This window comes from Allomuricauda sp. ARW1Y1 (genome assembly GCF_013407935.1).
In the GTDB taxonomy this organism is placed as follows: domain Bacteria; phylum Bacteroidota; class Bacteroidia; order Flavobacteriales; family Flavobacteriaceae; genus Flagellimonas.
On the sequence record NZ_JACBZU010000001.1, the window covers coordinates 230,686 to 346,028 of the forward strand.

General features: G+C 43.9%; 108 protein-coding genes and 1 tRNA gene (2 of these 109 only partly in view). 58 read left to right on the plus strand and 51 right to left on the minus strand.

All coding sequences use genetic code 11. From position 1 onward, the window contains the following. On the minus strand, window positions 1-448 hold the 5' portion of the coding sequence (locus GGE08_RS00995) for a DUF5689 domain-containing protein (protein ID WP_179383054.1). The gene continues 917 nt to the left of window position 1, outside the view; the window shows 448 of its 1,365 coding nt (coding positions 1-448); it begins with the start codon at window positions 446-448; its stop codon lies beyond the left edge, outside the window. Window positions 449-459: 11 nt separating this feature from the next. Beyond that, window positions 460-3,195, minus strand: coding sequence for a TonB-dependent receptor (locus GGE08_RS01000; RefSeq protein ID WP_179383055.1), 2,736 nt, complete (start codon window positions 3,193-3,195; stop codon window positions 460-462). Between the two features lie 101 nt (window positions 3,196-3,296). On the opposite strand from GGE08_RS01000, the gene GGE08_RS01005 reads away from it, so the two are divergent. Next, entirely contained in the window at window positions 3,297-4,334 is a 1,038-nt protein-coding gene (locus GGE08_RS01005) for an endonuclease/exonuclease/phosphatase family protein (RefSeq protein ID WP_179383056.1), read from the plus strand. Window positions 4,335-4,359: 25 nt separating this feature from the next. Here the strand turns inward: GGE08_RS01005 and GGE08_RS01010 are convergent, their stop codons facing one another. The 8 genes from GGE08_RS01010 to uvrC form a co-directional block, all read right to left on the minus strand. Next, entirely contained in the window at window positions 4,360-4,797 is a 438-nt protein-coding gene (locus GGE08_RS01010) for a hypothetical protein (protein ID WP_179383057.1), read from the minus strand. A 96-nt stretch (window positions 4,798-4,893) separates the two neighbouring features. After that, window positions 4,894-8,136, minus strand: a complete 3,243-nt coding sequence (locus tag GGE08_RS01015; protein WP_179383058.1) for a TonB-dependent receptor — start codon at window positions 8,134-8,136, stop codon at window positions 4,894-4,896. A gap of 172 nt (window positions 8,137-8,308) precedes the next feature. Beyond that, window positions 8,309-9,946 (minus strand): glucose-6-phosphate isomerase, encoded by a 1,638-nt coding sequence (gene pgi / locus GGE08_RS01020; RefSeq protein ID WP_179383059.1) that lies wholly within the window; start codon window positions 9,944-9,946, stop codon window positions 8,309-8,311. Then, complete coding sequence (locus tag GGE08_RS01025) at window positions 9,946-11,226, minus strand: peptidoglycan DD-metalloendopeptidase family protein (RefSeq protein WP_179383060.1); 1,281 nt, start codon at window positions 11,224-11,226, stop codon at window positions 9,946-9,948. Before GGE08_RS01025 ends, pgi begins: the two co-directional genes overlap by 1 nt. Before the next feature lie 7 nt (window positions 11,227-11,233). Continuing rightward, complete coding sequence (locus tag GGE08_RS01030; RefSeq protein ID WP_179383061.1) at window positions 11,234-12,208, minus strand: tryptophan 2,3-dioxygenase family protein; 975 nt, start codon at window positions 12,206-12,208, stop codon at window positions 11,234-11,236. Between the two features lie 11 nt (window positions 12,209-12,219). After that, entirely contained in the window at window positions 12,220-12,966 is a 747-nt protein-coding gene (locus GGE08_RS01035; RefSeq protein WP_409553422.1) for a DUF3108 domain-containing protein, read from the minus strand. Between the two features lie 374 nt (window positions 12,967-13,340). Further along, on the minus strand, window positions 13,341-15,611 hold the full coding sequence (locus GGE08_RS01040) for a patatin-like phospholipase family protein (protein WP_179383063.1): 2,271 nt from the start codon (window positions 15,609-15,611) through the stop codon (window positions 13,341-13,343). A 3-nt stretch (window positions 15,612-15,614) separates the two neighbouring features. Beyond that, entirely contained in the window at window positions 15,615-17,408 is a 1,794-nt protein-coding gene (gene uvrC, locus GGE08_RS01045; protein WP_179383064.1) for an excinuclease ABC subunit UvrC, read from the minus strand. Window positions 17,409-17,892: 484 nt separating this feature from the next. On the opposite strand from uvrC, the gene GGE08_RS01050 reads away from it, so the two are divergent. Next, the gene (locus tag GGE08_RS01050) at window positions 17,893-18,456 is read left to right on the plus strand and encodes a 5-formyltetrahydrofolate cyclo-ligase (protein WP_179383065.1); all 564 of its coding nucleotides are present in this window, start codon (window positions 17,893-17,895) and stop codon (window positions 18,454-18,456) included. Here the strand turns inward: GGE08_RS01050 and GGE08_RS01055 are convergent. From GGE08_RS01055 to ileS, 4 genes are all read right to left on the minus strand, one after another. Further along, complete coding sequence (locus GGE08_RS01055) at window positions 18,444-19,097, minus strand: lipoprotein signal peptidase (protein WP_179383066.1); 654 nt, start codon at window positions 19,095-19,097, stop codon at window positions 18,444-18,446. The two genes, GGE08_RS01050 and GGE08_RS01055, sit on opposite strands and share 13 nt — an antisense overlap. A 34-nt stretch (window positions 19,098-19,131) precedes the next feature. Next, window positions 19,132-19,692: a hypothetical protein gene (locus tag GGE08_RS01060; RefSeq protein ID WP_257023928.1), complete on the minus strand. Its 561-nt coding sequence runs from the start codon at window positions 19,690-19,692 to the stop codon at window positions 19,132-19,134. A gap of 87 nt (window positions 19,693-19,779) precedes the next feature. Then, a complete protein-coding gene (locus GGE08_RS01065) occupies window positions 19,780-20,163 on the minus strand; it encodes a TraR/DksA family transcriptional regulator (protein ID WP_179383068.1) in 384 nt (127 codons plus the stop codon). Between the two features lie 4 nt (window positions 20,164-20,167). After that, entirely contained in the window at window positions 20,168-23,569 is a 3,402-nt protein-coding gene (ileS, locus tag GGE08_RS01070) for an isoleucine--tRNA ligase (RefSeq protein ID WP_179383069.1), read from the minus strand. 180 nt (window positions 23,570-23,749) lie between these two features. On the opposite strand from ileS, the gene GGE08_RS01075 reads away from it, so the two are divergent. Further along, entirely contained in the window at window positions 23,750-24,064 is a 315-nt protein-coding gene (locus GGE08_RS01075; protein ID WP_179383070.1) for a hypothetical protein, read from the plus strand. A 51-nt stretch (window positions 24,065-24,115) separates the two neighbouring features. On the opposite strand, the gene GGE08_RS01080 is transcribed toward GGE08_RS01075, so the two are convergent. The 4 genes from GGE08_RS01080 to GGE08_RS01095 all read right to left on the minus strand — a co-directional run bounded on the left by GGE08_RS01080 (window position 24,116) and on the right by GGE08_RS01095 (window position 29,987). Beyond that, on the minus strand, window positions 24,116-26,536 hold the full coding sequence (locus GGE08_RS01080; protein WP_179383071.1) for a TonB-dependent receptor: 2,421 nt from the start codon (window positions 26,534-26,536) through the stop codon (window positions 24,116-24,118). A gap of 2 nt (window positions 26,537-26,538) precedes the next feature. After that, complete coding sequence (gene recO, locus GGE08_RS01085; protein WP_179383072.1) at window positions 26,539-27,258, minus strand: DNA repair protein RecO; 720 nt, start codon at window positions 27,256-27,258, stop codon at window positions 26,539-26,541. An 89-nt stretch (window positions 27,259-27,347) separates the two neighbouring features. Continuing rightward, window positions 27,348-28,703, minus strand: a complete 1,356-nt coding sequence (gdhA, locus tag GGE08_RS01090; protein ID WP_218847484.1) for an NADP-specific glutamate dehydrogenase — start codon at window positions 28,701-28,703, stop codon at window positions 27,348-27,350. Window positions 28,704-28,832: 129 nt separating this feature from the next. Further along, a complete protein-coding gene (locus tag GGE08_RS01095) occupies window positions 28,833-29,987 on the minus strand; it encodes a cystathionine gamma-synthase (RefSeq protein ID WP_179383073.1) in 1,155 nt (384 codons plus the stop codon). Window positions 29,988-30,060: 73 nt separating this feature from the next. Here GGE08_RS01095 and GGE08_RS01100 point away from each other — a divergent pair, with 73 nt between their 5' ends. Further along, window positions 30,061-30,801 carry a DUF3298 and DUF4163 domain-containing protein gene (locus tag GGE08_RS01100; protein WP_179383074.1) on the plus strand — a complete coding sequence of 247 codons (741 nt, stop codon included), beginning with the start codon at window positions 30,061-30,063 and terminating at the stop codon, window positions 30,799-30,801. 15 nt (window positions 30,802-30,816) lie between these two features. Here GGE08_RS01100 and GGE08_RS01105 read toward each other — a convergent pair whose 3' ends face one another. Together GGE08_RS01105 and GGE08_RS01110 are read right to left on the minus strand one after the other, a co-directional pair. Beyond that, window positions 30,817-31,368 (minus strand): conjugal transfer protein TraO, encoded by a 552-nt coding sequence (locus tag GGE08_RS01105; protein WP_179383075.1) that lies wholly within the window; start codon window positions 31,366-31,368, stop codon window positions 30,817-30,819. Between the two features lie 82 nt (window positions 31,369-31,450). After that, a complete protein-coding gene (locus GGE08_RS01110; protein ID WP_179383076.1) occupies window positions 31,451-31,915 on the minus strand; it encodes a DinB family protein in 465 nt (154 codons plus the stop codon). 192 nt (window positions 31,916-32,107) lie between these two features. Here GGE08_RS01110 and GGE08_RS01115 point away from each other — a divergent pair, with 192 nt between their 5' ends. Then, window positions 32,108-32,458: an arsenate reductase family protein gene (locus tag GGE08_RS01115; protein WP_179383077.1), complete on the plus strand. Its 351-nt coding sequence runs from the start codon at window positions 32,108-32,110 to the stop codon at window positions 32,456-32,458. After that, window positions 32,458-33,369, plus strand: a complete 912-nt coding sequence (locus GGE08_RS01120) for a DMT family transporter (protein WP_179383078.1) — start codon at window positions 32,458-32,460, stop codon at window positions 33,367-33,369. The genes GGE08_RS01115 and GGE08_RS01120 overlap by 1 nt, the downstream gene beginning before the upstream one ends. Window positions 33,370-33,375: 6 nt before the next feature. Here the strand turns inward: GGE08_RS01120 and GGE08_RS01125 are convergent, their stop codons facing one another. Further along, a complete protein-coding gene (locus tag GGE08_RS01125; protein ID WP_179383079.1) occupies window positions 33,376-33,858 on the minus strand; it encodes an acyl-CoA thioesterase in 483 nt (160 codons plus the stop codon). Window positions 33,859-33,974: 116 nt separating this feature from the next. Here GGE08_RS01125 and GGE08_RS01130 point away from each other — a divergent pair, with 116 nt between their 5' ends. The 7 genes from GGE08_RS01130 to GGE08_RS01160 all read left to right on the plus strand — a co-directional run bounded on the left by GGE08_RS01130 (window position 33,975) and on the right by GGE08_RS01160 (window position 39,235). After that, window positions 33,975-34,952: an NAD(P)H-dependent flavin oxidoreductase gene (locus GGE08_RS01130; RefSeq protein WP_179383080.1), complete on the plus strand. Its 978-nt coding sequence runs from the start codon at window positions 33,975-33,977 to the stop codon at window positions 34,950-34,952. 3 nt (window positions 34,953-34,955) lie between these two features. Beyond that, window positions 34,956-35,915, plus strand: coding sequence for a YheT family hydrolase (locus tag GGE08_RS01135; protein ID WP_179383081.1), 960 nt, complete (start codon window positions 34,956-34,958; stop codon window positions 35,913-35,915). A 110-nt stretch (window positions 35,916-36,025) separates the two neighbouring features. Beyond that, on the plus strand, window positions 36,026-36,505 hold the full coding sequence (locus GGE08_RS01140; RefSeq protein WP_179383082.1) for a c-type cytochrome: 480 nt from the start codon (window positions 36,026-36,028) through the stop codon (window positions 36,503-36,505). Window positions 36,506-36,592: 87 nt separating this feature from the next. After that, window positions 36,593-37,300, plus strand: a complete 708-nt coding sequence (locus GGE08_RS01145; RefSeq protein ID WP_179383083.1) for a membrane or secreted protein — start codon at window positions 36,593-36,595, stop codon at window positions 37,298-37,300. A 98-nt stretch (window positions 37,301-37,398) separates the two neighbouring features. Beyond that, window positions 37,399-37,818 carry an META domain-containing protein gene (locus GGE08_RS01150; protein ID WP_179383084.1) on the plus strand — a complete coding sequence of 140 codons (420 nt, stop codon included), beginning with the start codon at window positions 37,399-37,401 and terminating at the stop codon, window positions 37,816-37,818. Continuing rightward, entirely contained in the window at window positions 37,815-38,636 is an 822-nt protein-coding gene (locus GGE08_RS01155; protein WP_179383085.1) for an META domain-containing protein, read from the plus strand. Before GGE08_RS01150 ends, GGE08_RS01155 begins: the two co-directional genes overlap by 4 nt. 50 nt (window positions 38,637-38,686) lie before the next feature. Then, entirely contained in the window at window positions 38,687-39,235 is a 549-nt protein-coding gene (locus GGE08_RS01160) for a DinB family protein (RefSeq protein ID WP_218847485.1), read from the plus strand. 3 nt (window positions 39,236-39,238) lie between these two features. Here GGE08_RS01160 and GGE08_RS01165 read toward each other — a convergent pair whose 3' ends face one another. After that, a complete protein-coding gene (locus GGE08_RS01165; protein WP_179383087.1) occupies window positions 39,239-40,765 on the minus strand; it encodes a SulP family inorganic anion transporter in 1,527 nt (508 codons plus the stop codon). Window positions 40,766-40,847: 82 nt separating this feature from the next. Further along, window positions 40,848-41,816 carry a phytanoyl-CoA dioxygenase family protein gene (locus tag GGE08_RS01170; RefSeq protein WP_179383088.1) on the minus strand — a complete coding sequence of 323 codons (969 nt, stop codon included), beginning with the start codon at window positions 41,814-41,816 and terminating at the stop codon, window positions 40,848-40,850. 132 nt (window positions 41,817-41,948) lie between these two features. On the opposite strand from GGE08_RS01170, the gene GGE08_RS01175 reads away from it, so the two are divergent. Beyond that, window positions 41,949-42,791, plus strand: coding sequence for an AraC family transcriptional regulator (locus tag GGE08_RS01175; RefSeq protein WP_179383089.1), 843 nt, complete (start codon window positions 41,949-41,951; stop codon window positions 42,789-42,791). Between the two features lie 96 nt (window positions 42,792-42,887). Here GGE08_RS01175 and GGE08_RS01180 read toward each other — a convergent pair whose 3' ends face one another. After that, entirely contained in the window at window positions 42,888-43,808 is a 921-nt protein-coding gene (locus GGE08_RS01180; protein ID WP_179383090.1) for a nicotinic acid mononucleotide adenyltransferase, read from the minus strand. A 124-nt stretch (window positions 43,809-43,932) separates the two neighbouring features. Here GGE08_RS01180 and GGE08_RS01185 point away from each other — a divergent pair, with 124 nt between their 5' ends. Next, window positions 43,933-44,934 carry an NAD(P)H-dependent glycerol-3-phosphate dehydrogenase gene (locus GGE08_RS01185; RefSeq protein WP_179383091.1) on the plus strand — a complete coding sequence of 334 codons (1,002 nt, stop codon included), beginning with the start codon at window positions 43,933-43,935 and terminating at the stop codon, window positions 44,932-44,934. Here the strand turns inward: GGE08_RS01185 and GGE08_RS01190 are convergent. The 3 genes from GGE08_RS01190 to GGE08_RS01200 are packed head-to-tail and all read right to left on the minus strand — an operon-like array spanning window position 44,931 to window position 47,269. Beyond that, window positions 44,931-46,598, minus strand: a complete 1,668-nt coding sequence (locus GGE08_RS01190; protein WP_179383092.1) for a glycerol-3-phosphate dehydrogenase/oxidase — start codon at window positions 46,596-46,598, stop codon at window positions 44,931-44,933. The two genes, GGE08_RS01185 and GGE08_RS01190, sit on opposite strands and share 4 nt — an antisense overlap. Beyond that, complete coding sequence (locus tag GGE08_RS01195) at window positions 46,595-46,912, minus strand: antibiotic biosynthesis monooxygenase (RefSeq protein WP_179383093.1); 318 nt, start codon at window positions 46,910-46,912, stop codon at window positions 46,595-46,597. Before GGE08_RS01195 ends, GGE08_RS01190 begins: the two co-directional genes overlap by 4 nt. Continuing rightward, a complete protein-coding gene (locus GGE08_RS01200; RefSeq protein WP_179383094.1) occupies window positions 46,913-47,269 on the minus strand; it encodes a hypothetical protein in 357 nt (118 codons plus the stop codon). Window positions 47,270-47,329: 60 nt separating this feature from the next. On the opposite strand from GGE08_RS01200, the gene GGE08_RS01205 reads away from it, so the two are divergent. The 6 genes from GGE08_RS01205 to GGE08_RS01230 all read left to right on the plus strand — a co-directional run bounded on the left by GGE08_RS01205 (window position 47,330) and on the right by GGE08_RS01230 (window position 52,126). Further along, window positions 47,330-47,860, plus strand: a complete 531-nt coding sequence (locus GGE08_RS01205) for a CvpA family protein (RefSeq protein WP_179383095.1) — start codon at window positions 47,330-47,332, stop codon at window positions 47,858-47,860. 189 nt (window positions 47,861-48,049) lie between these two features. Further along, window positions 48,050-48,562 carry a CAP domain-containing protein gene (locus GGE08_RS01210; protein ID WP_179383096.1) on the plus strand — a complete coding sequence of 171 codons (513 nt, stop codon included), beginning with the start codon at window positions 48,050-48,052 and terminating at the stop codon, window positions 48,560-48,562. 105 nt (window positions 48,563-48,667) lie between these two features. Then, window positions 48,668-49,210: a 3-hydroxyanthranilate 3,4-dioxygenase gene (locus GGE08_RS01215; protein ID WP_179383097.1), complete on the plus strand. Its 543-nt coding sequence runs from the start codon at window positions 48,668-48,670 to the stop codon at window positions 49,208-49,210. Beyond that, window positions 49,207-49,581 carry a DUF1304 domain-containing protein gene (locus GGE08_RS01220; protein ID WP_218847486.1) on the plus strand — a complete coding sequence of 125 codons (375 nt, stop codon included), beginning with the start codon at window positions 49,207-49,209 and terminating at the stop codon, window positions 49,579-49,581. The genes GGE08_RS01215 and GGE08_RS01220 overlap by 4 nt, the downstream gene beginning before the upstream one ends. Window positions 49,582-49,651: 70 nt before the next feature. Beyond that, window positions 49,652-51,205 (plus strand): aldehyde dehydrogenase family protein, encoded by a 1,554-nt coding sequence (locus tag GGE08_RS01225; protein WP_179383098.1) that lies wholly within the window; start codon window positions 49,652-49,654, stop codon window positions 51,203-51,205. A 360-nt stretch (window positions 51,206-51,565) separates the two neighbouring features. Continuing rightward, entirely contained in the window at window positions 51,566-52,126 is a 561-nt protein-coding gene (locus tag GGE08_RS01230) for a hypothetical protein (RefSeq protein ID WP_179383099.1), read from the plus strand. Window positions 52,127-52,152: 26 nt separating this feature from the next. Here the strand turns inward: GGE08_RS01230 and GGE08_RS01235 are convergent, their stop codons facing one another. Together GGE08_RS01235 and GGE08_RS01240 are read right to left on the minus strand one after the other, a co-directional pair. After that, a complete protein-coding gene (locus GGE08_RS01235; RefSeq protein ID WP_179383100.1) occupies window positions 52,153-53,148 on the minus strand; it encodes an acyl-ACP desaturase in 996 nt (331 codons plus the stop codon). Window positions 53,149-53,194: 46 nt separating this feature from the next. Further along, complete coding sequence (locus GGE08_RS01240) at window positions 53,195-53,920, minus strand: metallophosphoesterase family protein (protein WP_179383101.1); 726 nt, start codon at window positions 53,918-53,920, stop codon at window positions 53,195-53,197. 151 nt (window positions 53,921-54,071) lie between these two features. Here GGE08_RS01240 and GGE08_RS01245 point away from each other — a divergent pair, with 151 nt between their 5' ends. Beyond that, window positions 54,072-55,016 carry a carbohydrate kinase gene (locus GGE08_RS01245; protein WP_179383102.1) on the plus strand — a complete coding sequence of 315 codons (945 nt, stop codon included), beginning with the start codon at window positions 54,072-54,074 and terminating at the stop codon, window positions 55,014-55,016. Further along, window positions 55,017-56,936, plus strand: a complete 1,920-nt coding sequence (locus tag GGE08_RS01250) for an amylosucrase (protein ID WP_179383103.1) — start codon at window positions 55,017-55,019, stop codon at window positions 56,934-56,936. On the opposite strand, the gene GGE08_RS01255 is transcribed toward GGE08_RS01250, so the two are convergent. The 3 genes from GGE08_RS01255 to GGE08_RS01265 form a co-directional block, all read right to left on the minus strand. Continuing rightward, window positions 56,933-58,069: an ATP-binding protein gene (locus GGE08_RS01255; RefSeq protein WP_179383104.1), complete on the minus strand. Its 1,137-nt coding sequence runs from the start codon at window positions 58,067-58,069 to the stop codon at window positions 56,933-56,935. The genes GGE08_RS01250 and GGE08_RS01255 overlap by 4 nt on opposite strands. A gap of 177 nt (window positions 58,070-58,246) precedes the next feature. Further along, a complete protein-coding gene (locus tag GGE08_RS01260; RefSeq protein WP_179383105.1) occupies window positions 58,247-59,005 on the minus strand; it encodes an SDR family NAD(P)-dependent oxidoreductase in 759 nt (252 codons plus the stop codon). A 12-nt stretch (window positions 59,006-59,017) separates the two neighbouring features. Continuing rightward, on the minus strand, window positions 59,018-59,890 hold the full coding sequence (locus GGE08_RS01265; RefSeq protein WP_179383106.1) for an aldo/keto reductase family oxidoreductase: 873 nt from the start codon (window positions 59,888-59,890) through the stop codon (window positions 59,018-59,020). A 159-nt stretch (window positions 59,891-60,049) separates the two neighbouring features. On the opposite strand from GGE08_RS01265, the gene GGE08_RS01270 reads away from it, so the two are divergent. The 17 genes from GGE08_RS01270 (at window position 60,050) to GGE08_RS01350 (ending at window position 78,119) form a co-directional block, all read left to right on the plus strand. Beyond that, window positions 60,050-61,051, plus strand: a complete 1,002-nt coding sequence (locus tag GGE08_RS01270) for an AAA family ATPase (protein WP_179383107.1) — start codon at window positions 60,050-60,052, stop codon at window positions 61,049-61,051. 69 nt (window positions 61,052-61,120) lie between these two features. Next, window positions 61,121-61,987, plus strand: coding sequence for a DUF58 domain-containing protein (locus GGE08_RS01275; protein ID WP_179383108.1), 867 nt, complete (start codon window positions 61,121-61,123; stop codon window positions 61,985-61,987). Further along, a complete protein-coding gene (locus tag GGE08_RS01280; RefSeq protein ID WP_257023929.1) occupies window positions 61,988-63,649 on the plus strand; it encodes a BatD family protein in 1,662 nt (553 codons plus the stop codon). Further along, complete coding sequence (locus GGE08_RS01285) at window positions 63,650-64,648, plus strand: VWA domain-containing protein (RefSeq protein ID WP_179383109.1); 999 nt, start codon at window positions 63,650-63,652, stop codon at window positions 64,646-64,648. A gap of 3 nt (window positions 64,649-64,651) precedes the next feature. Beyond that, on the plus strand, window positions 64,652-65,698 hold the full coding sequence (locus GGE08_RS01290) for a VWA domain-containing protein (protein WP_179383110.1): 1,047 nt from the start codon (window positions 64,652-64,654) through the stop codon (window positions 65,696-65,698). Beyond that, window positions 65,691-66,584 carry a tetratricopeptide repeat protein gene (locus GGE08_RS01295; protein WP_179383111.1) on the plus strand — a complete coding sequence of 298 codons (894 nt, stop codon included), beginning with the start codon at window positions 65,691-65,693 and terminating at the stop codon, window positions 66,582-66,584. Before GGE08_RS01290 ends, GGE08_RS01295 begins: the two co-directional genes overlap by 8 nt. Further along, window positions 66,584-68,371 carry a BatD family protein gene (locus tag GGE08_RS01300; protein WP_179383112.1) on the plus strand — a complete coding sequence of 596 codons (1,788 nt, stop codon included), beginning with the start codon at window positions 66,584-66,586 and terminating at the stop codon, window positions 68,369-68,371. The genes GGE08_RS01295 and GGE08_RS01300 overlap by 1 nt, the downstream gene beginning before the upstream one ends. Window positions 68,372-68,373: 2 nt before the next feature. Then, on the plus strand, window positions 68,374-69,132 hold the full coding sequence (locus GGE08_RS01305; RefSeq protein ID WP_179383113.1) for an SH3 domain-containing protein: 759 nt from the start codon (window positions 68,374-68,376) through the stop codon (window positions 69,130-69,132). Window positions 69,133-69,186: 54 nt separating this feature from the next. Next, entirely contained in the window at window positions 69,187-69,501 is a 315-nt protein-coding gene (locus GGE08_RS01310) for a hypothetical protein (RefSeq protein ID WP_179383114.1), read from the plus strand. Between the two features lie 83 nt (window positions 69,502-69,584). Further along, on the plus strand, window positions 69,585-71,168 hold the full coding sequence (locus GGE08_RS01315) for a SulP family inorganic anion transporter (RefSeq protein ID WP_179383115.1): 1,584 nt from the start codon (window positions 69,585-69,587) through the stop codon (window positions 71,166-71,168). Window positions 71,169-71,177: 9 nt separating this feature from the next. Next, a complete protein-coding gene (locus GGE08_RS01320; protein ID WP_179383116.1) occupies window positions 71,178-71,804 on the plus strand; it encodes a carbonic anhydrase family protein in 627 nt (208 codons plus the stop codon). Between the two features lie 247 nt (window positions 71,805-72,051). Further along, entirely contained in the window at window positions 72,052-72,735 is a 684-nt protein-coding gene (locus GGE08_RS01325) for a hypothetical protein (protein ID WP_179383117.1), read from the plus strand. Further along, complete coding sequence (gene pheS / locus GGE08_RS01330; RefSeq protein ID WP_179383118.1) at window positions 72,728-73,747, plus strand: phenylalanine--tRNA ligase subunit alpha; 1,020 nt, start codon at window positions 72,728-72,730, stop codon at window positions 73,745-73,747. Before GGE08_RS01325 ends, pheS begins: the two co-directional genes overlap by 8 nt. Window positions 73,748-73,756: 9 nt before the next feature. Beyond that, the gene (locus GGE08_RS01335) at window positions 73,757-74,155 is read left to right on the plus strand and encodes a hypothetical protein (RefSeq protein ID WP_179383119.1); all 399 of its coding nucleotides are present in this window, start codon (window positions 73,757-73,759) and stop codon (window positions 74,153-74,155) included. Between the two features lie 275 nt (window positions 74,156-74,430). After that, window positions 74,431-75,633, plus strand: a complete 1,203-nt coding sequence (locus GGE08_RS01340) for a histidinol-phosphate transaminase (RefSeq protein ID WP_179383120.1) — start codon at window positions 74,431-74,433, stop codon at window positions 75,631-75,633. After that, complete coding sequence (locus GGE08_RS01345; RefSeq protein ID WP_179383121.1) at window positions 75,633-76,772, plus strand: permease; 1,140 nt, start codon at window positions 75,633-75,635, stop codon at window positions 76,770-76,772. Before GGE08_RS01340 ends, GGE08_RS01345 begins: the two co-directional genes overlap by 1 nt. 51 nt (window positions 76,773-76,823) lie before the next feature. Then, window positions 76,824-78,119 (plus strand): Zn-dependent hydrolase, encoded by a 1,296-nt coding sequence (locus GGE08_RS01350; protein WP_179383122.1) that lies wholly within the window; start codon window positions 76,824-76,826, stop codon window positions 78,117-78,119. 2 nt (window positions 78,120-78,121) lie between these two features. Here GGE08_RS01350 and GGE08_RS01355 read toward each other — a convergent pair whose 3' ends face one another. Both GGE08_RS01355 and GGE08_RS01360 read right to left on the minus strand, forming a co-directional pair. Beyond that, window positions 78,122-78,796: a lysoplasmalogenase gene (locus GGE08_RS01355; protein ID WP_179383123.1), complete on the minus strand. Its 675-nt coding sequence runs from the start codon at window positions 78,794-78,796 to the stop codon at window positions 78,122-78,124. Continuing rightward, window positions 78,784-79,263 (minus strand): CYTH domain-containing protein, encoded by a 480-nt coding sequence (locus GGE08_RS01360; RefSeq protein ID WP_179383124.1) that lies wholly within the window; start codon window positions 79,261-79,263, stop codon window positions 78,784-78,786. The genes GGE08_RS01355 and GGE08_RS01360 overlap by 13 nt, the downstream gene beginning before the upstream one ends. 27 nt (window positions 79,264-79,290) lie before the next feature. On the opposite strand from GGE08_RS01360, the gene dinB reads away from it, so the two are divergent. Next, a complete protein-coding gene (dinB, locus tag GGE08_RS01365) occupies window positions 79,291-80,391 on the plus strand; it encodes a DNA polymerase IV (RefSeq protein WP_179383125.1) in 1,101 nt (366 codons plus the stop codon). Window positions 80,392-80,540: 149 nt separating this feature from the next. Here dinB and GGE08_RS01370 read toward each other — a convergent pair whose 3' ends face one another. Further along, on the minus strand, window positions 80,541-83,321 hold the full coding sequence (locus GGE08_RS01370) for a M16 family metallopeptidase (protein ID WP_179383126.1): 2,781 nt from the start codon (window positions 83,319-83,321) through the stop codon (window positions 80,541-80,543). Between the two features lie 200 nt (window positions 83,322-83,521). On the opposite strand from GGE08_RS01370, the gene GGE08_RS01375 reads away from it, so the two are divergent. Next, window positions 83,522-84,100 (plus strand): TetR/AcrR family transcriptional regulator, encoded by a 579-nt coding sequence (locus GGE08_RS01375; protein ID WP_179383127.1) that lies wholly within the window; start codon window positions 83,522-83,524, stop codon window positions 84,098-84,100. Between the two features lie 78 nt (window positions 84,101-84,178). Here GGE08_RS01375 and GGE08_RS01380 read toward each other — a convergent pair whose 3' ends face one another. From GGE08_RS01380 to GGE08_RS01415, 8 genes are all read right to left on the minus strand, one after another. After that, on the minus strand, window positions 84,179-84,727 hold the full coding sequence (locus GGE08_RS01380) for a carboxymuconolactone decarboxylase family protein (protein ID WP_179383128.1): 549 nt from the start codon (window positions 84,725-84,727) through the stop codon (window positions 84,179-84,181). A 31-nt stretch (window positions 84,728-84,758) separates the two neighbouring features. Then, the gene (locus GGE08_RS01385) at window positions 84,759-84,908 is read right to left on the minus strand and encodes a hypothetical protein (protein WP_179383129.1); all 150 of its coding nucleotides are present in this window, start codon (window positions 84,906-84,908) and stop codon (window positions 84,759-84,761) included. A 101-nt stretch (window positions 84,909-85,009) separates the two neighbouring features. Then, on the minus strand, window positions 85,010-85,858 hold the full coding sequence (locus GGE08_RS01390; RefSeq protein WP_179383130.1) for a helix-turn-helix domain-containing protein: 849 nt from the start codon (window positions 85,856-85,858) through the stop codon (window positions 85,010-85,012). A 131-nt stretch (window positions 85,859-85,989) separates the two neighbouring features. Further along, window positions 85,990-87,432, minus strand: a complete 1,443-nt coding sequence (gene pyk, locus GGE08_RS01395) for a pyruvate kinase (protein WP_179383131.1) — start codon at window positions 87,430-87,432, stop codon at window positions 85,990-85,992. 2 nt (window positions 87,433-87,434) lie between these two features. Then, entirely contained in the window at window positions 87,435-87,905 is a 471-nt protein-coding gene (locus tag GGE08_RS01400; RefSeq protein ID WP_179383132.1) for an IPExxxVDY family protein, read from the minus strand. Between the two features lie 105 nt (window positions 87,906-88,010). Next, window positions 88,011-88,748 carry a ribonuclease III gene (gene rnc, locus GGE08_RS01405; protein WP_179383133.1) on the minus strand — a complete coding sequence of 246 codons (738 nt, stop codon included), beginning with the start codon at window positions 88,746-88,748 and terminating at the stop codon, window positions 88,011-88,013. A 9-nt stretch (window positions 88,749-88,757) separates the two neighbouring features. Next, on the minus strand, window positions 88,758-90,008 hold the full coding sequence (fabF, locus tag GGE08_RS01410; RefSeq protein ID WP_179383134.1) for a beta-ketoacyl-ACP synthase II: 1,251 nt from the start codon (window positions 90,006-90,008) through the stop codon (window positions 88,758-88,760). A gap of 101 nt (window positions 90,009-90,109) precedes the next feature. Next, on the minus strand, window positions 90,110-90,343 hold the full coding sequence (locus GGE08_RS01415) for an acyl carrier protein (protein WP_009778413.1): 234 nt from the start codon (window positions 90,341-90,343) through the stop codon (window positions 90,110-90,112). Window positions 90,344-90,505: 162 nt separating this feature from the next. Here GGE08_RS01415 and purN point away from each other — a divergent pair, with 162 nt between their 5' ends. From purN to GGE08_RS01435, 4 genes are all read left to right on the plus strand, one after another. Continuing rightward, a complete protein-coding gene (gene purN, locus GGE08_RS01420) occupies window positions 90,506-91,069 on the plus strand; it encodes a phosphoribosylglycinamide formyltransferase (protein ID WP_179383135.1) in 564 nt (187 codons plus the stop codon). After that, a complete protein-coding gene (locus tag GGE08_RS01425) occupies window positions 91,069-91,704 on the plus strand; it encodes a viroplasmin family protein (protein WP_179383136.1) in 636 nt (211 codons plus the stop codon). Before purN ends, GGE08_RS01425 begins: the two co-directional genes overlap by 1 nt. Window positions 91,705-91,801: 97 nt before the next feature. Continuing rightward, entirely contained in the window at window positions 91,802-92,728 is a 927-nt protein-coding gene (locus GGE08_RS01430; protein ID WP_179383137.1) for a PfkB family carbohydrate kinase, read from the plus strand. A gap of 44 nt (window positions 92,729-92,772) precedes the next feature. Beyond that, window positions 92,773-94,671, plus strand: a complete 1,899-nt coding sequence (locus tag GGE08_RS01435; protein WP_179383138.1) for an amidophosphoribosyltransferase — start codon at window positions 92,773-92,775, stop codon at window positions 94,669-94,671. Between the two features lie 663 nt (window positions 94,672-95,334). Here GGE08_RS01435 and GGE08_RS01440 read toward each other — a convergent pair. Further along, on the minus strand, window positions 95,335-95,943 hold the full coding sequence (locus GGE08_RS01440; RefSeq protein WP_127140257.1) for a superoxide dismutase: 609 nt from the start codon (window positions 95,941-95,943) through the stop codon (window positions 95,335-95,337). 122 nt (window positions 95,944-96,065) lie between these two features. Here GGE08_RS01440 and GGE08_RS01445 point away from each other — a divergent pair, with 122 nt between their 5' ends. The 4 genes from GGE08_RS01445 to GGE08_RS01460 all read left to right on the plus strand — a co-directional run bounded on the left by GGE08_RS01445 (window position 96,066) and on the right by GGE08_RS01460 (window position 104,670). Beyond that, window positions 96,066-99,182 (plus strand): UvrD-helicase domain-containing protein, encoded by a 3,117-nt coding sequence (locus GGE08_RS01445; RefSeq protein WP_179383139.1) that lies wholly within the window; start codon window positions 96,066-96,068, stop codon window positions 99,180-99,182. 15 nt (window positions 99,183-99,197) lie between these two features. After that, entirely contained in the window at window positions 99,198-100,391 is a 1,194-nt protein-coding gene (gene kbl, locus GGE08_RS01450; protein WP_179383140.1) for a glycine C-acetyltransferase, read from the plus strand. Between the two features lie 123 nt (window positions 100,392-100,514). Beyond that, window positions 100,515-101,873, plus strand: coding sequence for an OmpA family protein (locus GGE08_RS01455; RefSeq protein WP_179383141.1), 1,359 nt, complete (start codon window positions 100,515-100,517; stop codon window positions 101,871-101,873). Between the two features lie 64 nt (window positions 101,874-101,937). After that, window positions 101,938-104,670: a PD-(D/E)XK nuclease family protein gene (locus GGE08_RS01460; RefSeq protein WP_179383142.1), complete on the plus strand. Its 2,733-nt coding sequence runs from the start codon at window positions 101,938-101,940 to the stop codon at window positions 104,668-104,670. Here GGE08_RS01460 and GGE08_RS01465 read toward each other — a convergent pair whose 3' ends face one another. Next, the gene (locus GGE08_RS01465) at window positions 104,671-105,381 is read right to left on the minus strand and encodes an SDR family oxidoreductase (protein WP_179383143.1); all 711 of its coding nucleotides are present in this window, start codon (window positions 105,379-105,381) and stop codon (window positions 104,671-104,673) included. Between the two features lie 186 nt (window positions 105,382-105,567). Here GGE08_RS01465 and GGE08_RS01470 point away from each other — a divergent pair, with 186 nt between their 5' ends. Together GGE08_RS01470 and GGE08_RS01475 are read left to right on the plus strand one after the other, a co-directional pair. Then, complete coding sequence (locus GGE08_RS01470; RefSeq protein WP_313790879.1) at window positions 105,568-106,371, plus strand: RluA family pseudouridine synthase; 804 nt, start codon at window positions 105,568-105,570, stop codon at window positions 106,369-106,371. 122 nt (window positions 106,372-106,493) lie between these two features. Then, window positions 106,494-106,931: a hypothetical protein gene (locus tag GGE08_RS01475; RefSeq protein WP_257023930.1), complete on the plus strand. Its 438-nt coding sequence runs from the start codon at window positions 106,494-106,496 to the stop codon at window positions 106,929-106,931. A gap of 167 nt (window positions 106,932-107,098) precedes the next feature. On the opposite strand, the gene GGE08_RS01480 is transcribed toward GGE08_RS01475, so the two are convergent. The 4 genes from GGE08_RS01480 to GGE08_RS01495 all read right to left on the minus strand — a co-directional run bounded on the left by GGE08_RS01480 (window position 107,099) and on the right by GGE08_RS01495 (window position 108,656). Next, the gene (locus GGE08_RS01480; RefSeq protein ID WP_179383144.1) at window positions 107,099-107,326 is read right to left on the minus strand and encodes a GIY-YIG nuclease family protein; all 228 of its coding nucleotides are present in this window, start codon (window positions 107,324-107,326) and stop codon (window positions 107,099-107,101) included. Window positions 107,327-107,431: 105 nt separating this feature from the next. Beyond that, the gene (locus GGE08_RS01485; protein WP_179383145.1) at window positions 107,432-107,686 is read right to left on the minus strand and encodes a GIY-YIG nuclease family protein; all 255 of its coding nucleotides are present in this window, start codon (window positions 107,684-107,686) and stop codon (window positions 107,432-107,434) included. Between the two features lie 41 nt (window positions 107,687-107,727). After that, window positions 107,728-107,801, minus strand: a tRNA-Ala gene (locus GGE08_RS01490). Between the two features lie 57 nt (window positions 107,802-107,858). Further along, entirely contained in the window at window positions 107,859-108,656 is a 798-nt protein-coding gene (locus GGE08_RS01495; RefSeq protein ID WP_179383146.1) for a universal stress protein, read from the minus strand. A 53-nt stretch (window positions 108,657-108,709) separates the two neighbouring features. Between GGE08_RS01495 and GGE08_RS01500 the strand changes: the two genes are divergently transcribed. From GGE08_RS01500 to GGE08_RS01525, 6 genes are all read left to right on the plus strand, one after another. After that, window positions 108,710-109,210, plus strand: coding sequence for a GNAT family N-acetyltransferase (locus tag GGE08_RS01500; protein WP_179383147.1), 501 nt, complete (start codon window positions 108,710-108,712; stop codon window positions 109,208-109,210). A 12-nt stretch (window positions 109,211-109,222) separates the two neighbouring features. Then, window positions 109,223-110,557, plus strand: coding sequence for an MATE family efflux transporter (locus GGE08_RS01505; RefSeq protein ID WP_179383148.1), 1,335 nt, complete (start codon window positions 109,223-109,225; stop codon window positions 110,555-110,557). Between the two features lie 32 nt (window positions 110,558-110,589). Continuing rightward, a complete protein-coding gene (locus GGE08_RS01510; RefSeq protein ID WP_179383149.1) occupies window positions 110,590-111,357 on the plus strand; it encodes an enoyl-CoA hydratase/isomerase family protein in 768 nt (255 codons plus the stop codon). A gap of 286 nt (window positions 111,358-111,643) precedes the next feature. Then, window positions 111,644-111,907, plus strand: a complete 264-nt coding sequence (locus tag GGE08_RS01515; protein WP_179383150.1) for a hypothetical protein — start codon at window positions 111,644-111,646, stop codon at window positions 111,905-111,907. After that, entirely contained in the window at window positions 111,904-112,170 is a 267-nt protein-coding gene (locus tag GGE08_RS01520) for a type II toxin-antitoxin system RelE/ParE family toxin (RefSeq protein WP_179383151.1), read from the plus strand. The genes GGE08_RS01515 and GGE08_RS01520 overlap by 4 nt, the downstream gene beginning before the upstream one ends. 14 nt (window positions 112,171-112,184) lie before the next feature. Continuing rightward, entirely contained in the window at window positions 112,185-112,943 is a 759-nt protein-coding gene (locus tag GGE08_RS01525; RefSeq protein WP_179383734.1) for a UDP-2,3-diacylglucosamine diphosphatase, read from the plus strand. Here GGE08_RS01525 and GGE08_RS01530 read toward each other — a convergent pair. Continuing rightward, on the minus strand, window positions 112,940-114,199 hold the full coding sequence (locus GGE08_RS01530) for an MFS transporter (protein WP_179383152.1): 1,260 nt from the start codon (window positions 114,197-114,199) through the stop codon (window positions 112,940-112,942). The genes GGE08_RS01525 and GGE08_RS01530 overlap by 4 nt on opposite strands. Before the next feature lie 6 nt (window positions 114,200-114,205). After that, a protein-coding gene (gene recJ, locus GGE08_RS01535; protein WP_179383153.1) for a single-stranded-DNA-specific exonuclease RecJ crosses the window boundary here: on the minus strand, window positions 114,206-115,343 show its 3' portion. The gene runs 551 nt beyond the window's last position; 1,138 of the gene's 1,689 nt are visible here — the last part of the coding sequence; its start codon lies beyond the right edge, outside the window; the stop codon is at window positions 114,206-114,208.

Consider the following 115,343-nt stretch of genomic DNA (forward strand, 5'->3'; position numbering starts at 1 on the left):
CCTTTCCCCTGGGCAATCGACCTACCGAGCGGTTCCCAAAAGAGGAGAACGCCCCTCCCAACTCAAGCGTAGTTCCCTTTCGGTCCAGATAGAGCTCCTTTAGTTTGATATAGACCTTGCTCCCAACTGGATATAGCAAATGCGACTCCCGAAAATCCATCTCCAACCGAATTCCTCCCGTAGGATTCGCAGGACTGTCCTGTAGATAAAGTACATTAAAAAAATTGCCCGCTTGATCGGAAGAAATCACATAGCCCTCCAGCACCCAATCTTCCTGAATCTGTACTACCTCATCTTGAACGAGCGAATCCAAAGCGGCAAAAGTGATGTTTGCCGTAATATCCGTAGTGCAGTTGGCTTCCAATGTTCCAAATTCTCGGCCCTCCACACAACTCCATGCTAGGATGACCAATACAATTCCGATGCTCTTTAAAACTAAATTTTTCATGGGATAATGGATTAAAAGCTAATAGCCAAATTCAAAAAATAGGTGCGTCCGTAACTGTACCAATATTTTGGTGCGAAGGAAGGGGAACCGCTCTGATTGTCTTGCCGCAACTGCCCAAAGTTCCCGTTACGGCTCTGCTCATAGCCTCCTGTACGGAAAACCGTATCGAACAGATTGTTCACACTGGCAAAAAGGCTAATGTATTTTCCGCCCACCAACCACGATTTGCCACCCACTAGATTGAGCAGGTAGATGTCCTCCAACTTTTTTTGCCGCAGTAGATGGCCCACATTTTCCTCGGTGGCATCGGGGAAGGCTTTACCCGTTTCTGGGTCAATCAAAAAACTCACGGTTCTGGTGATGGCGGAGAGGTTGATATAGTTATTGGTGAGGTAGTTGGTCGTTGCGCTGACCCACCAGTACTTGGGCGAACGATAGGATACACCGAGAGCAACGGCGGTTTGGGGGCCTTGTGCCAGTCTGAGGTCTTTGAGGTCGGCAACACCCAAATCAATGGTACCTTCGGGCGCAATGAGGTCCTCTTCAGGTCCGGCCGTGTCAAAATTTATTTGAATGGATGGGTCACTGGCATAGGTGTACTCGCCAAAATTTCCGGCCGCGGTCAACTTTACACTGGAGGATGCCTCGTACTCAAAGCCAAACTCAATGCCCTTGTGCAGCCTATCCAATCCAGTGATGACCTCCTGCACAAAATCGGAACCCAATCCCGAATCCACGAAAAAGAAATTGATGTCGGTGGTGTGCTGAAACCGCGTATAAAAAGCACTTATACGACCTGTTAGATTGGGCAATCGGACAAAATAGCCCAAATCCACGCTGCTTATAGCTTCCTGCTGCAGATCAGGCACTGTTTCATTGTTCTCCCTCGGGTTGATGAATATATTCTGAACAATGGGTGGCCGTTCCAGCTGCGCTGCAGTCGCGGTAATCCAATGTCGTCCGTTCAGGAAATAGGTCAAACCAGCTTTGTACGATAGATTGGAAAAAGAAATTTGATTGCCAGGGCCAAAGGAATTTTCCAGATAACGCTCGTTGGTAAAGAAACCATTGCGCTGTACCTGCTGATTGGAATAAGCGGCCGAAACAAACCCATCCCATGTTTTGGAAGTCAGTTGAAGCTGTGCATAGGCTTCCATTTGGGAAGCGTCCAAATTATAGTGATAGTTGAACTTTTCGCCTTCCGTTTTCTGTAAATCGCCTTGGGTATCGTTCAAGGTATCGGAAAAGGTATCCAAATCTTCATGGAAAGCGGCACCCAACAAATCTTGGATTTCAGCAAAGTTTTCGGAGGACGTACTCCTATAATTTCCTCCCAAACCCAGCTGTATCAAATCGCCAAGGTGAGCGTTGAAACTTGTAGATACCGTCAAGGTCTTATCTTCTGTCACATCATCATAGAGCAGGTAGGCCGCTTTGTCAGCATTATTGGTGTTAGCAGTGTAGAGTTGCTCCCAATTGAGCTGCGGGTCTTCCAAAAAGGCTTCTTTGGCCAAGTTGGCATTCACGAAATCCGCTCCTATGGAACTGTTGATGTAGTAACTCGGCAAATATCTGTAATAGGTAGGGTCCGGATTTGGGGCGTTGTAATATCCCAGCCTACTGCGGGAATTCGTGCCTGTTTGATAGGCAAATCCAAGATTCCAATCCACTTTTTTGGTATCAAGCGTATAGTTGAGCAAAAAAATCGGTTCAAATATCTCCCGCTCCCTTGAATTTCTGATATTCCCATCTTGATTACCCCAGTAAGGATTATACCGGGCACCCATCAAATCGAATACTTCTTCGGTCATCGCAGAGGAACGCCCCCTTCGATTGCGCGCCAAAATTGAGGTAAATGCAATGCTGTTCTTGGAATTGAACTGATATTCCAAAGCTCCAAAAAAGGAATACGCATCGTACAAGGTGCCTTCCACATAACCTTCATTGGCCCATCTGCGCGAGGCCGATACCGAATACGAAAGTCCGCTTGGCCGTTCCCCCGAATTATACGTGGCCATAAGCCTGCCATTGTAGGTTCGGTTGGAAAGGGATGAAGACAAACGTAAGCCTGGGCGAAGACCAGATGGCCGGGTATTGATGTTGGTATTCCCCAAAATTCCGCCAAACAAGTAGGAGTTAATGGAAAGTCCGTTGGTAAATTCCTGATTGCGGACCACATCGTTAAGTCCGCCCCAATTGTTCCACTGCGGCCTGCCATCAAAGAATTTGTTCATTGGAACTCCATTGATGAGCACCATTCCATTTCGGGAATCGTATCCTCGGACCTTAAAAAAGGCCTGTCCAAAATCAAAAGCGGCACGATTTAAAAAAATATCACGGGTAGACTGCAACAATCCCATGGTACTGGAAACGGATTCAAAGTCATCGGAAAGGTCTCCTTCGGTAAGCGTAATCAGGTTATCCGTTTGTTCACGGGCAATGTCTCTTTCCAAATAAATAATGCCCAAATCAATGGGGTTTCCATCCAAATAAATGGAATATCGCTTGGTGATGAAATCCAAAGCGGAAATTTGGAGCATCTGTTCTCCTGTTTCCGATAAGATTAGTTCAAACTCACCCTTTGCATTTACTGTAAATTGTTGGGAACTGCTTTCCAAAATGATGTTTGCATTGGAAATGGGAACATCCAATCCCTTGTCCATTAATTGGCCTGTAACCCGTGTACGTTGTTGCCCGTACAGCACTTTGCAACAACAGAGTACAGCCCAGAGTACGGCTAGTCTCATAGCTTATTGTAGGTTAATGAATAAAAAAGGGGTTGTAATTGCTGTACAAATTGCAAGAAAGCGTACAATCTTACTTATTTTAGCTACAAAATCAAAATAGAATGCGATTATTAATATGCCTACTTGTATTAATATCGACCTCACTTTACGGACAAAAGTCCAAGACATACATTATTAGGACCGTTGCTTTTTACAACTGTGAAAACTTGTTTGACACGGTAAACGACTCCCTTACCTTTGATGACGACCGAACGCCTGAGGGCCGTTATCACTGGACCCAGGAGCGATATCAACAAAAGTTGGACAATCTCTCCCATGTGATTTCCCAAATTGGGGCTGACACCTCCAAAACTTCCCCGGACATTGTGGGGCTTTGTGAAGTGGAAAACCTGGATGTGCTTGAAGATTTGGTCCAGCATCCGAATTTGCAGGACAAGGATTATGGCATTATCCATTTTGATTCCCCCGATGAGCGGGGCATCGATGTGGCCTTACTTTACAAAAAAGCTTCCTTTATTCCTTCATCCTTCAAAAGCCATAGGCTTTTATTGTTTGATGATCTAGGGGAACGGAAATATACGAGAGACCAGTTGGTGGTAGGTGGCACCATGGATGGGGAAAAGTTCCATTTTGTGGTGAACCATTGGCCCTCCCGAAGAGGTGGGGCAGCCAGGAGCGAACCTTTTCGTGTACGGGCGGCTTTACTGAACAAACGTATTATCGATTCCATACAAACGTTGGACCCAGATGCTAAAGTTATCGCCATGGGCGACTTAAACGACGACCCCATTGACAACAGTTTGAAAACCATTTTGAAAACCAAAGGAAAGATAACGCAATTGGACAGTTTGGACCTGTACAATCCCATGGAGGCACTTTATAAAAAGGGCATTGGTTCCCTCGCCTATCAAGACAAATGGAATTTGTTCGATCAACTGTTTTTCACCTCGAATTTGGTGACAGAAGACCGTACTAATCTTTCTTTTTGGAAAGCGGGTATTTTTGCACCTGCCTTTGTACGAACGGACCAAGGGCGTTTTAAGGGTTATCCACTACGCACCTACTCAGGTGGTAGCTATACGGCTGGGTATAGCGACCATTTTCCTGTGTACTTGTTTTTGTTGAAGGAGGCAGAGTAAGATTCCCGCCTCCGCGGGAATGAAATTAAGCGAACCACTGCGCCCATGGGATACGGCTCAAAATAAGCAGTAAACCTAGCCCGTAAAAAATGGAAATGGTCTTGAACTTACGCTGGCTTTCCATGAACTTTTTGTGCCTGGACCAACCGATGGTGATTAAGACCAAGGCAATGATGTTCGTAAATGGATGTTCCACGGCCAATAAGCGCGCTGGAGCGTTCAATCCGCTCATTCCTAAAGTTTGGATGGCCTTGAGTCCATTGCCGGAAACAAAATATAGAATAAGCCCAATCAATAATTGAATATGGCTTAGAATTAAGGCGAACAAACTGATACGAAAGTCCTTTTGCAGGGTAAAATCCTTTTTGCCCAACCAGCCTGCTATCGCATTCACGACGGCCAATACTAAAACGGCCAGCACCACATAGGCCAAATAAGAGTGTAGGTTCTTGATAATTTCCATTAGGTAGAATTTAAGTGGTTTAAAAATACGGAATTTTAGAGATAAAAAAAGCCCTTCGCGATCGCGAAGGGCTTTAATTCTATTTTTAGGATATCCTTAGTTAAAGATATATCGAATACCCAATTGTGCTTGCCATCTGGATGACTGAATACCTCTATCATCGAATTCGATGAAGTCAGGGTTTCCATTTTCATCCATTACACCTTGGTTGATACTGAATACAGGAGTGTCTCCTGTAGAAACAGTTGTCAATGGGCTAACCTCGCTTCTCACGAACTTCAATCGACCCCAATCTTTGTTCAAAAGGTTGGTGAAGTTGAAAACATCAGCAGAAAGCTGGAAGGTGTGCTTGGTGTTTCCAAACTTAATCTTGAAATCCTGAAGAACCTTCAAGTCAAGAATATGGCTCCATGGACCTCTTTCAGCGTTACGCTCAGCATAACCTCCTCTGTTTTCGTCCAAGTAATCGATGCTGCTTATGAAATTATCCAATTGCTCCCATTGAGCCGCTTGCTGCGCCTCGTCGCCAGAGAATTGAATTTCAGAAGCATCTCTTGGGATGTAAATCAAGGCATTGTCCCTTGAGTCATCGTTCAACAAATCACGTCCTTCGTTATACGTAAAGCTGTATGGAGCGTTTTGTGATCCAGTGTACAACAAAGCAACCGTTGTGCTTACATTCTCGTTCCAATCCAATTGGTAAGAAACGTTGGCCAAAATTCGGCTACCACCAGCAAAATCGGAACGGGTAACAGGCAAGTTGGAGTTTTTACCGTTTACCGTTAGTATGTTTCTCCATTGAGAACTGTTCTGTGAAGAAGTACCATCAAAGATTTTGTTGGACTCACTGAAAGAGTAGGATACCGAACCTGCAAAACCGTTATCGAAAGGCTTAGTCAAGGTAAAGGTAGCCGTTGTGGCATTTCCTCCACCTGTATTTGATGCTAAATAAATACCTTGGTATGTACCGTCAATTCGATTGCTACGGTTGTAAAACGGACGGTTATCAGCACCTTGGTAGAATCCTTCTGGTCCACCGATATTCAAGTTCTCATAATAGATGTCATTGATTACATCTGTGTACAAGAAGTCAGCAGAGGCAATCAAGCCCCACCAAGGAAGTTTCTGGTCGATGGCAAAGTTATACTTCATAACCTGAGGTAGCTGGAAATCAGCTGAAATCAAGTCAATGTTTCCACCAACACCACCTGAACCTGGAGCTGGGTCTTCAAATTGATTGTTAACGTCGGCTTCAAATGGTTGTCCAAACTCGAACATGAATCCACCGGTAACACCATTATTGTTGTAGCTACCACCTGGCCATACCAATGGCAATCTAGAAGTAAATACCCCAAGACCCCCACGAATTTGAGTGGTTCTATCTCCATTTACGTCCCAGTTGAAACCTAGACGAGGAGAGAATACGGCATTGCTAATTTGCTGTCCAACACGAGCACCTTGAAGGTCTTTTCCAGCAGCTTCCAATAATCCTACTGTACGAGTATTGAAGTCTTCATTTACAGGACCGTCTCTCCATACAGGAATATCGATACGAGCACCAAAGCTCACTCTAAAGTTATCGGTAACATCAACTTCATCCTGTACGTAAACTCCATATTGCTCGGTTTCAAAATCAGCAGAACCTGCAGATTCATCACCAGTTATACCGTTACCGACCAAAGAATACCCATGCTGGTACACGTCAGCATTCTGACCTGTCAAGAACTGGTTCAATCCAGAAGAAAGTAGATTGCCCTCATCATCGAACTGATCTTCGAAGGTATAATCGCCATAGTTATAGGCAAAGAACAAGTTCTTTACCGTTGCAAATTCCGCGTTGGCCCCTAGTGTAATGGTGTGCCTTCCTGCGTAAATATTGAAGTTGTTGGTAATGGTCAAATAGTCAGTATTCAACAAGTTGGCAGTAGAAAATGGCTCAGAACCAAAGGAGATGAATCCGTCTCCATCTTGGATGTCAACTGTTGGGAAAGGCTGTCCAAAAGGATCCCTGTCATCACGTACGGCAGTAAAGCCTACTACCAAGTTATTACTGAATTTATTGCTGAAACGAGAGTTCAACTCCAATGCAGTAGAGTTGGTTGTAGATTCAAAAAACTCTGAACCGTTTATGAAACCAATGTTTCTGTTACCGGAGTTTCTTGCTTCCAAGTTTTCCGCACCAACATAGCTGTGACGCAAAGAAAGGTTGTGGTTTTCATTAATGTTCCAGTCCAATTTGGCCACCAATGTGTTACTTTCCAATGTACGGGTGTTGTTATCAAAAATACCAGGATTGTATCCGTAGGTATTTTGAAGGAATGAACTCAACCCTGCTAGATCTGCCTCAGAAGCACGACCTGTGTAGTTGCTGAATGTAAAAGGTTGAGGAGTTTCAGTTTCACCTCTTTCGTAGTTCACAAAGAAAAAGAGTTTGTCCTCAATAAGTGGACCACCCAAACGAACACCATAGGTGTTAGCAGAGAATTCCGCTAGTTTTTCTCTATCATCTCCTTCATTTACCAATGCACCTGGCGTTTTTCCCGCCAAAGATTCATTTCTGGTGAAGTAGTATGCAGAACCTTCAAATTCGTTGGAACCTGAACGAGTTACTGCGTTGATGGAACCTCCGGAGAAACCAGACTGTCTTACATCAAAAGGTGCGATGTTGATCTGGAATGTTTCAATCGCATCAACGGAAAGTGGGTTTACCCCTGTCTGTCCTCCGTTGGTACCGGAACCTGCCAAACCAAATACGTCATTGTTTACGGCACCATCAATATAAATGGCATTATAACGGTTGTTCTGACCAGCAAGTGAAATGGAAAAACCATCATCACCTTCAGACAGCTGTGCTTGTGGTGTTAAACGCACAAAATCCGCCAATGAACGGGAAGCTGCAGGAGTGGTAGCCACTTGTCGCTGAGAAATGTTTGTTTCCGTACCTGTTTTGTTGGCTCCAAAAACCCCACTTGATACTCCAGTGAGTACCACTTCGTCCAATGCCGTAGCTGCTTCTGCCATTTCGACACTGATTCTTTCGGTAGAACCAAGGTTTAAGAAGACATTTTCCTTTACGATTTCATTAAAACCGACATAGGAAATAGTTATGGTATAAGGTCCACCGGTTCTCATACCTGAAATACGGTAGAAACCATCAAAATCGGTAGCAGCACCATAGACTGTCCCGGATGGCACGTGTTCTGCAACGATTGACGCACCCGGCAAAGGCTCTCCAACGTTGTCTGTTACCTGACCTCCCAAAGAAGACGTGGTAACCCCTTGTGCAAATGCTGTTGCGGTAAAAAGAATGGCCGCAATAGCCAAGTAGATTCTTTTCATTTAATTCAGTGTTTAAGTGTTTAATTAGCGCTGCAAATGTGATCCATTTTTGACACACTGCGATTAAGCCAAAGTTAAAATCATGCAAATATACTTAACACTAAATTAACAATTAGAGTTCTTTGACAGACAATTGTTTAGGTTTTTTCGAAGGATTTGAAAAGATGGCAACCTACCCCTTAAAAAATTGCAAAAGGTGCATTGTGGAACTGTCGTGTTTGCCAATTTCTGAATTCTCAATGTCCGATAAAATGGTTTTGGCCAATTCCTTGCCTAATTCCACGCCCCATTGGTCGTAGCTAAAAATATTCCAGATTACCCCTTGAACGAATATTTTATGCTCGTAAAGGGCAATCAAAGCCCCTAGACTTTTCGGGGTCAATTTTTCGATTAGAATAGAGTTGGTGGGCTTGTTTCCTTCAAAAATTTTGAAGGGCAGCAATTTTTCCAGTTCCTCGCCCGATAATCCCGAGGATTCGAGCTCTCCCCTGACCTCATCGGCGGTTTTGCCGTTCATCAATGCCTCTGTTTGGGCAAAGTAGTTGGCCATCAACTTATTGTGGTGATTAACATCTCCGTGCAATGATTTCTTGTATCCAATAAAGTCTGTTGGAATCAATTTGGTCCCTTGGTGGATCAATTGGAAAAAAGCGTGCTGTGAATTGGTCCCTGGCTCGCCCCAGATGATGGTTCCTGTTTCGTGGCCCACCCGATTTCCATTTCTGTCCATGCTCTTTCCATTACTCTCCATGATTCCTTGCTGCAAGTATGCCGAAAAACGGTGCAGGTATTGGGTGTATGGAATAATGGCCTCGGTTTCGGCGCCATGAAAATTGTTGTACCAAACACTGATCAATCCCAGTAGCACAGGTATATTCTGTTGGAAAGGCGCTTCTTTAAAATGTACATCCATTTCGTGGGCTCCATCCAAAAGGGCTTCAAAGTTTTCGTAACCCACAGATAAGGCAATTGAAAGTCCAACCGCGCTCCAGAGGGAGAATCTGCCTCCGACCCAGTCCCACATGGGAAACACATTGTCGTCGGCTATACCAAATTCCTTGATTTTCTCAAGGTTGGTAGATACGGCCACAAAATGATCGGCCACATCCTTTTCGGATGCATTTTTCAGGAACCATTTTTTAATGGTCAGTGCATTGCTCAGCGTTTCCTGGGTGGTAAACGATTTGGATACTATGACAAATAATGTGGTTTCAGGATTGAGCTCTTTCAACACTTCGTGAACCAAATCGCCATCCACATTGCTTACAAAATGGGTCTTTAAGTCATTTTGATAATACTTCAAGGCTTCGGTGACCATAACGGGCCCCAAATCGGACCCACCTATACCAATGTTCACGATATCGGTGAATGCCTTTCCTGTGTGTCCTTTGCGTTCTCCAGAAATGACAGCGTTGGAAAAGGATTTTATTTTTTCCTTCACCTCAAAAACCTCATCTACGATGTTGACGCCATCCACCATTACAGTATCACCCTTTTTGGCCCGCAGTGCTGTATGCAGTACTGCCCTGCCTTCGGTTTGGTTGATAAGTTCCCCGCCAAAATAGCTCCCTATGGCATCCTGCAACCCTACTTCGTTGGAAAGTTGCAGTAGCAATTCCAAAGTTTCTTCTGTAATTCTATTCTTTGAATAGTCCACCAAGAAATCGTTCCATTGGATCGAAAACTTTTGTCCCCGACCTTCTTCTTTTGAAAACAGTTCCCTTAAGTGTACGTTTTTTGTTTCTTGGTAATGTTGTTGTAGCTTTTTCCAGGCTTGGGTGGTAGTGGGGTCAATTGTGGGTAATGCCATTACTGGGTGTATGATATTAGGGTTTCTTCGGGTTCTGTTGGCGTCGGGTCAACAAATTCAATACAATCCAATTGCTCTTTTAAAGGGGCTATATGCGCCATATAATCGGTGCGCAATGAATCTGCAATGGGGTCGGCTTCGGGCAATTTTTCTTTTAAGGGATCCACTTGTCTTCCATTTTTCCAAAAACGGTAACACACATGGGGGCCTCCCGTATTTCCGGTCATCCCTACCCAACCGATTACATCGCCTTGCCGAACAAATTCTCCGCGTTTGACGTTCTGTGCCTTCATGTGAAGGTATTGGGTACTGTAAATGCTGTTGTGTTTTATTTTGACGTACTTGCCGTTACCACCTCGTCGTGTTGATTCGGTTACCGTTCCATCTGCCGTGGCCACGATTGGCGTTCCTACGGGTGCGGCATAGTCTGTTCCTTTGTGTGGTCTTACCTTGTAGCCATAATAGGCGATTCTTCTTTTTAAGTTGTAGCGAGAGGATAACCTATATCCAAATTTAATGGGTGCCCTTAGAAATGTGCTTCTTAGGTTATTGGCGTCTTGATCAAAATAGTCCAATATGTTATTTACCGTATCGGCCACGTAGGGAAAGGCATAAATTGTTCTTCCCTTGTGCTCAAAAAGAGCTGCTTTTATGGGGCCTCTACCTGCGTAAACGGTATCGTTAATGTAACGTTCATCAAAAACCACCTTAAACTTATCCCCTTTTTCCAGTCGGAAGAAGTCGATTGTCCAGGCATAAATTTCGGATAGCCCTATGGTTACGCTATAATCTACCCCCAAATTATCCATAGCTTCGGATAGGCTGCTGTTGATAACGCCTCCTACTTCGCGCTCCCTTAGGGTGACCTTTCGTTTGTTCTTGTAAGCAACAGCGCTATCGCGAAGGTCCACCACAGTGTAGTTTATTCGATCATTTTGATAGATAAAAACCTTGGCCACTTCGGAAGTATCCTTGGATTTTAGAATGAGATAGGGTTTGCCCACCATGATTTTTCGAACGTCGAAAGTGTCCCTATAATTTTCGGAGATGGCCGCTATTTTGGGGTAGTCCACTTTATTTTTGAGCATGAGTTCACCAAAGCTATCGCCGTTACGCACTGTATCGCGCACTACATTGAACTCATCCAGATTGAAACCATAATGGAGTTCTGGAAGCTTTTCGATCACTTCCACTTTTGCCACTTCTTCAACCGGTTCCTTAGTTTGTTTACATGATGCCAACACCGTCAGCACCACCATTGCCCCAATAATTTTCCGCATTTTTCTTCTATTCCTTGTATTCTCTTTTTGCCGGGTTAAACACGTGGTCCACCCATTGTTTTCCCCAAGTATCCAACTCTTCTTTGGAATGCAAAGTTGGGAAAAAAATTATTTTCTGGAAACTGGGCGGCAAATAGTCCTTCCAATTGGTGCCCCCGGTCGCCTCTACATCCTTACCTTCCCTTGCCAAATATCGATGGGCCGAACCCATGTGCATCAATGGCCAATTTACGTTGGCATTCAGATCTAATTGTTTTAACGCCGAAATCAGCTCTTCATTGCATAGGGATGCATCCGGAAGCTGTAAATATTTATCGTATACGGTGCTGTCCTTCACCTGATTGGCTATTCGCAACAACCGTGAGGTGTACCGTACCTCAAATTGTTTCAAGGTCAAGGTCTTTTCGCCTGTTTCCAGGTCCGTGGCACCCTTTTTCCAATACACATGCTCAAAAAGCTCTTCGATACTGTTTTCCGATGAAAATGATTCCCGCTCGGAAGGATGTACCATATGCTGCAAGGGTGTGGCGTAGAATTCGATCATGCGATACTGAGCAGATTGAAAGCCACTCGCCGGAAGCAATGCCATCCGATAACGAAGGAACTGCTCGCGCTCCATTCCCTTGATCATAATACTGAACGAAGAAATCAACGCCTTGAAATAGCTATTGATTCTTCGGACCTTTTCTATGAAAAAAGCTACATCCTGGGATTTATCCTCGACAATCTGTTTTTCTTCGTGAAGGATGAGCTTAAAGTACAATTCGGTAATCTGATGGTACATGATGAAGATTTCTTCATCGGGGAAATGGGTTCGTGGCACCTGAAGGCTGAGCAGGGTATCCAAATGGATATAATCCCAGTAGGTTAGATATCTTTCGTACAACAGACCATCCAGATAGGAACTCAGGTCCTGACCTGAATTTTTGTACTTCTCTTCTAACTTATTGATTTGGGAAGCGATTTTTGCATCCTTGTCCATGAAACACCGAACTAATCCATTATTATTTTAAACTGGTTCTTGAGTCCATTATAACCATCCAAATCGGCCTTTAAGGAACCAACGGCCAAATCGGCCTTTATTCTGATGGGTAATTTATTCCAATCATTGGAAACCCAAAGCGTAAGACTCTCCTTTTCCTTAAAAACACGACCGGATTGAACCAGCGGCCTAAATTTAAGACATTCCACCTTGCCAAACTTGGTACGGATGGTATCTTTTCCCAAATATTTTAATTGGAACTTAAAAACACCGTCGTCGTCAAAGAGCATATCCAAATTAATGGATTGGCCAACCTCAAATTCTTCTAGATTATAGTTGCTCCGTAAATAATAGGAAGCGGAAATCAAATCCTGAATTTGGTCGTGGATCTTAAAATCCTGCTGTGTACCATTTTTATTGTCAATCAACAGCGCCTTGTCCTTTTCGTAATCAAATTCTATTTCGATGTCTTTGGTGTAACCGCCCTCATCGATTTTTCGAATGAACTTGTACGGTTTGCCATTGTCCATTCCAAAATAGCTTTCGTAGGTATCGTCCACCTTAAAAAAAATGCTGGCGAAGCCGGTGGTCTTTCCCCTGCCCACCACATGGTACACCGGAACCCCATTAAGCTGTTCGGTGGTAAGGTGCATGGTTGCGTAACTTGCATTTAGAATACCATAGTGTATCCTAAATTTCAACCACTCCCCTGGTTTAAAGGCTGGCTGCGAACTCTGCCCCATCACCGGAAGGGCCATTACAAGCAGGAGTAAGGCGATTATTGTCTTTTTCAAATGCAATTTCATGGTCATAAAATTAGTAAAATCACGTTAGGGGGCTACGCTGTTCACATATACTTAAACAAAACTTATTCCAAAATAGTATAAACAAAAAAAAGCCCAGTCTCAAGACTGGGCTTTTCCTAAATAACCAACCAAACTTTAAATTATGAAAAACCAATACTTAAAGTTATAAGGGAACCACCCCTTATGTGGGTCAAAGATACGGCAAGCTTTTTCAGAAAAAAGTGATTTTAACGGACTTTAACTAAACCCCTAAGATATTGATTGGTTTTAGCTGATTTTTTGGCAAACTATTAAGAGAACCCTAGGGTTTGATCATGTGATTTGTACTAGAACCAATACCCTACACTGAAGAAAACGTTGCTCGAATCAATTTCAGGAGACCACGAGTAAAACACTTGGATGGGGCCTAAAAAAGATTCAAATCCGTAACCTATGCCATAGCCAGAAAAACTGGGCTCTTCAAACCACTCCCCTGTCCGGAAAAGATCATCTGCTACGTTGGCATAATTTGCCGTGAACAAGGCATGGTGCTTGGGCGCAAAACGGTAATCCAACCGTCCTAATCCCTTGATATAGCTATTGCCGGGCAAACTCAGAAAATCGTACCCAAAGAATGGTATAAAATTGTTCACAAAATCGTTTCCATAACCTCCCAACACAAAATCAAAGGAAGCCACTTGGGATGTTCCTAGCTTAAACCCTGTGTCTGCTTCCAAAGTAACGCTCAAATTGTGGATTGGGGAGAACACGCCGCCAAACTTTCCCTTGGCCACGGCAAATTCGGAGAAGTTATCGTTGTAATCAGAAGAAAACGCATAAAAATGAAAATCCCCATCAAATAGTAGTCCCTTCGTCGGAAAATATTTATCATCGTAGGTATCCAGTTTTATTTGGGAGTAGGCGCTAAAATAGTTGGAGTTTTCAAAATTGGTTCTTTGATTTCCGGATGTGGCGACTTCCAACTCTGCATTCTCTTCCAACTGTCCCAACGTTCTTGTGCTATAGTTCAAAAACTTGTGTTCCGCACCAATGGTAAAGGCAAATTCTTCCTTTATAAACGTTTGAAGGTATACTTGGTTGGTAAGGTCGGTAACATCCAGATTTATCCGTTGGATGCTGGGGTCGTTGAGCACATCAAAATTTCCCTGTATCAATGAAAAATCGGTTTCCGTGTCAAAATCCGTTAACGTGGAATTGACCCCAAAGCTCCAATAGTACCCCTTGTCCAAATAATATTGCATGTTGTACCGAATATGGTCTCCCAGAATAAAATCGAAAGAGGCTACATCGTCCTTCATTAAAAAGTTCTTTTTGGTGAGGTTGATCAAAGCGGCACTTTTATAAAGATCATCATAGTGTGCCGACATTTTGATGAACATTTTGGTGGGATCCTCTTTTAGTTTCAAAATCAAGTCCGTACCCAGTCCGTTGGAAATAAGATCATACCGAATGGCCATAAAATTTCCGGTGGCCGAAAGATTGTTGATACCTTGTCGAAGGTCATCGAATGAAATTTTTTCCGCCAGATTGAAGCGTAGTTTTCCCTTGATGTAGCCACGGGTATATTGTTCGTTTCCTTCAATGATCATACGGTTGATCGTTAAGCTATCCACCAGTTGTATCCTTTTTCTGTGAGGGGGCGTACCCTTTTGGCTCTGGGCAATTTGAAGGAGTTCATCCATTCTTTTTCTGGCAGCTGCCTCTCCGTTCTTCACGATTTGACCGCCTTTTTCGAAATCGATTACCGAAAATTCGTCAATTTCCGGCCGAATGTATACATCCGTTTCCTTCGATTTCTTTTTCATATCGTTCACCGTGCGGTAATTATTGATCTGCAGCAAAATTTCGGTGGCAGAGGAAAGTGATTCCCTTGTTACCAAATCGTGTTGTACATCCACCCCAATGATCAAATCCGCTCCCATTTCCCGAACTTGACCTATGGGATAATTGTTCACCACCCCGCCATCGATCAATATTTGCCCATCGATTTCCGCAGGTTCAAAAAGGGAAGGAAAGGTTCCACTGGCCACTATGGCTTCGGGAAGATAGCCGTTGTCCAACACTATCTCTTCGCCAGTCTCCACATTAGTGGCAATGCACACAAATGGGATGGGCAGTTTTTTGAAATCCTCCACATCCTTCACATGGTAAAGCAATTGGACCAACAGATTATAAATGTTCTGCCCACCAGAAATGGCCTGCGGAAAGGACACCTTAAAGTTCTCAAAGGGCAGCGAAAGAGCATACCGCTCGGAATCCTCCTTCTCGTAAAAGGTCTTTGCGCTACGGGGTACATTGTCCTGGATCAAATCGGTAAAATCGGTGCTCCTAAAAATGGAATCCAATTGTGCAGCGGAATACCCAGAGGCATACAGTGCCCCGACAATAGCGCCCATACTGGTGCCGCCAATGTAGTCCACCTTGATTCCAGCCTCCTCGATCACCTTTAAAACTCCGATGTGTGCGAGGCCCTTGGCGCCTCCACCGCTCAAAACAAGGCCCACCTTGGGCGGTTTGCTTTCCGAAATGTCCTGTGCCCAACCTGACCAGCCGAGCAAGGCAAAACATATAGATAGATAGATGGCCTTGTTCCGCATAATTTAGGTGTGAAAAGTTTTATAGATTTTCTTTGCCTTGGATGCCCCAACGCTTTCCGTCAATTTTTCAATGCTTGCCTCCTTGATTCGTTTGACCGATTTAAAGCTCTTGAGCAACTGCTCGGCCGTTTTTTCACCAATTCCTTCAATATTGACCAATTCGGAGCTGATGGCACCCTTGCTTCGTTTGTTCCGGTGATGGGTTATTCCAAACCGGTGCGCTTCGTTTCGGAGCTGTTGGATTATTTTGAGGGATTCCGACCTTTTGTCCAAATACAAGGGAACCGGGTCGTCCGGAAAATAAATTTCTTCCAGTCGCTTCGCAATCCCGATAATGGCTATTTTCCCCCTTAAGCCTAATACTTCCAAGCTTTTTAAGGCAGATGATAATTGCCCTTTGCCCCCATCAATCACGATCAGTTGCGGCAGGGGTTCTTCCTCATTGAGCAATCGCTTGTACCTTCGGAAGACCACTTCTTCCATACTGGCAAAATCGTCCGGCCCTTCTACGCTTTTGATATTGAAGTGGCGATAATCCTTTTTCGAAGGTTTGCCATCCTTAAAAACTACACAGGCCGCTACGGGGTTGCTTCCCTGTATATTGGAGTTGTCAAAGCATTCGATGTGACGAGGTTCCTCGGATAACCGTAAATCCGCCTTCATCTGCTGCATGATCCGATTGGTATGCCTGTCCGGATCGGTGATCTTGATTTGTTTTAGTCTATCCTGCCTGTAGTATCTGGCATTACGCTCTGATAGGTCCAGAATGCGGCGTTTATCACCCAACTTTGGGAGCGTGATCTTCAAATCTTCCTCTACGGTAACAGCAAATGGGAGGTAGACCTCTTTGGATTGCGATTTGAACCGCTGCCGGATTTCCGTAATTGCCAATTGGAGCAACTCTTCGTCCGTTTCTTCCAGTTTCTTTTTGATTTCCAAGGTGTGCGATCGAACAATAGCTCCATGCGAAATCTGTAAAAAGTTGATGTAGGCATGGGTCTTGTCCGAAATAATGGAGAACACATCCACATTGTTGATCTTTGGGTTGACCACGGTGGATTTGGCTTGATAGTTCTCCAGCACATCGATTTTATCCTTGACCCGTTGCGCCTTTTCGAACTCCATCTCCTCTGCAAATGACTTCATTTGCTGCTTGAAGTTTTGAATGGAGCTTTTAAAGTTTCCTTTTATGATTTGCCGAATCGCTTCGATTTGATCGTGATAGTCTTTCTCACTCTGCAGACCTTCGCACGGTCCTGCGCAATTTCCCAAGTGATAGTCCAAACAAACCTTATATTTTCCAGCTTCTATTTTTTCTTCTGACAGGTCGTAGTTACAGGTGCGCAGCGGGTAAAGGCTCTTCACCAAGTCCAAGAGGGTACGTACCGTTTTCATGCTCGTGTACGGGCCATAATATTCCGAGCCGTCCTTGATGAGCTTGCGTGTGGAAAAGACACGGGGAAACCGTTCGTTTTTGATACATATCCAAGGGTAGGACTTATCGTCCTTGAGCAGCACATTGTAGCGGGGCAACAGTTTTTTGATCAGGTTGTTCTCCAACAACAACGCATCCGACTCGGTGGGCACCACAATGTGTTTTATGGAACGGATTTTTTTGACGAGCACCCGGGTTTTCCCATAGTCCTGTTTTTTGTTGAAGTAAGAGGATACCCTCTTCTTCAAATTTTTGGCCTTCCCCACATACAATATCTTTCCATCGGCATCATAAAACTGATACACGCCTGGATTATCGGGAAGGGCGCTTAATTGAACTTGTAAGGATGCCGATTTGGACATAGGAGTTCCGTAAAATGAGCTTTTTTTGACGTTTTAACAAAGTTATATTTTAATTGCAGTGATAATTGTTAAACTTGATCAATTCCTGTTTTGAGTTCATATTTGCACATTCTGATCTGACGGATGGCCCAAAACTCCATAAAACCAATAGGTTAACCCATATATTCCCTCAAACAAAAAACTAGGGTTTTTCCCTAAAAAACTATGGAAAACCTATAATTCCATGTTAAGTTAAGGGAACAATCTGTTAAACTGTTGCTAAAAATTGTGCATTTCATCGATAAAATCTGCATTTCATGGTAAACTTTCCATTTGTTTTACTTACATTTAACCATATAAATACAATCCTATGGAAAACTATATCATCGTTTTGGGAATGTACTTGATTTTGATGCTTTTCTTCAAAATCTTCTTCTCCGTGGCAACAAAAGGAGAGTAGTAATTTCGTTCCCCTAAAAGAACCCCAAAATTCTGCATCATTTAGATGTTGAAAAGTGAACTTAGAAAAAAATACAACCGCCTCAGAACAGAACTTTCAACGGAGCAATCTTCCGATTTAAGTTTGGTTTTGACCAATCATATCCTTCAAATCCCAATTTGGGATTTTTTTTATTTCCATATATTTCTGAGTATCGAAGAAAAGAAGGAAGTAGACACCTTGCCCCTGATTACATTATTACAAGGAAAAGATAAAAATATCGTGGTCCCTAAGGTCGCGAGCAAGACCGCCATGGCCAATTATTTACTCACCGATACTACTACCCTAAAGAAAAGTGCTTGGGGCGTTCCTGAGCCTGTGGAAGGTATCGAGGTCCCCGAAAACAAGATTGATGTGGTTTTTGTGCCGCTAATGGCTTTTGACACTTTGGGCAACCGTGTGGGATACGGTGCTGGTTTTTATGATGGGTTTTTAAGGAAATGCCACAAGGAAACCATTAAAATAGGACTTTCACTCTTCGAAGCGGAACAGGAGCCCATTACGGACGTGCATGAAAATGACGTGAAATTGGATTATTGCGTAACCCCTGAACGGATTTACACATTCTGATTACCAGAATCCTCTTTTTTTTCTTCTTCCTGCTTCGGAAATGCCTTTTTGTTGAACACAATCAAAATACCCACCCCTGTGCTAATCGCCGTGTCCGCGATATTGAAAACAGGTTCGAAAAAGCGGAAACTCCTTCCACCCAACGAAGGCACCCAATCTGGCCAGGTGGTATCTACCAGCGGAAAGTAAAGCATGTCCACCACTTTGCCATGGAACAGGCTTCCGTAGGGTTCCTCTGCAAATAAGGTCGCTACTTGTCCGTTGCTGTGGTCAAAAATGATTCCGTAGAATACCGAGTCTATAATATTTCCAACAGCTCCGGCAAAAATCAAGGATACCGCCAAAATTAAAGTACGCGGTGACTGCTTTTTAATGATATCCCACAACCAATAACCGATGCCAAAAACCGCAAAAATTCGGAATATGGTCAAAACCAATTTTCCCGCCCTTTCGGAAATAGGTAATAGATCGCTCAATTTGGTGCCCCAAGCTGCCCCTTCGTTCTCAATAAACAGTATTTTGAACCAACTGAACACTTCATGGGCCTCGCCCAGAATAAAACTGGTCTTAATGTAGATTTTACTGATCTGGTCCACCAAAAGGATCAGAAAGATTATGAGAAGGGACTTTTTCAGGTTCATGCTTGTACTAAAAAGGATTGCAAAAATATGGATATTATTTTGTTTTCTTGAGGATGATGTCGCCTTCTATGGTCTTCAGCACAAATTGATTATCCCCCGAGGGAATCGACTCCTTGCTTAGATTGCCATATACACTCTCCGCAACAATATTCCCGCTCGCAGTCGAAAGCACAATATCCCCTTTTTGCGTGGTCACTTGAACGGATTCGGAAATGTTTTCCAAGGTGCAGCGCCCATCCGAAAGGGCAACGTTAAGTTCGCGGTATGCTCCAGAGGCGTACAAATTGGTATTGGTCCCGAATACATCAACGCTTTTATACGCTGGCACGGTCACTTCCAGGGCAATGGAAACCACTTTGTGCGCGCTCAGTTTGTCATTGGGGTTGGTAAAAAGTGGCTGAAAATCGGCACTGATCATGGCAGTGGTGCCACTTTGTTCAATGGAAATAAGCAAGTCTTTGGCATACTCGCCTTCCATGCTTGCATAAACCTGAACCTCATCTGAATCGGTGGTTTTCAGGTCGATTCGGTAACAGTATTGGGCATCAATTTGAATGGTCTCCGTTCGGGGACCGATAAAGGCTTTCCTTACCAATTTTTGCGCGTGAACTGTCACGAGCGTAAAAAAAACCATCAAAAACAACAACGCCCTCATAAAGAAAAACGCCCGAAGGCGTTTGGATTATTTCTGCATGTTCTTCGCCTCGATGCTCAATGTAGCATGCGGCACAAGCTTCAAACGCTCCTTGTTAATGAGCTTTCCGGTAACTCGGCAAATACCATACGTCTTGTTCTCAATACGCAACAAGGCATTCTTAAGGTCTCGGATAAACTTTTCCTGGCGGATGGCCAATTGGGTATTCGCTTCCTTGCTCATGGTTTCGGAGCCTTCCTCAAAAGCCTTAAAGGTAGGCGAGGTGTCGTCGGTACCGTTGTTGCCATCGTTCATGTAAGAACTTTTCAAAAGCTCCAAATGCTTTTTGGCCTTCTCCATTTTTTCCTCGATCAAGACCCTGAACTCGGCAAGGTCTTTGTCGGAGTATCTTACTTTTGCTTCTTCTGCCATTTTCTTAATGTTTTTGAATAAACAATTTTGTGTTCACCTCATCAAAGGAGATTGCTACACCTTCTTCAAGTTTTTCCTCAAAGTTGAGCTCAGCGGTCAGGGTTTCCGTTTTGATGTAGTCCACATTACTGGAAACCGCATTTTCCACTAGGCCGTCTTTCAATATTTTAATGTCAATTTTATCGGTTACTTCAAAACCTGATTCTTTTCTCAAGTTTTGGATACGGTTGACCAATTCCCTTGCAATCCCTTCTTTTTTAAGGGTTTCATCGATGGTTACGTCCAATGCTACGGTCAAAGGGCCTGAGCTGGCCACCAACCAACCTTCAATATCCTGGGAACTGATCTCTACATCGGTTAACTGTAAATTAACGGTTTTATTTTCCAACTGTAGCATTAATTCTCCCTCGCGCTCCATTTTTTGGATATCCTCTTGGCCCAAGGCGGATACTTGGGCTGCAATCGCTTTCATGTCCTTACCAAATTTCGGGCCCAATACCTTAAAGTTGGGTTTAATTTGCTTTACCAGCACTCCAGAAGCATCGTCCAACATCGCTATCTCCTTCACGTTTACTTCGGATTTTACCAAATTGGAAACGGCCTCGATATCCCTTCTTTGCTCTTCATCAAGCACAGGAATCATAATTTTTTGAAGTGGTTGACGTACTTTTATCTTTTCCTTTTGACGGATAGAAAGCACCAAGGAAGAGATTTTCTGCGCCAATTGCATTTTGCGCTCCAAATCCTTGTTCACCATTTTGGCATCAAAAACTGGGAATTCGGCCAAATGCACACTTTCAAAACCTTCTTTTTGTGTGGTTGCATCCAAATCGCGATACAATTGGTCCATGAAGAAAGGAGCAATAGGAGCGGATAGCTTTGCAACGGTGGTCAAACAGGTGTAAAGCGTTTGATAGGCCGAAATCTTATCTTTTTGATAATCACCTTTCCAGAAACGTCTTCTGCTCAATCGCACATACCAGTTGCTCAGGTTTTCCTGAACGCAATCAGAAATCATTCTGGCGGCACGGGTAGCCTCGTAATCCCCGTAAGCCTCATCCACATTTTTTATCAAGGTATGGAGCTCGGACAAGATCCACTGATCGATCTCAGGTCTTTCGGTTAATGGAACATCGGGCTCTGAATAATCAAATTCATCAATATTGGCGTAAAGTGCCATAAAGGAGTAGGTGTTGTACAGGGTTCCAAAAAACTTTCGCTTCACCTCCACTACGCCTTCAATATCAAACTTGAGGTTGTCCCAAGGGTTGGCGTTGGAAATCATGTACCAACGTGTGGCATCCGGTCCGTGCTCTGGCAATACCTCAAAAGGGTCTACCGCATTGCCCAAACGCTTGGACATTTTTTTGCCTTCCTTGTCCAGTACAAGTCCGTTGGAGACCACATTCTTATAGGCTATGCTATCAAAAACCATGGTGGCTATGGCATGTAGGGTATAGAACCATCCGCGGGTCTGGTCCACTCCCTCGGCGATAAAATTGGCCGGGAAAGCTACACCATCATCAATAAGCTCCCTATTTTCGAAAGGATAGTGCCATTGTGCGTAGGGCATGGAACCACTATCAAACCATACATCGATAAGGTCGGCTTCCCGCTTCATGGGCTGCCCAGACGGGGAAACCAGCGTGATACCGTCCACAATATTCTTGTGCAGGTCGATCTTATCGTAGTTTTCCTCGCTCATATCACCTACCACAAAATCCTCGAATACATCCTTGTCCATTACTCCCGCCTCAACTGCTTTGGCCATTTCTGACTTCAACTCTTCGACGGAACCAACAATCAATTCCTCCTTGCCATCCTCTGTTCTCCAAATCGGCAATGGAATGCCCCAATACCTGGAGCGGGAAAGGTTCCAATCGTTGGCATTGGCCAACCAGTTGCCAAAACGGCCCTCACCTGTGGATTTTGGCTTCCAGTTGATGGATTGGTTCAGTTCGAACATACGGTCCTTGACATCGGTTACCTTAATAAACCATGAGTTCAAGGGGTAGTACAATATCGGTTTGTCCGTACGCCAGCAATTGGGATAGCTGTGCACGTATTTCTCGACCTTAAAGGCCTTGTTTTCTGTTTTTAGTTTGATGGCAATCTCAACATCGACCGACTTTTCGGGAGCTTCGCCCTCATCGTAGTATTCGTTCTTAACGTACTTGCCTCCAAATTCCCGAAGTTCTGGCCTAAACTTCCCTTGAAGGTCCACCAAGGGAACGGGGTTACCGTTTTCGTCCAAGACCAACATGGGAGGAACCTCTGGCGTGGCCTGTTTTGCCACCAAGGCATCATCTGCACCAAAGGTGGGCGCGGTATGAACGATTCCCGTACCGTCTTCCGTGGTTACGAAATCACCGGAAATCACCCTGAATGCGTTTTCTGGGTTTTGGTAGGGCTGTACGTAGTCAATCAGCTGTTCGTACTGGATACCTACCAAGTCTTTCCCAACAAAAGCTTCACCGACCAAATAAGGAATCTTTTTGTCGCTTTCTTGGAACGATTTCAACTCCTCTTCTGTTTCCACTTGGGTAAACTTTCCGGAAAAGTTATAATTCACCAAGTTTTTGGCCAGCACTACATTGATTGGCTCAAATGTATATTGGTTGTACGACCGTACCAACACATACTCAATCTTCGGGCCTACGGTCAATGCGGTGTTCGATGGAAGTGTCCAAGGTGTGGTCGTCCAGGCCAATAAGTAAATATCTCCCTCAACCTTTTTCAAGAAATCGGGCAAAGAATCGGTTTTGGCCTTGAACTGTGCGGTCACCGTGGTATCCGTCACATCCTGATAGGTCCCGGGCTGGTTCAGCTCATGGGAACTCAAACCTGTACCCGCCTTGGGCGAGTAGGGCTGAATGGTGTAGCCTTTGTAGATAAGGCCTTTATCGTATATCTGTTTGAGCAACCACCATACCGATTCCATGTATTTGGACTTGTAGGTGATATAGGGATCATCCATATCTACCCAATAGCCTACTTTCTCGGTCATTTCGTTCCAAACATCCGTGTAGCGCATCACCGCTTTTTTACAAGCAGCATTATAGTCCTCTACGGATATTTTGGTGCCGATATCTTCTTTGGTAATACCAAGTTCTTTTTCCACACCGATTTCCACAGGCAGGCCATGGGTATCCCATCCGGCCTTTCTCTTCACCTGAAATCCTTTCATGGTCTTGTAGCGTGGAAAGATATCCTTAATGGTGCGTGCCATCACGTGGTGGATACCTGGCATCCCGTTTGCGGATGGAGGCCCTTCAAAGAAGACGTAGCTCTCCTTGCCTTCCCTAGTGGAAACGCTCTTCTCAAAAATCTTTTTGTCCTTCCAAAAGTCAAGGATATCCTTCGATACTTTTGGCAAATCCAATCCCTTATATTCCGCAAACTTCATAAACTGCTTCTTCTACTAGAATTCAAGTTTGCAAAATTATAAATTTAAGTGGAATTAAGCCCTGCCTTTTGGCATTAGAATTCACATAATTCCCTTAACCTAAATATGATATGCACCAAATCACCGCTTTACATTAATTTGTTTATATTCCCTTTCTATTAACACATAACCATTAGTAACATGAAAAAAGTATTGATTGCCGCCATGGCATTAACCGTATCGATGTCGGTGATGACGTCTTGTAAGGATACCAAAGACAAGGCTGAAAAGGCCTCAGAGGAAGCCGCCAAAAGCTTGGAAGAGGCAGGTGAAGACCTGGAAAAAGCTGCCAAAGAAACTTCTGATGCCATGAAGAAAGCTGGTGAAGACGCCAAGGAAATGGGCGAAAAGGCCTTGGATAGTCTGAAAAAAGCCGGTGAAGAAACCATGGATGCCGCCGAAAAAGCCGGTGAAGAAATGAAAGAAGCAGCCAAAAAGGCCATTGACAGCATCTAGTTTTTAGAAAATTCAAGAAAGAAGGCTCGGGATTTCCGAGCCTTTATTTTTTCAGAAAACGTAACCCAATCCCAAGATCAGGTTGGTTCCCGGTGCAACGATGCCAGACGAATAGGTCCGGTATCGCTGGTTGGTCATGTTTTCCAAACTTACGGAAGCTTTCAAGGCATTGGTAATTCGGTATTGCGATCTAAAATTAAGGGTATACCAAGATGGTGAATAAGGGTTTCCGTTGGCATCACTTGCGTAAATAAAGGTTTTGCTCTGTTCAGACAGGGCCAAATCATCATTGCTGATTTCTCCATTGTAATTGACAAACACATCGGCTTTCAATTTTTGATTTTCCCAAATTAAGTGGACGTCCCCAAAGGTAGGGGCGGCATGTCGCGATGGGCTGTCGGTACCGTCGTCATCCTCTTCCACGCCTTCCGTCAAAGTAAGGTTTGAAACCAACGAGAAGTGTTCATTGAAAAAGGCTTCCAATCCAAATTCAAAACCATATACATAGGCCTTGGCTGCATTTTGGATGGCCTGCACATTGCTTGGTTCGCCGTTGTATTCGATTTCGGTTTGACCGCCAAAGGAAAAATCCCTTCGTACCAAGGCATCCACCAAATAGGTATAATAGGCTGCGCCTTTCAGCACCAAAATATTATTAAAGTTTTTTCGGAGTCCCAGTTCACCATTATAGGCATACTCTGGCTCCAAATCGGGATTGGGGACTACCACGGAACCCGGTTCGGAATCAAAGATTTTTCCAATATCGTCAATATTCGGGGCCCTAAATCCGGTAGATCCATTTAAAGTTACTTGTAAATCTTCACGCGGGAACCAACTCATACCCAAACTTCCAGTTAAGGCACCGGTAACAATATCCGCCTTATCAAAAGGAAATGGGTAAAATGTGGTATCGAAAGTGGCATCGACCCAAACCTGACTATAGCGTACCCCGGATAAGAGGGAAAGATTGGGCTTTAGGCGGTATTCTGCATTCACGTAACCGGCCAAGGTCTGCCAAGTGGACCCATCTGGATATCTGGATGCTGTTTCCTGTACTTCGTTGGTTTCTATGTTTCGAACCCTTCCTACGGAGTTGACCTTATTAAATACGTATTCGGCGCCATAATATAAATTGAGGGCTCCAATTTTTTTGTTTTCAAAATCCAAGTTAACGGACAAGGCATCCACTTTTTCCTTTGTTGAGTAAAGTTCTGGATCTTGAAAACCCCTATCATTTCGGCTCTCCTCAAAAAACTGATAGGCGGTGGTTAGTTTGACCCCATCATAAAACTTGTTCTTTCCTTTTCGGGTTACCTGAAAATTTCCCATAAACCATTTTTGGGGGCCATAATACCACTCGGCCGAGCGAAGGCCCTCTCCATCCCTACTTGGCCGAATCAACCTGTCATATCTATCATAATCAGAGGTTTCGGAATAGTACAATCCCAAATCATAGTTCCAAGTGCTATTGGGCTTGTAGGTAAACTTTTGAAGGAAATTGACCTGATCATAGCCGGAACTGACCTGCTTTTTGGGGTCCTCATTGGCCACCAGCACATCGGTTCCATTCTGTCGTACCACATAATTGGGCCTCAAATAGGAGTCGGGACCATGTTCGCCCATCTTTAAATCGTCAAAACTATTGTAGGTAAAACTGGTATAGGAAGCCCATTTTTCCTTACCCAGATTAAAATCCACATGCGCCGTGTTTTCGTTATTGGCTGATGAATAGCGGTAATCGATATTTCCTGAAAGAGCCAAACTATCCGTAAAGGAAAAACGGGGTTGTTGGGTATAAAAATTCATGACGCCACCAATGGCATCACTACCATAGATCACGGAACCGGGACCAAAGGTCACCTCTGTTTTTTTGATGGTGAAAGGGTCGATGGATATCACATTTTGAAGATTCCCTCCCCTAAAAATGGCATTGTTCATGCGAACCCCATCTACCGAAAGCAAAATACGGTTGGTGGCAAAACCCCGAATCATAGGGCTACCTCCACCCAATTGGCTCTTTTGCACAAAGATTTTTCCGCTATTTTGTAAGAGGTCCGCAGAAGTTTGAGGCGTTCCAAAAGCAATGTTACGCGCATCGATGGTCTCCACCTTTTGAGGAATATCCTTTTTCTGCTGTTCCCATTTGGAAACGGACATGACCACTTCTTGAAGTTCCTCCGTCTTTAAGTTCAGGTAAACCCGATAACCACGACGTTCTATTTGGGCCTTTGTTGTAGTGTGCGTCTGATAGCTGATATGCTTGAAGGTAATCTTTTCATCTAAATCAAAAATGGCAAGGTTGGCTTTTCCATCTACATCGGTTATAGTCGATTTGCTCTGATCTTTATTGAAAATGGCAATATTGTCCACAGGAACACCATTATCGGCATCCAACACAGTAACGTCTTGGGCATAAAAAATATGAGCGAACAAGAAAAGAACTAGGGTAAAGGTTGATTTTAGGTGTGGCATTTTTACGAAAAAACGGCATTTAATACGGCGAGGGACTTTGGTTCGCGGAATCCATGCACGTGCAATCGGTAATACTGGATCATTGTTTTCAAGAGTTCCCGCCTGTTTGACTTAGTTAGTTGTATTCTTTGTAATGCATCAAAATTCGTGCCCAAAAACTTCTTGAAATGCTCCAGATTTTCATTCTGAATCAAGGGGTTAAGTGAAGGGGTTTCGCAGAAGCTGCCCTCCAAAAGGTCGAAAAAAGGCGAGTTTTGGTCTGAGGTATCCGGATAAAAACCCAAATATTTGGTGAGATTCAGCAAAAAGAGAATATGAAAATTGGGCGAGAGCTGATGAACGTCCATCCATTGCAAAGCGTATTCCAAATAATTGAAAAGGCCTTCGTCCTGCTCCTGTTCCTGGATGCTATTACCGAGCATTTCCGCCAAAAAAAGCACCACACTGTTTTTCACCACATCGGTATGCATAGTGCGATAAGGCACCGAAACCTTAACATCGCGCAAACTTTCCAAGCTGCCTTTGTTCCTGTGGTTGGCCACAATTTCCAGTTGTGTCAAAGGCATAAAATAAGCCGCTCGAATCTTTGCTTTTTTGGAGGCTAGCACCCCTTTGAGCAAATACGACTTTACACCGTCCGATTGTGTGAATGCACGAACAATGAGACTGGTGTCCCCATATTTTAGGGTGGAAAGTACGATGGCTTTTGTTGTGATTTGCATGGGCCAATAAAAAAGCAGTTACCAGAAGTGTAAATGTAACCACTCCTTCCGGTAACTGCCAACCAAAAACCATTCGCGATGGTTTATATTTAAATCACGCCTTGGGCCAACATGGCATCGGCCACTTTTACAAAGCCGGCAATGTTCGCTCCTTTTACGTAATTACAGTATCCATTTTCCTCTTGTCCGTATTGTACACAGGCATCATGAATGTCGGACATGATTCCTTTCAATCGCTTGTCCACCTCTTCCCTGGTCCAGCTGATTCGCAACGAGTTCTGGCTCATCTCCAATCCAGAAGTGGCCACACCACCCGCGTTGGATGCTTTACCAGGCGCGAACAAAATCTCCGCATCGTGGAACGCATGTATGGCTTCGGGCGTTGAGGGCATGTTGGCTCCTTCGGCCACCGCGATACATCCATTTTTGATCAAAGTTTTAGCGTCGTCTCCGTTCAGTTCATTTTGGGTAGCACATGGCAATGCGATATCGCAGGCCACTTTCCAAGGTGTTTCTCCTTTATGGAATTCTGCGGATGGATATTTATCAACATACTCGGAGATTCTACCTCGTTTGTTGTTCTTCAGGTCCATCACAAAAGCCAATTTCTCCTCGTTGATACCGTCCTTGTCGTAAATGTAACCTCCAGAATCGGAAAGCGTTAGGACAATTCCTCCCAAATGCAATACTTTTTCTGCAGCATATTGGGCCACGTTACCCGAACCTGAAATCACAACTTTCTTGCCTTCAAAGGTTTCGTTCTTGGTTTTTAGCATGCTATCGGCAAAGTATACGGTTCCGTAACCTGTTGCCTCGGGACGAATCAACGAACCTCCCCAAGAAAGACCTTTACCGGTCAATACCCCGGTGAATTCATTTCGTATTTTCTTGTACATCCCAAAAAGGAAACCAATTTCACGGGCACCTACACCGATATCTCCTGCGGGAATATCCGTGTTAGGACCAATGTGTCGGCATAGCTCCGTCATAAACGCATGGCAAAAACGCATGATCTCGTCGTCGGATTTACCTTTCGGGTCAAAATCGGAACCTCCTTTACCACCTCCCATGGGAAGAGTGGTCAAACTATTTTTGAACACCTGCTCAAAAGCCAGGAACTTAAGCACGCTTGCATTTACGGTAGGGTGAAAGCGCAGACCTCCTTTGTACGGTCCAATGGCTGAGTTCATTTGAATACGGTAGCCACGGTTGACGTGGATTTCTCCGTTATCATCAACCCAAGCCACACGAAACGAAATCAATCGCTCTGGCTCCACCATTCTCAACAGAATGTTTTTACCATGATAAATGTCGTGCTGAACAATATAAGGTATCACTGTTTCGGCTACCTCTTGCACGGCTTGGATGAATTCGGGCTCATGTCCATTTCTGGAAATCACCTCATCCATAAACACTTTTACTTTATCTTCTATTTTTTCTTCCATATAAAGGCTAGGATTAGTTGTCTTTCCGCTAAACGAAAAGCACTATTTTATAGATTTATGAATTTGAAGGCAAAATTATGGTATTTCAATAATTTGAATATTTATTTTTTATAAATTTTTCAAAAAATATTATTTCAAGGCTTGCTCTAGATCCGCAGTCAAATCTTCTACATCTTCAATGCCCACGCTCAACCTGATGAGCGCATCCACAACACCCTTTTTTTCACGCTCTTCCTTTGGAATGCTTCCGTGCGACATGCTTGCAGGATGCCCCACCAAACTTTCCACACCGCCCAACGATTCGGCCAAGGTGAATATTCTAAGTTTTTCCACAATTTGTATAGCATCCTCATATTTTCCTCCTTTGGGCACAAAGGAAATCATGCCCCCAAAACCGGACATTTGCGCTTTGGCCACTTTATGCTGCGGGTGATGTTCAAAGCCTGGCCAGTATACGGTATCAATTTTAGGATGATTCTCCAAATAATGGGCCACCAATTCCCCATTCTCACAATGTCGTTGCATGCGCACATGTAGCGTTTTGATGCCCCGTAAGGTCAAGAAACTATCCATGGGCCCACAAATGGCACCACTTGATTTTTGAATAAAATAGAGTCGGTTCGCCAAGGTTTTCTCATTGACCACCAAGGCTCCGACCACCACATCGCTATGACCGGCTAAATATTTGGTAGCGGAATGCATCACCATATCAGCTCCAAGCTCCAAAGGACGTTGCAGGTAAGGTGTGGCAAAGGTGTTATCTACCGCCAAAAGCAGCTTGTTGGCCTCGGTGATTTCCGAAACCGCCTTGATATCCACAATATTCATCAGTGGATTGGTAGGGGTTTCTACCCAAATCAACTTGGTTTTGGCATTGATGTGCCCAGACAATTCATCCATGTCAACCATGTCCGAAAACCGAAATTTGATGCCAAATTTCTCATAGATTCCCTTGAACAAGCGATAACTGCCCCCATAAAGGTCGCTGGTACAAATCACCTCATCGCCGGGCCCCAAAAGCTTCATCACCGCGTCAATGGCTGCCATTCCACTGCCAAAAGCCATTCCAAACTTACCATTTTCCAGGCTCGCCACTGCATTCTCCAGAGCAGTTCGTGTTGGGTTGGCCCCTCTTGAATATTCGTATCCTTTATGACCTCCTGGTGTGGGTTGTGCGTAGGTGGACGTTTGGTAAATCGGCGGCATCACAGCGCCATACGCTGCATCCGGCTGCTGCCCACCATGAATGGCCTTGCTATTGAACTTTAATTCTTTTTTGCCCATGTTGCAACTATCTTCATACAAATGTATCGTTATCTTTCCGAAGTATTATTTTTGATGACCCAAAACCTCAATCATGAAAAAATATCTTGCTTGCTTCTTTTCCTTTGGCCTTTTAATCAGTTGCCAAACAGAGAGCAAACTTACCTTTGAGCCCACCGAACTGCTTGGTGAAAACTGTGTGGATTGCCCTCAAATCGTGGTTCAAATTCCAAATGCTTTGGACGGCTCCGCGGTTTCGGAAGCTATCAATAGATCTGTTCAAGAAGAAATTATCAGTATTTTGTCTTTTACGGATGATGAGGAAATCGATAACGTCAACAAAGCACTAGAATCTTTTACCGATAGTTACAAGGAGCTCAAGACCAAATTCCCGGACGAGGTACCATGGGAGGCCAAAATAGAGGGCGAAGTGGTGTACGAAGATGAAAATTTGGTCACACTCAAACTGAATTCGTATTCCTTTACCGGTGGTGCACATGGCTATGCCTCCACCACCTATCTTAATTTTGACAAAAAATCTGGAAAAGAGCTGGAAAACAACCAACTTTTTGATGATTTTGAAGGCTTTATCGAATTTGCGGAGACCCAATTCCGCAAACAAGAAGAAATACCACAGGACCAAAACATCAATGCTACCGGATTTATGTTCGAAGGGGACAGTTTTCATTTGCCCAACAACATCGGGTACACCACCGAGGGCCTGCAGCTCATCTATAACCAATACGAAGTAGCGTCGTATGCGGATGGCCCCATAAGCTTGGTTTTACCCTACACTTACATCAACCCCTTTTTAAAAAATAAGGTTGAACGCTGATCGCTTTTCCTGATATCATTTAAAATAATAACGGAGCCCGGCACCCAACAAAAGCGTGGTATCATTCAGGTCGCTATTGAAATGATAATATCCGTTGATGGGAACAATCAAAGAAAACGCATCTGAAACAAAGAAGTCCATTTCAAACGAAGCGTAGGCACCATAAATAAAACTGCTTTCTGCCTCAACGGCATCAAAGGGGAATTCGGTCTCCCCATTGTTGATGTGCTTGTATCCTACGGATGGCCCACCTCCAAAATAAAAGGAAATACCCCGATTGGGAGAGGTCAACACCGTTGTAAAATATCCTAGATTGAACCAATAGTCGTTATACGGGAACTCTACCCCGGCATTGGGCCTTTCTTTGGAAAAGGTGGCCACTAGGGATACCTGAACAAAATCTGTATCATTGTGGTAGTGGTTCGAATTGAGCTGAATACCGTAACCGTCGGTCTTGTAGGTAGGTACCGCTCCAATGGACAAATAACTTCTTTGGGAATAGCCCTGCTCGCATACCAAGATAAACAGCATACAAAAGAGCCCCAAGCATACATGGTAGTGTTTCATTTGGATTAAGATTTGGGTTCTTAAAACAAATATAATCGATTTCCCGAGGGTTTGCTTTCCCTTAAAAAAATTTCAGGAAAAGCTAGTTGCGGGCCAACGCCTTTTTCAGTGCCAGGATGGCACCAAGGTGCAATCCCTCATGGAAAACATTGAATGACAGGGCATCTTCGGCACTGTTCAACCCAATTTTAGGTGTAGTCATATACTCCTGAAAGTTCTTGAACCTACCGTGCTCGTAATCCAATTGGATGTGCTTTACGGTGCTGAACAAATAGGCGGAAATCTGTTCCATCTCCTTTTCGGTAGCCTCTCCATTAGGGAAAGTGCCCTTTTTATAGTTGTTGATGAGTTCTTCCTCGATGGTAAAATCCAATCCACTCAATTTGTACAACAGCAATTGGGGCGTAACCACCACATGGGCGATGTTCCACCAAATGTTATTGTTAAACCCATCAGGAATCCGGAACAAATCTTCCTTGGGTGTTTTTTTCAAAAATTCGTGGAGTATCATCCTATTCTTCAGGAGAATATCAAAGGTCTTTTCCATAGCTTTTTCTATATAATCACAACGCTCGTTTTCGTAAAACTATGTTTTTAATACGAAACTGCCTACGCTGTTCAGAATTAAACCCCTTCTTTTCCAAATCAACAAAGCGATTAAATCCTGTTGAATTTACCTCTTTGCAATGGGATTTGTTTCATTTTTGACTTCCTTTGTCCATCCAATAATATCATTTTTATGAAAAAGATTTATCATTTGGGCAGCTGTTCCACTTGCCAACGCATATTGAAGGAATTGGAGCCGTTGGACGGAGTTGAACTGCAAGAAATCAAATCAGAAGCCATCACCCCAGAACAGTTGGAACACATGGCAGCATTGAGCGGGAGCTACGAATCCCTGTTCAGCCGCAGAGCCATGCTTTTCCGCCAGCGGGGATTGCATGAAAAGGAGCTTTCCGAAAAGGATTACAGGGACTTGATCTTGGAGCACTACACCTTTTTAAAACGACCTGTAGTCTTGGTCGATGACACCATTTTCGTTGGAAACGCCAAAAAAACAGTAGAAGCCGCCAAAGCGGCGCTGCATTGATGAGCAAAAGAACCTTGGCCATTTTGGCCGCCATAGGCGCCACTGTTATCTACGGGATCAACCACACCGTGGCCAAGGGAGTTATGCCTATGCACGTCCAACCCTTCGGGTTTATCTTTCTTCGTGTAGGCGGGGCAGCCATCCTTTTTTGGTTGATTTCAATTTTGGGTCCAAAGCAAAAAATAGAGAAACGGGATTGGGGCCGTTTGTTCGTTTGTTCCCTTTTGGGAATGAGCATCAATATGCTATCCTTTTTTAAGGGTCTCCAACTATCCACACCTATTAATAGCGCTGTACTTGTAACCATCACCCCTATCATCGTTGTGGTGATTTCCGCTCTGTTTTTACGTGAAAAGATCACGCTCAACAAGGGATTGGGGATTGCTATGGGTTTTGTAGGTGCGCTGGGTCTTATTTTGTTTGGGGCAGAAATACGCCAAGATGCCCCCAACATTCCTTTGGGAAACTCTTTGTTCATTCTTAATGCGACAGCGTACGGTGCCTACTTGGTGGTGGTAAAAAAACTGATTGAAAAATATCACCCATTCACATTGATGAAATGGTTATTTAGTATGGCTTTTATCATCAATTTGCCCATCACCTTACCCGAGGTACTCGAAATTGAATGGTCGACCATGCCTCTTTGGGCTTATGGATCTGTTGCCTTCGTGGTCATCGGCACTACTTTTTTGACCTATCTCTTCAATATTTTTGCCTTGACCGAACTCAAAGCGTCGTCTGTAGGGGCCTTTGTGTATATGCAGCCCTTGGTCGGTATTTTATTTGCGCTTTCCTCTGGCAAGGACCATCTCACCCTGATCAAAATTTTGGCCATGGCTTTTGTCCTAGTAGGTGTCTATTTGGCCAGCAAAAAACCACGAAGAGGCATTAAGCACCCAGAAGAGGCCTAAAAGAAATTATAAAATCTCGATGTCCTTTGGCTTCTGAACGTGCTTCCGTGTATCTTCCTTGGTCAAAATCTTGAAGTCCTCCGTTTTTTCCATGGATTCAAAAGCATTCAAAAACTCCTCGGGCAATCCGGTAAGTTTTCTGTTCTTTAAATCGATCCAGGCTCCCATCATTTCGCAACGCGCAAAGTTTTTCCCGTTGTGGTCGTAAAAATTATGCCTAAACTCAAAGAACATCCCATCCTTGCTCATTCCGGCAAACTCCAAAGAGACCTTGACGGGCATGCCTGGGAAAGCTTCCTTAAAATAATAGACGTGCTCGTAAAAAACCACTGGACCAATATTGTGGGCGGACATACTTTTTTGATTGAACCCCAATAGCCCCAAATAGGCCATTCGTGTGTGGCTCATAAAGTTGATGTAGGCCGAATTCGCCAAATGTCGGTTGGCGTCCGTATCGCTCCACCTGATCTCAAATTCCTTAAAAAACATAAAAGGTTATTTTGTTATGCATGCATAATAATTGTAAAAATACCATAGTTTTGAGAACTGATTCCATTAAGAAGAAGAATTGTTCCTATTTTTAAACATAGTTTAACATGACAACCATGAGCCAAAAAGCTGAATTTATCCAAAACCTGTCCCTACCCGTTATTGCCGCCCCCATGTTCCTTATTTCAGGACCAACATTGGTGGTGGAATGTTGCAAAAATGGAATTGTGGGGACCTTCCCCGCCTTGAACCAACGCACCAGTGAAGGTTTTGAGGAGTGGCTCATCCAAATTAAGTCAGAATTAAAGGCATTTGAGGAGGAAACCGGCAAAAAAGCCGCGCCATTTGGGGTCAACTTGGTGGTTCACCCGACCAATCCGAGATTGGAGGCCGATGTAAAGCTCTGCATCAAACACAAAGTGCCTTTGGTGATTACCTCGCTCGGTGCAGTAAGCCAAGTTGTGGATGCCATTCATAGCTACGGCGGACTGGTCTTTCATGACATCATCAAAAAGCGCCATGCCGAAAAAGCAGCCGAAGCAGGTGTGGACGGGCTTATTTTGGTCTCGGCCGGGGCTGGTGGCCATGCGGGAACCATTAACCCGATGAGTTTGATCGCGGAAGTGAAGAAATTCTATGATAAAACCATTATTCTATCCGGATGCATCAGTAACGGTAGGGATGTCGCTTCGGCACTCCAAATGGGAGCCGACCTAGCCTATATGGGCACAAGGTTCATCAATACGGAGGAAAGCAAGGCCACCGACGACTATCGCAAAATGATCATTGAGGCAGGTGCCAGTGATGTGGTGTACACGGCTGCCATTTCGGGCGTACACGCCAATTTCTTGGCCGCTAGCTTAAAAGCGGCGGGTATTACAGAGGAAGACCTGAAAAAGGATACGAAAATTGACTTTGGTAAGGAACTCGATACCGAGGCCAAGGCTTGGAAAACGATTTGGTCGGCTGGGCAGGGCGTCACCACGATTGACAATGTGCTATCCGTTTCGTCATTGGTCAAAGAGTTAAAATCCGGGTTTAAAACAGCGGTGGAAGAGCAGGCCAAACTGTTAACCACCTATCCAAAGGAGTAACCCATGCCACAGCTGAATTCCGATTATACACCGCCCCTACTTTTTAAAAATGGGCATTTCGCCACGATTTATTCGGGCATTATCCGTTCGGTAAACGGAGTGGTCCAAAAAAGGGAACGGATTACGCTCTCAGATGGTGATTTTCTGGATTTGGACTGGAGCGATTCGGTAACTCAGAAGCAAAAGTTAGTCATATTGCTTCACGGGCTGGAAGGGGATGCCCAGCGCCCCTACATTACCGGAAGTGCCAAAATACTGAACCAAAATGGTTACGACACCTGTGCCGTGAACTATCGGGGATGCAGTGGTGAGCCCAATGTAAAGTATCGCTCCTATCATTCAGGTGCCACAGAGGATTTAATTGAAGTTCTGAACCATATTCTCAACACCAAGAATTATTCGGAAATCTACTTGAAAGGATTCAGCTTGGGCGGCAACCTATTGCTCAAATATTTGGGTGAGGGCAACGATGTTCCTAAAGAAATCAAAGGGGCAGTGGCCGTCTCCGTACCCTGTAACCTTCATGATTCCTGCAAACAGTTGCTCAGCATCAAAAACATAATGTATGCGATTAAATTTAAGGGTAACCTGTTGGGCAAACTACGTCAAAAACAGCACATGTTCCCTGGTAAAATAAGTGACAATGACATCAAAAGCATAAAGACCCTAAAGGATTTTGACGATATTTACACCAGTCAGGCACACGGCTTTGAAGATGCCCTGGACTACTACAAAGAATCGAGCTCCCTGCAATTTTTACCCCATATCCAAGTGCCGAGCCTCATCATCAATGCCAAGGATGATTCCTTTTTGGGTCCTGAGTGTTATCCCATAAAAGAAACCGATAGAAATACCAAATTGTTTCTAGAAATGCCCAGCTATGGCGGACATGTGGGTTTTTGGGGCAAGAACAACATCACCTATACCGAAAAAAGGGCACTGGCTTTTTTTGACTCCATTTGAATGGTCACTCGGTGATTTTCTGAAAGACAAAACAAAAAGCACAAGGATTATTAGTGGCTAATTACCTATCTTAGTAGCTCAGTTTACACATAAACTTCAATAGAATCAGAATGAAAAAAATGGTAATGGTCTTGGCCTTGGGGGCCATGATAGCAAGCTGCGGCGGCAAAAAGGAAGAAAAGAAAGATGGCTTTGAAGTAAGCCGTACCAAAACAGAAGATACCAAAACAGTTGAAAAAGAGGGTGTTCCTGTTGATTTGGACAATAAAGGAGTAGGTCCGATTACGAATATGGAATTCCCAGATGAAATCAATGATGAAATGGCCGCAAGGGGTAAAGCCAAATTTGAGGCTATTTGCGTAGCATGCCACATGGCAGAAAAACGCATGATCGGCCCTGCGCTAAAAGGTGTCTATGAAAGAAGAAGCCCAGAGTGGGTCATGAACATGATCTTGAACCCCGATGGTATGTTGAAGGAAGACCCTATTGCCAAAGCCTTGTTGAAAGAGTACAACAACGCCATTATGCTCAACCAAAACCTTACCGAGGATGAGGCAAGGGATGTTGCCGAGTACTTGAGAACACTTTAAACAAACCAACTCAATTATAGTAGGATAGCTGCTGTTTCTTTCACAAAACAGCAGCTTTTTTTATATCTTACTACAAACTTTTGGAACATGAAAAGACTACTACTTTTTGCTGTTTGTGTAGGGTTTGCGCCCTTGATTTACGCACAAGGACTTCAGGGTGCATGGAGCACTACGGGTTCCGACGACGCAGGATCTGAAGTGGAGCACGTGATAACATTTACAAACGGCTTTTTTTCGGAAGCAATTTTTGAAAAGGCCGATGGAAAATTTGTTGGCACCAAGGGAGGTGAATATGCCCTAAGTGACGGAACAATCGACTTAACTTTTGAATTTTCGACACAAAACCCTGAAATGGTTGGTCAAACCCAATCCCATAGCTATTCCATGGCAAATGATGTGCTGGATCTCCACGACATGACATGGACCCGCGTTGATGATGGGACGCCCGGCGACCTATTTGGTGCATGGTTGATATCAGGCAGAAAACGCGATGGTGAAATTGTGAAACGCGACACTTCCGGACCGCGAAAGACCATGAAAATACTAAGCGGCACCCGTTTTCAGTGGATTGCCTACAACACCGAAACCAAGGAATTTATGGGGACTGGTGGGGGAACCTATACCACCGTTAATGGTACATACACCGAAAATATCGGTTTCTTCTCCCGGGACGACTCCAGGGTCGGCGCAAGTTTGGAGTTCAATTATGAATTGATCGATGGGGATTGGCACCACTCAGGATTAAGTAGTAAGGGAGACCCCATTTATGAGATTTGGAGCTTAAGAAAGCCCTAGAAAGTATTATCATTTAGCCATTTAACAACCTAAAACATAGGGGAGGTCATTCATTTTTTTAGTATTTTACTACAACATTAACCAGTAATTGCTATAAGATGAAAACTTCAATTCTTCTCTTTTTCTTTGCCATACTTCTGGCAGAATCCTGCGGAAGCACCAAATCCGATGAGGAAGCCCTTTACGGCCCCACTTGGGAATTGGAATACATTTCCGGCCCACGAATCGCCTTCGATGGACTTTTTCCCAACAAAAAGCCACAGATTACCTTTAACAAAGAAACCGGCAAGGTAAGGGGTACAGATAGTTGCAACGGTTACACCGCTGATTTTGAAATTACGGAAAATACCATTGCCTTTGGCGATCCCGGACCCACCACCATGATGTTCTGCGGCGGCAGTGAACGCCAATTTTTACAGATGATGAAAAAAATAGACGGTTACTCCGTAGAGGAGGGAAAACTCAACCTTTTGGTCGGTGAGGTACCGATGATGCGATTCAAAAAAGTAAACCCATGAAACAGATATTCATTTTAAGTTGTGTTGCATTGCTGATTTTTGGCTGTGCCGAGAAAAAGAAAGAAACCACCTCAGAACCAGAAGCGACAGAGGCGGTAGTGGACACCCTGCCATCCAAAGAAGAAAAAAGAACCATGGAACCCATTGCTATAAAAATTGACGGAAGCTATTTTAAGGCCACTGGAACCGAACCCTTTTGGGGACTCAAGTTATTTGGAGACAAGGTGGAACTTCAGACTATGGAAGATACCATCACAACGCCCCCATCCGAAGCCATTAAGGCACAGGATGGAAACATTAAAATGTTTCGTATGCAAACCGAGGCCACACAGCTAGATGTAATCATATCCCATAAAGAGTGTACCAATGCCATGTCTGGCGAAGTGTTTCCTTACACCGTAACTGTATCTTACAAAAGCACAGGCGGAGATGAAACCAAAGTGTACGAAGGCTGCGGGGCCTATATTACCGATTACAGGCTTCACGACATTTGGGTATTGGAAAAAATGAACGGCAATGCGGTTTCCAAGGAAGAATTTGGCGGTAGGGACCTGCCCAATTTGGAAATCAATATCAACAACAATAGATTTTCTGGGTATTCGGGCTGCAACCGAATGACAGGTGGGATTTTTTATGAAGAGGATGTGCTGCGATTCACCCAAGTGGCCACTACACAGATGGCCTGCCCCAATATGGACAAGGAATCCACATTTTTGACCGCCTTGAACGGCAGCACACAATACAAAGTGGAAAATAATCGACTCTATCTTTCCAATGGTTCCGAGGAAAACATCTTGATATTCAAAAAATGGGATTGATCATGAGGAAAGTGTGCAGCCTTATTCTTTTTGTTATTTTGTCGTTTCATATGCAAACCAAAGCACAAGAAATGGAGCTGCCCTACAAAGAAATACCCGATTACCCCTCAACGTATACCTCCGGAAATGTAGTTTCCAGAATGATAGATGGATTGGGGTTCCGCTACTACTGGGCCACGGAAGGACTCACCGAAAATGATTTGACCTACCGGGCTTCGGAAGATGGCCGTTCTGTTTTTGAAACCATGGAGCATATTTACGTGATGTCCAACAACATTTTGTTGGCACCAGATGCCAAGCCTTATGAAAGACCGGCGAACCCTCAAAAATTTTCGTACGAAGAGCTTCGTTCACTTACCCTGAACAATTTAAAAACTGCCAGCGAGAAAGTTTCAGGCAAAACTTCTGAAGAAATGGAAGATTTTAAGGTCATATTCAAACAGGGAGATCGAACCTCCGAGTTCCCCTTCTGGAATATGATCAATGGCATGCTTGCGGATTGTATTCACCATACAGGCCAAATTGTATTGATGCGGCGAGCCAGCGGTAACCCCCAAAATCCAAATGTGAATGTGTTCTTAGGGAAAACAAGGGAGTAATTCCTAGTTATCCACCACTACCTTATAGGTCGGGTCTTCCAAAACATTGACCTCGATAATGTCGTCGGCATTGGCCAACAAACGCCTACAGTCGCGGCTCAAATGCTTTAAATGCACCTTTTTGCCCACTTTGCGATAGCGCTCTGTAATTTTGTTTACGGCTTCAATGGCGGACATATCCACCAACCTACTTTCGGCAAAGTCGATGACCACTTCGTCAGGGTCATTCAATACATCAAATTTTTCAGCAAATAAAGTGGTGCTGCCAAAAAACAACGGACCGTAGATTTCGTAATGTTTCACGCCTTCGTCATCAATGCTTTTTCTAGCCCGGATACGCTTGGCATTGTCCCAAGCAAACACGAGTGCGGAAATAATCACCCCAACCAAAACGGCCAAGGCCAAATTGTGAAGGAACACCGTCACCAAGGTTACTAGCACCATTACCAACACATCCGATTTTGGCATTCTGCGGAAGGTCTTTAAACTCGCCCATTCAAAGGTCCCCAAAGCCACCATGATCATCAGACCGGTCAGTGCTGCCATGGGTACTCTTTCAATCAAACTGGAGCCGAACATAATAAATACCAAAAGCATCAAGGCAGCCACAATCCCCGACAGTCGAGCACGTGCACCATTGGACGTATTGATCAAACTTTGTCCGATCATGGCACAACCACCCATGCCAGAGAAAAATCCAGAAAGAATGTTTGCGGTTCCCTGCGCCACAGCTTCTTTATTGCCCCTACCACGGGTTTCGGTAATCTCGTCCACGATGTTGAGCGTTAGCAAACTTTCAATCAAACCAACACCTGCCATAATCGCGGCGAAGGGGAATATAATTTGCAAGGTCTCCCAAGTAAGGGGAAGATCAGGTATGTGAAAAGGTGGGAAGGTTCCCTGAATGGATGCAATATCGCCAATGGTCCGTGTATCCAATCCCAAGAAAAACACGATTCCAAACACCAAAAGGATGGCTGCCAAGGAGGCTGGAACCACTTTGGTCAATTTAGGAAGCCCCCAAATCACCACCATGGTCAAAAGTACCAATCCCAAGAAAATATATAAGGTGCTTCCGCTCAACCATTCCCCGTCCACGGTTTGAAATTGACTTAACTGCGACATAAAAATAATTACCGCCAAACCGTTCACAAATCCGAAAATCACGGGATGGGGCACCAAACGCATTAATTTTCCCAACCGAAGCACTCCGGCCAGCAACTGTAAAATACCTGCTAGGATTACGGTGGCAAATACGTATTCCACCCCATACTGCTGAGCCAAGGTAACAATGACAACCGCCACAGCTCCCGTAGCTCCTGAAATCATTCCCGGTCTACCGCCCAAAATCGAGGTGACCAATCCCATAACAAATGCGGCATACAAACCGGTGAGGGGAGACAAACCTGCAATGAACGCAAAAGCGATGGCTTCGGGCACCAAGGCAAGTGCCACGGTAAGGCCCGATAAAATTTCTGTTCGGTAGTTTACTTTTTGGGAAAAATCAAAAAGGTTGAGATATTTTTTCATGGCTTCAATCTTGAAGCGCGCAAAAGTAACACTATTAACTGCAAGACCCTAATGACCCGAAAATTTTTAAGGATTTGATAATCTACCAGTTAGTGAGGCCCAATAACTTTTCTCCCAGTGGACTTAATTTGGCAGTATCGTATTTGGTCTGTTCCCATTTCCGCGGATCACCCGGAAAGGCATAGCCTTCGGGAGCAATTCTATTTTTCCACGAATTGATGCGCCATTGCAGCATTTCTTCGTTGTCTTCCTCCGCAGGCATCATGGAAATGTATTGTGCTATCCGTACTTTGTCGCCGGATTTGTTTGGCCGAATGCCGTGGGGCTGTGTACTGTTGAAAATCAAAAGATCTCCTGCCTCCAATTTCACTTTTACAATTTTATCTTCCAACCCGGTTACATCGGGCTGAAAATGGTCACGGTCTTCGGGCTGGGTCTGCTTCCATGTTTCATAGTTTCGGTACAACCATGGAATGCATTGAAATCCGCCCATGTTTTCATCCGTTTGGTCAGCAAGGGCCAATACGCCCTGCACATTTTGGGGTTTGGTCTCGGGGTCGTAGTCCCAATGGATGAACCCTTTTTTGTTCTCTCCTGGACGTTGGGGCATATTGAGGTTGGCTCGATCGATGGTGACCCATAATTTTTCTGTCCCCCAAATGTCCACAAAGGCATCGTACACTTTGGGTGTTTGTCTGTTGTTCCATAAATGTTGGTGATTGTACACTTCCACCATTCCTGTTCCGGTAAGCTCTTTCATTTTCATCTCTGCTCTTGGCGGAGCATACCAGGTTTCAGGATCGTTCGGGTCCTTTTCGTCAAACTCCCATAAAAAATCGGCAGTTGCCTTCGCCTGTTCTTTTGGAACGGCATTTTTGATTACGATGTATCCATTTTCTATCCAAAATGCCCAATCCTCTTCGGAAAGTACCCGTAGTGGTTTGCCGTTGGATCTATCATTGAGTTTTGTTTTACTGCTTGTGGCGGTGGAGGGATTTCCGGGTATGGCCTCGTGGGCCTTGTTCGCCATCTCTGTATGTTGCTGCATCATTGTTCTTTGCTTTACTACTTAATGATGAATCAAAACTAGTGGAAGCGCACTGGGGTTTCTACCCTAACATTGACCAATATTTGAACTATTTTGATTTTTACTTCTTATTTTTGGTCATATTAAAGCAATAAGATGAAAATTCAATTGGAAAACATACAGCCCAATGACAAGAGCTCCTTCCATCTATTGCACAATCCGAAGTTGAACGATCTTTTTTTCTGGCACTTTCATCCCGAATTTGAATTGGTCTATATTGAAGGGGCCAACGGAAAGCGTCATGTAGGTCGCCATATTTCCAATTTCAAGGGAAGCGACCTTGTACTGATCGGTTCCAACATCCCCCATCTAAACTTTGACCACGGCATCAAAACGGAGTACCACAAGGAAGTTTTGCACATCAGCGCTTCGTTCAAGGAAAAGGTGTTTACCGAGATTCAGGAACTGGAAGATGTGTATGGGCTATTGGACAGGTCTCAGCATGGCATTGCCTTTTATGGTGAAACGAAACAAACGGTGGGTTCCCTCATGAAACAATTGCAGGGCATGAACCGGTTTGGTCAATTGTTGAAAATCCTTCAGTTGCTCAAACTGTTGGCCCAGAGTGAGGAGTACATCCTTTTGCACGATAACCCCATCATCAACAACAAAGCCAACAAGCAACAAGAACGTTTGCAAAAGGTATATTCCTATATCGATGAGCATTATTCCCGAAAAATAGCCTTGGAGGATATTGCAGCGTCCATAAACCTTGGGAAAGAGGCTTTTTGCAGATACTTTAAAAAGAATACGGGGAGTACCTTTACCCGTTTTTTGAACCAATATCGCATTACGCAGGCCAAGCGAATGTTGTTGACGGGCAAAAATATTGGAGAAACCTGCTACGAATGCGGGTTTGAAAGCTTATCCTACTTCAACCGGACGTTTAAAAGGATAAGCGGCGAAAATCCTTCGGATTATAAGAAAAGAAACCGCTAAAAAAAGAACCGCCCCGAGCACATGTGCCCAAGGCGATTCTCAACTAAATAACCAACCAAAAAAACTATTAGTATGGTCTAACATATTTGTTCTTCCTTACATATTCCGTTGACGGGTAACGTTCATTACAGGATTGTTGGTTTTTGAACGTTTTTTACCTGTTCCGCCACTTGATTTCAAATATTGAATGTATCCTCTTCCCGTGAATTCGTATACCGTTCCGCTGGATACATGGTACAACTCTATGGTACTATTATTGATAACGTACAACTCAAAATAATCATTGCCCAAATAGTCATAATCGAGTGTTAAAGTTTTCAGGGTGGCATCATTGGCCACGTCGTACACTTCATAATCCCCCTGGTAATCCCATTGAATACTGTTCAACGGAATACCGGCCATATCCACCGAGGACCTAAAATACCCATCCCCGTCAGCAAAAAACTGCAAATAGTTTTCCTCATCGAACTCGTTCAAGGCTCCAACTTCACTGGTAAAAGTTTTCTCCCATACTTGATATTCCTGTAGCAAATAGTGGATATTGTCATAGAACACCCTATCGTAATCAAAGTTGTTCCTTTGATACCCTTCCAAAATATAGGAAGTATCGGAGCGGGGATCGTAGAGTTCCAAGGTATTATTGTCCAAAGGGAACACTTCCAACAACCAAAGGCCGTCTACATCGTGGTCGATTTCCACCTGACCGCTAAAAGTGCCGTATGCACCAACATCAATACCCAAACCGTTTCCTGTTTTTCCCAAACCGGAAAGATTGTTGTTGGCGTAAACGATGCCCCTATCGAACGAAATGGTAAACGCGCGTTGCAAAAAGGGCACTTCCCCACCGCCACGGGTTGCATTGATATCGATATACCAAAGGTCGTACGATTCCAAAACCAGGGCGGTAGTGATAGGTGGCTCCACCATCAGGTCATCTTCTACAATAACCTCGGTGTAGCAAGAACTGGCCAATATGCCTATCAGTAAAAATCCGAAAAGTAGTTTTCTATGTTTCATAATCGAGGTTTTAAGGTTCCATATACCTAGACCAAGCAGCGTGCCAAATTATTTAACTGTTTGATTATCAATTAAAAACATTCTGATTGATTTATTTTTTAGCTTTACATCCTAATTTGGATGCATGAAAGACAAGCTTACGTTTGGAGTTTTTGGAGGAGGAAGTTGGGGTACGGCGATTGTAAAGATGTTGACCGAAAATCTGGACCATGTACATTGGTACATGCGGAGCGATTCTGCGATTCGACATATCCAAAAAGAATGGCACAATCCCAACTATTTGAGCTCTGTGGAGTTTGATGTGGACCAGCTTGTGATGAGCCATGATATCAACACGATTGCTGAAGCGTCCGATGTGCTGATCTTTGCGATTCCCTCCGCTTTTTTGGAAAGGGAACTTCAAGCTTTGACCGTTCCATTGAAGGATAAAATTATTTTTTCGGCCATTAAGGGTATTGTTCCGGAAAGCGGCCGCATTGTTGGGGAGCATTTTAATGAAAAATACGGTATCCCTTTTGAAAATATCGGGGTCATTACAGGACCTTGCCATGCCGAAGAAGTGGCACTGGAGCGCTTATCGTACTTGACCATTGCCTGTGCCGATGCCGATAAGGCAAAAATGGTGGCCAAACACCTGAAGAGCGACTATATCCGCACCAAAATATCGGACGACATCATCGGTACGGAATATGCAGCCATGCTGAAAAACATTTATGCCATTGCTGCGGGCATAGCCCACGGACTGGGTTATGGGGACAATTTCCAAAGCGTGTTGATGAGCAATGCCATCCGCGAGATGAAACGTTTTATTGACCGTGTGTACAAAATGAAGCGTAACATCAACGCATCGGCCTATTTGGGCGACTTATTGGTGACGGGATATTCCACTTTTAGTAGAAACCGTATGTTCGGGAACATGATAGGGAAGGGCTACACCGTAAAAAGCGCGATGATGGAGATGAATATGGTAGCCGAAGGCTATTATGCCACCCAAAGTGCCCATAACTTGATGGAAAAACTACAGAAGAAGTCCAAAACTCCGATTATCAACGCCGTATACCAAGTGCTCTACAAAAACAAGAACCCCAAAAAAGTTTTTGAAAAGTTGACGGAGAAGTTGGATTAACCCCGCTCCAGCGAAAAATCCGAATGCTCGGTCAACTGGGTATCCAATTCCTTGGAAAAGGCTTCCATGTCTTGCGCAGAATAGTTATAGGCTTTTTGAAATTCCTCGAACACCGGCTCCTTATATTTGCGAACGCTGTCAATATCAAAATACAGTCGGCCCGTTCTTCGAATAAAAAAGTCCAGCGGGTTTAGGGCCATTTCGTGCGCCATGGCAAACTGCGCCTCTGCCCTGACCATACGTTCTTTTGGCTTTTTACCCTTGATGTTGGCGTATCGCTCCAAAATAGATTCGGTCTGCTTACCGTAGGTGGTGACCAGATACCAGGCGTGATAGTATTCAAATCCGTCTTCTTTAAGGTTGTCCAGGACCTGATCAATGTATTTGGTGACGTGCTTATACTTTTTAAAGTCGTTTCCGCAAAGTGGAATCTTATCCGTGGTGCAAGCCTTCAATTCGGTTTCGTAATCTTCCTCCATTTTTTTGACGATACGGTTCACCACACGTTCGGCCATTTTGCGGTACCCCGTAAGTTTACCGCCTGCAATGCTGACCAATCCACTATCGGAAGTGAAAATTTCATCCTTTCGGGACAATTCAGAAGCGGATTTCCCTTCTTCGTGAATTAATGGACGAAGTCCAGCCCATGACGAAATAATGTCGTCCAACTCCAATTCGATGTCCGGGAACATATTGTTTACAGCGGAAATCAAATAAATGGCATCGGCCAGATCCGTGGTTACATGGTTCTTGTCGGCATTGTAATTCGTATCCGTAGTGCCAATGTAGGTGACCTTACCGCGTGGGATGGCAAACATCATCCTACCGTCGGGAATATCAAAATAAACGGATTGCTTCACGGGTAATTTTTCCTTTGGAAATACCAAATGGACCCCCTTGGTCAGGTGCAATTGTTTTCCCTTTTTGGATTGGTTTACACTGCGCAGTTCATCCACCCAGGGGCCAGCAGCGTTGATGACATATTTGGAGAATACATTGTACTCATCCCCGAAAACCTCATCCGTGAACTTTACCCCAGCTACTTGCTCATCTTTATAAATAAAATCGGTGACCTTGGCGTAATTGAACAACTGTGCCCCAAACTGAAGACTGGTCTTCATATTTTCCATGGTGAGCCGGGCATCATCGGTGCGGTATTCGGCATAATAGCCGGCACCGTTCAAAATCTTTTTGGGGAGGAGCGGCTCCAGTTTCAGGGCTTCCTTCTTTTCCAGCATCTGCCTTTTGTCGTCCCCAGAAACCTGGGCCAAAATATCGTACACCTTCAAACCGATGGAGGTCAACCATTTTCCATAAGACCCGCCCTCGATAAGCGGGAGCAACATTTTTTCGGGCAGGACCAAATGAGGCGCCAATTTGTGCACAATGGCACGTTCCGAACCCACTTCTTTCACCAACCAAAAATCGAATTGTTTCAGATAGCGGAGCCCGCCGTGTATCAATTTGGTGGATTTGCTACTGGTACCCGAAGCGAAATCCCCTTTCTCCAACAACAGCACTTTCATGCCGCGAGAAGAAGCGTCCAGGGCAATTCCAGCACCGGTTATTCCCCCACCCACGACCACGAGGTCGTATGACATTTGGGCCGCCTTTTGCAACTGTTCCTTTCGATTTACGTTTGAAAAAACAATGTTCTCGCTCATGATTCTATTGTATTGAATTCGTATTCCCGTTCCACACGGCACACCCGGACTTTATACCAAGAATACCATTGCAGTCTGCCTTGTTTTTGCGCTTGTTTGTGGTCCAATTGGGCCTTCCAATTGGCAATCGCTTCCAAACTCTCCCAATAACTGACGGTGATTCCGACACCATCCCTAGCACTTTCCACATCCAAGAAGCCCGGTTGTTTTCGTGCCAAGGTTTCCATTTCTTCCGCCATTTGCGCATATCCTTCGTCACCTGGAGTTCTTAGGCTGGTGAAAATTACCGCGTAATATGGTTTTTGGGGATTCATTTAATTGATGTACTCCTTTTCCAAAAAATAATTTACTAAGGCTTCCTTCATCAAAACCGTTTGCTCCCCGGCCTTGAGCGGTGGGAGTTGTTCCTTGATTTTATAATGTGGCCATCCTTCATCATCAAAAAAGTCAAAATCGTAATACCCATAAGGCTCCAACAGCCTGCAGATGGCGATATGCATCAGATTGACTTTTTCGTCCTTTTTAAATTTACGATGAAAATTTCCCAATTCCTGAACGCCTACCAAATAAATGATGCCATCCAGTTCCAATGGATCACCATCGGAAAATTGGGCCGACAGTTTTTGCACCAACAGCTCCCATCGTTCCCTTAATTGTTCGTCTCTTGCCATGTGTTTTGCAATGAGTACCAAAGGTACAAATCAATATTCTATATTTGTTAAAACCCGCGCATGAGCTTTTTGGATATCATCATAGGAATTCTACTGATTTGGGGCCTTTACAAAGGGCTGAAAAATGGCTTGTTTGTAGAGCTGGCTTCTTTGGTGGCACTCATTGCCGGAATTTATGGAGCCATCCATTTTTCGTACATCACGGGCGATTATCTTGCCGAACAATTTGATTGGAGCGACCAATATCTTAAAATTGCTGCGTTCTTATTTACCTTTTTCGCCATCATCATTGTAGTAAATCTTGCCGGAAAATTCCTGACCAAGATTGCCGATTTTGCCATGCTCGGCCTGCTCAATAAAATCGCAGGAGGCATTTTTGGGATTTTAAAGGTGGCTGTTATCCTTGGTGCCTTTCTAATTTTCTTTGAAAAACTCTCTTCTCCTCTCGGACTCATCAATGAAGAAAGCAAACAAGAATCCGTTTTCTACGAACCCATCAAGGAAATTGGAGCCTTGGTGTTCGCTTATGTATTTGATGACGAGGAAACCCTCCCCAAAGAAGAAGTCGAAGCTAGGGAGGAGATTATATGAACGGTACGCTTTTCCCGATGAATTGATAATCTTCCCATACCACGGCACCATCATTATTTCAGTATCCTGTATTTCAACGTGATAATCTACCCTGATGTGGAAATTTTATGGAAACGGGCAGGGTCTCCTTTAGTTTAGCAAACGAGAACATTAGGGAATTTAGAACACTCCCGAAAACGACCCCGAGAAATGAAAAAATGTACGAGCACTTTGCTGATCGTAGGATTGGTATTGCTACTTGCAAGCTGTAGCAAATCATCGACAGAAGAATTGGAACAATTGTATACCGAAGCCAGTATTGGAAACGATAAAGTTTCTGTAGATCCCATAAAAATGGAAGAGGAACTGCTGGATTTGGTCAACGAATACCGAAATTCAATCGGTTTGGAGGCCTTGATCACAAGCGAACCAGCTTACAAATATGCTGAGGATCACAACAATTATATGATCTCCAAAAACAGCTTGAGCCACGATAATTTTGAAGAACGTGCCGCCAGCATCGCAGCGGAAACCAATGCGCAGAAAATTTCAGAAAATGTGGCCCGTTTTTATGCATCCGCAGAAAAAACTATGGATGCATGGGTGGCCAGTGCCTCCCATAAGCAAGCTCTTGATGGGGACTTTACCCATACTGCCCTTAGCGTGCAGTTGGACAAGGACGGAAGACCTTACTATACCCAGATTTTTATAAAGATAGACTAATGTAACCCCGTATAACTCACAGCAAGACCCGCCTATGGTGGGTCTTTTTTTTGAATTGCTATGTTGCCACGAGAGATTTTTTTACCTTTCATAAAATCTTTGAACATGGCAATAAAGGCACCTTTTAATCTCAACAAATGGGTAGAGGAAAACCGTGAGACCCTAAAACCTCCGGTGGGCAATAAAAATTTGTACAAAGAATCGGGTGATTACATTGTGATGGTGGTCGCCGGTCCCAATGCTCGAAAGGATTATCATTATAACGAGACGGAGGAACTTTTTTATCAATTGGAAGGACAGATCGAAGTGCATATCCAAGAAGATGGACAAAAAAGAACCATGGAACTGGGACCCGGGGATATGTACCTCCATCCGGCCAAAGTGCCACATTCACCCGTTCGCAAGGAGGGCTCCATTGGTTTGGTCGTGGAGCGCAAGCGCATGGACCTCGATGCCAAAGATGGACTGCTTTGGTTTTGCGATAACTGCAACAACAAACTGCATGAGGTTTATTTTAAACTACATGACATTGAAAAGGATTTCTTAGGTCATTTTAAGCACTTTTACGGTTCGGAAGAACTGCGCACCTGCAACAAATGTGGTACCGTAATGCCCGTTGATGAACGATTTGTAGCCAAAGAAGAATGATTCTCCTTATAGCAAAAATCATCATTGGGATTGTGGCCCTGCTCCACCTTTATTTTTTATGGTTGGAAATGTTTGCGTGGACTACAAAAGCAAAAAAAGTGTTCCGCAGCTTTCCGGAAGAGCTCTTTGAGCCCACAAAAACACTGGCGGCGAACCAAGGGCTGTACAATGGTTTTTTGGCCGCGGGACTTATCTGGTCTTTGTTGATAAAAGATGGAGCTTGGCAAGTGTATGTAGCCCTCTTCTTTTTGGGATGTGTTGCCGTAGCTGGAATCTACGGTGCGGCTACCGCTTCAAAAAAAATATTTACGGTACAGGCACTCCCTGCTTTGGTAGGAATAGCACTTTTATTGGTGCACCTATTCCTGTAAACCGTTTATTCTCTTCAAGATTATTCGTAATATTGTGAAAATATAACAATTCACTCGTAAAAAGTTATAAATGTCAAAAATTGCAAACGCTTTTGGAATCAAAGAGGCCCTGAAAGAATTAGGGCTAAATGAAATAAATAATGGTACTTCTACCGGAAAAGAATGGTTTTCCAATGGGGAAGTCATTGAATCCTATTCTCCTGTTGACGGAGCACTTATCGGAAAGGTAAAGGCCACCACTCAGGAAGATTACGAAAAGGTGATCACCACCGCCCAAGAAGGATTTAAAAAATGGCGAACCATGCCAGCTCCACAACGTGGCGAGGTCGTTCGACAATTTAATGATGAGCTGCGCCGCCTAAAAGAGCCGTTGGGAAAACTCGTTTCCTATGAAATGGGCAAAAGTTACCAAGAAGGGCTTGGCGAGGTACAGGAAATGATTGACATCTGCGATTTTGCCGTGGGACTTTCACGTCAATTGCACGGCCTAACCATGCACAGTGAGCGTCCAGGACACCGGATGTACGAGCAATACCACCCCCTAGGCGTGGTAGGTATCATTTCGGCCTTTAATTTCCCGGTCGCCGTTTGGTCTTGGAACACTGCTTTGGCTTGGGTATGTGGGGACGCCTGTATTTGGAAAGGTTCGGAAAAAACACCGATGACCTCTGTGGCCTGCCAAAACATTGCCGCTCGCATCTTTACCAAAAATGGGGTGCCCGAAGGTATTTCCTGTTTGATTACGGGAGATTATCACGTGGGAGAATTTATGACCAAGGACGAAAGGGTCCCGTTGATTTCCGCTACCGGTTCAACACGCATGGGAAAGATAGTTGCACAGACAGTAGCCGGACGTCTTGGAAAAACATTATTGGAACTTGGTGGTAACAATGCCATCATCGTTACACCAGATGCAAATATCAAAAATACCGTTATCGGAGCCGTATTTGGAGCCGTGGGTACATGTGGCCAGCGCTGTACTTCCACCCGTAGGTTGATTGTACACGAAGACGTATACGATAAGGTAAAAAATGCCATTGTGGACGCCTACAATCAAATACGCATTGGAAATCCTCTCGATGAGAACAACCACGTGGGACCACTCATCGATAAAGACGCAGTAAACAATTATTTGAACGCTTTGGAAAAGGTAAAAGCCGAAGGCGGAAACATTTTGGTCGAAGGCGGTGTGCTGGAAGGCGAAGGCTATGAAAGTGGCTGTTACGTGAAACCGGCGATTGCCGAAGCAGAAAACCACTTCGAGATTGTGCAGCATGAAACCTTCGGGCCTGTATTGTACATCTTGAAGTACAGTGGTGACCTTCAAAATGCACTGGATATGCAAAATGGGGTAAGACAAGGGCTTTCTTCTGCCATTATGACGAACAATTTAAGGGAAGCCGAACGTTTCCTTTCCGTAGAAGGGTCGGATTGTGGCATTGCCAATGTAAATATTGGTACCTCAGGTGCTGAAATCGGTGGAGCCTTTGGTGGGGAAAAAGAAACCGGAGGAGGCCGTGAAAGCGGTTCGGATGCTTGGAAAATCTACATGAGAAGGCAGACAAACACCATCAATTACACTACCGAACTGCCATTGGCGCAGGGAATCAAGTTTGACCTATAAACATAAAAAGCCGCCCATTTTGTAAATAACACGAAATGGGCAGTCTTTAAAACCAACTTAACTAACTCAAACTTAACTTTAAAACCCTATTTCAATGCCGGATCATTGTCGGGAGAAACAGGGTTCTTAAACTTATTGTCCACTCAAATTTCCATAATTTTCCTTAGGAATTTAAGAGGTATCGTATCAGTGGTCGCAAAAAGTGTATGGTTGGTACCATTTATTTTGTTTCTTGCCTTGGATTTTTCCTACAACTCCGTTTATTTTTTGTTGTCTTGTTGAATTTGAGGCAATTCCGTAGCAGATTTAAGATTTTTGTGCTATTTTAAAGTGCGGTTTTTGCCGCTTATTTGTTTGCCTATGGATTGGGAAAGTTCAACTATTTGGTATTGGGTCATCTTGGCATTTACGGGAATCATTGCAGGTATCCTAGGATACTTCTTTGGCAAATCCGATACCCCCCGAAAAATGGAGAAATCATTAGCGTTGAACGCGCTTGAAATTGAGAATGCCAAGCTAAAGTCGGATTTGGACATCTGCCGGAAAAGGCTGGATTCGCACACGATTCAAACCAAGGAAATCCAACTTAAGGACATTGCACAAACCGCAAAGAGCGACTTCATATTTGATCCTGTTGAGGCTAAAGCTGCCTTTGGAAAAACCATAAAGGAAAACGATTTAAAGCTTATCGAAGGGATTGGGCCCAAAATCGAGGGACTGTTCCATAATTTCAAGATTACCACTTGGAAGGATTTGGCCGAAATCTCCGCCGACAAGTGCCAGGAAGTGCTGGATTCGGGCGGTAAACGCTACCGCATTCACGATCCTGCTTCATGGCCCATGCAGGCCAAGATGGCCTACGAAGGTCATTGGGAACAACTATTTGAATGGCAGGAAAAACATCGCGCTGGAAAATATTGATCCAGCTTCTAGACCAACTGGTCTTTCTACATCATCCCGTTCGCTTCCACCCATTTAAACGTGTACTGTTCTTGCGAGAATTGCATGCGCTCCGAAATTCGTTGTAATCGCTCAGGCAACTTCATCAGGTACACCCTTGCCTTTTCCGCTTGGTCGGAAAGTCCCCTTAAATTACCGATATCCCAGTAATCGTTCAGTTTTTTCAAAATATCGATATAATCCTGGGCAGTATACACTCCCAATCGTTGGGCACAATTGGAAAATTGTTCAAAGGCCTCTCCAATACTTCCACCGGATTCCCTTAGAAAATGAGCGGGCATCACAATTTTCTTCTTCATCATATCGGCAAAGGCAAGTACCATTCCATCTGGGTCTTGGCCCATAATGGTCTTGACAAATTCACGGTATGCCAAATGGTGTCTCATTTCATCACCGGCTATAATCGTGCACATTTTTGCCAAAAGACCATTTCCTTTCTTTTTGGCCATTTTGCCCACTCTTTTGTGCGAAATGTTGGTTGCCAATTCTTGGAAGGTGGTGTACACAAAGTTTTTGTACGGGTCCCTATCGGTTCCGATATCGAACCCATCGGATATCAAATGTTGTGTTGTGATTTCAATTTCGCGCATGTTCACGCGTCCCGAAAGATATAGATATTTGTTCAATACATCGCCGTGACGGTTTTCCTCGGCAGTCCAAGCGCGCACCCACTTGCTCCAGCCATTATCCTTGCCGTTGTGCTGGTCAATACCTTCCACATCCATCAACCAAGATTCGTAGGTAGGCAAGGCCTCTTCAGTGATGGTGTCGGCAACCAAGGTCACCCAGAAATCGTATCCAAGCTCTTTTGCTTCTCCTCGAATTTTTTCGATGTCATCATAAAAGTGATCACTTCGCGAATCGGGCAAGAAATCGGTGGGTTGCCATATTTTTTCGGTTGGGATAAGAAATTCATCGATATACCCTTCTACTTTGGGTTCAATCGCCTGCATTACTTCCAATCTTACATTCTTTATCGACATAGTACGGGGTTTTTTACAAAGGTCTTTATAAAATATCGAAATCTTTTTAATTCCTTCCTCTTTCTCCGGGATAGAATGTATGTACGGGATCGCTTTGCCAAAATTCCTTGGTCTCCACGTCCAACATTGTTAGGCCGCCCTTGAACGCAGCACCCGTGTCCACATTCCAAACATTGGCCCTTTTGGTCGGTTCCACAAAACCGGTTTTGGACAAAGGGGTATGCCCAATAAAAACTTCGGTGTAATGCGTAAGCCTTTTTGGAAATTTAGGGTCTGTGGTTTCCAATTCAGGGTCAAGGGCCGTGGCAAGCTCCCAAAGAGTGCGGTCCCAATAAAAGGACTGCTCAAAATATTCGTAGTCTATCCCCTTGAGATTTGTGTAGCCCGCATGCAAGTACAGTCGATTGTCGGCTGCAAGATGGTAGTTTTGAAGCTCCTCGTAAAAATCAAGGTGCACTCTCCACGTATCCTTATCTGCATTCAAATACGATTGCCGCGTGGCTTCGCCACCATGGGCCAACCATTGTGGATTTTCCTTCTGCTCAATAAGCCAAGCCTTGCAGAGTTCATCATGGTTGCCGCGTATAAATGTACAGTTATACTGATCTTTGAGTTGGATCAAATAATCAATGGTTTCCACGGCAGTGCTCCATCCATCCACATAATCGCCCAGAAAAATGATATGGTCCTCGGTCGACACCCTCGCTTTGTCCATCAATTGTTCCAAAGCCCTTACTCCTGAATGAATGTCGCCCACTACCAATGTCCGCATAGAAAAGTTTTTGACAATATTACACACAAATGATTGGCTGCTAAAAAATCATACCGGCTTTATCACGGATTTAACCTAGAATTCAAATAAACCTAACTGATTTTTGGACGTGGTATTATTTTCTATGTACCTTAGAATATTCCGAAGTACTATGAAGAAAGTATACTGTATTGGCGAACTGTTGATCGATTTTGTTGCCGAAAAGCAAGGGAGCGATCTCTCCAAAGCCACCCAATTTACCAAAAAAGCGGGCGGAGCTCCTGCCAACGTAGCCTGTGCCATCGCCAAACTTGGCGGAAACGGCATTTTTATAGGTAGTGTTGGAAACGACCCTTTTGGGAAATTCCTTTTGGATACCTTAAAAAACGAAGGTGTCGACATTTCATTGGCCCAGCTTTCCGAAACCTTTACCACACTTGCCTTTGTTTCCCTTTCGGAAGACGGCGAGCGCGATTTTGTGTTCAGTCGGGGTGCAGACCAAGAACTCAGCTACAATCCAGACCTTAGAAAAAACCTCCCGGGTAACATTCTCCACTTGGGAGCAGCAACCGCTCTTTTGGGGGGACCTTTGGAAAAAACCTATACCAAATACTTGTTTGATGGGCTCACCAAGGAAATGTTCATCTGTTTTGACCCCAATTACAGAACAGATTTATGGAAGGATGACACGGAAACCTTTATTAAAAAATGTATGCCCTTTGTGGAAAAATCACATCTGTGCAAGTTCAGTTTGGAAGAAGCTCAACTACTTTCCGGAAAAGAAGATATCCATGTGGCTTGTGATGCCCTCCATAAGGTAGGGGCCAAAATCATTACAGTCACCATGGGAAAAGATGGCACACTCCTAAGCACCAATGGAACCAAAAAAGTAATCCCAAGTATTAAGGTCACCCCCGTAGATACCACTGGTGCCGGTGATGCCTTTATTGGGTGCCTATTGTACCAAATTTCTGATTTGGGCAATTTTGAGCCCGTTTTCGAAGATTTTGAACTGTTGGAAAATATGGTGGCCAAAGCCAATAAAGCTGGGGCCATCACCACCACAAACTACGGGGCCATTGTAGCCCTACCCACCAAAGACCAGCTTGAAGCATAAATGAACCAGGCCCAATTACACCGATTGCTCCCTCACAAAGGGAAGAGCAGCCAAGAGCTTTTTGATCAACGCTTGGCCACTAACCTCACCTTGATTCAAAAGCAGTTTTTTTCCTTATATCCGGAAGAACGCTACGCACCCCATTTTCAAAAGTTGCTGAAACTGCTCCCCAAATTATTTTTGGAAAGGCCCGAGGTCTTGAAATCACAGGATATCGCCCGATTAAAATCGGGAAACTGGTACCAATCCGAAAAGCTCATGGGTATGCAGTTGTATGTGGAGCATTTCAATAAGGACTTGAAAGGGTTACAGGAAAAAATACCCTATTTCAAATCCTTGGGAGTCAACTTTGTGCACCTGATGCCCATCACTACCCGGCCAAAGGGCGAAAGTGATGGTGGCTATGCGGTGAACAATTATCTGGAAGTAGATCCAAAATACGGTTCCAAGGAAGACCTCTTGGAACTGACCACTGCATTTCGAAAAAACGGTATGTATTTGATGCTCGATTTTGTGGTCAACCATACCTCCAATGAGTTTTCCTGGGCCAAAAAAGCGAAAAAGGGAGACAAAAAGTACCAAGGCTACTATTACACTTACGAGGATTTCACCATCCCTGCCGAATTTGAAAAAACCTTGCCAGAGGTATTTCCCGAAACCTCGCCGGGCAATTTTACCTATATCCCAGAAATGGAAAAATGGGTGATGACGGTGTTCAATAGTTATCAATGGGACCTTAACTACACCAATCCAGAGGTGTTCTTGGAAATGTTGACCAATTTGGTGAAACTGACCGATATGGGCGTGGATGTGGTCCGTTTTGATGCACTCGCCTTTCTCTGGAAAAAAATCGGAACCATCTCACAAAATCTTCCCGAGGCACATAATTTGATTTCCTTGTTCCGAATGTGCCTTCAAGTGGTGGCTCCCGGTTCTATTCTATTGGCTGAAGCGATTGTGGCTCCTACGAACATTATCAAATACTTCGGGGAAGATGAAAAACAGGGCAACGAATGTGAAATTGCCTATAATGCTTCGTTGATGGCACTCTTATGGAATTCCATTGCCACCAAAAAAACCTCGTTGCTCTACAAAAGTTTGATGCACGTTCCGTCAAAACCCAAAGATGGTACTTGGATCAACTACATCCGCTGCCACGATGATATTGGATTGGGGTACGAAAACCACCTCATTGAAGAACTGGGATGGAATCCCAATATGCACCGCAAATTCTTGTTGGATTATTATTGCCGCAGATTGGATTGGTCGCCCGCCATGGGGATGTTGTTCATGTACAATCCCAAAACTGGCGACGGCCGTATCACAGGGAGTGCAGCTTCCCTCCTAGGACTGGAGAAGGGTATCCAAACCAAAGATGAAGAGCTCATTAAAGAGGCCGTTGACAAGATCATCATGCTGCATGGGATTACCTTGGCTTTTGGAGGAATCCCCTTGATCTATGCCGGTGACGAAATTGGCACCTTGAACGATTACTCCTTTCAAACCGACGACGCCAAAAAAGGAGACAGTCGCTGGGTGAACCGCCCCATGCAGGATTGGGAGGTCATCTCACAACTGGACAAACTGGACTCGCCGCAATCCAATATTTTCCGTGCGCTGCAGCACCTTATCCAAATACGAAAGGAGCATGGGGTTTTTGCGGATAACAACAATTTGGAACTATGCCACACGGGTAACGACCATATCTTTTCCTTTGAAAGAACGCAAGGCTATAAGGGACTGCTCGTACTTTGCAATTTTGATGAAAACCCTCAGGTAATCGACAGTAGCTGGATCAAAAAATTGGGCTATTTCAGTCAAGGGGATCCCGTGGATTTGGTGTCCGGTGAAAAGGTGCGTTTGAACAGTGCGCTCCTGGAAGTGATGCCCTATCAGATGATTTGGCTGATGAAATCCTAAGCGTACCTCACCTTCCGTAAAATCCGTTGGGATTCCTTTAGGGATTGATACACATGAGTGTCATAGGCCTTCAGTAAGGCGCGGGAACTTTCCATTTTGTCCTTCGCTTCTTCAAACCCGTTCAAATAACAAATAAGATACGTAGCAGGTAGATGGGTGATGTCGGTATGCTCCGAATCGGTCAACGGAATATGGTTTTCCAGTTTTTTGAGCAACGCATTGTTTGTGTTGTAAACGTGATACAAGGTTTTCTTATCAAACTGTGGCGGCTCAAAAACCAATTTGCTATTGATGGTATACTTCCCATTGTCCGAAAAGGTAATCGTCATTTCTTCCAACGGATAATATTTTTGTTGTGAACCCAATCCCAATTGCACATATTCCAAGGTTTTAAAGGAATCGTCATCATAATCGATGGTAATTTCATCCAAAGCGGAATAGAAGAGCTTCACCTGTTCGTTGATTAATTCAATATCCACTCTAGAATAATACACTTTGCCCTTTACCTTTTTCTTGTTGCCAGCCCAGCAGACCACGAATTGCTCCTTGAAAACCTTGTAATCGCTGGTTAAATCGGGGTGGCGGGTATTGAAAAAGTTGAGCACCGCATCCAAGGTGTACTCGATATTGTTCCGTGCATGTTGTTCAATGGTAGCCACCTTTTCGGAATTGATGTCCTTCAGCTCAATGTCAAAAGCTTTGGGCAAGCTAATACTGCCTTCACGAAAGAACACGGCACCCCCATAATATTTCCAGATATTTTTGCGCAGCGCACATACTTTCCCGTTGGACCTGATGGTGACCAAACCGACCACCTTCCCCTCGGGCAAATGAGGAAATGGGATGTTCTCGTAGGATATCAGAGGAGGGTTGTCCAGATAGGCGTTCACGAGGTTCTGGATTTTGCTATCATCAAAAAAATCCACGCCCACGATCTTGTTGTCCTCATCCTCGACTCCGATCACGATAAACGAATTGTTCTTCGGGTTGCTATTGGCGAGGGCACAGACATGTTTTAAAAATTTGGCCTTGCCTTCCTTTTCCCCTATGGATATAAAACGCTTTTTGTCGTAAAAACTATTCTCATCGTTATGGGCTAATAAGTTTTTTACGAGTAGGCGTTTGTTGATCATAATTCAAAGCTTTGGGATTTCGGAAACCAAAGAAAAATTCGTCATTTCGAGTAGTTTTTTGAACTTCAGTTCAAAAAAATGTATCGAGAAAAGAATTTTTAATCGCACAAACCACGTTCTCGATACTTTTTCCTTCTGAAAAAACTCGAACTGACAGTTTTGAACTTTAACCATCATCTATGGACTATTTTTCTTCACAATCGTGCTGCTGGCTTGGGCGGTAGGCATTACAACAAGGTCAGCAATGTTTACATGATAGGGTCGAGTGACTACAAACAAGATAATATCGGCAATATCCTCCGGTTTCAAGGGTTGAAAGCCTTGATATACTTTCGAAGCCCTTTCGGAATCTCCTTTGAACCGGACATCACTGAATTCCGTTTCCACCAGTCCTGGATTTACGGCCCCGACCCGGATGCCATAGGCATTTAAATCGATGCGCATTCCTTGGTTGATGGCGTCCACGGCATGTTTGCTGGCGCAATACACGTTTCCATTCGGATACACTTCCTTGCCTGCAGTGGAACCAATATTGATGATGTGCCCTGATTTGCGCTCCACCATTTTAGGAATAATGGCCTTGGACATATACAGCAATCCCTTCACATTGATGTCCAGCATGGCATCCCAATCATCTGGGCTGCCCTTATCAATAGGGTCCAAACCATGTGCGTTTCCCGCGTTGTTGACCAAAATATCGATTTCTGAAAATTCCTTGGGCAAACTGTCGATGGCCAAGAATACATCCTCACGATTTCTCACATCAAAATTGAGCGTGAAAATGGATGTGTCCCTTCCTAATCGGTTCGTTAGCTCCTGCAAACGCTCTTCCCTGCGGCCACAAAGAATCAGATTGAAACCTTGCTTTGCAAAAAGTTCGGCCGTTGCCTTTCCAATTCCACTTGTTGCTCCTGTTATTAACGCTGTTGTTGCCATTGCATTCATTTTCTACGGAACATCGTGCCCTTGGGCCGCCACCAAAAGGGCAAACCAATCTTGAAGTTCCAAATCTATTTTTATGGCCTTTGCGGCCAATTCCATTCGTTTTTTATTCGTTGTGCCGATCACAGGGTGCACTTTGGCCGGATGCTTTAAAATCCATGCCAAAAGCAACTGGCTTTCATCGGCATCATATTTCTCCATCAAAGGTTCCATCGCCGCTTTGATTCGGGCCCCCTGTTCATCATCTTCCCTAAAAAAACTGCCCAAAGGACTCCAAGCCATTGCCATTCTTTTGTTGGCGATGCAATCATCAAAAACCCCATCGTACATAGGGTCGTGATGGGTGAGGGAAAATTCTACCTGATTGCCTTCCACAGGAACGGCCTTTTCTAACATGGCCATTTGTGAGGTGGTAAAATTGGACACCCCAAATTGCTTTATTTTTCCACTGACCAATAAATGGCGTGCGGCTTCAGCTATTTCATTGGGATTCATCAGCGGGCTTGGCCTGTGTATCAAGAAAAAATCCAAGTAATCAGTTTTCAACTTTTTCAAGGACTCCTCCGCTGACCAGATTATATAATCTTTATCATACTGATAATGGTTGATTCGGTTTTTTTTTCTATCCATCAATTGAATACCACATTTGGTAATCAACTGAATAGTTTCCCTTTTGATCCCGCTATCACCAAAGGCAGCTCCAAAATCAGCCTCGGTGGTATATCCACCATAAATGTCGGCATGGTCAAAAGTAGTGAGTCCGCACTCGATGCTGTGGTGCATCAATTCCATCATTTCTTTTTTGGAAAGTTTTTTACCCCAACTCCCCCAGGTCATTGCTCCCGATATCACACGGGAAAATTTCGTTGTCTGTTCCATAAGCGCTGAAAGTATAAAATTAAAGCCTTAAATCCTTCATAAAACTAGGGGTTTAGCGTTTTTTTTAACCATTAATTAACAGGCAGGTTTTAAATAAATTTTCATTTTGCACACCTTAGTAAAAACCCCGACCTTAACACCAAACAATAAAAGTTTACAATGGAAGAAAACACTACTATTGATATTAGTGCTGTGAATGAGAAAATAGCCCAAGAGAGCGCTTTTATTGACCTTTTAAGGGTTGAGATGAACAAGGCCATTGTAGGTCAGAACCACATGGTGGAGCGCTTATTGATCGGTCTATTGGGCAAGGGGCACATCTTGCTCGAAGGTGTTCCCGGACTGGCAAAGACACTGGCCATCAACACCTTGGCAAAAGCGGTAAAAGGCAGTTTTAGCCGCATACAGTTTACTCCCGATCTATTGCCCGCCGATGTGATCGGTACGCTGATTTACAATATCAAGGAAAACGACTTCTCCATTAAAAAAGGCCCCATTTTCGCAAACTTTGTTTTGGCCGATGAGATCAACAGGGCCCCTGCCAAAGTGCAATCCGCACTTTTGGAAGCCATGCAGGAAAAGCAGGTGACCATCGGTGATGAAACCTTTATTTTGGACAAACCCTTTCTGGTAATGGCCACCCAAAACCCTGTGGAGCAAGAAGGTACTTACCCACTTCCCGAAGCGCAGGTAGACCGATTTATGCTAAAAACCGTTATCGATTATCCAAAACTCAACGAAGAGCAACTGATCATCAGACAAAATTTGAGGGGCGCCACCGAAACCGTTAATCCTGTAGTTTCCCTAGAACAAATTCTGAGGGCCCAGGATACCGTTCGGGAGGTATATATGGACGAAAAAATCGAAAAATACATACTCGACCTCATCTTTGCTACGCGATATCCGGAAAAATACAACCTTGGAAACTTGAAGCCATTGATCAGCTTTGGTGCCTCTCCAAGGGGAAGTATCAACTTGGCCAATGCTTCCAAGTGCTACGCCTTTATCAAAAGAAGGGGGTATGTGGTGCCAGAAGATGTGAGGGCCGTGGTACACGATGTACTGCGCCACCGTATTGGAATCACCTACGAGGCCGAGGCAGAAAATATTACTTCCGAAGAAATCATCAACAAGATTGTAAACGAGGTAGAAGTGCCTTAGCGGTTCAATGTTTATCGGAATAAGTAGCAATACTTTAACCAACCCGAAAACCTATTTTTCTTGAACCAAATGGATACAAAGGAACTACTAAAAAAAGTACGCAAAATTGAAATCAAGACCCGACGTCTGTCCGACCATATTTTTGGTGGGGAGTACCATTCTACGTTCAAAGGTCGGGGGATGACATTCAGCGAGGTACGCCAGTATCAATTTGGGGACGATGTAAGGAGTATTGACTGGAACGTGACCGCCCGCTACAACGAACCCTTTGTAAAGGTGTTTGAAGAGGAGCGCGAACTCACCATGATGTTGATGGTGGATGTGAGTGGGTCCGAGTTTTTTGGCACCTCCAATCAGTTTAAAAAAGATATCATCACCGAAATTTCCGCAACACTTGCCTTTTCTGCACTGCAGAACAACGACAAGGTGGGCCTTATTCTGTTTTCCGACGAGGTGGAGCTCTTTATCCCGCCCAAAAAAGGAAAAAGCCACGTACTGCGAATCATACGGGAGTTGTTGGAGTTTCATCCAAAAAGCAGTGAGACCAATATTGCCGAGGCTTTGAAGTTCCTGACCAATGTGATGAAGAAAAAGGCCATCGTTTTTGTGCTTTCCGATTTTATAGCTGATGATTACGACAACACCCTTCGAATTGTGGGCAACAAACATGACGTGACCGGAATTCGGGTCTATGATGAACGGGAAGAATCCATCCCCAATTTGGGTATGGTGCAAATGCAAGATGCTGAAACAGGTGAAATACAATTGGTAAACACCCAATCCAAACAGGTGCGTTCGGCCTACGGGCAACATTACAAGGAAAAAGTGGAATACTTTATCAATTCCTTTAACAAATCTGGATCTGGTGTAATCAATTGTCGGGCGGACGAAAGTTATGTAAAAAAATTATTGGGCTATTTTAAACGGAGAGCATAAATGATAAAGGAAAGTTGCCATACAACAATACACTTGAACAGGGTCCAAAAACTACTGGGCACTTTGTTGTTGTTTTGCCTGCTGCCGTTGCTCGGTTTCTCCCAGACCGAACCCAAGGTAACGGCCGAAGTGGACACCTTGGCCATCAAAATTGGGGAACAAATCCAATATAGCATTACGGTTGAAGCCGATTCCACCGATGTGGTCTTTTTTCCAGAAGGACAAACGTTTTCCCCACTGGAAACCGTCGAAGCGATTATGGCCGATACCCTAAAGCAAGACAGCAAGGTTATCCTGCAAAAAATATACGCCCTTACACAGTTTGATAGTGGTGCCTATACCATTCCACCTCAGCGTATCGCCATCAATGAACAACCCTTTTTTACGGATTCGTTTCAAGTAAAGGTTGCTGATGTGGTTGTGGATACGACCAAACAAAAAATGTACGACATCAAGCCTTTGATGGAAGTGGAAAAGAGCAATGCCGAAATGTGGCTCACCGCTCTTTGGATTCTTTTGGGCTTGATTGTGGTCGGCGGATTGGTGTACTGGTTCTTTTTGCGCAAAAAGCCCTTGACAGAAGAAGAAAAAGTGGCCCTGCTCCCACCTTATGACCGTGCCATTTTGGAACTCAAAAAACTGGAAAACTCCAAATATCTTATCCAAGACGAATTCAAACAATACTATTCCGAGTTAACTGATATTATGAGGTCCTTTTTGGAAGAAGAAGTACATGTGACCGCCATGGAAAGCACAACCTCCGAACTGATTACCAAATTAGAAATGCTGAGGGATGCTGGGGAACTTAAATTGGATGACGATACCATTTTTCAATTCCAAAAAATATTGCAAACTGCCGATTTGGTGAAATTCGCCAAATCCAAACCGGCATCATCCATTGCGGAGCAAGACAGGAAATTGGTGGAGGAAATCGTAACCAAAACCCACGAAGCACTACCTGAACCGACAGAAGAAGACCTGCTATTGGACGAGGAATACCTGAAAGAACTTGCCAAGAAAAAACAGCGCAAGCGTATCTATTGGGCTGCCGCTATTTTTGCCGGTATTCTCATTTTGGGAACTGTATTTTCCGTGACCTATTTTGGTGCCAAGCAAGTACGGGACACCGTATTTGGCTATCCTACCAAAGACCTGTTGGAGGGTGAATGGGTATCCAGTTCGTACGGGTTCCCGCCCATAGAATTGGAAACACCGGAGGTGTTGCTTCGCCAAGAACCGGACATGCCCAAGGAAACCAAAGAATTGATCAAAGAGCTCCAGGCTTTTTCTTATGGTAATTATGCGGGCATCTTTTCGGTGAGCGCCAGTTCCATCACCTTCAAGAACCAAGAGGAAGACCCCAATTTTGAAGCCGTGATAGGTGCTACTTTGACCAATTTTGAGCAACTCGGTCTCAAAAATATCATTACCAAGCAAGAGGAGTTCGTGACACAATCTGGCGTGAAAGGCGTAAAAACCTTCGGAACCGGCACCTTGGAAACGCCCGATGGCGATTCCAAAAGGGCCAAATACAACATCTTGTCGTTTGGTGGCAAAGGTTTTATACAGCAAGTGGTCATTACTTGGGAGGAGGATGATGCCTATGCGGAACAGATTGTGGACCGAATTTTAACCAGTTTAGACGTAAAATTACAGGCGTAAATGTTTGAGAATATAGAATTTGCAAATCCCGAGTTTTTCTGGCTGCTTCTTTTGCTGCCATTGGCTTTGCTATGGTATTTTTTCAAACGAAAAAATGAAATGGCTTCCCTTCGGATTTCCAGTATCAAAGGATTCACGGTCAAAAGTTGGGCTTCAAAACTCAAGCCTATCTTGTTTGCCCTTCGATTGTTGGCCCTAGCTGCCATTATCACTGCCTTGGCCCGACCTCAAACCGAAGACATTTCAACCCGTACCAAAACCACAAAAGGTATCGATATTGTCATGTCCATCGATGTATCATCCAGTATGCTGGCCCGCGACTTAAAGCCCAATCGGCTATCAGCCCTAAAGGAGGTAGCCGCCAAATTTATTGAAGGACGCCCCAACGACCGTATTGGATTGGTCGCCTACGCTGCAGAAAGTTATACCAAAACCCCGATTACCAGCGACAAGGCCATTGTGCTCAATGCGTTGGATGAAATCACCTATGGTGTTTTGGAAGACGGTACCGCCATTGGTATGGGATTGGCCACATCGGTAAACCGCCTAAAGGAAAGTAAAGCCATCAGTAAAGTTATCATTCTTTTAACGGATGGTGTCAATAATTCTGGCTTTATTGAACCAAGAACCGCAGCCGATCTGGCCGTAGGCTTTGGAATCAAAACATACACCATTGGCTTAGGTACGAATGGGAATGCGCTATCTCCCATAGCTTATAATCCCGATGGCTCCTACCGGTACGGAATGCGCCAAGTGGAGATCGATGAGGAACTGCTCAAAGAAATAGCAGAGGTGACCGGAGGAAAATACTTTCGTGCCACCGACAACGAATCTTTGGAGGAGATTTATGATGAAATCAACAAGTTGGAAAAAACAGAGATAGAAGAATTCAAATATTACAAATACGAGGAAAAGTTTAGGCCGCTCATTTTCTTGGCCGGGATTTTATTGTTGTTGGAATGGGGATTGCGAAACTCCATATTTAAAAGTTTTATTTAGGAAATGATCCAGTTTGATGAAAAAATATATTTCTACCTATTGGCCGTTATCCCAGTGATGGCCTTAGCTTTCTTTTTTCTTCAGATCTGGAAACGGAAAACGCAGAAAAAATTTGCCGATACATCACTCCTCAAACGATTGGCACCCAACAAATCCAATTTCAAGTCCACCGTTAAGCTGGTCTTCTTTTTGGGCGGACTTGCCTTTTTGGTCTTGGGCTTGGTGAATCCCAAAATCGGAACAAAACTGGAAACGGTAAAACGGGAAGGTGTAGACATTGTTTTCGCCATCGATGTATCCAAAAGTATGTTGGCCGAGGATATCGCTCCCAACCGTTTGGAAAAGGCAAAGCGTATTGTCTCCGAAATCATCAACCAACTGGCAAGCGACCGAATAGGAATCATTGCCTACGCAGGGCAGGCATACCCACAATTGCCCATTACCACAGATTACGGTGCCGCCAAAATGTTCCTGCAAAGTATGAATACCGATATGCTTTCCTCACAAGGAACGGCCATCAACGCCGCTATTGATTTGGCAAGCACCTATTACGACGATTCCCAGCAGACCAACAGGGTCCTTTTTATTGTGTCCGACGGTGAAGACCATTCAGAAAGCTCCACGATCAATTCCGTGGAAAAAGCAGTGCAAAACGGGATACGCGTGTACACCATCGGTGTGGGAAAAGCAAAGGGTGCTCCAATTCCAATCAAACGAAATGGGGTTGTGGAAAGTTTGAAAAAAGACAATCAAGGTGAGGTGGTCATCACCAAACTGAACGAAACAGTTTTGAACCAAATTGCCAACAGCGGCAATGGGGATTATATTGATGGTTCCAATACCGAAAACGCGGTGGAATACATCAAAGAAGAACTGAACAGAATGGACAAAACCGAATTTGAGGCCAAACAATTCGCCGAATACAAGGACCAATTTCAGTGGTTCCTCGCAGCAGGCTTTTTATTGTTATTTTTGGACATTTTTGTTTTGGACAGGAAAACACAATGGTTGAAAAAACTGAATCTTTTTAATGAACATGATGATGAATAAGATAAAGTTGATGTTTGGACTATTGCTGTGTTTTGGAACCATCCAAGCACAGGACGACATGGTAGAAAAAGCGAACAAAGAGGCCGAAAAAGCCTTGCAGGTTTCCAAAAACCTGACATACGAAGCCAATGAGCAACTTTCTTCCAACGATTTTGTGACCGCTGAGGCGGATTACAGAAGGGCCATTTCCAAAAGTGATAAAAATGCAGCTGCACGGTTCAACCTCGGGAATGCCTACTACAATCGGGAAAGTTTTGGTGAAGCTTTTGGCCGGTACAAACAAGCAAGTGAAGCCGCTGAGGAAAAAGTGGATAAACACAAGGCATTCCACAACATGGGCAACGTATTCATGAAAAACAAGGAGTACGAAAAAGCCGTGGAAGCCTACAAACAAGCACTCCGAAGCAATCCAAATGACGACGAGACCCGCTACAATTTGGCCTTGGCCAAAAAAATGCTTGAAAAACAACAGGACGAGCAAAAGAACGATCAGAACAACGAAGATCAGGACAAAAAAGACCAAGAGAACGAGGACAAGGATAAAAACCAAGACCAGAACAACGAAGGCGGCGACAACGAGAAAAAAGACGAGGGCGACCAAAAAGAGGACGAAAACAAGGACAAGGGCGACCAAGGTGAAAACGGTGAGGACAAGCCCGAGGAAAATCAAGAAGGCGATGGAGACAAAAAGAAAGAGCAGGAGAAAAAGCCCAATGAAGGAGATCAGCCCGACGATAAAAAACAACAACCTAGACCCAACCAACTTTCCGAACAGCAGATTCAAAACCTGTTAGAAGCCATGCAGAACGAAGAGAAAAAAGTACAGGAAAAGATGGAGGCCCGCAAAGTTCGTGGAAAAAAGGTCAAAAACGAGAAAGACTGGTAATGAAAGCGTTAAGGGGCAACATATGGCTTGTTTTGGGAATATTGCTCCTTTCGGGGCTACACTCCCATGCCCAAGACGAAACCGAAAGTATCGAGTTCGTCATGAACTTGAGCAAGGACAAATTGGGGCTGAACGAGCGTCTTCGGGTTGATTTTACCATGAACAAGGATGGCGACAACTTTAAACCACCACAATTCGAAAACTTTAGGGTGGTGATGGGACCTTCCCAATCCATCAGCTCCTCTTGGGTAAACGGAAAGCGCAGTTTTTCCAAAACCTATAGCTACATTTTGGTACCTACGGCAAGGGGAAGTTTTACCATTAATCAAGCAACCATTGAAATTGATGGACAAACGTACAAGACCACTCCACAACAGGTAGAGGTGACCGCTGCAGTGGACAAGCCCAACGACCAAAAGACCGTGGACGATGTGGCGGACGAAAACCTTCATCTGGTAGCTGAGGTTTCCAAAGGAAATCCCTACCTCAATGAAGCCGTTACCGTAGTCTACAAGTTGTATGTGAGTCCAAACATCAGTGTGACCAACTATCGGCCATTGGACAATCCTACCTATAACAATTTCTGGAGTCAGGATATTCCCGTAACCAAGCATACCGCACAAAATGGAACCTATCAAGGTAAACCTTACAGATATGTTGTACTGAAACGTGTGGTGCTCTACCCTCAAAAATCGGGCAAACTGGATATTGAACCCCTTTCTTTGGAGATATTCGTGGACGTCCCCACCAATCGCAGGGACTTTTTTGGTGGAAGAATCTATACCTCTACCAGTAAAACGGTTTCCGCAGGCAGACGAACCATCAACGTAAAACCGCTTCCCGAAGCAGGAAAACCAGCTAATTTTAGCGGCGCCGTAGGTGATTTTGATTTTTCCGTGACTACCAGTAAAACGCAATTGAACGCTTCGGAATCGCTACAGGCGATTGTGGAAGTGTCCGGAAAGGGGAATTTAAAGTTGTTCCAGCTTCCAGAACCAGAGCTTCCCAGTTCCTTGGAGGTATACGACCCCGAATATGATGAGGATATCCGCACCTACAGCAGCGGCATGGAAGGTAAAGTCTCCAACAACTATACCATCGTGCCTTCATTCAGGGGAAAATATCCCATCCCAAGCATCTCTTTCAGCTATTTTAACCCAGAAACGGGTAGTTACAAAACCATCAACTCAGAAGAAATCAATATTGAAGTGATCGAGGGTCCTACGAGCGGAAGCGCCGCTGCAGCTAGTCCAGCAGCCAACAAACAATTGGTGGTGCCCACAGGCGAGCAATTTCATTTTATCCATATCAACCCGAACTTATCGCCAATTCAAGTGAATCGGTTTTTCGGGTCAAAGCTGTTCTTTATCCTATTGTTTGCCCCATTATTGTTGATTCCCATCGCCATATTTGCGTTCAAAAAGAGGGAGGCCATTGCCAGTGATGTGGAAGGAAACAAAATAAAGCGGGCCAACAAGCTAGCCAGAAAATACCTGTCTACTGCCAAAAAGGAATTGGGCAATAAAGAAGCTTTCTACGTGGCCTTGGAAAAAGGTCTCCACAACTATCTGAAAGCTAAATTGCATATTGAAACCTCAGAATTCAGTAAAGATAAAATCACGGGTATTCTATCCGACAAAAAAGTGGAAAAAGCGGATATTGACGGCTTCATAAGTTTGCTTACCAGCTGTGAAATGGCGCGGTACAGTCCTTTTTCCAACGTGCAGATGCAGCAGGATTATGAAAAAGCAAGTGAAGTAATCTCTAATTTGGACAAACAGTTATGAGCATGAAAAAGATGGTCTTTTTACTTTGCCTCTTCTCCCTGAATTTTGGGTTTGCCCAAAACGAGATCCTTTTTGATGAGGCAACCGAACTGTACAATAATGGGGAATATTCCAAAGCCATAGAAAACTACAAACAGATTTTGGAAAATGGGCAGCATTCCGCCTCTCTCTATTTTAATTTGGGCAACAGTTATTACAAACAAAATGCCATAGGGCCCAGCATCTATTACTACGAAAAAGCCCTATTGCTATCCCCGAACAATGAAGAGATCAAAAACAATCTGAGGTTTGCTGAGAATATGAGGCTGGACGCCATTGAGGAAATGCCAAAAACGGAGCTTTCCAAGCTATATTCGGCGGTTATAGGCATGTTTACCTTCGATCAATGGGCCTATTTAGCAGTGGCGTTGGTGTTTTTGTTCGTCATGGCATACATGGCCTACTACTTTCTTGGGACGGCAAATCAGAAAAGGGCCGCATTTATTTCCGGTATATTTGCCCTAGTATTGGGGGTGCTCAGCATACTGATGGCCTATCTCAACTTTCAATCCTTTAAAAGCAATGATCCTGCCATTGTGTTCAGCAAGGAAGTCAACGTGAATGCAGAGCCCAACAATAATAGTGCTCCCGTTTTCACCCTCCATGAAGGCACCAAGGTAAACGTACTGGAGGAACTCGATGATTGGAAAAGAATTCGGATTGCTGATGGCCAAACTGGTTGGCTGGAGGCCGAGAATGTCAGGAAAATCAGGGACTTTTAGGCCAAAACACCCCTGCCTTGTTTAATATTCTGTATTTTTGGCAAAAATTCGTTTGTGCTAAAAAATGTACTCCATGCCATTATTTCCCTAGTGCTGATATCCGCTTTAACGGTATCACCGCTCATCCCATTTCTGGACAAAGAATTGGGAAAGACCATGGTAATCGGTGCTGCGGAGGAGGAAAACAATGGCAACAACGGGGAAACGAACAAGAAATTTGACGAAATCGACGCCTACATCAAATACTATTTGGAACTGGCCAACAACCCTGTTTTTCAGCAACAGAACCAAGATGATATAGGCTATTTACTTCCTATTTCTGATTATATAGTGGAAATATTAGATCCCCCTCCCAGAAAATTGACATAATTCTTCGTACTTTTTTAATTCAATTTTTAAACATCTTCTATCCATAACCTAACCAGTATAGAGGAACAAACGTACATTATAACATGTTCAAGCATTTAAAAAATGACTTACCTGCGAGTATCGTAGTATTTTTCGTGGCACTACCCTTGTGTTTGGGTATTGCTTTGGCCAGTGGGGCTCCCCTATTTTCCGGGCTCATTGCGGGTATTATCGGTGGAATCGTTGTGGGGGCGCTCAGCGGTTCACAAATTGGGGTCAGCGGACCGGCTGCTGGTTTGGCAGCCATCGTTTTGACCGCCATCGGAACCTTAGGAGGCTATCAAAACTTTTTGGTGGCCGTAGTTTTGGGCGGTATCATCCAGTTGATATTTGGCTTTCTAAAAGCTGGGGTGATTGCCTATTATTTCCCTTCATCCGTAATCAAGGGGATGTTGACCGGAATTGGTATCATCATCATTCTGAAACAAATACCTCACTTTTTTGGGTACGATGCAGATCCCGAAGGAGATTGGGCCTTTTTTCAAGTGGATGGTGAAAACACCTTTAGCGAAATCATCAACAGCATCAACTACATTAGTCCCGGTGCAACCCTGATTGCCGCTATTGGTTTGGCCATTTTGATTCTATGGAGTCAGGTATTGACCAAAAAATCGAAAATCTTTGAGTTGATACAAGGCCCTTTGGTGGCCGTGGTCATCGGCATCATCTACTTTAGCGTTACACAGGGAGATGCCACTTGGGGAATTTCTGCGGAGCATCTCGTTACGGTCCCCGTTCCTGATAGCTTTCAATCCTTTCTTGGTTTTTTCAGTTTTCCCAACTTCTCCGCCATTGGCAACACAGAAGTGTGGGTCACCGCCTTCACCATAGCGCTGGTGGCCAGTTTGGAAACCCTACTTTGTGTAGAAGCAACCGATAAACTAGATCCTGAAAAACGGACCACCCCTACCAATCGTGAGCTGATCGCCCAGGGGGTTGGGAATACACTTTCGGGTTTAATCGGGGGGCTTCCAATAACACAGGTTATTGTGAGAAGTTCGGCCAATATTCAATCTGGCGGTAAAACCAAATTAGCAGCCATAATCCATGGATTCTTTCTGTTGGGCTCAGTTATTTTAATTCCGACACTGCTCAATATGATTCCGCTGTCCGTATTGGCGGCCATTTTATTTGTGGTAGGCTACAAGCTTGCCAAACCAAGTCTGTTTAAAACGATGTACCAAGCCGGCTGGAAACAGTTTGTGCCCTTTGTGGTGACCGTGGTAGGTATCGTTTTTACCGATCTTTTGGTAGGAATAAGCCTTGGCCTTGGTGTTGGTATCGTGGTGGTTTTGATCAAAAGTTACCAAAACTCCCACTTTTTGCACATTGAGGAAAGCGATGGCGGCAGACATCAAATAAAAATGACCCTTGCCGAAGAGGTTACCTTTTTCAACAAAGGAGCTATCCTAAAAGAATTGGACAGTATTGCCGAAAACACCTATCTCACTTTGGATGTGAGAAAAACACGGTATCTGGATAACGATATCGTAGAGATTCTCGAGGATTTTTCGAGCAAGGCCAAAAACAGAAACATCGACATCAAAATTATTTCCGAAAAAGGAGAGGTTGAAAATCCTGATAGTTATATCGAATTTTTTAATCTAAGACCCAAAAAAACAGCATAACCTAAACATATGAAGGCACATACCAAAGAAACGCAAGCCACAATGACTCCTGCAAAGGCAATTCAGTTTTTAAAGGAGGGAAACGAGCGTTTTCAACAAAATTTAAAAGCACATCGAAACCTATTGGAGCAAGTAAACGATACCAAGGATGGTCAATTTCCATTTGCGACCATTCTAAGTTGTATCGATTCCAGAGTTTCTGCAGAGCTGGTTTTTGATCAAGGCCTAGGAGATATTTTTAGCATACGGATTGCAGGAAACTTTATCAACCAAGATATTCTGGGCAGCATGGAGTTTGCTTGCAAACTTGCAGGAACCAAGGCCATTGTGGTACTGGGACACACCAGTTGCGGGGCCGTAAAAGGCGCCTGCGACCATGCCCGTCTCGGTAACTTGACCAGTTTGATCAATAAGATTGAGCCTGCGGTGTACGCGGTAAAGGAACCTAAGGACGAGTCTTTGAGGAACTCCCAAAATTTGGAGTTTGTGGATGCCGTGTCCGTTAAAAATGTTGAAATGGCATTGGAAAACATTAGAAACCAAAGTGTTATCCTAAAAGAAATGGAGGAAGATGGTGATATTGCCATTGTAGGTGCCATGTACGATATTTCGGATGGAAGCGTAACATTTTTGTAATTCCCGGCAACATTTCTTAAAAGAAAAGAGGCTGTTTAAAAAGCGGTACTATTTGAACTTTGTCAAGTTGAGCGCAGTCGAAACCCATTGATTACCAATGTGTCTTAAGTTCTCGACTGCGCTCGAACTGACAGGCAAACCGCTTTTTAGACAGCCTGTTTTTGGTTTAAAATTTAGCCTGAGAGGCGTTGGTATCTGCTTGGCAATATGTATTTTGGCCTGAAACCATCATACCTTTATACCCAATATGAAATTTCCAAATGATTCAGGCCCCATTTATTTGGAAACCACCCAAGGCGGGTTTCCCGTGGAGCCGTTCAATACATTTAGCAATACTATTTTTTTGCTATTGATCATCTACTGGAGCTTGCGGGTGTACAGAAATCCTGGACAGCATCGATTCTTGGCTTGGGTACTTCCCGTTATCGGAGTTAGCTACATTGGGGGCACGGTGTATCACGCTACCCGTAGCCACGAGTTTTGGCTTCGGTTGGATTGGATGCCCATTATGCTGCTTTGCGCTTCTTTGGTGATTTATTTTATATGTAAACTCGTTCACAAGTGGTGGCAGCGCTTGGTGTTTATCGCACTATTGCTGAGCGCCTCCATTTTACTACGGATTCTTCCCATGCCTCAGGGTTGGAGGATTTCCCTTGGATACCTAATCACTGCTGCTACAATCCTTATTCCCATAACATGGTATTTGGCAAAAACCAAAGGAAAAAATATAGGTTTGGTGTTGACCGCTTTTATCATTTTTGGAGTTGCGCTTTTTTTTAGAAGCATCGATCTTCATCAAACATTATTTCCCATGGGCACCCATTGGTTGTGGCATTTGTTCGGTGGAATTGCAGTACATTTCCTAATTGCCTATTTATTCAAGGACAATTTGCTAAATTTGTCCGCCAATAGCGCAAGCCATCATGATTGATACCATTAAGGAACATATCGCCGAAGTTGAAAAATTTACTTCTAGCTCCATAGATGAAATCGAAGCCTTCCGAATCAAGTATTTGGGTAAAAAAGGACTTTTGAACAGTTTTTTCGCTGAATTTAAAAATGTGCCCAACGAGCAGAAAAAAGAGTTCGGCATGGTTGTCAATCAATTGAAAACCGTTGCGGCCGAAAAGGTCAACGCCTTAAAGGAAGCTCTAGAAAACCAGACCGAGGCCAGTGGAAAATATGGCGACCTCACACGTCCCGGCGAACCTGTTGAGATTGGTGCACGACACCCCATTTCAATTGTAAAAAACCAGATTATCGATATCTTTTCACGGATCGGCTTCAATGTGTCCGAGGGACCAGAGGTGGAGGACGATTGGCACAATTTTACTGCATTGAATCTTCCCGAATACCACCCAGCGAGAGATATGCAGGACACCTTTTTCATTCAAACCGATCCAGATATTTTATTGCGCACCCATACTTCATCCGTTCAGGTGCGGTACATGGAGGCCAATAAGCCGCCCATTCGTACCATTTCCCCGGGAAGAGTGTACCGAAACGAGGCCATCTCAGCGCGATCGCATTGCTTTTTTCATCAGGTAGAAGGGCTTTACGTGGACAAAAACGTATCCTTTGCCGATTTAAAGCAGACCTTGCAATATTTTACCTCCGAAATGTTCGGGAAATCAAAAATACGCCTGCGTCCCTCTTACTTCCCGTTTACCGAACCCAGCGCAGAAGTGGACGTGTACTGGGGATTGGAGACCGAGACCGATTACCGGATGACCAAAGGTACCGGATGGCTCGAAATCATGGGCTGTGGAATGGTAGACCCCAACGTGCTTAAAAATTGTGGCATAGACCCCGAAGTATATTCTGGGTTTGCCTTTGGAATGGGAATTGACCGTATTGCACTCCTGCTGCACCAAATTTCCGATATTCGTTTGCTCAGTGAAAATGATGTGCGTTTTTTGGAGCAGTTCAAAAGCGCCTTTTAACCGCATTCCATGAAAAAGGATATTGAAATTCCCGTAGCCAAGGATGTATATGTTGCTGTGATTCGTGAGTGGAACGAAGAATTTTTGTCCAAAGACTGGAATGCCTACCTCATCAATAACCGTTCGGATACCATTGAGATGACCATTGTGGTCTCCAAAGGATTTGACGGCGACAAAAAAACATCCACCATGCGCCATGGCATAGGCGTTTTGGGACCAAAATCCTTTAAAAAAATCGAATTGCTACAGGAAGAGGTGTTGGCGCTCAACAATGAATTCTTTGTGACCTTTTTTGCTGAAAACAAGCTCTTTGAAAAAAGATGCCTGTTCCCTAAGCACACCATTAAAGAGAATCAACTTCGCACAATTCCCATTATAGACAAGGAAGGTATTCTTTCGGAAGATTAATGGTTTGCTGATGACAGAATGCCAAAAAGCATCCAAATAGGCGAACACATCATCCAACAACTTTTATCCCGTCCTAATTATTCGTTTATCTGGCTGGCGTACGCCCACAACATCATCAAAAAAGCCCATTTTTGAGATACAGATACTATCAATTTTATAAATAACCTGCGAATATTTTAATAAATTCTTCTTTAAGGGCCTGATTTTTATGTTTTTAGCGTTGTTTTAAGCGGAATGATCGCGTAATTTTAAGTTCTTCTTAAAACTAAAAACCAATGGGAACTACATCAACCAACATTAACAGACGCGATTGGATCAGAAAAAGCATGCTTACCGCTGGAGGCGCAATGGCATTACCTTACATAGGATTGGCCGAGAGACCAAAGGCCCCCTTAACCCTTGACAGAGAGGGAAATGCGGTTTACAGTCCGTTTTTTAAGGAATATCTGCCTAAGCCAGATGCTTTGTTTCCTGAACTGGAAGCCAAGCTAAATGCCAATGAAAATCCATATGGACCATCACCAATGGCCCTTGAAGCTTTCAAAAGTTCCGCTTCGGGAGGAAATAGATACGCATGGAGGGAACTGTTCCAACTAGTGGACAAAATCGCTGATTTTGAAGGCGTAGAAAGCAAAAATATTATGATGGGACCCGGTTCTTCAGATTTGTTGGAGAAAACGGCCATGGTTTTCTTTATGAACGGTGGCAATGTTGTTTCTGCCGATCCAGCTTATATGTCGCTCATTCAAGTAGCGGAATCTGTTGGTGCCAGCTGGAAGCCAGTCCCACTCAAGGAAGATTGGTCGCACGACCTTAAGGCGATGGAGGAAGCAATCGACGATGATACCAAACTGGTCTATATTTGTAACCCCAACAACCCAACGGGTTCTATGACGGACCATAAGGAATTGGTGGATTTCTGTTCACGCGTATCCGAAAGGGTTCCTGTTTTTGTGGATGAAGCCTATCTATGGTTCTTGGATGAAGGAGCCAAAAAGAGTATGGTATCCTTGGTGAACGAGGGCAAGGATGTTATCATAGCAAGAACTTTTTCCAAAATTCATGGGATGGCCGGTTTGCGTGTCGGATACATCGTTGCTTTGGAAGAGACTTTGAACAGACTTCAAAAAATAACAAGGGGAGGCATGGGAATTTCCTTGCCCTCCGTATACGCAGCCATGGCGGCCATGGACGATGCGGCCTTCCTAGAAAAATCAAGGAACCTAAATGCCGAGTGCAGGGAGTATGTGTATCAAAGCCTGGAAAAGATGGGCATTACTTCCTATGTTCCGTCATCCACAAGCTTTATCATTTTTCCTATTGAAATGGAAGGAAGAGCGTTTTTGGAGCAAATGACCGAGTTAAAGGTGGGCGTTCGTGCTTTCCAGTTTATGGACCAAAACTGGTGCCGTGTAAGTATGGGAACCATGGACGAAATGAAAACCTTTACCGCTGCACTCGATAAAGTGTTGGCATAGTGGACGTAGGGATTCAAAAAACCATCGTTTTTCTGTTCTTTATCTTCATTGGGATTGTACTTAAGGTGAAGTTCAAGTCCAAAGAGGAGATTACGGGCATAAAAAAAATCATTCTGAACTTGGCCCTGCCAGCGACCATCTTCATTGCGTTGTTGGGGGTCAAGGTAGAACTTCATTTGCTGCTATTGCCCTTATTGGCCCTTGGGCTCAACTTGATCTTGTTCTTTGCCATGCCGTTTATTCTGCCCCTTATGGGCATTGGAAAAGGCACGTCGGATTATAGAACAGCAAGATTGTTGGTGCCATCACTAGCGCCGGGACTTTCATCGTTTCCTTTTATTTTGGAATTCTTGGGTGATCAATACTTGGCCAAAGCCGCTATGTCCGACCTTGGCAATAAAGTGTTCGTGCTCTTCTTTTTGTATTTGGTGGCCATGAATTGGCATTATGGGCTTCAATCCAGTGAAAAAAGAAAAGGGGGAACCAAACTAAAGCCCTTGATAAAGGCCATGGTCTCGGAGCCGGTGAACGTATTTATTGGAGCAGCCTTGGTTTTGTTGGCTTTTGGGGTAAGCATGGACTCCCTACCGTTCTTTTTGAGCGAGACCTTGGAGAAACTGAGCTTAATTATGACACCGCTTGTGCTGCTTTTTATCGGACTTGCGGTAAAAATCAAAAGAAAGCAGTTCATTCAGATTTTTTCACTGCTGTGTACCCGGGCAGGTTTGGTCCTCCTTATATCTGGGACCTTTGTCACTCTTGCAGGCATTGAAGCACCAAAGGAAATCCTCTTGACCATGGCGTTTGGACTAAGCGCCTGCAGTTTCTGGCCTTATGCACATATCGCGGCCGTAGATAGTTTGGAAATGGACCAAAAACCCCACAAAAGAACCTTTAACAGTGATTTTGGGGTGGCCATACTGGCCTTATCATTCCCCTTGTCCACCATCTTAATCTTGGCTACATTGAACAGCGGAACCCTTTTTGCAAACCCATTGATGATTTTTATGGTTTCAGGTGTCCTATTAGCCGTTGGGTTTTCCATTCCTTGGCTCAGCGGAGTACACAAAAAAAAGTGGTCTGCCCAAAAGCTCATGGATCGTGAAATACAAGCTGCAACGGCGGAAAAAGCCGCTTAAATAGCAGACATAGTCCGCTAAATTGTTACCTTTCAGGAAAACCAAACCATTATGAAGTCAGTATTCTTCCCATTATTGGCCATTTTATGCATTGGTATCACCACTGCGCAACAATCCCCGATAAAGGTTGACCAAGACCGACTTGAGGACAGGATTTTCAAGCTGGCCGAATTCGGATTGCAAGAAAATGGTGAAACAGAACGTGTTGCCTTTAGCGATGCCGATATTGAAGCACGCAACTGGGTGATACAAACCCTAAAGGGTTTGGAGATGGAGGTTCAGGTGGATGCTGCGGGAAATATTATCGGGACACGAAAAGGTACCGACGCCACTAAAAAACCCATTGCCTTTGGTTCCCATATTGATAGGGTTCCCAATGGGGGCAACTACGATGGCTGTTTGGGTTCCATGGCGGCTTTGGAAATTATCGAAACGCTAAATGAAAACAACATAACAACCGAACATCCTTTGGAAGTCATCATTTTTCCGAACGAAGAAGGTGGTGTGATGGGCAGTAGGGCCATGGCCGGGAATCTGGGCAAATCAGCCTTTCCCATTGTCAATGCTACCGGATATTCCATGGGCGAAGGTATCATGAGAATAGGAGGAGATACCACAAAAATTGAAAGCGCAAAACGTGAAAAAGGTAGCTTAGCCGCTTTTTTGGAGCTTCATATTGAACAAGGAGGCAAGCTGGAAAAGGAGCAATTGGACATAGGTGTGGTAGAAGGAATCGTTGGACTGAATTGGTGGGATGTCGTATTCACCGGTTTTGCCAACCATGCCGGCACCACTCCCATGAATGCGCGACAAGATGCATTGTTGGCCGCAGCCAAATATATTGTTGCCGTAAATGAGATTACCAATAGTTTTGAAGGCACCCAAGTAGGTACCGTAGGGCGAATAAAGGCAGAACCTGGCGCTCCGAACGTAATTCCTGGTAAGGTAGTGGCCAGCTTGGAAATACGTGACCTCTCCTCCGAGGTCATCCAGAAAGTGTACAACGCCATTAAAGAGAAAACTGAGGAGATTGCGGAAGCCTCCAACGTATCCGTAGAGTTTTTGCCGTTGGATACCACTGCAGAACCTGCCCTGACCGATACTAAGATTCAAAAAGAAATTGAAAGCTCTGCCAAGGCATTGGGATTAAGCTACCAATATATGCCCAGTGGTGCCGGCCATGATGCACAGGATATTTCCCGTTTTGCACCAGTAGGGATGATTTTTGTTCCCAGCAAGGGAGGCATCAGTCACTCGCCCAAAGAATTTACGTCAGCAGAAGATATGGCCAATGGTGCCAACGTTCTGCTCCATACTATTTTGTCTTTGGATAAGAAGTTGGATTGATCTCAGCTCTGTGGAGATAAGATAATTCTCCTAGCCGCATTGGCTATCAAACCAATACTGAGCCAATAAGTGCTTAGTATCACAACACTAGAATAAGCGAAATCCGCTTTGAACTTGGCAATGGCAATCATAGTATCAGAGAACATAAATAGGAGCACGGCCACCGAAATCCATACAAACGGCTTGCTCTTTTCCTTAAGGAAAATTCCAATCCCTTGCCAAGCCATAAAACAGATGACCAAAACATAAACTCCAACAGGTACCATAAAGTCGCCGAGACTCGGTTTTAACCACAGAAAAAGAGAGATGCCGATGCCATAAAGTGCCAAAAAGGATATCCAATGAGTCTGAAAACCCTTTAGCTGCACAAAAGATGTGGCAAACAACAGATGTGCCACCAAAAAGGCTGCCAGTCCATAAACGAAGTATGCGGGAAACAACAATAGAATATCCCCTAACAAACAAAACAGAAAAGCAAGGACCATCAAGGTTTTGAATTTGGATTGCTGTGTTTGGGGAACAAGCACAACCAAAGATGTCACCAAAATCGTGGTCAATGGTTTTAAGAGCATATAAGCCAAGGTCTGGCCCAAAGCCTCGGTCGTAATGGCTAAAACGGCACTAATCGCTATTAAAACATTGATTGTTTTGACTGATTTGGATGCTATCGTTGCCATTCCTTAAAGGGTTTTATGCTCAATTGTGAATTATAATATGGTACCTGGCCAGTGACTTCCTCTCCCAGCCAATTCGGTTTTTCAAAACGTTCATCTTCATGCTTGAGTTCCACTTCGGCAAGCACCAAACCTTTGTTTTCGCCCAAAAACTCATCCACTTCAAACAGGTGATCACCCCATGGGACTTCAAAACGGACCTTTTCCAAAATACCCGATTCACATAAATCAATAAGATTTGTCGCCTCCGATGCCGTAATTTCCGTTTCCCATTCAAAACGTGTAGTTCCAGAATCGTTACTGGGACCCTTTACGGTCAAAAATCCCTTGTCTCCCTTGATGCGAACCCTGACGGTTCGTTCCGGGTCTGTGTTCAAAAATCCCTGCACAATACGTGTTTGCGATGTCGCCTGTTGCTTGAATCCATCGCCTGTGACCAAAAACTTGCGTTCTATTTCCAAATGTTCCATCAAACTAAATATACCCTAAATTTGGGTATGGATTTCGATTTTCCCTTACGAAAAATCATTCATGTGGATATGGATGCCTTTTACGCCTCGGTGGAACAGCACGACAACCCCGAGCTTAAGGGAAAGCCCCTTGCCGTTGGAGGCGGGTCCAAACGCGGGGTGGTCTCGGCAGCGAGCTACGAAGCCAGAAAATACGGAGTTCGGAGTGCCATGGCCGGCTCCATTGCCTTGCGGAACTGTCCACATCTTATTTTTGTAAAACCCCGATTTGACCGCTACAAGGAGGTATCCCTTCAAATCCGGGAAATTTTTTATGAATACACCGACTTGGTAGAACCGCTTTCGTTGGATGAGGCCTATTTGGATGTAACGGAAAACAAAAAAGGGAATCCCTCTGCTACCTTGATTGCCAAGGAAATTCGCCAGAAAATCTTTGACAAAACGGGGCTCACGGCGTCTGCGGGAATCTCTATAAACAAGTTTATCGCAAAGGTGGCCAGTGATTACAACAAACCCAATGGTCAAAAAACGGTCAATCCCGAGGAAGTCATTGATTTTTTGGAGCGTCTTGATATCCGAAAGTTTTATGGGGTAGGGAAAGTCACCGCCGAAAAAATGTATCGGCTTGGCATTTTCACGGGGAAAGACCTCAAAGAAAAGTCACTGGAGTTTTTGGACAAACATTTTGGAAAGAGCGGCGGGCACTATTATCATGTGGTGCGTGGCATCCACAACAGCGAAGTAAAACCGCACAGGACTCCAAAGTCGGTAGGGGCAGAACGTACCTTTTCAGAGAATCTGAGCAGTGAGATATTTATGCTGGAAAAATTGGACAATATTGCCCACGAGTTGGAACGCAGGCTTCAGAAATCGAAAATTGCGGGCAAAACGGTGACCCTAAAAATCAAGTACAGCGATTTTACGCTCCAGACCCGGAGCAAGACCTTGCCCTATTTTATCTCTAGCAAGGATTTGATTTTGGAAACCGCAAAGGAATTGTTGTACCAATCCTCTTTGGAAAACTCCGTTCGGTTGTTGGGCATTTCCTTGGCCAACCTCAACACGGAAAAAGAAAAGGACGAGCCTAAAAAGGAGTCCGTGCTGGTTCAGCTGAGATTTGATTTTTAAAATAGGAGGCTTTCTAAGAAGTCGTTTTTAACGTCAACCTGAACTTGTTTCAGGTTCTCAAAACACATTAAGCATTATCTGGTGAGATTCCGAAACTAGTTCGGAATGACGAATCAGATAAAAGTACTATTAGAAAGCCTCCTTATTCATTAATTTTTAATATCAGATTCCACAGGCTGTACCGCAGGTTTTTTGGGGTTGCCATCGGCATCAATCTCAATGATGTTATCAAAACCAAGTTCATCCAACTTTTCGATGATTTCAGCTCTGTCGCCCACCATAAACCAGTTTACTTTGTCCGGCTGTACCACTTGGTTACTCACCTTTCGAATATCGTCCACCGAAAGGCTTCTTACATTCTGGTCATATTTTTGGTAGTAATCATCCGGTAAATTGTAGCGCACCAAGTTTCTCACCGAACTGTTTACGGAACTATTGGTTTCCCATTGGCCAGGAAGCTTCAACACTTGGTTGGTCTTTACTTTGTCCAGTTCTTCTTTTGTCGCAGGTCTGGTCGAAGTAAATTCAGCAATCTCTTTTCTGATTTCGGTTACGGACTCTGCTGTTTTGTCGGTCTGCACCGGAGCGTACACAATAAACGGACGCTCTTCTTTGGAACCTATCACAAAGCCACCCGCTCCGTAGGACCAATGTTTGTCCTCTCTCAAATTCATATTGATTCGAGAAGTGAAATCACCTCCAAGAATATTGACCATTTGCTCCAAAGCTATTTCTGAAACATCACCATACTTTTCTGTGAGGTGTCCTGCCAGTATCACCGATTGTTGGGATTCGGGCCTGTTCATGAGATAAAGGGTGTTTTTGGAATTGGTCTTGGGCTCATTGAAAACAATCTTCGGAACGTCTCCCTTTTTCCACTTGCCCAAGGTTTTTTCCAATTTGGACTTGAGTTCTGCCATTTCCACATCACCTGTCACGATTAAAGTGGCGTTGTTCGGCTTGAACCATGTATTGTAAAAGTTCACCACATCCTGGCGTGTCAATTGAGACACAGTTTCCTCGTATCCGGTTCCCGTGTAAGGGCTGCTGTACGGATGGTCGTCACCATACAGGTATTTGTTCATTACCCGAAGTGCCATGGAAATGGGTTGGGATTTTTCCTGTTTGATATCGTTGAGCTGCTCCTTTTGCAGACGTTCAAACTCCTTTTCCGGAAATACAGGATTGAGCACCACATCCAAAAAGAGATCCAAACTGGCATCAAAACTGGGCTTTAAAGTGCTCATGTACACATTGGATTCATCTTGGCTGGAGAAAGTGCTTAATGAAGCCCCCAATAATTGAAGCTGCTCATTGATTTCGAGGGCATCCATATCCTTGGTTCCCTCGTCCATCAAATTCATTGCCAATTTTGCCGTTCCTGGAGCGGATAGATGGTCGGTTTTATATCCTGCATCGGCCACCAGGTTAATCACGATGGTGGGAACCCCTTTTCGCTGTGCCAACACCACATTTAATCCATTGGATAACTGCGTCCGCTGCAAATCGGGGAACTTGGAGCTTTTCTGCTCCGTAAGGGCGGGCAATGTACTTCGGTCTACGGGAGATTCCACAATGTCATATTCAGGGAAGGGCTTACAGACCAAAATATGTTTTCCTTTGGTAAGCCATTTGGCTGCCGTCTTCTTCAAATCCTCCGCGGTCGCATCCTCCACATACTTTAATGTGGTTTTGTAGTAGGAAGGGTCGCCATGGTAGGTTTGGTTGGAGGCCAAAATATCCGATACGCCCCCGAAGCCACCGATGCGCTCCAGTCCTTTGATAAAATTGGCAAAATAACTGGCCTTTACCCTTTTGAGTTCGTCCTCAGTGGGTCCTTCTTTGATGAACTTATTGATTTCGGCTTCTAGTTCCTTTTCCAGTTTTTCTGGATCCTCTCCTTGCTTCACATTAAGCCAAGTGATGAAATTACTCGCAATTTCACTGGAAGACTGGAAGGAAACGGCTGCGCTTGCCGATTGGTCTTGGTAGATGAATTTTTGATACAGTCTTGAATTCTTGCCACTGGTTAAAATAGCGGAAATCAAATCAAAATGAAGGTCTTCCCTAGAACCGTAGGGAGGGGTGTTCCACGCAAACAGCACCCGGGTTTCGGGCACGCGATCCTCGTAAACTTGACGGGAATCGTATTCCTTGCTGGGAATGTTCACTTCTTGCCTTTCCACGGTAGGGCCGGACGGGATATCCCCAAAATACTTGATCACTTTTTGATGGATCTCTTCGGCATCCACGTCACCAGCCACAGCCACTACTGCATTGGCCGCGCCGTAGTACGATTTGAACCATTCCTGCACATCTTCCAAAGAGGCGGCATTCAAGTCTTCCATCTCACCGATTACCGTCCAAGAATAGGGATGTCCCTTTGGATACATGGCCTTGGTCAAATAATCCCATTGCATACCATAGGGCTGATTTTCCCCTTGTCTTTTTTCATTTTGCACTACGCCTCGTTGCTCGTCCAGTTTGGCTTGGTCGATAGCGCCCAACAGGTGCCCCATCCTGTCAGACTCTAAAAAGAGTACCTGATCTAAGGCCGATACGGGCACATTTTGGAAGTAATTGGTTCGGTCGGTATTGGTGGTACCGTTCAGGTCAGTTCCTCCAATACTTTCCAAGGCTTGGAAATAGTCGGTGTTGTAGTTTTCGCTTCCGTTGAACATTAAATGTTCAAAGAGGTGTGCAAATCCGCTTTTACCCGGCTTTTCGTTTTTGGAACCCACATGGTACCAAACGTTCACAGCGGCAATAGGCGCCTTGTGGTCTTCGTATACCAAAAGGGTGAGTCCATTTTTTAAGGTGTACTTTTTGTAGTCGATGTCGATGTCATCTGCCTTGAACTGAAATTCCTGTCCATAATGGCTGACAGTAAAGAACAGGCCGAAGAAAGCGGCCAAAAGTAATCTTTTCATTTCTAATGTTTTTAAGTTATTTGATTGATAAAATACCATACACAAGATAGGAAAATGTTTACAATCGACACCATACTAAACAGTTAGGCAGTAGAAATTAGGTGCAACTTCAATGATTTCATTGGCGGTTTCATTGTTCTACCCAATAATTCTTCATTAATTTGTGATGCCATTGACCACCATTAACTATATTCTTATTTATGCAACGAAACAAATTGCACGAGCACATCATATCCTCTGCGGGAGCGCTTTTCTATTCCCAAGGGTATAATTCAACAGGAGTCAATGAGATCATTTCCAAATGCGATATCGCCAAAGCGACGCTCTACAGTCATTTTAAATCAAAAGAGGATATTTGTATTGCCTATTTGAAGCAGCGCCACCATGACTTTTTGGAGAGCCTAAAGGATTATGTTGGTCAAAGAAGCAAGGGAAGGCTGCAGTTATTGGCCATATTCGACTTGTTGCGGGATATGTACCTACAAGAGGATTTTCAAGGGTGTTGGGCCCTTAAAACACTTGGGGAATTGGCACCAGACCAAACGAAGATTTTAGAGGTGATTCAACTTCAAAAAAAGGAATTGCTGCTATACTTGGGCGAAGTGGTCGGGGACAACATTTCTAACCTTTCCAAAGCGGAGACCGAAAAAATATCGGGCGGACTTTACCTATTGTACGAAAGTGCCGTTACGGAAAGTCATCTGTTTAAAAACGACTGGCCCATTTTTATGGCAAGGAGCATTGCCCCTTCCCTATTTAAAGAGGTTGAGCTGTCCTAAAAAACGTTTTTAAAACAAAAATTGCCATATCTCGACTCGCTCGATATGGCAATTTTGTGAATGACATGGTTGTACCAATTAGGCTTCCACAGTTTCTAAGGGCTGTGCTACTGGAAAATCAACGGGAACCTGAGTAGTACTATGCAAATAGTTGGAGATGGTTTTATCCCCCACCAATACAATGGTATCGATCAAATTCTCCTTGGTCCATCCAGCGGCAAAAAAGCGGTCCAATGTTTCTTCGTCCGTTGCACCTCTATTTTCAGTGATGTTTTTGGCCAAATTTGCGAGTGCATCCAACTTTTCGTCAAATGAAGCTTTCCCCGCTCTCAGTTCGAGTATTTGGTCGTCTGTGAATCCGTTCATTTTTCCAATGGCGGTATGTGCGGACAAACAGTAAATACAATTGTTTACCTGGCTTACCGCCAAGTTGACCACTTCTTTCTCCTTGGCTTTCAAGGAGGTTTTGCCGTTGGACAGGGTCAAATAATTACCCAAGGCATTTTCTGAATGGGCATAGGTGGCAAATAGATTTGGTACAAAGCCTACCGCCTTTTCCAGATTGTCAAAAATAGCCTGATTGGCTGCACTTACTTCTTCTCTTTTTGGTACGTTGATTGTGCTCATAATTGTAATTTTTAAATGATTTATTGTTGAATTAATACGTTTTTACAAAAGGTTTTTCTGCGTTACAATAAAAGTCGTGATGGTGCTTCTGCTCACAGTGTTCCGAAGCTGTTACCGTTTGTGCCACAGGTTTCTGTGAGGTTCTAAAAATTTCAATGAGATTGAAAATGGATTTTTCCATAGTTGTCATCTTTTTGCTGTTTTTTAATTACAGGGCAAAGATGCTCCGAAAAGAAGGGTAGGTGTTAGGAAGGATTTCCCGATGGCTTGACCAATTTTCCCTTAGGCCACCAAAAGGAGGTTTTCGCGATATTCCGAGGGAGTCATTTGGGTCATTTTTTTGAAGAATCGGCTAAAATGGGCTGGGTCGTTAAAACCCAGTTCAAAAGCAATTTCTTGGTTTTGCTTATCAGTGAAATTAATGAGCCGTTTGGCTTCCAATGCTATCCGTTCCAAAATGATCTGTTGGGGTGATTTTTGATTGTAAATAGAGAATAGATTGGAAAGTGTTTTGGGCGATTTATGGAGCAAATCGGCATAATCGCTCACTTTCCGCTTTGTTCTATAGTGCATATCCACCAAAAAATTAAACCTTCTGATGGTATCGATTTGGTCATTCCCCAACGTTTTTACGATCAACTGTTCCTTTGCCAACCGAGTACTCATGATGATCAATCTTTTGAGCAGCATTTGTAGCATATCACCCTGGATATTGTCTGGAGTTGAAAACTCCTCTACGAACATATCATGCAAAAGGTTGAACTTGCCCAATTGGTCCTTGGGAATGGAAATGATGGGAATATCCTGGGTTCCAAAAAACAAAATACCATTGCAGGAAACCTCGCTATCATGATCGGAGATACAGTAGAACTCCCGGTTAAAGAGTATAGCGGAAAGTGGGAACTCTGTTTCAGCATAGGAAACATGCTGTAGATAGGTGACCGTAATGATTTGGTAAGGCATCAACTCCAATTGCATCCCATCTATTTGAATTGTAATGGGTGCATTATTTCTGTTCCACAAAAACTTGATGGTTTTGGAGCTGTCGGAAAAACGTTCTTGGTCTTTTTTGATGTTATCGGTAAATCCTAAAATAGCACCTAGTTTGGTATCTCTGTATTCGTGTCGCATAGCTTATTAGGTCGCGTTATTGACTTTTAGTCCCATTTAGTGGTTTTTGCTTACAGAACATCCAAAGATTCCAAACAAAAAAAGGCGTACACTTCAGTGCACGCCTTTTTTAAAATTTTCATCCGAGAAGGCTAAAAATTGCAGCTCTCGATTTCGGTTACACGAAGTGTATTTACCATCCCCTTTTCCTTAATGGGCATGGCTGCCAAACTTACGAGCATATCGCCCACCTCCAAGAAACCTTTTTTGCAGGCTATCTGGTTTACATCCTCAATGGTCTGGTCGGTAGAGACAAACTTATCGTAGTAAAAAGCCTTTACTCCCCAAAGCAAATTGAGCTGGGTTAGTATTCTCTTGTTCGAGGTAAACACCAAAATATGGGCCGAAGGTCTCCAGGCCGAAATCTGAAAGGCGGTGTACCCACTGTTGGTCAATGTGGAAATAGCTTTTGCCGAAATTTCATTGGCCATTAACGCTGCATGGTAGCATACCGATTTTGTAATGTATCGCTTGGTTCGGATGTGCGGTGGGTTCTGCGGTACTTTGATCAAGCTAGATGCCTCTACACTGGTCACGATGCTCGCCATTTTTTCAATTACCTGCACAGGATAATTACCTACCGAGGTTTCTCCGGAAAGCATTACGGCGTCTGCCCCATCCATAACCGAGTTGGCGACATCGTTCACCTCCGCACGTGTCGGTGTAAGGCTGGTGATCATGGTTTCCATCATCTGTGTTGCGATAATTACCGGTATCCTTCCTTTTTTGGCGCTCAAAACCAATTGTTTCTGCACTAGAGGAACTTCTTGGGCGGGGATTTCCACACCCAAATCGCCACGGGCCACCATAAGTCCGTCGGAGGCCTTTACAATTTCATCGATATTTTCCAAAGCCTCTGGCTTTTCAATTTTGGATATTACCGGGATTTTGTGCTCTGTATGCTCCTTGATCAGGTTGTGGAGGTCGTGCAAGTCTTGCGCGTGACGCACAAAGGACAACGCAATCCAATCCACATCCTGCTGGATAGCAAAAATGGCATCCTTGATGTCTTTTTTGGTAAGGGCCGGCAACGAAATATTGGTGTTGGGTAAGTTCACCCCTTTCTTTGATTTCAAAGGTCCCCCTTGAATCACTTTGGCGACCACTTCGGTCTCCCCGTTGGTTGATTTTACCTCAAATATCAATTTCCCATCATCCAAGAGAATACGCTCTCCTGCTTTCACGTCCTTGGGAAAATTCTTGTAGTTCATGTACACTCTCTCGGCTGTTCCTTCAAAAGGTTCGCCAGTCACAAAGGTAACTTCATCACCAGGGGCAACGATGGCTTCGCCTCCCATGACACCGACCCTGAGTTTGGGTCCTTGCAGGTCTGCAAGTATGGCGGTGTTGATTTCCAACTCCTCATTAAGTTCCCTGATCATTTTAATTCGCTCAGCAACATCCTCATAGGAAGCGTGGGAAAAGTTTATCCTAAAAACATCCACTCCGGCAAGGATCATTTCCCTAAGGGTTTCCTTTTTACTGGTGGCCGGACCGAGGGTTGCTACAATTTTAGTCTTCTTTCTAGTTGGCATTGTTAAAAGATTAAATTTCTTTTTGATTTTAATTTTTGTGTGTCCAATGGGTATGCGGTGATTACCTTTCCTATTTGTTTGATGGCCCTGAGCTTTTCAGCATAAATGGTTTCATCTGCTGCATCCACTTTCAAAAAATAATCCACTTCCTTTTTTTCCTTCACCAAATGGCCTATCCTTTTGGATACATTGCTCTCAAATAAGCCTATGGAAGCCATCTGTTCTTCGGTTTCGCACTTGTTGGCAATCAGTGTCCAGTACATATCGTTTATCTCATCTTCCCAGTCAAAAACGGAAAAGGCCATATTTTCATCAAAACAAAGGTCTTTCTTCATCCGTTTTAGATAAAGTCCACAATGGGAATTTATAGCATAGGCCATGGCATAATCTTCCAAATCACTGTGGATGGCAATGAGGTGAAAACTATCATCATAAAGGTCTGCCGATATCTTGTGCGTAGTTAACATGCCCATAACACGAACTGTAAATATAGGCTTATTACGAATGATTGCCTAGTCAATACAAAACAATACACTTATAAAATAAGCGAAAACGTTTGAGTTTACCATTATTTAAAGTCACTGTTTTTCTATCTTGCTCTGTAAGGCAAAGTATGCCCGTTTGGATGCCTTTTCCTCTGCCTTTTTCTTGGAGGTGGCCCTTGCTTTGGCCAACATCCGGTCGCCAATGGTAAGTTTTACGGCAAAATGTTTGAGTTCATCATTCCCTGTATCCTCGTACACATGGTAATTAAAGGACTTTTTCTCTTTTTGGCACCATTCTATCACCAAACTCTTGTAACTGATGACCTTGCCTTCCAACTGATCGATGTCCACATAGGGCTCTATCACGCGCTCGTCGATGAACTTTTCGCAATAGGTGTAGCCCCTGTCCAAATAAATGGCGCCAATCAACGCCTCGAACACATTCCCGTGGATATTTTCCCCAAAATGTTCTTTAGGGATACGGCTTTCCACATATTTTAAAAGTCCCAAATCTTTGCCCAGTTCGTTCAGGTGCTTTCGGCTGACTACCTTGGACCGCATTTTGGTCAGATATCCCTCATCCCCTTCGGGCACTTCATTGTACAGATATTTTGAAATGATGGTACCCAACATGGAATCTCCCAGAAATTCCAACCTTTCGTAGTTGATAGGGTTTCCATCATCGTCCTTTTTGTTCATGGAACGATGCAGAAATGCCGTTTTGTAAATGGTCAGATTCTTGGGTTTAAAGCCAAGGATTCTTTTCATACCCAAAAAAAAATCCCCATCCGAGTTGGGATGGGAATTGAATATTTTGGAGGTGAGTTTCATGTTACAAAACTACCCTAATTTTTTGAATAAAAGACAGGCGTTGTGTCCTCCAAAGCCAAAAGTGTTGCTCATGGCCACCTTTACCTCCCGTTCTTGAGCCTTGTTCAAGGTCAAGTTGAGGGATGGATCTATTTGATCGTCTACCGTGCTGTGGTTAATGGTCGGGGGCACCGTATTGTGCTCCATGGCCAAAATGGAGGCAATCGCCTCAATGGCCCCGGCCGCTCCCAGCAAGTGTCCGGTCATGGACTTGGTAGAGTTAATGTTGATTTTTGGTGCATGGTCCCCAAATACTTTGGATATGGCCTTAAGTTCGGCCACATCTCCCAATGGTGTCGAAGTACCATGTGTATTGATGGCATCTACATCCTCTGGGTTCAATCCAGCGTTCTGCAAACAGTTTTCCATTACTTTTACCACACCAATACCTTCTGGGTGAGGGGCGGTCATGTGATAAGCATCGCTAGAAAGACCTCCACCGAGCACTTCGGCATAAATCTTGGCTCCGCGTGCTTTGGCATGTTCGTACTCCTCGAGTATAAGCGCTCCGCCACCTTCGCCCAATACAAAGCCATCCCTTGTGGCATCGAAAGGTCTTGAAGCCGTTTCAGGGCTATCGTTTCTGGTGGAAAGGGCATGCATGGCATTGAATCCGCCCATACCTGCTATGGTCACTGCCGCCTCGCTACCTCCGGTAACAATCACGTCGCAATGTCCCAATCGGATATAGTTCAGTGCATCGATCATAGCATTTGCTGATGAGGCACAAGCAGAAACCGTGGTATAGTTAGGGCCCATAAATCCATGTTTGATGGAAATGTTCCCCGGTGCGATGTCTGCAATCATTTTTGGGATAAAGAAAGGATTGAAGCGCGGTGTACCGTCACCTTCGGCGTAACCGATTACCTCGTTTTGGAAGGTTTCCAATCCGCCTATTCCAGCGCCCCAAACAACTCCTACCCTAAACTTGTCCACAACGTCCAGGTCAATTCCAGAGTCCGCAATGGCCTCGTCCGAAGATACTAGGGCGTATTGGGCAAATCTATCTAGTTTTCTTGCCTCTTTCCTATCGAAGAAATCCATTGGGTCGTACCCTTTAAGCTCGCATGCGAACTTGGTCTTGAATTTTTCGGTATCGAAATATGTAATGGGGGCAGAACCGCTCTTACCGGTCCGTAGTCCTTCCCAATAAGCTTTCAAATTGTTACCTATAGGGGTTAACGCTCCCATTCCGGTAACTACAACTCGCTTTAACTGCATTGAACTATTTTTTTACCCTTTAGACGTTAATTATAAAAAAAATTATCCATGCGATAACAACCACATGGATAATTTTTAATCTTTAGCGATATATCATATAATTACTTAGCTTCTTCTATATAGCTAATGGCCTGACCCACAGTGGCGATGTTTTCTGCTTGGTCATCTGGTATCTGAATATCAAATTCTTTCTCAAACTCCATGATAAGTTCAACAGTGTCCAAGGAATCCGCTCCTAAGTCGTTGGTAAAGCTGGCTTCCGCTACAACTTCGTTTTCATCCACACCTAGTTTATCAACGATGATAGCCTTTACTCTTGATGCAATGTCTGACATAATTATTGTGGTTTTAAAAATTTAAATCGTTGGCAAAAATATAAAACTTTGGATTAAATACACTATTTGACGATAAAATGTGACGTAAATTAAAGTTCTTAAAATACTGTACCTTACTTTAGCCATCGTAATTTAATTTAAAATCCCGTCAATTCCTAACGAATGAAACGAATTGTAATCTTTGCATCGGGCAGTGGCTCCAATGCCGAAAACATTATTTCCTTTTTTAGCGAAAAACCCCAAGCAGAGGTGGTGGCAGTGCTCACCAATAAGAGTACCGCCAAGGTGCTCGAACGTTGTGACCGTATGGGAGTACCTGGATTTTATTTTAACAAACCCGCTTTTAGGGAATCCGATGCGGTTCTGCGCCTTTTGAAAGGTTTGGAGGCAGATCTGGTTGTTTTGGCCGGCTTTCTTTGGAAGGTCCCTTCCTATCTTATCGAAGCATTTCCCAACAAAATCATCAACATCCACCCTGCTTTGTTGCCCAAATATGGCGGAAAGGGCATGTATGGAGATAGAGTGCATCAAGCCGTAAAGGCAAATCAAGAAACCGAAACGGGAATCACCATTCACTATGTCAACGAAAACTACGATGAAGGCGCCATCATCTTTCAGGCGAAAACCAAAGTTGACCCTTCAGACACTCCAGAAACCATTGCCCAGAAAGTCCATCAATTGGAATATGAGCATTTCCCAAAAGTGATAGAAAAAGTATTGTCCTAATGGCCAAGAAAAAGAAATTTTATGTGGTTTGGAAGGGAAAGCACCCGGGCATTTTTGAGTCTTGGGCAGATTGCAAGGCCCAAATTGACGGCGTAAAAGGTGCGCAATACAAATCGTTCGCCACTTTTGAGGAGGCCAAAAAGGCCTTTAACGGCAATTATTTGGAATACAAAGGCAAATCCAAGGGCAAAAGCGAACTAAGTCCCGAGGAACTTTTAAAAATCGGCGAACCCAATTACAATTCCATTGCCGTAGATGCCGCCTCGAGCGGAAACCCCGGAAAGATGGAATACCGCGGCGTGGACACCAAGACCAAGCGGGTTCTTTTTCATCAAGGTCCGTTTGAGCAGGGGACAAGCAATGTAGGCGAATTTTTGGCATTGGTGCACGGACTTGCCTTTCTACAACAAAAAAAGAGCGACCGCATTCTTTACTCCGATTCCCGAATCGCCATTGGTTGGGTGCGCAAGAAAAAGTGTGGCACCAAACTGGAGAAAACCGTTAAAAATGCCCAGCTTTTTGAACTGATCGAACGGGCGGAACTTTGGCTCAAAAAAAATAGGTTCAACACCCCAATTGTGAAGTGGGAAACCAAGGCTTGGGGAGAAATCCCTGCCGACTTTGGCAGAAAGTAACCTGTCTTCGTGCGGATATTTCCATTTTTTCATAATTGGAACGCCCTTTGTACAAATTGGAAAGGGTAAACCGTATATTTGCACCAAAATTTAGGGAATGGGTAAATTACTGATTGTGGGAACCATGGCTTTCGATGCCATTGAAACACCGTTCGGGAAAACTGGCAGAATACTGGGGGGCGCAGGAACCTTTATAGGTTTGGCCGCTTCACAGTTTGATATTGACTCTGCCATCGTATCCGTTGTGGGTGACGACTTTCCACAATCTTACATGGATATTTTAAAGAACAAGGACATTGACCTTAGCGGCGTGGAAGTTGTAAAGGGGGGCAAAACATTTTTCTGGGAAGGAAAATATCATAACGACCTCAACTCACGGGACACTTTGGCCACCGAGCTTAATACCTTGGCCGATTTTAACCCTATTGTTCCCGACCATTATACCGATGCCGATATTGTGATGTTGGGTAACCTACATCCCTATATTCAGTTGAGTGTAATTAATCAGATGGAAAAACGACCAAAACTTATAGTTTTGGATACCATGAACTTTTGGATGGACAATACTTGGGACGATTTGATGAAGGTGATTTCCAAAATAGATGTGATTACCATTAATGACGAGGAAGCAAGACAATTGACCAACGAGTATTCCTTAGTGAAGGCTGCGGCCAAAATTCAGGAGATGGGCCCCAAATACGTAGTGATCAAAAAAGGGGAACACGGAGCACTTTTGTTTCATAAGGAGCAAATTTTCTTTGCCCCGGCGCTTCCTTTGGAAGAGGTGTTCGATCCCACGGGAGCAGGTGATACCTTTGCCGGTGGCTTTGCAGGCTATTTGACCGAAGCAGGGAATATCTCTTTTGAGAGTATGAAAAATGCCATCATCCACGGCTCCAATTTGGCGTCGTTCTGTGTGGAACGCTTTGGTACCGAACGGATGGTGGATCTAAAAAAGAGCGAGGTGGATGGCCGCCTGGCTCAGTTTAAGGAGTTGACACAGTTCAATATTGAATTAACATAAATGTTTGCCCTGAGAATTTCGGGGCATTTTTTATTAGGTTTATTATGAGTGATCCCATTAAGCACGAATGCGGAATATCATTGATCCGTTTGCTTAAACCCTTGGAGTACTACAAAGAAAAGTACGGTACAGCTTTTTACGGCGTAAACAAGATGTACCTAATGATGGAGAAGCAGCACAACCGCGGACAGGACGGTGCCGGTTTTGCGAGTATCAAAATGGATATGGAACCCGGGGAACGGTACATGAGCCGTGTACGATCGGCCGAGCAACAGCCCATTCAAGATATCTTCGCCCAGATCAACAATCGCATCAATACCGCTTTAAAGCAAAATCCCGATCGGGAAGATGACGTGGCCTGGCAGAAAAAGAACATCCCATACATCGGAGAACTTTTGATGGGACATGTTCGCTACGGAACTTTTGGAAAAAACAGCATAGAGAGCGTACACCCATTTTTGAGGCAGAACAACTGGATGCACCGTAACCTTATTGTGGCCGGAAACTTTAACATGACCAATGTTGATGAGCTCTTCGGAAATCTGGTGGAATTGGGACAGCATCCCAAGGAAAAGGCCGACACTGTAACGGTGATGGAAAAAATTGGCCATTTTTTGGATGATGCCGTTGCCAAACTTTACAAACAGATCAAAAAAGAAGGTTATACCAAAAGAGAGGCCTCAGCACTTATCGCCGAACGATTGAACGTAGCCAAAATCTTAAGAAAAGCCTCCAAAAACTGGGATGGCGGTTATGCCATGAGCGGACTTATAGGGCATGGGGATGCGTTTGTGATGCGGGACCCTGCGGGAATCCGTCCGGCCTATTACTATCAAGATGACGAAGTGGTGGTTGTAGCATCAGAACGGCCTGTGATCCAAACCGTTTTCAATGTAAATTTTGAAGATGTGCACGAGTTGAACCCCGGTCATGCTGTAATCATCAAAAAAAGTGGTTCCATGGCCTTGAAACAGATTTTGGAACCTACGGAGCGTAAAGCATGTTCTTTCGAACGCATCTATTTCTCACGTGGTAGCGATAAGGAAATCTATCAGGAACGAAAAAAACTGGGGAAATTGGTTTTTCCAGAAATCCTGAAGTCCATCGACAATGATTTGGAGAATACTGTATTCTCCTACATACCCAACACCGCGGAAACGTCGTTCTTTGGAATGGTGAAGGAAGCACAGAATTACCTCAACAAGAAAAAGGAAGAGCAGATTCTGGCGATGGAAGGCAATATCGATAGAGACGAGCTTCACCGAATCCTCGCCATCCGCCCGCGTATTGAAAAAGTGGCCATTAAGGATGCCAAACTTCGAACTTTTATTACACAAGACAGTAGTCGTGATGATTTGGTAACCCATGTTTACGACATTTCCTATGGTTCCGTAAAAAGCACGGACAATCTTGTGATTATCGACGACAGTATTGTTAGAGGTACCACACTGAAGCGTAGTATCCTCAAAATTTTGGACCGATTATCACCAAAGAAAATCATAGTAGTGTCCTCGGCTCCACAAATCCGCTATCCGGATTGTTACGGTATCGATATGGCCAAACTGGAAGATTTTGTAGCCTTTAAGGCGGCAAAGGCACTTCACGAGGATCACGGCACCACCCATTTGATCGAAGAAATCTACCATAAGTGTGTGGCCCAGACCAAGGCACCGAACAAAGAGGCCATCAATCATGTCAAGGAGTTCTATGCACCTTTCTCGGCCAAACAGATTTCCAAAAAGATTGGAGAAATCCTGTGCCCCGAAGGCATCAATGCAGAGGTTGAGATTATCTATCAAACCATTGAAGGGCTTCACAGCGCCTGTCCTAAAAACTTGGGTGACTGGTACTTTACCGGAAACTACCCAACTCCAGGAGGAAATAGGGTGGTCAATAAGGCTTTTATCAACTTTTTTGAGGGTAAGAACGAGCGTGCCTATTAACCCAAAATGGCTTAAAAAAGCCTGAAAATGTACACTTTATCGATGAATCCCGTAGAACAGCGTCTTTTTATACGACCAGCAAAGAGCAATCCTACTTTAGTAACTGCCATAGCATAAGTAGGTTAAGTTCATGGTAAGATTTGGGGCAAAAAAGGTGGAAGCTATTCCACCTTTTTTATTTTCCATACTTCTCAAAGCCCTAGCAATTAAGTTGGTTTTCTTGATATTTGTCAATTATTGGGATTCAACATACACTTCAACCCATTTACAGGAGTTTCGTCTAAAAGCTTACGCAAGAAATAATCCTCCGCCTTACTTTTGGAGGACCATAGCATAAGTAGGTTAAGTTCATGGTAAGATTTGGGGAAAGAAGGCGGAGCATGCTCCGCCTTCTTTATATTTGACTACCAAGGTTTTATCCATTTTATCGATGAACTGCACTATTTCTTTTTCTTCAAAAAAGTAAAATATTTTTTAAAACCCTTTGTTATTTCTCACAATACCAGTATTTTAGTCTCGCCATAGCATAAGTAGGTTAAGTTTATGGTAAGATTTGGGACGAAAAGGGTGAGGACTTCCTCGCCCTTTTCTATTTTGAAAAAATTCGAAACAAAAAAGCCGTGCACTTGGTGCACGGCTTTTTATTTATGAATGAACTAGTTACTATTTACTAGCTGCATAATTTTCGGAAACCTTGTCCCAATTAATCACATTAAAGAATGCTGCAATGTAATCCGGTCTTAGGTTTTGGTAGTGCAAATAGTATGCATGCTCCCAAACATCCAAGCCCAAAATTGGGTATCCCTCACAAGCTACTCCGGGCATAATAGGGTTATCTTGGTTTGGAGTGGAGCAAACTTCCAATTTACCGCCTTTGTGCACGCACAACCAAGCCCATCCAGAGCCAAACTGTGTAGCTGCAGCATTGGAGAATTTTTCTTTAAAGGCATCGAAGGATCCAAAAGCCTCATCAATCGCGGAAGCCAATTCACCGGATGGTTTTCCGCCTCCGTTTGGGGACATTACTTCCCAGAACAGGCTGTGGTTAAAAAATCCGCCTCCATTGTTCCTCACGGCTCCGTTGGACATGTCCAAATTGGAAAGAATATCCACGATTCCCTTCCCTTCCAAGTCAGTTCCTTCAATGGCACCGTTCAGTTTGGTGGTATATCCATTGTGGTGCTTGGTATGGTGGATTTCCATGGTTCTAGCGTCTATATGAGGTTCCAACGCATCGTATGCATACGGTAATTTAGGTAATTCAAAAGCCATAATTATCTTGTTTTTTTAGGTTATTAATCTATTCCTGTAAAAATACGGATTTTAACATTTATATTCCGCTAAAACCATGTTAACATGAGGTAAGGAATCCTTATTTTGCAGGAAAAACGTTTTTGGAGGGGTCTAATTTCAAAATATACAGCGCATCGGCCGGTTCGGGTAAAACCTATGCCCTTGCCAAGGCATACCTCTCCTTACTGCTCGCCAACGATTCACCTATAAAGTTTCGCCAAATACTGGCAATTACCTTTACCAACAAGGCGGTCGAGGAAATGAAGACCCGGATTCTGGACAACTTGTTCGCTTTTGGACAAGAAACTGTGCCCGAAAAACAGAAAAGTCTGTTCGTTACCCTGTGTGAAGAACTTTCCTTAACGGAGGAACAATTGCGACAACGTTCCCAACTCATCCTAAAACGGATTCTTCATAACTATTCCTTTTTTGAAATTTCTACCATAGATAAGTTCAACCACAAAATCATAAAGACCTTTGCCCGCGATCTTCATCTGTCCCAAAATTTTGAGGTAGAGCTCAATCAGGATTTATTGTTGGAAGAGGCCGTAGGGCGCTTATTGGAACGTGCAGGAAACGATGAAGAGCTCACCGAAGTACTGATTGCCTTTTCCCTCGAAAAAATCGATGATGATAAAAGCTGGGACATTACTTACGATTTGATGGAAATCGGGAAGCTACTGTTTCAGGAGAACAATGCCGAGCACATTGAACCATTGCGTGAAAAATCCATTTCAGATTTTACCCATATCCAAAAGCTGATTGCCTCGAAAAGCAAGGCCATTCAGGAAAAAGTGAAACAGCTTGCGCAGGATGCGCTTTTGGAAATTGAGCGACAAGGTTTTGAGTTTGCTGATTTTCCGCGGCAAATACTGCCTAACCATTTCAAAAAAATGGTGGATGGAGAACTCGACCCAAAAAAATTGTATGCCGCAAAAACATTGGAACCCAATCTGATTGAGGGGAAATTATTGAAGGCCACAGACAAAAGGGATGTGACGGGTTTAGCTGCTTTTATCCTTCAAAATTACCTCGCCCTTAAGGAATTTATCTATCGGCACAGTTACCTCCAAAACATTTATGGCAACATCGTACCAATGACGGTCCTGAATGAAATCGCCAAGGAAATCAAGAATATCGAATTGGACAGGGACATTGTGCCCATCTCGTCCCTGAACGCCATTCTGTCCAAAGAAATCAAAAACCAGCCGGTTCCCTTTATTTACGAGCGGATGGGCGAGAAATACCGTCATTATTTTATCGATGAGTTTCAGGATACCTCCAAAATGCAATGGGAAAACCTTGTGCCACTCATTGGCAATGCCTTGGAAAGTGAGGATGAAAGGCACGAACGCGGATCCTTGTTTTTGGTGGGCGATGTAAAGCAAGCCATTTATCGCTGGCGAGGTGGTAGGGCCGAGCAATTTCTCCATTTGATCAACGGAAATTCGCATCCTTTTGTAGTGGAACCGAGCGTGCACTCCTTGGATACCAACTGGCGAAGCCAAGACGAAATTGTAAACTTTAATAATAGCTTTTTCACTGTTTCGGCAGCCGTATTGGCCCAAGAGGATTATCGCAATCTTTTTTTGAACGACTCGCATCAAAAAACAAACAACAAGCCGGGCGGTTACATTCAGTTATCCTTTTTGGATGCCGATTTGGAGGATAAGGACCAAGCATACTGCGAAGAAACTTTAAAGTCGATTCAGTTTATCATTTCTGAAAACCATTCTTATGCGGATATCTGCGTTCTGGTCCGTGATAACAAAAAAGGAATGTTGTTGGCCGATTTCTTGGCCCAGCACCAAATTCCCATCATTTCTTCGGATGCGTTATTGCTCTCCAAGAATGAAAAGGTGATTTTTTTGATTTCCATCCTCCGGATTTTCGAAAATCCCGCAGACCATGAGGCGGCTTATCATATATTAAGGTATATAAGTGCAGATGGGGAGGGTGAACACGGGTTCATTTCCCAACATTTGGATGATATCGTACCTTTCATGGCCAACGAGCATGGTTTTGATTTGAACCAATTAAAAGGTAAGCCCGTGCTCACCATATTGGAAACCGCCATAGTTCAATTTAAACTCAACCAAGGTTCCATAGCGCATATTTCCTTTTTGATGGACGAGGTACTCGACCTTGAAAAGAGGGATGGCCCAAGCGTTTATGCCTTTTTAAATTATTGGGAAACCAAAAAAGAATCGCTTTCCATTGCCGCACCGGACGGAGTGGATGCGGTAAAGATCATGACCATCCATAAGGCCAAAGGGCTTGAGTTTCCGTTTGTGATATTTCCGTTTGCCGATTCAACATTGATCAAAAGGGACAAAAAGTCGTGGGTTGCCGCCACATCCCAAGAAGACGAAATAGGGCTGGATGAGTTCCTTTTGAACACCAAGAGCGATATGCTGGAATATAACCCCATAACACAGGCCAAATATGTGGAAGTGGAGCAAAAGTCTTTATTAGATGCTATGAACGTGCTGTATGTGGCACTCACCCGTCCTGAAAAAGGCCTGTTCATTATTACGGAAAAGAGCAAAAAGGAGATCGCAAGCATCGAAACTGCTACATCCTACCAAGACCTTTTCCAGTGGTACGTTCAGCAACAACATGTAAAGGAAACTGAACGCGGCGTGTATACCATTGGTGTTTTTCCTTCGGAAAGCGGTATGAAAGCTGTTGAAACTGCTGAGAACTATGTCCCCTATATCACCCGAACCAAAACAGACAGTGGTTTCACCATTTCCACCACATCGGGTCGCCTGTGGGACGACGAACGCTTGGAAGCCATCGAAATGGGGAATGTTATCCATTTTGCCTTGAGTCAAATCAAAACAACAAAAGATGTAGACCCCATTTTGGAGCGTTTGGAAATCGAGGGACATTTTCCAAAAGAGGCCTCTGCGGACATCAAACAAAAAGTATTGGACGTTGTGAACCATCCGAAATTGGCTGATCTCTTCTCGGAACATCGTACAATTCTAAACGAGCAAGAGATTCTGACTACAGATGGAAAGTCCCTGCGTCCCGACCGAATTGTTCTGGATGGAAAACGGGCTACCATCATCGACTACAAAACGGGGAAAGCCTCCCCAAGTCACAAAGAACAGATTGCTAACTACGCAGCTGTTTTGAGCGAAATGGACTTTGAGATAAAACAATCCATTATTGTTTATATTGACCAACAAATAGACCCTATTTTTGTATAAACCTATTTAAAAGATATGTACGGAAAAATTAAAGAGCATTTGGCCAAAGAGTTGAGGGAAATCGAAGAAGCTGGCCTATTCAAGAAAGAACGTATCATTACCTCGCCCCAAGGTGCTGTGATAAAAATCTCCACGGGAGAAGAGGTCATTAATTTTTGTGCGAACAACTACTTGGGACTATCCTCCCACCCCGAAGTGATCCAGGCCGCCAAGGATGCCATGGATACACACGGATTCGGTATGTCATCAGTTCGCTTTATCTGTGGAACGCAGGACATCCATAAAGAACTGGAGCAAAAAATCGCCCATTTCTATGGAACAGAAGATACCATATTATATGCGGCGGCCTTCGATGCGAACGGAGGAGTCTTTGAGCCCTTGCTCACTGCGGAAGATGCTATTATCTCCGATTCGCTGAACCACGCTTCCATTATTGACGGGGTGCGTTTGTGCAAGGCAAAACGTTACCGCTATGCGAACAACGATATGGCCGATTTGGAGAAACAACTCAAACAAAGCAATGCGGATGGGGCTCGATTCAAGATTATCGTTACAGATGGAGTGTTCTCAATGGATGGTTTATTGGCTCCATTGGACAAAATATGTGATTTAGCAGATAAATACGATGCCTTGGTCATGATAGATGAATGCCATGCTGCCGGATTTATTGGCGAAACAGGCCGTGGCACCCTGGAAGAAAAGGGTGTAATGGACCGCATCGATATTATTACAGGTACTTTGGGCAAGGCTCTGGGCGGTGCGATGGGAGGTTACACCACTGGTAAAAAGGAAATCATAGAACTGCTGCGCCAGCGCTCCCGACCATATTTGTTCTCCAATTCCTTGGCACCGGCCATTGTGGGGGCATCCATTAAGGTATTCGACATGTTGGATAAGGACACCACCCTACGGGATAAATTGCAGCACAACACGGAATACTTTAAAAAAGGAATGAAAGAAGCAGGTTTTGATATTATCGATGGCGATTCTGCCATAGTCCCCGTAATGCTTTATGACGCCAAGCTATCCCAAGATATGGCAGATATGCTGTTAAAAGAGGGCATTTATGTGATAGGTTTCTTCTATCCTGTGGTTCCCAAGGACAAGGCAAGAATACGTGTGCAGCTCTCTGCGGCCCACGAAAAGGAGCATTTGGACCAGGCAATTAATGCCTTTATTAAAGTAGGAAAGTCGTTAAATGTCATCTAAAATCGACGAAATGCAATAAATCTTCTGGCAAATGAGTCAAAAAAAAAGAAATTTAGATTTTGTTAATAAGTCTTAACAACTTACATTTGCTGCTGATAAACACTTAAACTTAAAATTTTGAGCATGAAACATCTTAGCAAATTATTGGTTGTTGCTCTTGTATTTGTAGGGATCAACAGCATACAAGCGCAAGACGAAAATAATCCCTGGCAGGTAAGCATAGGGGTGAATGCAATAGACGTCTATCCTACAAATGATGAGAACAACCCGTTCTCCAGTACTACATTGTTCGATGAGTACTTCAACGTAACCGATCACTGGAACATTTTGCCATCTGTATCATACATTGGCGTTTCCAAGTACATCGGTGATGGTTTCTCTGTAGGAGCTAGAGGTTCTTTGAACAGAATCGAAAAATTGGGAGACTTCGATGCCGATGATCTTTCTCACTACGCTATAGATGGTACCATTAAGTATAACATCCTTAAAAACACCGTAGTTGATCCTTTCGTAGAGATCGGTGGTGGTTATACTTGGGTTGATGAAATCGGTGCTGGTACCGTTAATGGTGGTATTGGTGTTAACTTCTGGTTTTCTGACAACCTTGGTTTCACACTTCAAACACAATATAAGCACGCTTTCGAGGATTACTTGGTAAAGCACTTCCAGCACATGGCTGGTCTTAGCATCAAATTTGGTGGTACTGACACTGATGGTGATGGTATCTACGACAAAGACGATGCTTGTCCAGAAGTAGCTGGTCTTGCAGCTTTCAACGGATGTCCTGATTCTGACGGTGATGGTATCGAGGATGCAAAAGATGCTTGTCCTAACGAAGCTGGTTCCAAAGAAATGAACGGATGTCCTGATTCTGACGGTGACGGTGTTGCCGATAAAGATGATGCTTGTCCAAACACTGCTGGTCTTCCTGCACTAGCTGGTTGTCCTGATGCTGACGGTGACGGTGTTGCCGATAAAGATGATGAGTGTCCTAACGAAGCTGGACCTGCTGCTAACAACGGATGCCCTTGGCCAGATTCTGACGGTGACGGTGTACTTGACAAAGATGATCAGTGTCCAGAAGTTGCCGGTACTGTTGCTAACAACGGATGCCCAGAAGTAACTGAGGAAGTTCAGAAGCAATTGAACGACTACGCTAGAACTATCTTGTTCGATACTGGTAAGTCTTCTATCAAAGCAGAATCTACTTCTGTAATGGTTGACATCATCCAAATCTTGAACGAGTATCCTACTGCTAAGTTTACTGTAGAAGGTCACACTGACAGCGTAGGTAGCGACCAATTGAACCAAAAACTTTCTGAGGAAAGAGCTAATTCTGTTAGAAACTTCTTGATCGACAAAGGAATCGATGCCGGTAGATTGACTGCCATCGGTTACGGTGAAGAGAAGCCAATCGCTACCAACAACACAAGAGCTGGTAGAGCACAGAACAGACGAGTTGAAATCAACTTGGTGAAGTAATAAAAGAAACAAAGTTTTCTTGAAAAAGGCTCCGCAAATGCGGGGCCTTTTTTATTTTTAATCCATGCAGCAGACTTTTCTCGAATATGTGCTGGACGACCTGGCAAATAAGCAACTGGACATTACCCAATGTACCTTTGTGCTTCCTAGTAAACGTTCAGGAACATTCTTGAAAAAGTATATCTCCGAACGCCTTGTAAAAAACATATTCAGTCCAGAAATACTATCCATTCAAGAATTCATCGGAAATCTTACGGATATCAAGCAAGCTTCCAACATTGATTTGCTGTTGGCGCTCTATGAAGTATACAAAGCTTCGCAAAAAGAAGACCCGGACGACTTTGCCTCCTTCATGAATTGGGGGCAAACCCTGCTGCAGGACTTTAATGAAATCGACGGCTACCTTATTCCTGCGAAAGACATCTTAAATTACCTTTCCGCCATCAAGGAAATTAACCACTGGTCCACCAGCAAGGATAAATCCGAACTTGTGGAAAATTACCTGCAGCTGTGGAAGAACCTAGAAAGTATTTACGAACGCTTCTACGCCAGCTTGATAGCACAAAAACGCGGCTACCAAGGGTTGATTCAACGTGAGGCGGTAAAAGTACTTCAGCAAGAAAGTCCCAAGGGAAATAAATCAAACCCCATCGTATTTGTGGGCTTTAATGCATTGAACAATGCAGAGTCTCACATTATCCAGCACTATCTGGAAACAGGAAATTCCCACATCTACTGGGATATCGATTCCTATTTTTTGAACGACCCTATCCATGATGCAGGGCTTTTTATTCGGAACTATCAGTTTAATTGGCCTTATTACAAACATGGGCACAAAATAACGCCACAGAACAACTTTCTCTCCGAAAAGAACATCGTTATCACAGGAGTACCCAAAAACATCTCACAGACAAAGTATGTGGGTCAATTATTGGGGGAGCTCGATACAAACAGCGAGATAGACATCAAAAAGACTGCCTTGGTCCTTGCGGATGAGACTTTGCTCAACCCGATGTTGCATGCGGTACCAGAGAATATTCCAGAAGTGAACATTACGATGGGAATGCCCTTGAACAAAACGGTGCTCTACTCCTTTTTTATCAGTTATCTGGAGCTTCAACTCAACGCTTCGGAGAATGGATGGTTCTACAAGCGCGTACTGGAATTTATTTCCAATCCGTATGCCTTAACGCTATCCACTGAAGATCAGGGGAATTTTGCCCAAAAAATGTCCAAGGACATCAAAGAACACAACCTTATACATCTCAATAAGGCGGCCCTAACGAAATATCCAAAAGCCCAAACGTTGTTGTCCATCATATTTCCAGATAGCGCCCCATCCCCCATGGAATGGATACAACACAGTTTAACACTCATTGAGCACCTTAAGACCATCTACCAAAAAGAAAAAAATGCGCTCGAACTGGAATATTTGTATCGATTTTATACGCTTTATAATCAATTGGGACAGTATTTGGACAAAGTGGATTTTATGGGTGAACTGAAATCCATCAAAAACTTGTTCAAACAATTGGCGAATATGGAATCCTTGGATTTTATCGGTCAGCCGCTGACCGGTTTTCAGATTATGGGAATGTTGGAAAGCCGAAACTTGGATTTTGAAACGGTTATCATCACCTCGGTGAACGAAGGCATACTGCCCTCGGGAAAATCGAACAATTCCTTTATTCCTTTTGATGTGAAACGGGATTACGGCCTTCCCACTTACAAGGAAAAAGATGCCATCTACGTCTACCACTTTTACCGCCTGATTCAGCGCGCGAAGAACATTTACATTACCTATAACACCGAACCTGATGTACTTGAAGGTGGCGAGAAAAGCAGACTGATCACCCAATTGCTCACCGATGAACGATTAAAAGGCAATGTAAAACACTCCATCGCCACACCAAAAATTACCATTGAGGCCAAACAGCCTATCCAGATCCAAAAGGATAAAAAGCTCATGGAGGATTTAAAAGCGTTTGCCCAAAAAGGGTTTTCGCCCACCTCGCTCACCAATTATATTAAGAATCCTATCGATTTTTACACAAGAAATATCCTTAAAATCAATGATTTGGATGAAGTGGAGGAAAATATCGCGGCCAACACCTTTGGCACCATTATCCACGATAGTTTGGAACAGCTCTACACTCCTCTCATTGGTAACACGTTGACCGAGGAACATATCAAAAGCTTAAAAAAAGAAGTGCCCCAAGTGGTGCAGCAGCATTTTAGCAAAAACCTATCAGGGGTCGATGTTTCCAAAGGAAGGTTTCTGTTGGTGTATAATGTTATCCTGAAATATCTGTACAACTTCTTTGACAACGAAATAAACCAACTAAAACGTCATCACATCAAAATACTGGCTTTGGAAGAACGCTATGAAGCCTTGATAAACTTTCCAGAACTAGACTTTCCCATCAAGCTAAAAGGAACTTTGGACCGTGTGGATGAATTTGACGGTACCATCCGTATCATCGACTACAAAACGGGCAAAGTAGATTCCAAAAACGTGAAGATATCGGATTGGGAAGACTTGATTACAGATTTCGACAAGAGCAAAGCCTTTCAATTGTTATGCTATGCCTACCTGTATGCCAAAAAACACGGCAAAACGGATGTCGAAGCAGGAATCATCTCCTTTAAGAAACTGAGCCAAGGGCTATTACCTTTTTCAGAGGACAAGGACACCCGAATACATTCGGATACCCTTGCCCAATTTGAAACTTATCTATTTCGATTGATTGGGGAGATTTGTGATGCCACAATTCCCCTAACAGAGAAAATCGACTGATTATTTTAAATCCGGACGTGTGGGACGTACCTCGATTTTACTGGGCAAGGTACGTGGATGCATCGTCAATAAATCAATGACCAACTTTCCAATGTCCTCCGGTTGAATTTTCCACGCATCCTTGTCGGATGGTTCATTATTATTGAAATGTGATGCTACCGAACCGGGCATAATGGTGGTGACCTTGATGTTGTATGGCCTTAAATCGAGCATAGCAGCCTGGGTAAATCCGACCACTCCAAACTTAGTGGCGTTATAGCCTGCTCCCTGTGCAAAAAAGTTGGTGCCTGCCAAACTGGCCAAGGTCATATAATACCCTTCAGATTTTTTCAGCGCGTCAACTGATGCTTTTAAGGTATGATACACTCCATTCAAATTGGTATTAATCATTTGGTGCCATTTGTCATCACCCAACTCATCGACAGGTGCAAAATGTCCAACCCCTGCATTGGCCATCACTACATCTAATTGTCCCCATTTATCCAATATGGCGGCAACTGCCTTTTGTTCATCTTCCAATTGGGAAACATCGGATACCAATCCCAAAACATGGTCGGGACGATCTAACCCTTTTACGGCCGCATCGGCACTTTCTTGACTACGGCCACTAATGGCCACTTTCATGCCTTGCTCCAATAAACTTTCGGCAATTCCGTATCCGATACCTTTGGTGCCTCCTGTGATGTATGCTACTTTTCCTTCTAGTTTCATGTTGATTTTGTTTTGAAGTAAAGTTCAAAAAAGCAGGGACCAAATACAAAAAATCCATCCTAAAGGATGGTTAATGTTTGAATGTGGTCTGACTTTATTGAAAATTGATATTTTTATTTCATCTTAAAAATCGAAACCCATACCGTACCACAAATCCCGAAGCGCCAACGGCTGCAGGAATATGGTGTGGGTATTTTTGAAGCCTTCCCCACAAAATCGGCACTGAAAAAAGCGTTAAAGAAAGGTTACATCAAAGTAGATGGCGTAATTGCCAGTACAGCTACACTCATCTCTGGTGGCGAGCAAATTTCCTTGGACATTCCCCTAGAAACCACTACCAAGAGATCCTTTGCATTGCTCTTAAACGTGTTGTTTGAAGACGACTACTTGGCCGCCATCCACAAACCCGCTGGAATAGAAGTGAGCGGAAACAAGTTCAAGACCCTTGCCAATGCCTTACCAAAAAACCTTGAACCAAGTTCACTTTCGGATGCTACCATTCCGCAACCCGTCCACCGATTGGATTATGCTACCACGGGAATTGTTTTGGTGGGCAAAACCGCCAGTAGCATTCGTGCTTTGAACAAATTGTTCGAAGAAAAAAAGATTATCAAAACCTATTATGCCATTACCATTGGCAACATGAAAAGAAATGGCAGGATTGAAACGGTTATCGACGGTAAACCAGCACAATCCGATTATGAAGTTATGAAATCTGTCCCCTCCGAGCGTTTCGGCTTCCTGAATTTAGTAAAATTGCATCCCAAAACGGGCAGAAGGCACCAATTACGCAAACACCTGTTTAGCATTGGAAATCCAATTCTTGGTGATAAGGATTATGGCTTGGACAAGTTGATTTTAAAAGGCAAGGGGTTATACCTGCATGCCTATTCCCTGGAATTTGACCACCCCTTTACTAAAAAACCAATACATATTACGGATGGGCTTCCAGAGAAATTTGGGAAGATATTCGATGGCAAAGGAGGATAAAACTTTCGGGCAGAAGGTTCTTTGGCGATTTTAATATGCAGACCATTCCCATTGCTGTCAAACAACACTTCATTAAGGTTAAAATCAATATATTTAGGATTCTTAACTCTTTTATCTGCTAAATGAAAGCGTTGAAAATACGGTTCAAGAAAAAAAGACTTTACGCCAATTTGATTATAGGTGTCATTTGGCTCGTTTTTGCAGTAATCATTTTATTTACCGAATTTACCGAAGAAGAAAACCATTGGATGATTTATGTGTATCCCATTATCGGTTTTTTATATCTGGGGCAATACTGGTATGATTCAACCTTTCAATACTTAATTATCGACGATAACACTATCCAAAGAAATATTTTTTATGGGACGAACAGAAAAATAGCGTTAAAAGATATTACCTGGATAAAAAAATTCGCAGGTGATTATATCTTAAAATCCGACAAGAAGGATATGCACATCGACCTACGCCTCATAGATGAGTCTTCGTTGGACGAATTGAACAAGGTTTTGGCCAACTTGAACCTACCCGCAGATAAAACTCCTTTTCCAAGTGCCTTTTAACGCTTTCGGTACAGTTCAAAAAAAATCATCAATAAAAAAACACCCCGTAGATGGCGTGCTTTTACAACTTTTGGTGGAGAATACCGTCCCGATGGTTATCGGGAGAACCGGTGGCCTTTCCGAACGCCTTCGGAACGCTCTAGCCAACATCCTTCCCGACCAGAAACTCAATATATTTCCTGCTTTTTCTTCCTTTTAAAATCCTTTTCCCTGTTCATTGCTTCGCTCCGGGTGAAATACCTTTCTGTATACTTTACCTCCCAATCCTTTGCAGTTTTAGTGTATTTGGACCTGCCGCTATTATGGCGGTTCATCCTGTCATCCAAATCTTGACTGTGCCCCACATAATATCGGTCCAACGATTTACTATAAATGATGTAGACAAAAAATTCCATAAAAAAAGCACCTCACAAATGAGGTGCTTTTACGTTTTTGTGGAGAATACCGTCCCGATGGTTATCGGGAGAACCGGTGGCCTTTCCGAACGCCTTCGGAACGCTCTAGCCAACATCCTTCCCGACCAGAAACTCAATATATTTCCTGCTTTTCTTCCTTTTAATATCCTTTTCCCGAGCCATTGCTTCACTCCTGGCAGAAAACCTTTCTGTATACTTTACCTCCCAATCCCTTGCAATTTTAGTGTATTTGGACCTGCCACTATTATGGCGGTTCATCCTATCATCCAAATCTTGACTGTGGCCCACGTAATAACGGTCCAACGATTTACTATAAATGATGTAGACAAAATATTCCATAAAAAAAAGCACCTCACAAATGAGGTGCTTTTACGTTTTTGTGGAGAATACCGGATTCGAACCGGTGGCCTCTTGCCTGCCAGGCAAGCGCTCTAGCCAACTGAGCTAATCCCCCAAAGAGAGCGCAAAATAACTACTTTTTTCTGAAAGTATCAAAATTTGCGCTACTTCCTTAATCTTTTTTAACGCTTAGTACCAATACAGGTATCTTCACAAAGAACTCCGACTTGGGAATCGTGTTCTTTTCCCAAAGCTTTTTAAAGAACCCACGCTTTCTTCTAAAAACACATAATATATCGGGCTGCTCTTTTTGGAAGTATTCCGTTACGCCCAAGTACGTAGTTCCATTTTCTGTGATGGTCAACTGGGAGCTTAAATCCATCAAAGCGGTATTCACTTTTAAATCGTCCTCGGTGTATCCTGGTCGTTTTACCAGCAACAAGCTCACTTCCGACCTGAACTTGTTTTTTATAATGATCAACGGGTTCAAAATGCTACTTCGCTTCAAGATCCCCGATCCAAACGCGGTCAATATCTTTTTTGCAGGCTTAAAAGTGGTTCCTTTAGGAACAATCAATGTAGGAATCTCGGTCTGTTTGATGATTCGACCTGAAGTATTGCCCAAATAAAGCTCCTCTTGGATATCATTGCTTTTTGGGGCAATTATGATCAAATCGATGCCCAATTCCTTGTGAATACTCTTCAAACCGTCAATAATATCGCCGTTGTACGTGGCCATTTTAATGTCGATTCCCTTGGTATCAACTTGATCGATGACCTCCTTTAAATGTTCCTTACTGCTTTTTGCCACTTTTTCTTCCACATTGGCCAAGCTGCCCACCGCCGTAGTCACGGTGAACACATCCATCACAAAGATCTTGGCTCCGAATTCGGAAGCAAAGTCGACCGCATATTGCAGGGTTTGATGTGAATCTGGAGAAGTTCCAATGGGTACAAGAATATTGTTCATGGTTTGGTGATTACGATTAAACCTTAAATTTACAATTTAATTGAAACGAATCAATGATAAGACGCGCAAAGATATCTGAAATCCCCGATATCTTGACCATAACCCAAGCTTGTGCCAAAAAAATGCAAGAGAACGGTATTTTTCAATGGAACGAGCACTATCCCTCCAAAGAGGCTTTTCAAAAAGACATTGAACGTGGTGAGCTTTTTGTTGTTGAAGAAAAAAACACGGTTCAAGGCACCATTGTCATATCCACGTTGATGGATGAAGAATACAAACCCATTCAATGGCTTACCCCCAACGGAAACAGTGTTTACATCCATCGGCTTTCCGTGCACCCAAACCTTCAGGGGAAAGGACTTGCCCAACAAATGATGGATTTTGCAGAAAACCATGCCAGTGAACACAGGTTTGTCTCGGTTCGATTGGACACTTTCTCCCAAAACAAAAGAAACCAGCGTTTTTACGAGCAAAGGGGCTATCAAAAACTGGGCGACATCTACTTTCCCAAACAAAGCGAGCATCCTTTTCATTGTTATGAATTAGTGCTGTAACTTGTGCCCGATTTGAGCACGCAGGTAAACTTCAAGAGCATCAACCAATTGGCAATCCCTGCAACCATTTCCGGGATTGCAGAACCCATCCTCTCCATTACGGATACGGCCATAGTGGGCAACATTCCCGTAGACGGGTTGGAATCACTGGCCGCGGCAGGCATCGTAGGCTCCTTTTTGTCCATGCTGATTTGGGTTTTGGGCCAGACCCGTAGTTCCATTTCGGCCATCATTTCCCAATATTTGGGTGCAGGAAGATTGGACGAGGTAAAAAACATGCCCGCACAAGCCATTTTTCTCAACATCTGTTTGAGCATCGTAGTGCTGCTCACCACCATTTTTGTGATCGAAGAGATTTTTGCGCTCTTTAATGCGTCGGGAAAAATATTGGAGTATTGTGTCTCCTATTATTCCATTCGGGTTTGGGGATTCCCGCTTACCCTGTTCACCTTTGCCATCTTTGGTATTTTCCGCGGATTGCAGAACACCTTCTACCCTATGGTCATCGCCATGTTGGGGGCTGGGCTCAACATTGTTTTGGACTTTGTCCTTGTCTACGGTATCGAAGGGTTTATTCCCCCTTTGTATTTGGAAGGAGCTGCATGGGCAAGCTTGATTGCACAGGCCATCATGGCAATTTTGTCCCTTATCCTGTTGGTAAAAAAGACAGATATCAGCATGAAATTGACCTTTCCGCTGAACAAGGAAATCAAACGGTTGATTTTTATGAGTCTCAACCTCTTTGTACGTACCTTGGCACTCAATGCAGCCCTGATGCTTGCCGTGCGCGAAGCTACCACCTTGGGGGATCGATTTATCGGAGCGCATACCATCGCCGTCAACCTTTGGTTGTTTGCCGCCTTTTTTATTGATGGCTATGCCGCTGCCGGAAACAGTATGGGCGGAAAGCTTTTGGGCGCTGCCGATTACGACGGGCTATGGAAGTTGGCCAAGACCATCTTTAAATATGGGATGATCGTAAGTCTTGTTCTCATGTGCTTTGGATTCATTTTTTACCGTCCCATCGGGCACCTTTTTTCTAATGAGGAAATCGTCCTCAATACTTTTTACAGTATTTTTTATATCGTGATTTTAGGGTTACCCATGAACACTTTGGCTTTCATTTTTGATGGGATTTTTAAAGGGATGGGCGAAATGAAGTACCTACGGAATGTGCTCTTGGCAGCAACATTCTTAGGATTTATCCCTTGTCTTTATTTGGGCATGTATCTGGGTCTTGGTTTTTATGCCATCTGGATTGCCTTTGTGGTCTGGATGATGATTCGTGGATTCTCACTGGTCTGGAAATTTAGGCGAAAGTTCCGGCCCTTGGTACAAAACCCTTAATTTAGTGCTTTGCCATTTGATAATCGACGAAAATGACAACAGATAGAACCAATGGAAGTCTATACACCAAAATAGAAAACGGAATTGCAACCGTGGAATTTGGCCACCCTGCCAGCAACTCCTTTGTGTCCGAGCTTTTGGCTCGACTTACCCGGGAATTTGAAAAACTTGCCGAAAACAAAGAGGTTTCGGTCATCCTTTTAAAATCTGAAGGCGAACGGGCCTTTTGCGCCGGTGCTTCTTTTGATGAATTGGTAGCCGTTTCCAATTTGGAAGAGGGTAAACAATTTTTCAGCGGCTTCGCCCATGTCATCAATGCCATGCGCAAATGTTCCAAACCCATTATTGGCCGGGTTCAAGGCAAGACCGTTGGTGGTGGCGTCGGATTGGCATCGGCCTGCGATTATGTGCATGCCACGGTAGAGGCTGCCATCAAACTATCGGAAATTTCCATTGGAATCGGTCCCTTTGTTATCGCCCCAGCCGTGGAACGTAAAATGGGAAAAGCTGCATTGGCGGAGCTCACATTGTATCCCACAGAGTGGAAAAACGCCTATTGGGCCAAAGAACAAGGACTTTACGCCAAGGTATATGATTCCATTGCAGATATGGACAAAGAGTTGGACATTCATTTGCAGAAATTAGCAACCTATAATCCCGAAGCACTTTCCGAAATGAAAAAAGTACTTTGGGAAGGAACGGAGCACTGGGACGACCTATTGCTGGAACGGGCCGAAGCTTCAGGAAGATTGGCACTGTCTCCGAATACTAAAAAAGCATTGGAAAAGTTTAAAAAGTAGTTGAATGCTCCCCAGTTATAAAAATACGCGTCACCCTAAACTAGTTTAAGGGTCTCATGAAAAGATTAGGTGGTGAGATGCTGAATCAAGTTCAGCATGACGATTTTGAACAAGAGAAGAAATAAAAATTTACAAAATGAATGATTTGATTTTCCCCATACTCGTGCTCTTTGTGATTGTGGTGTATGTGGTCAACAGAATACGAAGCAACCGACGTTACAAAAAATAATATATACGATATATATTTTATATATTTGTTAGTGTAGCATTTGAGAGACCAAGTTGTATGGAAAACCAGATAAAAAAGTTGGTGGAAGTCGATAAATCCCTTGTGGTAAAACTAAAGGTTCTTTCCGCATTCGAAAACTTGAGCGTGAAAGCCTTAATGGAAAAAGCCATTGTGGAATACGTCAAAAAGAAGGAGCTAGAGCGTTTTGATCAACTTTCAGAAGCGGAAAAGGAAGACCTTGGGCTATTACTTTTGATGCAACAAGCGGACAAAGAAGATTTTGTGAGCGAAGACGATGTCTTTAAACTATTGGATGAATGAAAGTCAGGTATCTTAAATCGTTGGAAAAGGATTTAAGGAAGGTCAACGATAAAAAGACCAAGCAAAAATTGAAACAGATCATTCTCCAAATGAAAGAGGCCAAATCACTGGATGAACTTACTTCGGTGAAAAAGCTGTCGGGGCACCCCAATGCTTTTCGAATAAGGGTAGGTTCCTATCGTCTAGGTTTTTTCTATGAAAATAATACCTTCGTAGTATCCCGATTTGTAAAACGAAATGACATCTATAAACTTTTTCCCTAGATCCATTGGACCGTATTTCACTTCCTAAAGGCAAAAAAGTCTATTTCGCGAGCGACAACCACCTCGGAGCCCCGACCCGAACGGATAGTTTGCCCCGTGAAAAAAAATTCGTGGCTTGGCTCGACTCCATTAAGGACGATGCAGGTGCCATTTTTTTGATGGGCGACCTGTTCGACTTTTGGTTTGAATACAAAACCGTAGTCCCCAAAGGCTTTACCCGCACCTTGGGAAAACTGGCAGAGCTATCGGACATGGGCATTCCTATCACCTATTTTGTGGGCAACCACGACCTTTGGATGAACGGTTACTTCGAAGAAGAGCTCAATATTCCCGTTTACCATAAACCGAAGCAATTCCTCATCAACGACACTTCCTTTTTTATCGGTCATGGGGATGGATTAGGGCCTCACGACAAAGGCTTCAAACGAATGAAGAAAGTGTTTACCAATCCCGTGGCCAAATGGTTTTTTAAATGGTTGCACCCCGATTTGGGCGTTCGCTTGGGTCAGCATCTTTCGGTGAACAACAAAATAATTTCCGGTGAAGCGGATGCCAAATTCCTAGGTGAGGATAAGGAATGGTTGATTTTATACGCTAAACGAAAGTTGGAACAACAACATTACGACCATTTTATTTTTGGACATCGCCATCTGCCCATGGAAATACAGCTCAACGAAAAATCCAAATACACCAATCTTGGGGATTGGATTTCCTATTTTACCTATGCTGTTTTTGATGGCGAAAAGTTGACTTTGGAGAAATTGGAAGGTTAGTCCTCCTTCTCGTGCTCATCAATGTCCTTTTGAAGGTCCAATCGTCTAAAGGTAGGTGATACCAAGGCCGTGGTTCCTGCGGTCAAAAGCGTCATACATCCACCAAAAACCACCGCTGTGACGGTGCCCATCAATTTGGCCGCCAATCCACTTTCAAAAGCACCCAGCTCATTGGAAGACCCGACGAACATGGAATTTACAGAAGCCACCCTGCCCCGCATATTGTCCGGAGTCTTTAATTGCAAAATGGTTTGGCGTATGATCATCGAAACACCATCTACCGCACCACTAAGGAACAAGGCAATCACCGATAACCAAAATAACTCCGACAATCCGAAGACAATAATACAGACGCCGAAGGCGAACACGGCCCACAGCAATTTTTTTCCAGCATTTTTATGCAGCGGAAATCGGGTGGAGCCCAACATGGTGATGGAAGCTCCCACCGCTGGAGCCGCCCTCAAAATTCCGAATCCTTCCGAACCCACATGCAAAATATCCTGTGCATAAACGGGCAAAAGTGCTACGGCCCCGCCAAAAAGTACGGCAATCATATCCAAAGTAAGCGCTCCAAAAATGGCCTTGTTCCCAAAAACAAACTTGAGTCCATCCCGTAGACTTTGGAAAACTGACTCTCCCAATTTTGGGTTCATAATGGGTTTTTTGGGGATTTGGAACAAGAACATCAAAGCCACTAGCGAAAAGCCAAAAATAACGCACATGCTCCAGTGCACTCCTATCCAACTTATGGAGAATCCGGCCAAGGCAGGGCCTAAAACGGATGCCAATTGCCATGTGGAGCTGCTCCACGTAGCTGCATTCGGATATATTTTTTTGGGAACGATCAACGCGATCAACGAAAAAATGGTCGGTCCTAAAAACGAGCGCACAAATCCGCCCAAAAAAACCAAGGCATAAATGGAATAGAGAATGGTTTTGGATTCCCAAGATGCTTCAAGTCCGGGCCAACTCAACAAAAACAGCCCCAGACTGATTACGGAAAATCCTGCAATACAGGTCACTAGTAAATTCCGTTTCTCTTTCTGGTCCACGATATGGCCCGCAAAAAGTGCCATGCTCACCGCAGGAATCACCTCCATCAATCCAATAATCCCCAATGAAAGCGGGTCCTTGGTCAACGAATACACCTGCCACTCAATTACAATAAACTGCATGGACCATGCAAATACCATGGCAAAACGTACAATCAAAAATATGTTGAATTCCTTATAGCGGAGCGCTGCGTAGGGGTCCATAAGTAGCTAGCGAATATCTCTTAGTTTTAGTTGAAGGCTCACCGTTCCGTTCCATTCGTTTTCATCCAACGAAAATACGGCATCAAACGGTTTTATTCGCTTTACCACATTCAATTTATCGCCCAAATTAAACCCAATGGCGCCAATAGGATTGGAACCGGGCTGATATACGCTACACTTTAAGTGCTTTTCGTCTTCTCCTACGCCTCGTGCGTACCCGGTGTCCTTTAAACCTTCGGCCATAAAAATCGGGGTCATGTTCCCTGGGCCAAAAGGGGCAAATTGTTTCAAGATGCGCATCAATTTGGGTGTAATCTGATGCATAGCGATTTTGGCATCCACAGCAATCTCGGGCTGCAACAGTTTAGGGTCGATGGTTTCCGAAACCACTTTTTCAAACTGATTTTTGAAGGCCTCGTACTGTTCTTCCAATAGCGTAAGTCCTGCAGCATACATATGTCCGCCGAACTGCTCCAAGCAATCGGAACAGCCTTCAAGCGCGTTGTAAATATCAAATCCTTTGACCGAACGGGCCGAAGCAGCCAATTTGTCCCCACTTTTAGTGAAAACCAAAGTAGGTCTGTAATAGGTTTCTGTTAATCGTGAGGCCACGATGCCTATGACTCCTTTGTGCCAATTTTCGTTGTAGACCACCGAGGTAAACTTATCTTCTTCTTGGTTTTCCTGAATCTGTACCAAGGCTTCTTGGGTTATTTCTTGGTCCAAACTTCTTCGTTCGGTATTAAATAGTTCGATTTCGGCAGCATATTGTTGCGCTTGTGCAAAATCGGTCTCGCTAAGCAAGGTAACGGCATGTTGACCGTGTTTCATTCGTCCTGCGGCGTTGATTCGTGGCGCAATGATGAACACCACATCCGTAATGGTAAGTTCCCGTTTTTTGGTTTGGTCGATCAACGCTTTGATTCCTGTTCTTGGATATTCGTTGATGACCTGTAGTCCATAATGGGCCAATACGCGATTTTCGCCTGTGATAGGAACAATATCGGCCGCAATGGCAGTGGCCACCAAATCTAGATATGGCATTAAATCGTTGATAGTTTTACCCTGTTTGGAAGCAAGGGCCTGAATCAATTTAAAGCCTACCCCACAACCGCAAAGTTCCTTGTACGGGTATTCGCAATCC

What these genes read in the sequence shown, in the direction of transcription:
- GGE08_RS01000 (WP_179383055.1), bottom strand. Translation starts at nt 3,195, where the DNA reads ATGAGACTAGCCGTACTCTGGGCTGTACTCTGTTGTTGCAAAGTGCTG.
- GGE08_RS01005 (WP_179383056.1), top strand. Translation starts at nt 3,297, where the DNA reads ATGCGATTATTAATATGCCTACTTGTATTAATATCGACCTCACTTTAC.
- GGE08_RS01010 (WP_179383057.1), bottom strand. Translation starts at nt 4,797, where the DNA reads ATGGAAATTATCAAGAACCTACACTCTTATTTGGCCTATGTGGTGCTG.
- GGE08_RS01015 (WP_179383058.1), bottom strand. Translation starts at nt 8,136, where the DNA reads ATGAAAAGAATCTACTTGGCTATTGCGGCCATTCTTTTTACCGCAACA.
- pgi (WP_179383059.1), bottom strand. Translation starts at nt 9,946, where the DNA reads ATGGCATTACCCACAATTGACCCCACTACCACCCAAGCCTGGAAAAAG.
- GGE08_RS01025 (WP_179383060.1), bottom strand. Translation starts at nt 11,226, where the DNA reads ATGCGGAAAATTATTGGGGCAATGGTGGTGCTGACGGTGTTGGCATCA.
- GGE08_RS01030 (WP_179383061.1), bottom strand. Translation starts at nt 12,208, where the DNA reads ATGGACAAGGATGCAAAAATCGCTTCCCAAATCAATAAGTTAGAAGAG.
- GGE08_RS01035 (WP_409553422.1), bottom strand. Translation starts at nt 12,966, where the DNA reads ATGGCCCTTCCGGTGATGGGGCAGAGTTCGCAGCCAGCCTTTAAACCA.
- GGE08_RS01040 (WP_179383063.1), bottom strand. Translation starts at nt 15,611, where the DNA reads ATGCGGAACAAGGCCATCTATCTATCTATATGTTTTGCCTTGCTCGGC.
- uvrC (WP_179383064.1), bottom strand. Translation starts at nt 17,408, where the DNA reads ATGTCCAAATCGGCATCCTTACAAGTTCAATTAAGCGCCCTTCCCGAT.
- GGE08_RS01050 (WP_179383065.1), top strand. Translation starts at nt 17,893, where the DNA reads ATGTTGAAAAGTGAACTTAGAAAAAAATACAACCGCCTCAGAACAGAA.
- GGE08_RS01055 (WP_179383066.1), bottom strand. Translation starts at nt 19,097, where the DNA reads ATGAACCTGAAAAAGTCCCTTCTCATAATCTTTCTGATCCTTTTGGTG.
- GGE08_RS01065 (WP_179383068.1), bottom strand. Translation starts at nt 20,163, where the DNA reads ATGGCAGAAGAAGCAAAAGTAAGATACTCCGACAAAGACCTTGCCGAG.
- ileS (WP_179383069.1), bottom strand. Translation starts at nt 23,569, where the DNA reads ATGAAGTTTGCGGAATATAAGGGATTGGATTTGCCAAAAGTATCGAAG.
- GGE08_RS01075 (WP_179383070.1), top strand. Translation starts at nt 23,750, where the DNA reads ATGAAAAAAGTATTGATTGCCGCCATGGCATTAACCGTATCGATGTCG.
- GGE08_RS01080 (WP_179383071.1), bottom strand. Translation starts at nt 26,536, where the DNA reads ATGCCACACCTAAAATCAACCTTTACCCTAGTTCTTTTCTTGTTCGCT.
- recO (WP_179383072.1), bottom strand. Translation starts at nt 27,258, where the DNA reads ATGCAAATCACAACAAAAGCCATCGTACTTTCCACCCTAAAATATGGG.
- gdhA (WP_218847484.1), bottom strand. Translation starts at nt 28,703, where the DNA reads ATGGAAGAAAAAATAGAAGATAAAGTAAAAGTGTTTATGGATGAGGTG.
- GGE08_RS01095 (WP_179383073.1), bottom strand. Translation starts at nt 29,987, where the DNA reads ATGGGCAAAAAAGAATTAAAGTTCAATAGCAAGGCCATTCATGGTGGG.
- GGE08_RS01100 (WP_179383074.1), top strand. Translation starts at nt 30,061, where the DNA reads ATGAAAAAATATCTTGCTTGCTTCTTTTCCTTTGGCCTTTTAATCAGT.
- GGE08_RS01105 (WP_179383075.1), bottom strand. Translation starts at nt 31,368, where the DNA reads ATGAAACACTACCATGTATGCTTGGGGCTCTTTTGTATGCTGTTTATC.
- GGE08_RS01110 (WP_179383076.1), bottom strand. Translation starts at nt 31,915, where the DNA reads ATGGAAAAGACCTTTGATATTCTCCTGAAGAATAGGATGATACTCCAC.
- GGE08_RS01115 (WP_179383077.1), top strand. Translation starts at nt 32,108, where the DNA reads ATGAAAAAGATTTATCATTTGGGCAGCTGTTCCACTTGCCAACGCATA.
- GGE08_RS01120 (WP_179383078.1), top strand. Translation starts at nt 32,458, where the DNA reads ATGAGCAAAAGAACCTTGGCCATTTTGGCCGCCATAGGCGCCACTGTT.
- GGE08_RS01125 (WP_179383079.1), bottom strand. Translation starts at nt 33,858, where the DNA reads ATGTTTTTTAAGGAATTTGAGATCAGGTGGAGCGATACGGACGCCAAC.
- GGE08_RS01130 (WP_179383080.1), top strand. Translation starts at nt 33,975, where the DNA reads ATGAGCCAAAAAGCTGAATTTATCCAAAACCTGTCCCTACCCGTTATT.
- GGE08_RS01135 (WP_179383081.1), top strand. Translation starts at nt 34,956, where the DNA reads ATGCCACAGCTGAATTCCGATTATACACCGCCCCTACTTTTTAAAAAT.
- GGE08_RS01140 (WP_179383082.1), top strand. Translation starts at nt 36,026, where the DNA reads ATGAAAAAAATGGTAATGGTCTTGGCCTTGGGGGCCATGATAGCAAGC.
- GGE08_RS01145 (WP_179383083.1), top strand. Translation starts at nt 36,593, where the DNA reads ATGAAAAGACTACTACTTTTTGCTGTTTGTGTAGGGTTTGCGCCCTTG.
- GGE08_RS01150 (WP_179383084.1), top strand. Translation starts at nt 37,399, where the DNA reads ATGAAAACTTCAATTCTTCTCTTTTTCTTTGCCATACTTCTGGCAGAA.
- GGE08_RS01155 (WP_179383085.1), top strand. Translation starts at nt 37,815, where the DNA reads ATGAAACAGATATTCATTTTAAGTTGTGTTGCATTGCTGATTTTTGGC.
- GGE08_RS01160 (WP_218847485.1), top strand. Translation starts at nt 38,687, where the DNA reads ATGCAAACCAAAGCACAAGAAATGGAGCTGCCCTACAAAGAAATACCC.
- GGE08_RS01165 (WP_179383087.1), bottom strand. Translation starts at nt 40,765, where the DNA reads ATGAAAAAATATCTCAACCTTTTTGATTTTTCCCAAAAAGTAAACTAC.
- GGE08_RS01170 (WP_179383088.1), bottom strand. Translation starts at nt 41,816, where the DNA reads ATGATGCAGCAACATACAGAGATGGCGAACAAGGCCCACGAGGCCATA.
- GGE08_RS01175 (WP_179383089.1), top strand. Translation starts at nt 41,949, where the DNA reads ATGAAAATTCAATTGGAAAACATACAGCCCAATGACAAGAGCTCCTTC.
- GGE08_RS01180 (WP_179383090.1), bottom strand. Translation starts at nt 43,808, where the DNA reads ATGAAACATAGAAAACTACTTTTCGGATTTTTACTGATAGGCATATTG.
- GGE08_RS01185 (WP_179383091.1), top strand. Translation starts at nt 43,933, where the DNA reads ATGAAAGACAAGCTTACGTTTGGAGTTTTTGGAGGAGGAAGTTGGGGT.
- GGE08_RS01190 (WP_179383092.1), bottom strand. Translation starts at nt 46,598, where the DNA reads ATGAGCGAGAACATTGTTTTTTCAAACGTAAATCGAAAGGAACAGTTG.
- GGE08_RS01195 (WP_179383093.1), bottom strand. Translation starts at nt 46,912, where the DNA reads ATGAATCCCCAAAAACCATATTACGCGGTAATTTTCACCAGCCTAAGA.
- GGE08_RS01200 (WP_179383094.1), bottom strand. Translation starts at nt 47,269, where the DNA reads ATGGCAAGAGACGAACAATTAAGGGAACGATGGGAGCTGTTGGTGCAA.
- GGE08_RS01205 (WP_179383095.1), top strand. Translation starts at nt 47,330, where the DNA reads ATGAGCTTTTTGGATATCATCATAGGAATTCTACTGATTTGGGGCCTT.
- GGE08_RS01210 (WP_179383096.1), top strand. Translation starts at nt 48,050, where the DNA reads ATGAAAAAATGTACGAGCACTTTGCTGATCGTAGGATTGGTATTGCTA.
- GGE08_RS01215 (WP_179383097.1), top strand. Translation starts at nt 48,668, where the DNA reads ATGGCAATAAAGGCACCTTTTAATCTCAACAAATGGGTAGAGGAAAAC.
- GGE08_RS01220 (WP_218847486.1), top strand. Translation starts at nt 49,207, where the DNA reads ATGATTCTCCTTATAGCAAAAATCATCATTGGGATTGTGGCCCTGCTC.
- GGE08_RS01225 (WP_179383098.1), top strand. Translation starts at nt 49,652, where the DNA reads ATGTCAAAAATTGCAAACGCTTTTGGAATCAAAGAGGCCCTGAAAGAA.
- GGE08_RS01230 (WP_179383099.1), top strand. Translation starts at nt 51,566, where the DNA reads ATGGATTGGGAAAGTTCAACTATTTGGTATTGGGTCATCTTGGCATTT.
- GGE08_RS01235 (WP_179383100.1), bottom strand. Translation starts at nt 53,148, where the DNA reads ATGTCGATAAAGAATGTAAGATTGGAAGTAATGCAGGCGATTGAACCC.
- GGE08_RS01240 (WP_179383101.1), bottom strand. Translation starts at nt 53,920, where the DNA reads ATGCGGACATTGGTAGTGGGCGACATTCATTCAGGAGTAAGGGCTTTG.
- GGE08_RS01245 (WP_179383102.1), top strand. Translation starts at nt 54,072, where the DNA reads ATGAAGAAAGTATACTGTATTGGCGAACTGTTGATCGATTTTGTTGCC.
- GGE08_RS01250 (WP_179383103.1), top strand. Translation starts at nt 55,017, where the DNA reads ATGAACCAGGCCCAATTACACCGATTGCTCCCTCACAAAGGGAAGAGC.
- GGE08_RS01255 (WP_179383104.1), bottom strand. Translation starts at nt 58,069, where the DNA reads ATGATCAACAAACGCCTACTCGTAAAAAACTTATTAGCCCATAACGAT.
- GGE08_RS01260 (WP_179383105.1), bottom strand. Translation starts at nt 59,005, where the DNA reads ATGGCAACAACAGCGTTAATAACAGGAGCAACAAGTGGAATTGGAAAG.
- GGE08_RS01265 (WP_179383106.1), bottom strand. Translation starts at nt 59,890, where the DNA reads ATGGAACAGACAACGAAATTTTCCCGTGTGATATCGGGAGCAATGACC.
- GGE08_RS01270 (WP_179383107.1), top strand. Translation starts at nt 60,050, where the DNA reads ATGGAAGAAAACACTACTATTGATATTAGTGCTGTGAATGAGAAAATA.
- GGE08_RS01275 (WP_179383108.1), top strand. Translation starts at nt 61,121, where the DNA reads ATGGATACAAAGGAACTACTAAAAAAAGTACGCAAAATTGAAATCAAG.
- GGE08_RS01280 (WP_257023929.1), top strand. Translation starts at nt 61,988, where the DNA reads ATGATAAAGGAAAGTTGCCATACAACAATACACTTGAACAGGGTCCAA.
- GGE08_RS01285 (WP_179383109.1), top strand. Translation starts at nt 63,650, where the DNA reads ATGTTTGAGAATATAGAATTTGCAAATCCCGAGTTTTTCTGGCTGCTT.
- GGE08_RS01290 (WP_179383110.1), top strand. Translation starts at nt 64,652, where the DNA reads ATGATCCAGTTTGATGAAAAAATATATTTCTACCTATTGGCCGTTATC.
- GGE08_RS01295 (WP_179383111.1), top strand. Translation starts at nt 65,691, where the DNA reads ATGAATAAGATAAAGTTGATGTTTGGACTATTGCTGTGTTTTGGAACC.
- GGE08_RS01300 (WP_179383112.1), top strand. Translation starts at nt 66,584, where the DNA reads ATGAAAGCGTTAAGGGGCAACATATGGCTTGTTTTGGGAATATTGCTC.
- GGE08_RS01305 (WP_179383113.1), top strand. Translation starts at nt 68,374, where the DNA reads ATGAAAAAGATGGTCTTTTTACTTTGCCTCTTCTCCCTGAATTTTGGG.
- GGE08_RS01315 (WP_179383115.1), top strand. Translation starts at nt 69,585, where the DNA reads ATGTTCAAGCATTTAAAAAATGACTTACCTGCGAGTATCGTAGTATTT.
- GGE08_RS01320 (WP_179383116.1), top strand. Translation starts at nt 71,178, where the DNA reads ATGAAGGCACATACCAAAGAAACGCAAGCCACAATGACTCCTGCAAAG.
- GGE08_RS01325 (WP_179383117.1), top strand. Translation starts at nt 72,052, where the DNA reads ATGAAATTTCCAAATGATTCAGGCCCCATTTATTTGGAAACCACCCAA.
- pheS (WP_179383118.1), top strand. Translation starts at nt 72,728, where the DNA reads ATGATTGATACCATTAAGGAACATATCGCCGAAGTTGAAAAATTTACT.
- GGE08_RS01335 (WP_179383119.1), top strand. Translation starts at nt 73,757, where the DNA reads ATGAAAAAGGATATTGAAATTCCCGTAGCCAAGGATGTATATGTTGCT.
- GGE08_RS01340 (WP_179383120.1), top strand. Translation starts at nt 74,431, where the DNA reads ATGGGAACTACATCAACCAACATTAACAGACGCGATTGGATCAGAAAA.
- GGE08_RS01350 (WP_179383122.1), top strand. Translation starts at nt 76,824, where the DNA reads ATGAAGTCAGTATTCTTCCCATTATTGGCCATTTTATGCATTGGTATC.
- GGE08_RS01355 (WP_179383123.1), bottom strand. Translation starts at nt 78,796, where the DNA reads ATGGCAACGATAGCATCCAAATCAGTCAAAACAATCAATGTTTTAATA.
- GGE08_RS01360 (WP_179383124.1), bottom strand. Translation starts at nt 79,263, where the DNA reads ATGGAACATTTGGAAATAGAACGCAAGTTTTTGGTCACAGGCGATGGA.
- dinB (WP_179383125.1), top strand. Translation starts at nt 79,291, where the DNA reads ATGGATTTCGATTTTCCCTTACGAAAAATCATTCATGTGGATATGGAT.
- GGE08_RS01370 (WP_179383126.1), bottom strand. Translation starts at nt 83,321, where the DNA reads ATGAAAAGATTACTTTTGGCCGCTTTCTTCGGCCTGTTCTTTACTGTC.
- GGE08_RS01375 (WP_179383127.1), top strand. Translation starts at nt 83,522, where the DNA reads ATGCAACGAAACAAATTGCACGAGCACATCATATCCTCTGCGGGAGCG.
- GGE08_RS01380 (WP_179383128.1), bottom strand. Translation starts at nt 84,727, where the DNA reads ATGAGCACAATCAACGTACCAAAAAGAGAAGAAGTAAGTGCAGCCAAT.
- GGE08_RS01385 (WP_179383129.1), bottom strand. Translation starts at nt 84,908, where the DNA reads ATGGAAAAATCCATTTTCAATCTCATTGAAATTTTTAGAACCTCACAG.
- GGE08_RS01390 (WP_179383130.1), bottom strand. Translation starts at nt 85,858, where the DNA reads ATGCGACACGAATACAGAGATACCAAACTAGGTGCTATTTTAGGATTT.
- pyk (WP_179383131.1), bottom strand. Translation starts at nt 87,432, where the DNA reads ATGCCAACTAGAAAGAAGACTAAAATTGTAGCAACCCTCGGTCCGGCC.
- GGE08_RS01400 (WP_179383132.1), bottom strand. Translation starts at nt 87,905, where the DNA reads ATGGGCATGTTAACTACGCACAAGATATCGGCAGACCTTTATGATGAT.
- rnc (WP_179383133.1), bottom strand. Translation starts at nt 88,748, where the DNA reads ATGAAACTCACCTCCAAAATATTCAATTCCCATCCCAACTCGGATGGG.
- fabF (WP_179383134.1), bottom strand. Translation starts at nt 90,008, where the DNA reads ATGCAGTTAAAGCGAGTTGTAGTTACCGGAATGGGAGCGTTAACCCCT.
- GGE08_RS01415 (WP_009778413.1), bottom strand. Translation starts at nt 90,343, where the DNA reads ATGTCAGACATTGCATCAAGAGTAAAGGCTATCATCGTTGATAAACTA.
- purN (WP_179383135.1), top strand. Translation starts at nt 90,506, where the DNA reads ATGAAACGAATTGTAATCTTTGCATCGGGCAGTGGCTCCAATGCCGAA.
- GGE08_RS01425 (WP_179383136.1), top strand. Translation starts at nt 91,069, where the DNA reads ATGGCCAAGAAAAAGAAATTTTATGTGGTTTGGAAGGGAAAGCACCCG.
- GGE08_RS01430 (WP_179383137.1), top strand. Translation starts at nt 91,802, where the DNA reads ATGGGTAAATTACTGATTGTGGGAACCATGGCTTTCGATGCCATTGAA.
- GGE08_RS01435 (WP_179383138.1), top strand. Translation starts at nt 92,773, where the DNA reads ATGAGTGATCCCATTAAGCACGAATGCGGAATATCATTGATCCGTTTG.
- GGE08_RS01440 (WP_127140257.1), bottom strand. Translation starts at nt 95,943, where the DNA reads ATGGCTTTTGAATTACCTAAATTACCGTATGCATACGATGCGTTGGAA.
- kbl (WP_179383140.1), top strand. Translation starts at nt 99,198, where the DNA reads ATGTACGGAAAAATTAAAGAGCATTTGGCCAAAGAGTTGAGGGAAATC.
- GGE08_RS01455 (WP_179383141.1), top strand. Translation starts at nt 100,515, where the DNA reads ATGAAACATCTTAGCAAATTATTGGTTGTTGCTCTTGTATTTGTAGGG.
- GGE08_RS01460 (WP_179383142.1), top strand. Translation starts at nt 101,938, where the DNA reads ATGCAGCAGACTTTTCTCGAATATGTGCTGGACGACCTGGCAAATAAG.
- GGE08_RS01465 (WP_179383143.1), bottom strand. Translation starts at nt 105,381, where the DNA reads ATGAAACTAGAAGGAAAAGTAGCATACATCACAGGAGGCACCAAAGGT.
- GGE08_RS01475 (WP_257023930.1), top strand. Translation starts at nt 106,494, where the DNA reads ATGAAAGCGTTGAAAATACGGTTCAAGAAAAAAAGACTTTACGCCAAT.
- GGE08_RS01480 (WP_179383144.1), bottom strand. Translation starts at nt 107,326, where the DNA reads ATGGAATTTTTTGTCTACATCATTTATAGTAAATCGTTGGACCGATAT.
- GGE08_RS01485 (WP_179383145.1), bottom strand. Translation starts at nt 107,686, where the DNA reads ATGGAATATTTTGTCTACATCATTTATAGTAAATCGTTGGACCGTTAT.
- GGE08_RS01495 (WP_179383146.1), bottom strand. Translation starts at nt 108,656, where the DNA reads ATGAACAATATTCTTGTACCCATTGGAACTTCTCCAGATTCACATCAA.
- GGE08_RS01500 (WP_179383147.1), top strand. Translation starts at nt 108,710, where the DNA reads ATGATAAGACGCGCAAAGATATCTGAAATCCCCGATATCTTGACCATA.
- GGE08_RS01510 (WP_179383149.1), top strand. Translation starts at nt 110,590, where the DNA reads ATGACAACAGATAGAACCAATGGAAGTCTATACACCAAAATAGAAAAC.
- GGE08_RS01515 (WP_179383150.1), top strand. Translation starts at nt 111,644, where the DNA reads ATGGAAAACCAGATAAAAAAGTTGGTGGAAGTCGATAAATCCCTTGTG.
- GGE08_RS01520 (WP_179383151.1), top strand. Translation starts at nt 111,904, where the DNA reads ATGAAAGTCAGGTATCTTAAATCGTTGGAAAAGGATTTAAGGAAGGTC.
- GGE08_RS01530 (WP_179383152.1), bottom strand. Translation starts at nt 114,199, where the DNA reads ATGGACCCCTACGCAGCGCTCCGCTATAAGGAATTCAACATATTTTTG.